The following is a 115343-nucleotide window of genomic DNA, read 5'->3' as shown; positions in this document are numbered from 1 at the left end:
GCAACGATCTTCATGAGATAATCGAACTTGCCGTTGACCATGTGGAATTCGACGACTTCGCGAATGCGCAGCACGGCCTTTTCAAACTTCTGGGCCTCCGCCCGGCGGTGATTCTTGAGGACGACCTGAACATAGGCGGTGACGAAATTGCCCAGTTTCGCCAAGTCGAACTGTGTTTCATAGCCGCAGATGATGCCGGCCGCCTCCAGCTTCTTGACCCTTGCCAGGCAGGGACTGGCGGACAGGCCTACCGCATCGGCCAATTCGACATTGCTGATGCGACCATCGGCCTGGAGCCTGCGCAGGATCTTAAGGTCAATCCGATCGAGCTTCATTGCACTGGTTGATCCCATTGAGCCGGGCGGTCGTCCACGGCGCCCGTGAGCCGACAAGGCATTTCGTCAGGATAGAAGCGCCGGCGGAATAATTCCTCCTTTGGGTGGGCGATGAAAATATCAATCCGGTGTTTCGATGATGCTTCCCGACAGATTATGCTGCGGCAAAGCTTATAGCATGGCGCGATGCACGCTGTCCCAGGGGGATGAAAGTGGAAAAGCTCGACCGGCTTGATTTCAAGATATTATCCTATCTCCAGGACCATGGCCGCGTCACCAATGTGGGCCTGGCCGACGCGATCGGCTTGTCGGCCAGTCCTTGCCTCAGCCGTCTCAAGCGCCTTGAAGATGCGGGCTACATCAAATCCTACGGCGCGCGCGTCGCGCTGGAAAAGCTCGGCGATTATCTGACGGTGTTCACGGAAGTGACGCTTGCGGATCACCGGATTGCCGACTTCGACCGTTTCCTCTCGCGGGCGCGGGAGATATGCGAAATTGTCGAATGTCATCATGTCAGCGGCGGCTATGATTATTTCCTGAAGGTCGTCGCGCGCAGCGTCGTCCATTATCAACGGATCTTTGATTCCCTGCTGGAGAGCGATGCGGGGATCGAAAAATATTTCAGCTATATGGTGCTTGATTCGCCGATCATGCGCGACGTCTATCCCATCGACAGCCTTTTCCGTCATCGGCAGGAGTGACGTTTACCTCATGTCTTTCGCGCCGCAGTTTTGGGTGCGCCCCTAAGTTGTCGGGTCAGAGGTTGAAGCCGAAACCGATCACCGCCATTGTGGAGCCGACGCTCTCTCCCCCGGAGCGAGCCAGGCGGCGCGTGCTCCCGAGCAGGCGTTCGTGAACGATCGCGGTGTAGAAGGTCGCCTTCTGCGTCAGGCGATAGCGCAAGCGCAAAGACCCTTCCCCTTCGGTAAGACCCGGCTTTACCGACTCCTTGCCTATTGCCTGCGCCGACCAGCCGATCGCGATCCGTGGCTCCAGATAGAAGTGGCGGGAAAGCGGCAATTGATAGATGATCTGCGTTTCCCCGGTCAGATCGCCGTCGTCGGACAGAAAGGCATAGCCCTCCCAGTTGAGGCGGGTGCCGACCGTGCCCTGCGCGCCGATCGCCGCATGGGTGTCGCGCGGATGGGGTCTGAAATCCTTGCGAACGCCCAGCAACATCGTCGTATTGCCAAAGCTGCGGCCGTAAAAGAGTCGCATCTGCACCTCGTCGATCTGCCCGCGCAGCGCGCCCCCGCCATTCGTCACCAGCATGAACTGGTCCCTGGTATCGCCATAGGAAAAGGTGCCGTCCCAGAAGAACAGGTCATCTCCCTTGGCCCCGCGCAGTTCGAGCAGGTCGAAGCCGCCGCTCAGCGCCCATGTGCCGGCGGCATCTCCATCCTGGGCCGCAGCCGGGGATGCCGTCAGCGCTGCGCATGACAATGACAAGCCCATGCAGGCGAAACGCAGCATCTACCCTGGTCCATTTTCCGTTTGATTGGGGGAGAGTAAGCGGCCGTGCCCGCCGCGTTGACGCAAAGCGCCCATCGACCCGAACGGTTGATGACAAATTGCAGCGTACGCGCAGCAGCTTATGCCGAACTGATTTTCATTATTAGCTGGCGGCCGAAGCGGGCGCCGACGAGGGACGGGCGTTCCCGCATGTCGATCGGCCCGCATGGAAAAAATATGCGCGCGGAGTAAGGGATGACGTGGGCTGGTGCGTAATTGCCGTCATCACCCCGATGGAGACAAAGCCATGACCCGCGCATTCCTGACCTTCGCCGCTGCCTTTGCGATGGCGTTGCCCGGCGTTGCCGCCGCGCACAGCAAGTTGGTCTCGTCCAGCCCGGCCGCCGATGCGACCGTGACGAAGATCAACAAGCTGACCCTCACCTTTTCGGAGACCTTCCTGGCGCCGATGAGCGGCGCTGAACTGACCATGACGGGGATGCCGGGCATGGCCAATCATGCGCCGATGCCGATCAAGGGCTTCAAGACCAGCGTCGAGGGCAAGACAATGACTCTCGCCTTGCCCCGCGCTCTGCCCGCCGGCACCTATAATCTCAAATGGCATATCGTCGGCGCCGACCAGCACAAGATGGAAGGCGGCTACAGCTTCACGGTCAAATAAGCTGCCATGACCGAGGGGGCGCTCATCGCCGCGCGCTTTGCGCTGATGCTCGACCTTGCCCTGCTCATGGGCCTGCCGCTCTTCTGGTGGGTCATGGGCATGGCGGGCCGAAGCGCGACGCTGATCATTCTCGCCATCGCCGGGGCGGCGCTGTCCGTGCTCTGGTTGATGGCCAGCGCGGCATCGATGACGGGCGCACCGATCACGTCGCCGGATTGGGCGACGGCACGGATATTGCTGACAATGACGCCCATCGGCCCCGTGCTGGCGGTCCGGGCCGCCGCACTGCTGCTGGCGCTCCTGCTTGCCGGCATCGGCTCGATCCGCCCGACACTCCTGCCGGCTGCCATTGCCGCTGCGACGCTGGCCTGGACGGGTCATGCGGGCGCGACCGAAGGGCTGGCGGGCACGATCCACCGCGTGGCGGATGTCGCGCACATCTGGGCCGCGGCAGGCTGGATCGCTGCGCTGGCGGTATTGCTTCACGCCCTGCTGACGGTGAATCCCACCCGCACGGAAGCGCGACGCGTCGCCAGGATGCTGGCACATTTTTCCGTCATGGGTACGCTGCTGGTCGTCACCCTGGTGATCAGCGGCGCGGTCAACGCCGCCATGATCGTGGGGTTGTCCGATCTGCCTGCGCTAAGGAGCAGCCGGTACGGCTTGCTGCTGGGCATGAAACTGACGCTGTTTGGCCTGATGCTGGCTCTGGCGGCGCTCAACCGCTGGCGGTTGACGCCAGCGCTGGAACGCGGAACACCGCAGCAGGCGACAAGGCATCTGCGGCTGTCCCTGACGGTCGAGACGATCGCCGCCCTCGCCATCATCGGCCTGGTGGCCTGGCTTGGAACGCTCGACCCTCTGGGGTGAAGCGCGATCGCCTTTCCGTGCCTAGGCCTGTGGCGAGAGACCTGCGGCCATGATGCCTGCGAGGACGGCCTTTTCATCATTGTCGGAAAGATCACCGGAAATGCCGACGCCGCCGATCGGCTGGTTATCCGCGTCGACGACGATGACGCCGCCGGCCGCGGGAATCAGGCCGCCCGCTGCGATCGGACCCAGCGAGGCGATGAAGGTCGGACGTTCCGCCGCCATGTCCGCGATCTTGCGGGATGAAAGACCCAGCATCAGCGCACCGCTGACCTTGCCGAGCGCGATCTGGAAGCGCCCTGTCGAGGCTCCGTCCTGCCGTTGATAGGCTATGACATGGCCCCCGGCGTCGACGACGACTGCGGCAAGCGGCTTGTATTTGGCTTCTGCGGCATGGGCGAAGGCGGCCGCGATGATCCTATTGGCCTGGTCGAGCGTGATGCGGGTCATGGGAATATCCTTTTTCCAGATGTTTGAGGGACGAAGGGGCCGGCCCTCCGCTTGCCCAATCGAGAAGTTCTATCGTGTGCGCGATGGGGGTCGCCGCCCGTTGGCCGATCTGCATGGCGCAACCGATGTTGCCGGTCGCGATGACGTCCGCCTCGAGCCGGTCGAGATTGGCGGCCTTCCGCTGGCCGAGTTGGCCGGCGATGTCGGGCTGAAGGATATTATAGGTGCCCGCCGATCCGCAGCATAGATGCGCTTCGGCCGGACTGCGGACGGTAAAGCCCGCACGGGTTAGAAGCTGCTTGGGTGCTTCCGTCACCTTCTGGCCATGTTGAAGGGAACAGGCGGCGTGATAGGCGACGACGAGGCCATGTCCGTTTGCTGCCGGCATGTCCACCGTGGCCAGGAATTCGGAAATATCCTTGGCAATGGCCGACACGCGCTGCGCCTTTTCGGCATAGGCGGGGTCGTTCCGCAGCATGAAGCCATAGTCCTTGATCGTCGTGCCGCATCCCGAAGCCGTGATGAGGATCGCGTCGAGACCGGCGCCGTCCATTTCGCGCATCCAGGCATCGACATTGCGCCTGGCGGCGGACAGGCTTGCCTCTTCCCGCCCCATATGGTGGACGAGCGCGCCGCAGCAGCCCTCACCCTCTGGAACAGCGATGTCGAAGCCGGCGCGATCCAGCACACGGATGGCGGCGGCGCGAAATTCGGGTCGAAGCACGGGTTCCGCGCATCCCTGCAACAGCGCAACGCGGCCCCGCCGGGTGGCAGAGAGACGCTGCGGATCGGGAATTTTCGCGGCAATCCGGGCGGGCGCCAGTTTCAGCATCGCGGCGAGCGGGCGCAGGGCCGGCCATTTGTCGAACAGGGGCGCGACAGGCCGTGCCAGCCTCGCCAGCCGCAGGGCAAGACGGAACCGTGCAGGATGGGGCAATGTCCACGCGAGCAGCGCGCGGAACAACCGATCCTGAAACGGCCGCTTGTACCGGTCATGGATATAGGCGCGGGCATGATCCACCAGGTGCATGTAATTCACGCCCGACGGGCAGGTGGTCATGCAGGAAAGGCAGGAGAGGCAGCGGTCGATATGCTTGACGATTTCCTGCGTCGGTTGCGCCTGCTTCTCCAGCATGTCCTTCATCAGGTAGATGCGTCCGCGCGGACTATCCAGTTCGTCGCCCAGCAGGACGTAGGTCGGACAGGTGGCGGTGCAGAAGCCGCAATGCACGCATTTGCGGATGACCGCTTCGGATGCCTGCATTGCCGGGTCGGCCAGCGCCGCTTCGGAAAAATTGGTCTGCATCTAGAACCGCCCTGTTTCGAACACGCCATTGGGATCGAAAGCGCGGCGCACCCGCGTTTCAAGCGCCGCGACGGCTGGCGCGGCGGGATGGAAGGCGGCGATCCGATCGCGCAAATCCGTTGAGCCGCGCACCAGCATGGCATGGCCGCCCACGCGCGCCGCCGCATCGCGGATGATGGCCGGATCGCCATCCACGGCTGCCCAGATCAGGCCGCCGCCCCAGTCCAGCATCCATTTCGCGCCCAGCGGCTCGATCGCCGCGACGATGGCTGCTCCTTCGCGTGGCGCCACGTTGATCCGCCAAAGGGGAGCATCGCCCGCCAGCGGCCTCAGTGTCCTGAGTTCGGACCAGAGATGATCCGCGACATCGCCCTCCAGCTGCCGCAGATCCCCGACGTCGGAAAAGAGCGCGTCCAGCATGGCGCACCGTGCCGTCACGGAAGGCCCGAATCCCTCGACCTTCAACAAGGTGAGCGACGCGCCGCCCTGGACCTGCCCCGGAATATGCGCCGCGGCCGAGACATCGGCCTGCGAGCCGAGCGCGCGTGACATCAGGCGTATGGCATCGGCGTCGGCGAGGCCTTCCATGGCTTTCGTCACGGAAAGGCGGGGCCGCGGCAACACTTTCAGCGTCACTTCGGTCAAGGCGACAAGACGCCCCCAACTGCCACTGACCAGCTTGGAAAGGTCGTAGCCGGTCACATTCTTGACCACCTTCGCCCCGGCGATGAATGTTTCTCCCCGGCCGGAAACTGCGCGGAAGCCAAGCAGATGGTCGCGGGCGCTGCCCTGGGACACGCGTTGCGATCCCGCAATGCCGGCGGCGACGACGCCCCCGATGGTGCTGGCGCCTGCGGGCCGGCCAAAGACTGGCCCGTAATCGAAAGGAGCGAAGGGCAGTTTCTGTTCGCGGCTGGCGACCAGCGCCTCCACCTCGGAGAGCGGAGTGCCTGCCCCGACGGTAAGGACCAGCTCCGCGGGATCATAGTCCACGATGCCGGAAAAACCGCGCATGTCCAGGCAGCGGGCATTTTCGACATGCCGGCCAATGTCGGACTTGGTCGCGCCGCCGGTGATCGCCAGCCTTTCCCCGTCGCCTATTGCCTGGGCAATCGCGTCGCACAGATCGGCCTCGGACCGAGGCATGAGGTTGTTGCTCATCGAAACCCTATCAGAAGCGCGGCAGGTCGGGGAAAGGAAGCTGGCCATGATGCACATGCATGCGGCCGAGTTCCGCGCAGCGATGCAATGTCGGAAATACCTTGCCGGGGTTGAGCAGCAGATCAGGATCGAAGGCGCATTTGACCCGTTGCTGGTGGGCAAGGTCGATTTCCGAATACATTTCGGGCATCAGGTCTCGCTTTTCGACGCCCACGCCATGCTCGCCGGTCAGCACGCCGCCCACCTCCACGCACAGCCGCAATATGTCGTTGCCGAACGCTTCGGCCCGGTCCAGCTCTCCCTCCTTGTTGGCGTCGTAGAGGATGAGCGGGTGCAGATTGCCGTCGCCGGCGTGGAATACATTGGCGACGCCAAGCCCATAATGTTTGGACAGCACGCGCATGCGTTGCAGCACCTCCGGCAACCGACGGCGCGGTATGGTCCCGTCCATGCAATAATAATCGGGCGCGAGACGGCCCACGGCGGGAAAGGCCGCCTTGCGTCCGGCCCAGAAGGCCATGCGCTCGCCTTCGTCCTGTGAAATCCGGCAAGACACCGCGCCATTTTCATTGGCGATGCGCTCCACCTCGCCGATCAGGTGGTCGCATTCGGCGGCCGGGCCGTCCAGTTCGACGATCAGCAAGGCTTCGACGTCGAGCGGATATCCGACCTGCACGAAGGCTTCGGCGGCGTGGATGGCGGGCTTGTCCATCATCTCCATCCCGGCGGGAATAATGCCCTCGGCAATCACGTCGGCCACGCACTGTCCCGCGCCTTCGACGGTCGAAAAGCCGATCAGAAGCGCGCGCGCGGTCTGGGGCTTGGGAAGGATCCGCACCGTCACTTCGGTAACGACACCCAGAAGGCCCTCGGACCCCACGACGACGCCCAGCAGATCAAGGCCCGCCGGATCCAGTTGCCGGCCGCCCAGCCGGACGATCTCGCCATCCATCAGCACCAGTTCGACGCCCAGGACGTTGTTGGTGGTCAGCCCATATTTCAGGCAGTGCACGCCACCCGAATTTTCCGCGACATTGCCGCCGATCGAGCAGGCGATCTGGCTGGAGGGGTCGGGCGCGTAATAAAAGCCGCGATCCTCCACGGCCTGGGTGATGGCGAGATTGGTCACGCCCGGCTGCACGATGGCGATGCGGTCCTCATAGTCGATGTCGATTACGCGCTTGAACTTGCCAAGGCCAAGCAGGACGGCGTCGGCCAGCGGCAGCGCGCCCCCCGAGAGCGACGTGCCCGATCCGCGCGGCACCACCTTCACCCCCTCGGCATGGCACCAGGCGAGTATCCGGGACACCTGCTGCGTCGTTTCGGGAAGGACGACGAGCAGGGGCGGCTGGCGATAGGCGGTCAGCCCGTCCGATTCATAGGGGCGCAACCCGTCCGGGTCTTCGATCACGCCCTCGCCGGGGACGATCGCGCGAAGCGCCGCCGCGATCTCCGCCCGTCTGGCGATCACATGTTGGTCCGGGGCGGGCATTTTGAGCGACATCGCAAATCCTTCTAATCGAGCGTTAGAGGATGCGCCATTGCTGTTTCGACATGCAAATGGACGATGCCGCCGTGTGAAGCTGTGCCACAGGATGCTTTGGCAACTAAGGAAGGTGCTATCATCGAAATGCCGGGTTCCATGACGCCGGGATATGGTCTCCCCCTCTCAGACCGGGGCCATCGAACGATGCCGCGCCGGGTTCGGCGAGGGTATCGGGTCCGCCCATGCCGCATGGCCTCCAGCCTCTTTCGCTGACCGGCAATCGCATCGGGAGAGAAAAGTCCATGAAAGACCTGAAAGTTGCCGTTGTCGGCACCAACATCGGCTGCACCTTGCACATTCGCGCTCTGCGCGCTGCCGGCTTCACCGTGACCACGCTCGTCGGAAGGGATGCGGAGAAGACGGCGTATCGTGCGTCCCATTTCGGTATCCCCCATGCGCTGACCTCCTATGAGGCTGCGCTCGACAGCGACGTCGATGCCGTCGTGATCGCGACGCCGCCCCAGACCCACCATGATTTCACGATGCGCGCCCTGGCGGCGGGCAAGCATGTCATTTGCGAAAAGGCGTTCGCGCTTGATATCGGCCATGCGCAAGAAATGCGGGACGCCGCCTCGGAGGCCGGGGTCGCCAACATGATCAGCCATGAATTCCGCTGGTTCCGGCAAAATGCCCTGGCGCGGCGGCTGGTAAAGGATGGCGCGCTGGGCGCCCCCATCCACGTCGTCGCGCAGTTCGATCATACGCTCTGCGCGCCCCGCTCGCTGGAACTGCCGGACTGGTGGATGACGCATGAGGGCGGGGGCGGCTGGCTGCGCAATTACAATGCGCATGGCATCGACCTGATCCGCTATATGGTCGGCGAATTCGCGGCGGTCGCGGGTACGGTGCATCCCGGATCGGACCGGGGCATGACGTCCGATGACAGCTATGCCTTCGCCTTCCTTCTGGACAATGGCGTCCAGGGCGCGATGACCGGGACGTGCAGGACGTGGGATCCGTTCGCGACGACGCGCATCACCGGCGCCGACGCCGGCGTGTCGATCGGCTGGACCTATGATGTGGCGATGAGCAGTGCGGACGGCGTGCAGCAGGTGGCGGCGCCGGACGATCTGCTGCAGGAGCTTCGCGGCGGAGGCCCGGAGGTGAGCGCGCCGCAGGAAGCGCTTCCGACCATGGAGGATACGCCCTATGTGCAGACCCACAGCAGCGATTACGGCTTCGTGGAGATGGTCGGCCTGACGTCGGCATTCAAATCCTGGATTGCGGACCCCGCTTACAGGAACCCTGCTATAGCCACGTTCGACGACGGGCTGGCGCATGTCAGGGTCATCGACGCGGTCGAGCGATCGCGCAAGGAAGGGCGCTGGATCGAGCTGGCCTGACCAGCGATGGAATTTCCACTGTTTTAAGGAGAGTGACGTGAAGGCTGTACAATTTGAAGAGCATGGTCCGCCGGAAGTGCTCAAGCTCGTCGAGCTCGACCCACCCAAGGCGGCGGCCGGGCAGGTCCAGATACGGGTGACGGCGATCGGGGTGAACCCGGCCGACTATAAGTGGCGCAACGGCTTCAGCCTGCGCTATTATCCGCTGCCCCTGCCGCATGTGCCCGGCTATGACGTGGCGGGCACCGTGTCGGCCGTGGGGGATGGCGTGACGGCGCTGCGCGTCGGGGACCGCGTGTTCGCGACCGTCAATGGCGCCTATGCCGAATATGCCGTCGCCGACGCGGCGCATTGCGCGGTCATTCCGGACAATGTCGACGACGCGCAGGCCGCTGCCCTGCCTTGCCCTGCTTTGACGGGAGTCGAGATGGTGGAGGAGGGGGTGGCCCCGCTCGGTGGCCAGACTGTGCTGGTCACCGGCGCGACCGGCGGCGTGGGCCGCTTCGCCGCCTGGGCGGCCAAGGGGCTGGGATGCCGGGTCATCGTTGCTGTCCGTGACGCCTATGCCGATGAGGCAAGGGCGTTGGGCTTTGAGGAGGTGGTTGGTTTTGACGATCCGCTGCCTGACGATCTGCGCTTCGATCATGTCGCGGACACAGTGGGCGGAGCCGCAGTCGGCCGCCTTTGCCGCAACCTCAAGCCCGGCGGCAAGATCATCACCGTGGCCACGACGCCGATCGAAGGCGAAGGATTGCCTGCTGAGCCGAAGATCTTCGGCTATCATGGCGATGGGGAGCGGCTCGCCCGGATCGTCAATGCGATCGCCACGGGGGAAATGAAGATGCCCGTTTCACGGACATTGGCTCTCGCTCACGCAGCGGAAGCGCACCGCCTTGTCGAGGACGGCGGCGTGCGCGGCAGGGTGATCCTGATGCCCTGATCCTTGAACCGAGCCGGCGGCCCTCGTGCGGGGACGCCGGCCGGTGAGCCGGTTCGGCCTATCTGAATGCCCTGAAGAAGCCGGTCAGTTCTGCAACGAACAGATCCGCCGCATCCTGTGCCGGAAAGTGCCCGCCATGGGGATGAACCGCATAGTGACGCACATCATAGACACGCTCAAGCATGCTGCGCGGGACGGGTGGAATCAGGTCGTCGGCAAACAGCATGAAACCCGCCGGAACGCTGATCCGCGTTCCCGGCGGGATGACGCTTTCATGCAGGAACCCGTAAAGCCACATCGGCGCCGACGGTCCGTTGATCCAGTATATCATGATGTTCACGAGCAGATCATCGAACGGGAAAGGCGGGCCACCATCGGCGGCGGGCGTGCTCCAGGACCTGAACTTGTCGATGATCCAGCTTGCCAGACCCATCGGCGAGTCGCTCATCGCCATCGCCATCGCATCGGCTTTATGGCCCTGGATCGCCTGATAGGCATATTCGGGATCGGGCGCCAAAGCGCGCTCGAGCCACTGGGCTTCCTCCGGGCTAGGGCCGGGGCCAGCAGGATCGGGCGCGATAAATCCGCCTGACGTCGAGAACAGGAGCGCCCGCAACCCTTCGGGCGCAAGCTCCGCGAGATGCCGTCCCGCCAGACTGCCCCAATCGGACCCGAAAATGACATAATGATCCAGTTGTAGCTGGCCGCACAGCTTGTCCCACAGCGCGCTGATCTGTGCGGCCGATATCGGGCTGGCGGGCGGCGGGGAAAAGCCATAACCCGGCATGGACGGGATGATCACGGTAAAGGCGTCCTCAACCGCCCCGCCATGTCGTTCCGGATGCGCCAGCCGGTCGATCACCCCGTCAAATTCGACGAAGGAACTGGGCCAGCCATTGAGCAGCACCAATGGCAGCGGGTCGGGGCCGGAACCCGGCTCCACCACGACATGAATGTCCTGCCCGTCGACGTTGACCATGCGCTGGGCAAAGCGGTTGAGGCGTTGCTCGTGCGCCCGCCAGTCGAAACCCTTGCGCCAATGGTCCAGCAGCTTTGCCGCCGCTTCCAGCGGCATCCCGTGCCGCCAGCCAGCGCCGGCTTCGACGCGTGGCAAGCGGGTCCGTGCCAGCCGGTCCGCAAGATCGGCCAGCACGTCGTCGGCGACCGCGATCCGGAACGGACGGCCCGCCTTCAGGCAGAGTTCGGCGGCAGTTTCAGCCTGCCCTTCAAAAGCATCAGACAAGGGCAGTCTCGATCTTCGCCATGTAGGAACGATAGGCCCTTGGCTCAGGGTCCTTGCGTGGATCGTGGAAAGGCAGCAACGCCTTGAGAATGCGGGGCAGTGCCAGTTTCATCACCTTTCGGCCAACGGCTTTGGATCGTTTATGCATTTCGGCGATCTGCTCGGGCGTCATGGCGAGTGAATCCTGGGTGAAGAGATAGTCCTTCACCATCCTCGACATGCCCTGCAGGTGCTTCAGCTGGAAGAAGAAGCCATGGATACGCTGGAAATAGCCGACGCCGAACATGCGCGCGACGTCGTGGCAGACGGTACGATGCTCATATTCCTCCATCAGGTGCCACTTCCACAATGTCACGACATTCTGATCCGCATTGCCGATCAAATCCTCTATCTCATCGAGCCAGACGAGAGCCATGGGCGGGCCGAGCGTCTCGAAGCCTTCGCAATAGGCGCACAGGAATTTGAAGGACTTCGTAGCCAGCAGCCGTTTGAACTCCGCTTCGAAATGGCGTTCGAAATGGGCGATATCATATCCCCCGCGCGGCAATATCGCGTTGAACGCGGCATGGAGCGCAGTGTGATTGCCTTCCTGGCGGATGAAGGTGCGAATGTCCGCCTTGAGCCGCGCATGCCCGGGCTTGGAAGCGTCGAGCTTCGCATTCGCCTGGGACATGACGCGGTTCAGAAAACGCTCGAGATGGGGAATCCAGAGCGACGAGGCGTTCATCTGCTGCGCGAATTCGCCATGGGGCGCCCATCGCGCGGAGGTTTGGGAAAAATCCACATCTGGCTTGCGAACGCGCATGACGAACAAACCTCCGGCTCCATCCTTCCAACATAGCAGTTTTCCGGCAACCGCCCCCGGCCGTCCGGACTATTCGCGGGTCAGGAACGCCATGACCGCGCTTTCGAACGCGGCTTTCTGCTCGATCATCGCCCAGTGGCCGCATTTGGGGAAAATGTGCAGTTCCGCATTGGGAATGAGGCGGAGGGGGAGAAGCGCCCCGTCCAATGGCGTGACCCGGTCGTCACGACCCCATGTCAGCAAGGTGGGCGCCTGGATCTTGGGGAGGTAGGCGAAGCTCTGGACGGCGTCGGGTCCGGCCATCGCCTGCGCGATGGCGGCAAGGCCGGCGCGGGAGTAGATTTTCCGGTTGGTTTCCAGCGCCTGGGGCTGCGTTGCGGTACTGAATCGCGCATCGATCAGCTCCTCGGTCAGGATCGACTGGTCGAACACCATCGAGCGGAGCCAGAGAATGATCTGCTCCCGCGTCGGGTTGGCCACGAATTCCGCGAGCCGTTCGACCCCCTCATAGGGGAAAGGATTGAAGATCGGCACGCCCACGCCGCCGATCGTCACCAGCCGCGTGACGCGATCGGGATGGGCGGCCGCCAGCCGCGCCGAGATCAATCCGCCGAAGGAGTTACCGACCAGGCTCGCGCGTTCGATCTTCAGGCTGTCCATCAGGTGGATCACCGCGTCGACGGTGCCGGCAAAGGGATCGCCGGCGATGCCGGAACTCTCGCCATATCCCGGAAGGTCAGGAACGATGCACCGGAACCGCTCTGCGAAGATCGGAGCGTTGCCGGAAAAATTGCGCCACCCCGTCACGCCGGGCCCCGACCCGTGCAACATCAGCAGAGGCGCGCCGTCACCCATGTCATGATAGGCGATCTGGCCTTCGCCAAAGGGTATCGTCATCTGGGTTTCCGGCATTCTGCTTCTCCTTTCGCGAACTGATTCGCGAGGGGTGGACCAGAGCGTCCCGGCCCGCCACGGCGGAGGGGACTAGATCGGAAATTTATTCGCCCGCTATTGGCTCATCGCAAGGGCGAGAACGCTGGTCAGCACGAACCGGACCACGTCCGCCTGCCCCCGGGCACCCATCTTGGCATAGATCCGCTTGGAATAGTTGCGAGCGGTCGCTTCCGAAATGCCCATCTGCGCGGCGGCCTCCGCAATGGATGCGCCGCGACAGATTGCGACGGCAAGGCGCGCTTCGCTGGGGAGCAGGCCGAACAGTTCCGCGATCTGTTCATGCCGGTCGACCATGGAATTTTCATCGTCCTGCAGGAATGCGGTCATCACGGCGGTTCGTCCCGTCGATGCGACGGGATTGGCGATGGGGATGAGCAGGAGGGAGAGCCATGGATCGTTGCTGATGCTGAGCGCCCGCGGCTGGGTTGCGCGGCGCTGCGCGATGTCGCTCACTGCAGTGGAGAGGCGCATGTTGAGATCCCTGCCCGAAGCCGTCAGCCTCCCCGAAGGAGAGACAGTGAGCGGTCCGTTGCGACGCAGCATATGACGCGCCTGATGGCTTGCCTCCACAATGGTGCCGGTGGCGTCCAGGCTGATCCAGCCGAAATTCAGACGGCTGATGGCATTGTCGGAAATCGCCGCATGCACGCGCTGATTTTCCATCGTCACATACGTCTGGAGCGAAATGCGGAAATGCGCGGCCACCTGCTTCAGAATGACCGAATGGTCGGGGGAAAATGGCAATTCGTCCCGGCCAAGATAGAACCACGCGCCAATGCCGCTCGGTTCACGGACACGCACGCCCAACATATGGCGCAAGCCCCGCGGGATGAGCAGTTCGTCGACATAACGCCTGTGACCGGGATTTCCGTTGTCGATCAATCGGTCCAGTCCGTAGACTTCCCCTTCCTCCAGATTGCCGTTGAGATAGGGGTCTAGCCTGTAGAATCCCTCCTCATACATGCGGGGGATGTCGGGCAGGGCGGCTGGACCGGCGAACAGTTCCAGGGGGCTGTTGGGCGGCCGGTCCATCGGTCGGAACAGAATACCGGCATAATTGGCATGGCAGACATCCCTCAGCCGATGCAGAAACCGATCCCATGGAGGCGTTTCGAACGGTCCCCCATGCAGAGCGATGAGCAGCTCGCTCATTTGCGTCACGTCCAGCACTGCGAGAGTCCCATTTGGTAGGTTCGGTACCGCCAAGCCATGCCTATCTTCCGCGCAAACAGCAAATGAGGAGAGTCGCATGGCTGCGGAACTGGAACAGGGTCATGACCAGATCTGGGCCGATTATCTTGCCGGGCAGAACATGGCCAGGGATATCTGGATGAACTCCCCCTGGGTTCGCGATCGGCAGGAACGAAGCAGGGCGTTGATGCAGGTGACGTCGTGAGCCCATGTGGCCTTCAACATCGCCATCTCGCCCCGACACAACTTTCCCTTTTTCGACAGGCATCCCTTTCATCATCCGGTTGCCTATAGCTGGGGACTGTGCTGCCCCGACTTTCACTATCGTCATGCATTTGTCGACGGCGCGCGCAGCTACAGGATCACGGGCCGCCGCGGCAGTTCCCCCTGGAACGAGTTTCACCTGATGTCGGAATTCTGGGGTGATCCTGACTATGTGCAGGCCGGCGCCTGGGATCTTGATGATTTCGAAATAGCGGATGATGGCCGCTTCGAGATCATCCTGTCGGCCGAGCATCATGACGGCAACTGGATTCCGCTGGATGCGAACCATCACAATTACATGATCGTGGTGCGCGATGCCATTTGCGACTGGGCCCGCGACCAGCCCTGCGAAGTGACCATAGAAACGATCGACCGGGATCCGAAGGATATCGGCTTCATAGACGAAGCCGATCTTTACCGGCGTATCGGCAAGGCGCGCAATTTCGTCATTGCTTCCGCCAGGCACTGGGTCCAGCGGACGCAAGATATTGTCGATGACGTCGGCTTTAACCAGTTCTGGGAGGGGCGCGAACAGAATCTGGGCGGTATCCAGCATGCCGGCTACCATTTCATGGTCTTCGACATCGACGACGGGGAAGCATTGGTCATTGAGGTCGAGATCCCGCGCAGAGCCCGTTTCTGGGCGATCCAGCTCGCGGATCTTTGCCAGCACACGCTCGATTACATGAATCACCAGTCGTCGCTCAACATGATGCAGGCGGATGTCGATCCGGACGGCAAGGCGCGTTTCGTCCTTTCCCTGTCCGATCCGGGCGTTCCCAATTGGCTGGACAGCGCCGGCAACAGGCGCGGCATCGCCGCATGGCGCTGGGTCCATGCCGATTTCGTGCCGCGGTCGACGGTGACGAAAGTCGCCCTGGCTGACCTGCACGACCATTTGCATCCCGATGGCCGAAGGATCTCGCCGGCGGAACGGGAAGCAACGATCGAAGCGCGCAGGAGCGGCGTCAAGCGGCTTTACGGGCTTTGAAGCCGATCCGCGGCAGGCGCAAGGAAGGAGACGGAATTTGAACAGGATAGCGGATGCGCGCGCGCTGATGCATGGCGCAGAACTGGAAACCGGACGATCGGACTGGGATGCGCCATTTACGGGAAACCCGCTGGAGCCACTGACCATATTGGTTGATGACCTGAATACGACGGCCCGTCTCCATGAACTGGGTGCTCGTCGCATCTATCGGCAAATACATGAAAATCTGTGCTCGCGGCTCGTCTACCTGGACGACCGCAAAAGATTGAAGGGGGTTGGGGACGAGCCGATCGACAGCCCGGTCTTCATCCTCGGTCTTCCCCGGTCAGGGACGACATTCCTGCACAATCTGTTGGGTTCTGATCCTGACAACCGTGCGCCGCGCATGTTCGAAATGCTGTCGCCCGGGCCGAAGGATCCCGATCCCATGCATTGGGCGTTGCGACTGCAACGGGCGCGGGAAAGCGCGCAGTTCAACGGGCTGATGGATGATGACTGGCAGGGCGTGCACCCCAGCGATGCCGATCGGGCGGAAGAATGTCCGTTCATGTGGGAAATGTTTCTGCAATCGGTCAACTATGCAGCGCGCGCGCATATTCCGAATTTCGAGCGCCATGTCTTCTCCCGGGATTTCGCGCCGCTTTATCGGGAACAGCGCGCCCTGCTCCAATATCTGCAATATGGCGAGCCGCGTCGCCGGTGGATCCTCAAGACGCCGATCCACGTGCGCTTCCTGCAGGAGATCATCGATGTCTTTCCCGACGCGCTGTTCGTGCATTGCCACCGCGATACGGCGAAAATCTATCCTTCCATGGGCAGCCTGACCTCCATCCTGCATTCGAAGCATGGCGATCAACCTCCCGGCTCGGCCGCGGTGATCCAGGATTATGATGGAACCTGGGTTGATGCGCTGGCCTTCCGCAAGCGCCCTGGCATGGCCGATCGGTTCATCGATATCCAGTTCGTGGACCTGCAGGCCGACCCCATGGCGACCGTCGATAGCATCTACCGCCATTTCGGCATCGCGACCGACGACGGCCGACGGCAGGTGATGCGGCATTGGCTGGAGGAAGACAGGCGCATCAGGGCGGGCCGCAGCCATCACGCCTACACCCTGGAAAGCGCCGGCCTGACGCTCGACGACATAGACCGGATGACCGGGGACTATTTGCGGGCTTTCTCAGTGCCGCTCGAACGCTGAGACCATTTACGGACATATTTGCGGAACTTGGAACCAGAGTGGTGGTGGGCCGCACCGCCGGAAAGATCGAGGAGGTCGTTGACACGATCTGCGGGGCAGGGGGCAGGCCATTGCCTGCACGGCCACCGTCAGCCGCGAAGACGATGTGGCGCATCCGATGCAGAGGTTCGGAACGATGGATGAGATCGCGGCAGCGACCGTCTGGCTCCGTTCCGATGAGTCAAGCTATGTGACGGGTCAGATATTGCCGGTCGAGGGCGGCTATACGGCATCATGCCTTACCGTGACAGCGCCGCCCGGAACGCAATATGACAGCTATCAGGCCGAGCATCAGGCATCAAATAAGATGGAGCGCGCTGCGTTGGATTAAACGCAGTGCGCTCCAGGCTGTCCGGGAACGGACAGGGTGATCTCCTATTGCAGCGGCGTCGAACTCATGCGCCCCAGCGGGACCAGGCTGTTGGCCAGCAGCGACACCAGTTGCGCCTGTCGCGACACGTCCGCCTTGGCGAACATCGAACGCAGATGCGCACGCGCCGTGTTGTGACGGATATTGAGTTGGGATTCGACGTCCTTCAGGCACAGACCCTTGGCCAGCCCGACCGCGAGATTGGCCTCCGTCGCGGTGAAGGAGAAAAGCTGCTGCAGCAATTTCTTGTCCGCTTCGCCGACTATTTCCTTGACCCGCAGGAAGATCAAGGCGGATGTCTCCGTCTCGCCGGAAATCATGGAACTGTGCCGCCGTGAACTGACGACGAGATGCAGGCGACGGTCGTCATCCCCGCTGTTGATCAGCATCGCCCGCGAACCGGCCGGCTCCTTCTCGCACAAAGCCGCCCGGAGCGCCTGCTGGAAGGCGCCATCGTCGGTGCGGTCCACGGCCCGCAGCCCGCGCGCCGTCAGTTCCAGACCGACGCCTTCATCCAGCGCATCCTGAGCCGTCTGATTCAGCAGGACATGGCTGCCCGCGCGGTTGATGAGAATGGCCGCAATGCCCAGGCTGTCCAGCGCCTCTGTCTGGAACTGGCTGACGACCTTGCTTTGCATATTCTGGCGACGAAGCGCCATGGCGCGACGGAAATGCTCCGCAATCTGCCGGAAACTGTCCAGGTCTGCGGACCGGAATTCCGAATCTTCAAAACCCCTGCTGCAATTGAGCGTATATTGGGCATCATCGATCACATCGACGCATACGGTCGCTGTCACCGCGATATCATATCGCTGCAACAATTTGGAGCATTGAACGGCATTGCTGACAAGGCGCCAGTCGATGACGGTGGTTTCGCCTGGCTTGAGATCCTGCGGTAGCAGTTCCCGGGAATTTATCTGTTCCCACTCGCGAATGGAGTCTTCGGTCGCATGAGGTCCTGAGGCGAAAAGATATTGCCGATGGGTCTTGGATTGCTGCGCGATGCGCAGGCAGGCCACATTGGCCCCCAGATAGCCCCGAAGGATGTCGAGCGCCTCAGGCCAGGCGTCGTCGTCGTCCACGCTGCGATATATTGCTGAGATAAGGGCGTCGTAGGAAATGCTGCTTTGGGAAGCAGGAAATTTCAATTGGGCTACCGCCATGCGTGCCTCTCCTATCGTGCTTACCGGCGTTGCCCTCGGCAGGCCCACCGAATCTTGCCATGCATTTAAATGCACATGAATGGAGAATTATGTCAATATGGCTTGGCATCCTTTTGTACGGTCCTGCGCCACGGTTCTCCTTATCCCAATATTCTCGATATCCCGCTGAAAACAGCCATTATGCCAGAATGTCCTTGCTGCATGGCAGCATTTTTTGTTCCCGAACCGCGCAGCACCAATCTCGGCTTTATATCCATATATTTACAAATATGGTCATTTAACGCCGTTGCCGCACGGCTGGCCGCGTGCCGCCTAGTTCAGTTGGACGAGGCGCATATCCGTGCGGCGTCTATGCCTCTGGCAGCCGCGACGCGGCACGTTCGGCCGATATGAACGGTCGGCTTGCGAACTGAATTCTGATCCTTGGGGATATTTGTACATGATCGGGCAAAAGGACGACTCCAACGTGCACCTTTCCTGCTTTCTCCATGGAGACGGCCAATGAGCGTTCAGGACCGGAAAGTCGCCATATTGACGGGAGCGGGAACGGGAATAGGCCTGGCGACGGCGCGTACGCTCGTCGCCAACGACGTCCGCATCGTCGCCGTGGGCCGCACGCGCGAGTCGCTTCAGCAGGTCGAGGACGAACTGGGGAGCGACTCCGTCGCCCTGCATGTCGCCGACATCACGGCGGCAGAGGCACCGGCGGCCTCAGTGGCCATGGCGATCGAGCGGTTCGGTCGTCTCGACTATCTCGTCAACAATGCAGGCAAGGGCAAGCCATCGCCCGTGCATGAAACCACGGACGAGATACTGGACGATTTCCTGGACGTGCTGCTGCGCGCGCCCTTCCGTTACTGTCGGGAGGCGATCGCCGTGATGAAGCCGGGTTCCGCCATCGTGAACGTGTCCTCGACCTTTTCGATCCTCGGTGGTCTGCGCGGCGGCGCCTATTCGGCGGCGAAGGCCGGCATCAATGGCCTGACCCTGCACATGGCGGCGCAATATGGCTTTGAGGGCATTCGCAGCAACGTCGTCGCGCCGGGCGTCACCGAAACGCCGATGACAGCCTATAATTGGGAGAATGAAGTCTTCCGGCGGATGAATTTCGAGATGACGCCGATGAACCGGACCTGCACGGCAGAGGACATCGCCAACGCGATCTGGTTCCTGCTGTCGGATCAGGCGGGCTTCATCAACGGTCAGATCCTGGCCGTGGACGGCGGCTGGACCACCACCAAATTCCTGAGCGAGGAAGCGCGTCTCGCCGAAAGGGTCGCGAAATGACGCCAGCGCAATCCGGCATCACCCGTCGCGTCGTGGATGGCTGGTCGATCAGGCACGACCCCGACCGCGAAGCGCAGGCGCGCGCGGGCGGCTGGTGGCTCGACACGACCATCGGCGAAGCGGCGGCCCGGCTTGCCGCGCAGGAGCCCGAACGGGTGCTGCTGATCGATGGAGAGATCCGGTTGACGGCGGGCGACCTCTATCAATCGGCACGCCGCCTGGCGGACGCCATGCGGCGGCGCGGCATCGGGCGGGGCGATGTGGTCTCCTTCATGCTGCCCAACTGGCATGAGGCCTGCGTCGTCTATCTCGCCACGGCATTGATCGGCGCCGTCAGCCACCCGCTGGTCACCAATTTCCGCAACGCCGAACTGCTGTTCATGCTTTCCGATTGCAAGAGCAGCGCGATCTTCATTCCCGCCAAGTTTCGTCGCGTCGATTATCGGACCATGATGGCGGAAGTGGGCGCGCAGATGGAAAGTCCGCCGCTTGTCGTCGTCCTGCGCGGCGATCCGGGCGATGGCGTGGGATATGATCAACTGGTCGCGGAGGGCAGTCCCGAGGCGACGTTCGATCTGGTCGATCCGGGCGCCGTGCGGATGATCCTGTACACGTCGGGCACCACCGGTCGTCCAAAGGGTGTGCTGCACACGCATAACACGATCAATGCGGATATCGTCCAGCTTCACCGTTTCTGGAACCGGGGGGAGGATGCGCGCTATCTGGTCGCGTCTCCGGTCAGCCATATCGGCGGATCGCTCTATGCCTTCGAGATGCCGCTTCTGTACCGCACCAGCGCGGTGCTGATGGACATGTGGGACGGCGCGACCGCCGCAAGGCTCATCGAGCAGGAGCAATGCACGCACATGGCGGGCGCCACGCCTTTCCTGCAGCATTTGCTGGACGCCTGCCGGGTTTCCGGCGCCTGTCTTCCCAGCCTGCGTATCTTCATCTGCGGTGGCGCTTCGGTGCCGCCGTCTCTGATCCGCGAGGCGACCGAATGGTTCGATAACTGCATCGCCACCCGCGTTTATGGTTCGACCGAGGTGCCCACCATCACATTGGGGTCGATCGATGCGGGCGACACCGACCATGCGGCTGAAACCGATGGAAAGATCGGCGCGGCCACGGTGATCATCCCCGCCGCCGACGCGGAAGGCGTGGGTGAACTGCTCGCCAAGGGGCCGCAGATGCTGGTCGGCTATCATAATATCGAGGATGAGGCCGCCGCGTTCGACGAGGCGGGCTATTTCCGCATGGGCGACCTTGGTCGCATCGTGGACGAAGATTATGTCGTCATTACCGGCCGGCAGAAGGATATCATCATCCGCAACGGCGAGAATATCAGCCCCAAGGAAATCGAGGATCTTCTGACGCTCCATCCCGATGTCGCGGAAGTGTCGGTCGTAGGGATTCCGAGCGAGAAGACGGGAGAGATGGCCTGCGCGGTCGTTCTGCCGGCAAGTTCCGCAAGGCCGACATGCGCCGACTTTGCTGCCTTCCTGGCGGATTTCGGCATTGCCAAGCTCAAATTTCCTGAACATGTCGTCTTTCGCAACGATCTGCCCCGCAATGCGACGGGCAAGGTCCTGAAGCATGTGCTGAGGGACGAGATATTGGCCGACATGGCGGGAGGCGCCGCGTGAAGCGGTACTCCATCGCGGTCATTCCAGGAGACGGCATAGGCAAGGAAGTGATGCCCGAAGGCATTCGGGTGCTGGACCGCGCCGCCGATATCTTCGGCTTTTCCTTCGACTGGCATCATTTTGACTGGAGTTGCGAAACCTGGCACGCGACGGGCGCGATGATGCCCGACGACGGCATCGACCGCCTGTCGCAACATGATGCCATCTACCTTGGCGCGGTCGGTTATCCGGGTGTTCCCGACCATATTTCCCTATGGGGCCTGCTGATCCCGATCAGGCGCGAATTCGACCAATATGTGAATTTGCGGCCGGTGCGATTGCTGCCCGGCATCGATTGCCCGCTGAAGGGCAAGCAGCCCGGAGACGTCGATTTCTGGGTCGTCCGGGAAAATACCGAGGGCGAATATTCGCGCCTGGGCGGCAGGAGCGGGAGCGGGGAAAACGAGTCCGTCATCCAGACCGCCCTGTTCACCCGGCGCGGCACCGATCGCATCCTGCGCTACGCCTTCGACCTCGCGCGTCGGCTGGATCGCCGCCATGTGTCCTCGGCGACCAAGTCGAATGGACTGTTCTATTCGATGCCCTTCTGGGACGAGCGCTTTGCCGCGATTGCGGCGGAATATCCCGACGTGCGGACAGACAGCCATCATATCGACATCATGGCGGCGCGCTTCGTGATGAAGCCTGAACAGTTCGACGTCGTTGTCGGGTCCAACCTGTTCGGGGACATATTGTCCGACCTTGGGCCCGGCTGTACCGGCACGATCGCCGTCGCGCCTTCCGCCAATCTCAATCCGGAAGGTCTTCATCCCTCCATGTTCGAGCCGGTTCATGGTTCTGCACCGGACATCGCCGGGCGCAACATCGCCAATCCGATCGGGCAGATCTGGGCCGGGGCGATGATGCTGGACCATCTGGGGCAACAGGCGGCGGGCGCCGCCATCCTGCAAGCCATTGGCGACGCCCTGCTGGCCGGGGACGCGCTGACGCCGGACCTTGGCGGCCTGGCATCGACGCAGGACCTGGGCGCTGCGGTGGAGGCGAGGCTTTCTTTGCTCGCGGGTGATTGCAAACGTCCGAACGGATGATGGTGGGCGGCAGTCCGGGGCGTAGGTCATCAGGAAACAGTATTTGGGAGTGATCCATGTCGGCTGTCCACGCTGATACCAAGAACGAAACCATCCCGTCGGTCGAGCAGCTTGTCGATCGGACGCGCGCCTTGATCCCGCTGCTGCGGGAGCGTGCCGCGGAGGATGAGGCGAACCGGACGGTGAATCCGGACACGGTCCGGCGAATGAACGAGGCCGGATTGTTCCGCGTCCTTCAGCCGCGCCGCTGGGGCGGCTATGAGCTTGGCCAGCGCGCCTTTGCCGAGGTGCAGATCGCACTGGGCGAGGGCGACATGTCCGTGGCCTGGATCTATGGCGTGATCGGCCTGCACAGCCTGCACATCGGCCTGATGGATGACCGCGCGGCGCAGGACGTCTGGGGCAACGACAGCTCGGTGCTGGTCGCCTCGCCCTATATGCCGGGCGGCACGGCGACGCCTGTCGAGGGTGGCTTCGAATTTTCCGGTCGCTGGTCCTATTCCAGCGGCAGCGAGCATTGCGACTGGACCTTCCTGGGCGGTTTCGTCAATGGCGATCCGACCGACTATCGCGCCTTCCTGCTGCCCAGGGCGGATGCGAAGATCGTCGACACCTGGCGCACAACCGGCCTGGCCGCGACGGGCAGCCACGACGTCGTGGTGGAAAAGGCCTTCATCCCCGAATATCGGACACATAAATTCATCGACGGCTTCAACGGGACCAGCCCGGGCCGGCAGTGGAATGACAACCCCCTCTATCGCATGCCCTTCATGCTCGTGTTCATGCGGGGGATCACCAACGGCCAGATTGGCGCGCTGCAACACTTCCTCGACCTGTTCAAGGCCTATGCCAAGGACAAGGTATTCATGGGCAGCAAGACCGCCAAGGATCCCGACGCGCAGCTGGCGGTGGCATCGGCCGAAGCGGGCATAGACGAGATGAAGAAGGTGATGTTCGCCAATTTCGAGATCATGCAGGACTATGCGGAGCGCGACGAGATGCCGCCGCTGGACATGCGGCACATGATGCGGTTCCAGAGCGCGAGCGTCGCCGACCGCTGCGTCAAGCTGGCCGAAGGCATGCTGACGGTCGCGGGCGGCGGCGGCGTGTACGACACGTCCAACATGGGCCGCATCTATCGCAACATGTTGACCGGGCGTCAGCATGCCGCAGCCCAGTACCGCATCTACGGACGCACCTATGGCGACAAGCTGATGGGCGGCGAACCGTTCGACATGATGCTCTGAGCGGCAGGGTCCGGGATTCGGCGGACCGCAACGTCCCCGGTCGGACCCTGTTTTCGCACGCGCTTCGGCTGTGATGAAGGGAGAGGAAGATGAGTGGCAAGACCAGAGCGGTACTCAATCTCGTCGAAGCATGGGCGCGCCGCGACATCGACTTCATGATGGCGCAATTTGCCGATGATGCGATATTCGAGAATGTGCCGATGGACCTGATCGTCGGCAAGGACGACATACGGGCAGCCAATCAGGCCTTCATGGCCATGTATCGGGAGGCGCCATGGGAAATCCATCATATTGTGGAAGCGGCCGATGGCACGGTGCTGACGGAACGGTCCGACATATTCATCCTCAATGACGGACGCAGGACAGAATGTCGCGTGATGGGCGCCTTCACGGTGAACGACGACAATCTCATCGTGCATTGGCGGGATTATTTCGATCTTGCGGACTGGAACCGGCAGCTGGGGGCGGATCCGGATTTCGGCCGTAAGGGGTATCGGCAAACGGAAATGGCCACCACGGCTGGGGAGTGATCCATGTTGAAGGACATGTTCGTCGAAATGGCCAAGGGGCGGGAAACGCCGGCTGGCGACAGAATTCGCGACCTCGTCACCCGGTATCTCGCGACCTTTGCGACGGGCGACATAGAGGCGCGCGTCGCTTTATTCGCGCCTGATGGGTCATTCGAGGACCCGGTCGGTACCCCGCCCATGGTCGGCCATGACGCGTTGCGCGCCTTCTTCTCTCAGGGCAGCGCCATGAAAATATCCGCCGAACTGGAACGGATCGCCATTTGCGGCAATGAGGCCGCCTTCGCCTTTCGCGCCCGGCTGGACGCGGGGGAGGGTGGACAGGTCACCATCCACCCGTTCGAGACGCTGGTGATGAACGATGACGGCCTCATTGCTCAGATGCGCGCCTATTTCGACGCCGGCTCCATAAGCTGATTTTCGGGAACAGACAGGAAATCCGGCAGGCCCTTGACGCTGATGCGATAATTCAGCCGTGCCTTGTCCGGCGCGTCGGAATATTCGATGGGCGTTGCCCGGTGCATCACCGACAGATTGTCCCACAGCAGCACGTCGCCCGGCATCAATTTATAGTCCTGCACGAATATCGGCGCCGACGCATGGCCTTTCAGATCGTCCAGAAGCGCCAGTCCTTCCGCTTCGTCCATCCCCTCCACCGCGAAGGCGGAACCACCCAGCCCGTATAGCGCCTTCACGCCCGTAACCGGATGCGTGCGCACCAGAGGATGGAGGACAGGCGCGGGTATGTCCACATGACGCTGCATGTCTTCGGGCAGATCCTGCGGACGAATGATCGTCTCATCCTTTCCCGGCTGCGCGGCGCTGACGCCATGATGTACGCGCAGCCCGTCAATGCGATCCCGCATGTCTTTCGGCAGGGTCGCATAGGCGGCGACCAGATCGGCAAAGAGCGTCTCGCCGCCCTCCGCAGGCGCCTTTACCCCAAGCAGCATGGTGACGGTCGCCACCTCATCTTCATAGGAGCTGTCGCAATGCCAGTGGGACGCGACGTTGCGCATGAAGGCCGGCACGGACCCCGAATTGGACTGGACGATCATCTCGGGATGCTCGCCATGCCGATTGCTGCGGGAGACGAGCAGGACGGGCCGCCCCCAGCGCTTGCCGAAGGCCACATATTGATCGTTGGACATGGCCTGCCCCGGCACGACGAGGATCCGGTTCTGGAAAAGGGCGTCGGCCAGGCCGCGCAACAGGGCGTCGTCCGCATGGTTAAGGTCGATGCCGACCGCCCGGACGCCAAAGGCGCCCGGCAGTGGTTCAAGGACGAGGTCCTGGTTCGTCCTGTCCTGCATTTCGACCCCGCCGTTCACGCTGCGGCGCCCATGGGGATATGGGCGTCGGTGGGTGCGCTACGCGTGCCACGCACCAGCTTCCCGGGCAGCGCGCCCGTGTGGATGCCGTCGCGATAGGTGACGCTCCCCGACACCAGCGTCGCGACATAGCCCTGCGCTTCCTGCCGCAACCGCTTGCCGCCGGCGGGAAGGTCCGCCTGGATTTGTGGACGGTGCAGCACGATCTTTTCGGGATCGAGAATGTTGATATCGGCCTTGTAGCCGGGCGCGATCCTGCCGCGATCGAGCAGGCCGACCGATTCCGCGGGCTGGCTGGTCAGCGACCGGACCAGCCGGGGCAGGTCCAGCCCCTCCCGGCCCAGGCGATTGGCCAGCATGTAGGTGGGATAGGCAGCGTCGCAGATCATCGCATAATGGGCGCCGCCGTCACCCAACGCCACGATCATATTATCCTCCCCGATCAACGCCGACGTCCGTTCGACGGTATCGCGGACATTGCTGCCATAGGCGCAAAGAATCGCCCGGCCTTCGCTTTCCAGCAAGGCATCGTAGATGACGTCGGCAAGGGGACGGCCGCTCCGCGCGGCTTCAGCCTGAAGACTTTCCTCCTCGGCGAAATCATAATTTGCCGGCTCGCCGAGGCGATAGAGGGTCAGCCCCGCCTTTAGCAGGCCGACAAAGGCGGGATTGGGGTCTTCCGGCTCCTCTGAAAGGAGGCGGGCGCGCAGCGCGGGGTCCCGCATTTTTCCGACCTTCTCGGCCAGCGGCAGGTCCGCCAGGGCGCGGTAGCTGGGGTTGAGGCTGAAAGGATGGAAGCTCAGATCGAGTCCGAAAAGGACACCCATCGCGCGGGGCAGGAACTGGCCGTTCAGACGCAGGCCCTTATCCTGCGCCGTGCGAATCGCATTCACATAAATGTCCCAGTTCGCGGGGTTGCCCGGCATGGGGATGAGGCTGAAATTGACCGGACGTCCGCATTCCTGCGCTATGGCCTCCAACATCCCAACCTCGTCTGTGCCGTTGCCGTCGATGTCGGGAATGCATTGGAAGACGCCGTCTCCCGCGTCCTTCAATCCGGCTGCCAGCGCCTTCAGTTCGGCTAGTTCGGAACGAACGCTGGGCGCGAGCTTCCCGTTGCGGAACCGATGGAACAGGTTGCGTGACGTCGACACGCCGAGAGCGCCCGCCTGGATCGCCTCCGCGACCAGCCTGCGCATATGGCCCAGATCCTGCTCGTTCGCCGGCTCCAGATCGGCCCCGCGTTCCCCCATGACAAAGACCCGCAGGGGCGAATGCGGGATCTGCGTGGCGAAATCGACGTCGCTCTGGCGCTGTTCCAGCGCGTCGAGATAGTCGGGGAAGCTTGTCCAGTTGAACGGCACGCCGGCGGCCATCACGACATGAGGAATGTCCTCCACCCCTTCCATCAGGCGGATCATGAGATCCTCGTCCCCTTTCCGGCACGGGGCGAAGCCGACGCCGCAATTCCCCATGACGACGGTGGTGACACCATGGTTCGAGGACGGCGCCATCCGGCTTTCCCAGGTGATCTGACCGTCATAATGAGTGTGGACGTCGACGAAGCCGGGCGTCACGATCAGGCCGCTGGCGTCGATTTCCTCTTCCGCGGTGCCATGAATCTGTCCGACCTTGACGATCAGGCCGTCCTGTATCGCCACGTCGGCCGCCACAGCCTTGCCGCCGCTTCCATCGACGACGGTTCCGCCGCGGATGATCAGTTGATAATCAGCGCTCATCGGACTCGCTCTCCACATGTGGGTTGTTATTAGTCAGTGATCACTATCTAAAGGACATGCAATTGGCAGGCAAGGGGACGCGGAACAAAATAGAAGATGGCGCAGGCGGTCGCCGCCGTCGTGGTTCGGCCGAGGTCCGGTCGCTCATTCTGGATTCCGCCCGCGCCCTGTTCGCGGCCGACGGCCTGGCAGGCACGACCACCAGGACCATTGCAGAAGGCGCCGGTGTCGCCGAGGCCCTGATTTTCCGCCATTTCGAATCCAAGGCGAAATTGTTCGAAGCGGCGATCATCGAACCGTTCAAGACTGTCTTTACCGCTTTCCTGCAGAGCATGGACGTGGAGGCTGAGGGCAAGGAAGCGCGTAGCCTTTCCACCATGCAGGCGCTCTTCCTGTTCCTCAGGGAGAATGCCGACCTCCTCCAGGCGCTGGCGAAGTCGGCGACCGCTGGCGATCTACCCCTGTCCCATGCCCTCGACGATTATTTTCTCGCTGCCGAGAAGAGGGTAAGGCTGTTCTACCGCGATGAGGATGGAGGCTATGACATCCCGCCGGCCATATTCGTGCGCTATGCCTTTGGCATGGTGGCGGCCGCGGTCCTGTTCGAAGGATGGTTTTTCCCGGACGAACCACTCGACAATGACATGGCCGCCGCGATCCTGGCCCGCATGAGCTACAAGGCGATCCTGCCTGCGAGGGATAATTAGCCGGCAAGCCCCTATCCTTGTCTTTTCGGACGATTGCCGCCGCCGCGATGCGCGCTAGGCGCGCTGATGAGAACCGTCGTCCGGAGCAAGGAACAGGACATGAAGATCGCTGAATTGGGCTATCTGCTGGTTGGAGCACCGGAGGTTGCCGAATGGAAATTCTACGCTGAAAAGGTTCTGGGGGCCATGGCTCTGGATGGACCGGCGGGCGCGCTCTACGTGAAGATCGATCACCGCGCCTTTCGCATCGCGATCCTGCCGGACCAGGACAATGGCCTGATCGCCAGCGGCTGGCTTGTCCAGACGGAGGATGACTTCCATGCGGCGAGGGCCGAACTGACGGATGGTGGCGTCGAACTGGTCGAAGGAACGGCGGAAGGCGCGCAGATAAGGCAGGTCCAGGGATATTTTTCCTTCAAGGATCCCGAAGGTCACAGCCATGAACTGGCCTGGGGCCCGATATCGGATTTCCAGCCCTTCGTCTCCCCCGCTGCCGTCAGCGGCTTTGTGACCGGTGATATGGGCCTTGGTCATGTCGTGCTCACGGCAGTCAAGGATTTCAAGGCCGAAGCCGACTTCTGGACCAGCCTTGGCGGCTTTTCTCTGTCGGATATCCTGCATGTCCCCATGCCGGACGGGAAGGCCAGGGTGCATTTCCTGCATTGCCGCAATCGGCGGCAGCACAGTCTCGCCTTTGGCGAACTTCCCATACCGGGGGGCTGCATCCACATCATGCTGGAGGTCGGGAGCATCGACGATGTCGGCCGGTGCCTGGACCGGGTCGCGGAACATGGCGTCAAGGTGACCGCCACATTGGGCCGCCATGTCAATGACGACATGATTTCCTTCTACATGATGACACCGGCGGGCTTTTCGCTCGAATATGGCTTTGGCGGAAAGCAGATGGACTGGTCGGAACATGTCGTGTTCGAAACGACACGGGGCAGCGATTGGGGCCACAAATTCCAGTGATCGCGGGTTGAGCAAGCCACGTGCTGTACCGGACCGCCTGAAGCGGTCCGGTACAGCACGAAAACTTCAGAAACAAAAATCCGGCAGGAAGGGACATAAACGTCCGTTTCTGCCGGATTTAACATTTTAGCGCATTAAAGTCGGATCAAGTGCTGCGCGGCGTCTTCTTGACCTGCTGTCCTTCGGCATCGAACATCTTGATAACGCGCTCGGGGCAGGCGAGCGAGCCGCGGAAGGCCGCGACTTCCTCGCCCTCCGGCACGTCGAAGCCCGTCGTGGCGATATAGCCGCTCTCATCCAGCTTGAAGAGGTGCGGGGCGACGTTCGCGCAACGCGCATGGCCGACGCACTGGTCCTTGTCGATTACGATCCGATATTTCATGATTGCTCTCTATATGGTGGTCCGGGATGGATCAGCCGGCTATCGCAGCTTCCAGTATTTCCTTGCGCGCGCCGCCATCCTCCGCGCTGGGGACGCCCGGAATGATGTAGCGACCTTCGCTGCGGGCCAGAATGTCGGCCGCTGCGGAGCGCGGATTGTAGAACTGCCTGTACCAGGTCCTGACTTTCAGGAAATTGCCGTCGCCCGGCATTTGCATCGGCCTGAAACACGGCATCTTGTTCGACCAGATCTCGAAATCCTGCGCGAACGCGTCGCAACTCATCTGCTGTTGCGCCTTCGCCGTCGCGATGTCCTCCTCGGTGGGGTTCCTGTCGCTGGGCTTGCTCAGGACCGCATGCCATACGAACACGGATCCGTCATCGATCGGCGTGTGACAGATGAACATGATGGAATCATTGGCATTGTTCGCCACATAGCGGGAAAGCAGGATGCCCGGCCCCGTATAATATGTGTTGAATTCCGACATGCCTGCATCCGCGCCGAGCAATTCATGGCGTCCGCCCAGCAGTTGCTGCGCGACATGGCCGTGAAGGATCGTTTCGAAATAATAGAATTTGGTCGTGGCATGCACGGGCGCCAGATGCTGGATGTCGCCGATATTGTCGACAACCTCGATCGGATGGAGGTTCATCGATCCCAGATGGTCGATGTCCCATTTCACATAATGGGGATCATCCCATTCGGGGATGGCGGGCAGGTCATAGTCCGGTTCGCCCCCCTCCGGATCATGCCAGTGGAACACGACGCCATAACGCTCCACGACCTTGAAGGATTTCAGTTTGGCGAGCGGCGGAATCTTGTCGGAATAGGGAATCTTGTTGCAGACGCCGTCCGGCCCGAAGCGCCAGCCATGATAAGGGCAGTGGATCGATTCACCCTCAATTTGTTTGCCCTGCTGGGCCATGAACGAGGTCGAACTCTTGCCGATATGGGTGTTCATATGAGGGCAATAGGCGCTCACCATGTGCAGCTGGCCGCTCTCGCCCCGGTAGATCACCATGTCCTGTCCGAAAAAACGGACCGAATAGGGCGCTTTTCCGATCTTGCTGGCTTCTGCGACCATGAACCATCCGCGCGGGAAGGTGAATTCCCCCAGACCATATTCCGCAGTTGTCGCCATTTTACTCTCCTGAAGGTCCGCTATGATTGCCGCCTGTGCGGTCAGACCGTGATCTCGATCTTCTTGAAGCCGGCGATCGTGCCGATATCGTCGCCCAGTTCGACGCCGCCGTCGACCAGCTTGTAATTGGGCGCTTTTTCCAGCAGGACCTGGAACATGGTCTTGGCCTCCAGTCGCGCCAGATGCGAACCCAGGCAACGGTGTGGCCCGACGCCGAAGGAGAAATGACGGATATTTTCCCGGCGGAAGTCGATCTCATGGGGATTTTCATAGTCGTCGGGATCGCGATTGGCCGCGGCCCAGGACATGAACACCTGTTCTTCAGGCTTGATGACATGGCCCGCCACGGTGATTTCCTTGGTCGCGCGGCGTGAATTGCCTTGCGTTGGCGGGAAAACGCGCAGGAATTCCTCTATGGCGTTGTCCAGAAGCTCGGGATGATCGATCAGCTCCTGACGGCGCTCCGGATTGCGCGCGAGATAGACGCTGGCCATGCCGAACAGCGCCTGCGTGGTGTCCAGCCCGCCGCCCAGCATGATGAGGATGAAGCTGTCAATCTCATCGACGCGCAGCTTCCGCCCGGCCATGTCCACATTATAGAGATATTCGATGACGCTGCCGGGAACCGGATCGTCCTTCAGACGGCGGATTTCGGTCCGCATGCGATCGATCATCACCGCCATGTCCTTCAGGCGCTCTTCCATGGGAAGGCGGCTGTAGATGAGCTGGTGGAGCGGCGGCGCATAATGCTGCCAGTCCTCCGGCGGCAGGCCCGCCAGCTTGAGCGTCATGATGCCCGTGAGCGGCAGGGCGAAGTCCCATTTGAGGTCACCGCCGCCCTTGGCGACGATCTTGTCCATCAGCTCGTCGGCCACCTGGCGGACATAGGCCGCGTGCAGCTTGACCTTGTTGGGCGAAAACAGCGGATTGAGGATGGCGCGATAGTCGTAGAGTTCGGGCGGATCGACATTGATGGGGATCATCAGCGTCGGTTCGAGCGCAGGGATCACCTCCGCCGGCCAGTTGGAGAAAACGTCGGCGTTCTTGGCGACCTCCAGGCAATCCTCCGCCTTCGTCGCGACATAGAAGCCGCCATATTGGGTGCTGTGGGTGAAGGGGCTTTTGCCGCGCATGTGCATCAGGATGTCGATCGAATTGCTGCGATATTCCTCGCTATGATGATCGAAATCACTGGCGAGCTTGTCCAGCGTCGCTTCGGAAAGGTCTTTGGTAAGCTCGAACACAAATAGCTCCCTTAAGGAAGGTCTGATATGGCCTGTCCACTAGCACGGGGAACGGCGAATGTGTGTCGTCCACTCGGACGAGGCATCGGCAAAGATTTTTCCCCTATGTCGGATGATGCCCAACAAGGCTGAAAAATCCGCGGGAGAGAGTTTCATGCCGTCAGCACCCCGCACGCTGGACGACCTGGTCGCCATCCACAGCGTGTCGCAGCTCAAGGCTCGTTATTTCCGGTTCATGGACACCAAGCAGTGGGACTTGTGGGAAGCGCTGTACACGCCGGACGCGGTGCTGGATGCGCGCGACGACGGGCCGGCGATGGCAAAGCTGGGCTTCCCGGCGCCGCCGGCCGACGCGCTGCTGTTCCGCACGGCAAAGGGCATTCGCCAGGCCGTGTCCACGGCGCTGGAGGGGGTTCGCACCGTCCATCACGGGCATATGGGAGAATTCGAAATATTGGCGCCGGATCGGATCAAGGCCATCTGGGCGATGCAGGACATCATTCGATATCCGGCAGGTGCGCCCACGCCGATACGGGGCTTCGACGGGTTCGGCCATTATGAGGATCATTATGTGTACCGCGATGACAAATGGCTGATCGAGAGCGTGAAGCTGACCCGGCTCGTCCTGATGCCCGTTTGACCCTGATGCCTGTTTGACGATGTCGCGCTATGAAGGAGCCGGGATGGCTGAAATGATGGAATATGACGTTCTCGTCGTGGGGTCGGGCGCGGGCGGGATGGTGTCGGCGCTGCGCGCCCACGATCTTGGCCTGCGGGTGGCGGTGATCGAAAAGGCCGATCGCTTCGGGGGCACGAGCGCCGTGTCCGGCGGCGGCATCTGGATTCCCAATAATCCCGCCATCGCGCAGAATGACAGTACCGAACTGGCCATGGAATATCTGCGCGCCTGCACCAAGGGGCGGGTGCCTGACGCGAAGCTGCAGTCCTATGTCGTGAACGGCCCCCGGCTGCTTGACGAACTGGCGAAGTGGAAGGTCGGCTATTTCAGCGTGCCTGGCTATGCCGACTATATGCCCTGGCTGCCGGGCGCGTTGCAGACCGGCGGCAGAACCATGATGCCGTTGCCGTTCGACGGGCGGCTCCTGGGAGACGAGATCTTCAAGATGCGTGAACCCCACCCGACGCACAAGGTGCTGGGTCGCATGCAGATCGACCTGACGGAAATGGGGCCGCTCATCCGCCGCAACAGTACCTGGTGGCTGACGGCAGGCAAATTGGTGTTCCGTTACCTGCGCGACATGCCGTTCCGTCTGAAGAGCAGGCGGGACCGTCGGTTGACGACGGGCAACGCCATGATCGGCGCGCTGCGCAAGGCGATGATGGACAGGGACATTCCCCTGTTGCTCGACACCCGACTTGTCGGCTTCACCGAGGAAACGGGCAGGGTGACTGGCGCCACGGTGTCCAGGCGCGGGCGCACCTATGATATCAGAGCGTCGAAGGGAGTCATCGTTGCGTCGGGCGGTTTTGAAAAGAACCAGACGCTGCGCGACCGGCATATGCCCGTGCCTACGCCCGTCGATTTCAGTCTGACGCCAGGCCTGAACAACAGCGGAGACGCGCTGATCGCCGGCGAGGCGATCGGGGCGGACAGCGAATTCCTGGACCAGGCATGGTGGGTTCCGACGATGCGCGTTCCCGCGCCCGGCTTCAACAATGCGGACATGCGGGCGGCCTTCTTCATGGAGCGGGGCTATCCCCACACCATGTGCGTGAACAGAAATGGGGAGCGTTTCGTCAACGAAGCCATTTCCTACAATGATTTCGGCGCGGAGATGATCGCCGACCAACAGCGGACGGGCGCCAACACGCCATGCTGGATGATTTTCGACGCCACGGCGCGGTGGCGCTATCCGATCGGCGTTGTCATGCCTCCCGTCATCATGCCTGACATGCTCGTCCCCCGCGAATGGTGGGACAATGTGCTCTACAAGGCCGGTTCCATTCAGGAACTTGCCCGCAAGATCGAGGTCGATCCCGCAGTCCTGCAACGCAGCGTGGAGCGCATGAACGGCTTTGCCGAAAGAGGCGTGGACGAGGAGTTCCACCGCGGCGAAAATGCCTATGACATGGTCTTTGGCGATCCCCGCAACGCACCCAATCCCTGCCTCGGCAAGATTGAGAAGGCGCCCTTCTACGCGATCCCGGTCGACCTTGGCGACATCGGTACGAAGGGCGGGTTGCGCACGGACGAGAACGCCAATGTCCTTCGGCCGGACGGCACGCCCATCGAGGGGCTTTACGCGACCGGCAATGTGTCCGGCGCGGTCACCTATGATTCCTATCCGGGCGCGGGGGGCACGATCGGGCCGGCGATGGCCTTCGGCATGGTTGCCGCGGAACATATCGCGCAACGCAACAGCAACAGCATGGGAGCTCGGCATGGCGAGTGATGCGAACAGTGCGAGCGGCGCGCGCGAATTGGTGGACATGCGCGACGCATCCTCGTCCGTCGTGGACCTTCCGCTTGACGCCCGCGCGGCTGGGCCGGTCGACGCCGTCTATGATGCGATCGTCATCGGCTTTGGCCTTGCAGGCGCCAGCGCCGCGCTGGAGGCGGCCGAACAGGGACTGAAAATATTGTTGATCGACCGCTTTCAGGGCGGCGGCGCAAGCCAGATGAGCGGTGGCATCGTCTATGCGGGCGGCGGCACGCATGTCCAGAAATCCTGCGGTGTCGAGGATAGCCCGGCCGCCATGGCCGATTATCTGCGAAAGGAGGTTGGCGGCCTCGTTTCGGATGAAGCTGTTCAGCGCTTCTGCGATGACAGCCTGGAGACGCTGGGTTTCCTGGAAAGGCATGGCGTCAATTTCAGCGGTCCCAAGGCGCCCAAGAAAACATCCCACCCCACCGACCAATATTATCTCTATTTTTCCGACAATGGCACGGTGCCCGCCTATATGGGCCAGCACGCCCCGGCCGAGCGCGGCCATCGTACCAAAAATCCCGCCAAGGTCCCCGGTGCTCCGCCGCTGCCAGGAAAGAAGCCGCATGGCGGCTTTTCGGAAGGCGCCGACATGGGCTGGTATCTGATGGCCGCGATCAAGCAGGCGGTTGCGAAGAACCCGCTGATCACCGTGTTGCCGCAGGCCCGCGCCAGGCGGCTCATCGTAGAGGATGGCGTCGTGGTTGGCGTGCAGGTGGACGCCATTCCCCAGGGTGGCCTGAGCAGCCGGGTCCATCGTTGGGCCGAACGCCTTGCGAACAAGCTGACATTCCAGGTCATGCAGGTTCACCGTCCCTTCGCTGCCCTTTTCCGCTCTATCGAAAAGCTGTCTTCGCGCCTGCGCACATTCCGCGCGCGCCATGGCGTGGTCATTGCGGCGGGCGGTTACATCCGCAACCGGGCGATGATGGCCCGCTATGCCGCGCCCTATGTCCGGACGCTGCCGATCGGCTCTTTCGGTGATGATGGCGCGGGCATCCGCCTGGGCGCCTCCGCTGGGGGGGTCGGCGATCATCTCGACCGGATATCGGCATGGCGCTTCATCAACCCGCCCTATGACTGGACGAAGGGCGTCGTTATCGGCGCCTCGGGCGATCGACTGACGAATGAGGAGCAATATGGCGCGCATCTGTCGCGCGCCATCTATGAGCAGTCCGACGGTCGGGCATGGCTGGTGGTGGACGACGCGATCTGGCGCGCGGCGTTGCAGGAGGTCAATTCGGGCGACCTGTTCGAATTCCAGAAATTCCCCGTGAAGCAGGCGCAGAAGGGCGCGAAGAAGGCCGGCAGCATTGCCGAGCTGGCGGGCAAGATCGGGGTGCCGGCTGAGGCGATGGAGGCCGCCATAAGGGCCTATGGCGATGCGGCGCGGTCTGGCGCGCCCGATCCCATGGGCAAAAGCGACGCCTGTCGCCAGGCCTTTGGCCCGGGCCCCTACTATGCCATCAATCTTCGCCACGAAATGCCGATCAGCCCGATCACGGCCCTCAGCACCGGCGGGCTGCGCGTCGATGAACATTCGGGTGGCGTCCTGGACGAAAGGGGCCAGACCGTGCCCGGACTCTATGCTGCGGGACGTTCGGCCATTGGCATTCCCTCGAACAACTATGTCAGCGGTCTGTCGCTGGCCGATTGCACCTGGTCCGGCCGCCGCGCCGCCAGCGCGATAGTCAAGCGGTCCCGAGCGGACGGGCGGGGCGAAGGCAGGGATTCAGCCTTGTCGCCCGGTGCTGCGGCGGAGGCGGGATAGGGCGATTTTCCAGCGATCGGACCCGATCGTTGAAAATAGCGGGAAACAAGGAATCCGGCGCGGGATTCGATCTCATTCAATCAGATCGAAACCCGCGCCGGAGGATCGGTCTGACCTTCGTCCCGCTGTTCGGTGAACCGATCTAGTCGGTTCCCGTCCTGTCTGGCGCGATCCTTTCGGCTGGCCCCATGCGTTCCTCCCCGGAAAACAGCCGGTCAAGGCGGGCGCGAACCTCCTGCCGATATCCTTTCCTGTCGACCGGGCGAGCGGCTCCGATGATGATCTCGTCCCCGATGGCGGCCTTGATCCGGTTCAACGCGTCTTCATCCAGGATCCCCGCCCCTCGAAGTTCCACGCAGAGCTGAACCAGCCCCGCCGCCGTCGCCTGCGCTCTCAGGCCGACATTGGTCAGATCATGGTGCAGTTTCTTCTGATTACCGGCGCCGATCGACATGGCGGTTCCCGTCCTTGCAAGAGGTCAACAGCAGACCGAATGATCCATCGGGGGCATTCGATCCTGTTCGTCGTCATCTTCGCCTGATCTGGATCATTTGTGCTGCATCAGTCTCCGGCGGCTTTCGCTCAGTCCTCCGCAGGCGGCGTCGAGCAGGCGAGCGGCCTTCAGATAGAGGTGGGCGTCGCATTCCGCGCTGAAACCCATGCCGCCGTGCACCTGAATATTCGTGCCCGCATTCTCGCGCGCCGCCCGCAGGGCGAGGTTGAGCGCCGCATCGGCCTCTCGTTCCGCCTCCGCATGCCCCTCTGTGAAGGAGAGCGCGGCGAAAGTCGTCAATTCCTTGGCCGCGTGCGCCATGATCGCCATGTTGGCGCAATGATGCTTGACCGCCTGGAACGCCCCGATCGGCTGACCGAATTGTTCACGCACTTTCGCATATTCGACGCCGCGCTCGCAGCATTCGGCGGCGATCCCGGCGAGCAGCGCTGCGATCAAGAGCCTGCCGCGAACGGCTGTATCCCGGCTGGCGTCGAAAAGCAGCGGTTCTTCGACGGCAGTACGCAAAACGGGGCGTCCCCAATGCACGTCGTCATCGATCTCCAGCGTCCCATTGGCGCGGATCTCGACGCCTTCGCGGGTCATCGCGACGAGGTGGGTCGCCCCCTCCGCGTCGATCGCCCGGCCGACGCCCTGTGCATGGCCATGCAGTGCAAAGGCCGCGCGGGCTTCCCCCGCCAGCAGCGCCCCAACGGTATCGCTGTCGCCTGCCTTGTGGAAGGCATGGGCCGCGATCACCGTGGCGGGATAGTTTGTGGAGATCAACTGCCGCCCAAAATCCTGCGCGGCCAGAACTTCCTCCAGGGCGGAGAGGCCGATGCCGCCCGCCTCCTCCGGCACGCTGATGCCGAGCCAGCCCAAGTCGACAATGGATTGCCAGCGGTTCGGTTCGCCATCCGGGTCGTCGCGCAGACGCGAGACGGGCAAGACCGTCCGAACTGGCCGAGTAAAGCTGTCGACCAGCTCATGCGTATCGCCCAGGCTACGGAATATCGTCATGATTTGCCCCTCGGCAGTCCGAGAACCCGTTCGCCGATGATGTTGCGTTGAATTTCTGCCGTGCCACCCGCGATCGTCTCGGAAAACGCATCCAGATATTCGAAGGCCCAGCCATGGTCGCCGGCGAGCGCGGGCGAACCGATGCCGTACAGGTCGATCGCCGCATCGGACGCGCGCTTGGCGAGTTCGGCGAAATAGAGGCGGATCAGTGACCCTTCCGAACCGGGCGTGCCCGTTTCGCTGGCAAGGGCGAAGCTGTAGGACATGGCCCGCAGCGCCGCGGCATCCGCCAGCAGATCGGCCAGTCGGGGCGCGAGCATCGGGTCGGTGCAGTCCCGCGCCAGCCTTTCGATCTTGTCGACCAGCCCGATCTGAAGCGCGAGGGACGCGGTGCCCCGTTCGAAACCGAGCGTGGCCATCGCCGTTTTCCAGCCATTGTTCAGTCCGCCGACGACGGCCTGATCGATGGGCAGACGGACCTGATCGTAGAAGACCTCGCAGAATTTGGCCGGGCCCGCCATGGTTTCGATCGGACGGACGGTGATGCCCGGCAGGTTCATCGGGCAGATGACCCAGGTGATGCCCCGGTGCCGTTCCGACCCCGGTTCTGTTCGGATCAGCAGTTCCTGATAATCGGCAATGTCCGCATAGCTGCTCCAGATCTTCTGGCCGTCGATGATGATCTCGTCGCCCTCGACGCGTCCCTGCGTGCGCAGGCTGGCAAGGTCCGACCCTGAACCGGGCTCGGAAAAGCCCTGGCACCAGATCGCCTCGCCCGACAGGATCCTGGGCAGGTGAAAGGCCTTTTGCGCGTCGCTGCCGCAGGCGATGATCGTCGGCCCTGCATGGTTCACGCCGACGAAGGACGCATTATGGGTGCTGGGCGCCCCGGCGCGGGCATATTCCTCAAACCAGATGATCTGTTGCGCGACGGGGAGGCTGCGGCCGCCAAATTCGCTCGGCCATGTCAGGCCGGCCCAGCCGCCGTCATACATTTTCCGCTGCCAGTCCAGGACATAGCGGCGGGATTCAGGACCATCCAGCGGCGCGGCATGGTCGGGGATATTCGCCTCAAGCCAGTTCCTGGCCCCGGCCCGGAACGCGGCCAGCGCGTCATCTTCGGTGTTGAATGTGGTCGCCATGGGTCAGGCCGCGTCCGCCCAGCTCAGCTCGGCGGCCGCCCGTGCCTGCCCGCCGCTGCCGCCCAGTTCCCCGAGAAGCGCCTTGAGGCGGTAGGTCCAGAGATGCAGCGGAAATTCCAGCGTCAGGCCCATGGCGCCGCAGAATTGATGAAGATCATATGTGAAGAGCGGAATGGCGTCCTGCGCATAGGTGGCCGCCATCGCGCAGATGGCTTCATCGTCCGACCATGCGGCGCGCAGGGCGAGCCATTTCGTGGCATTGGCGGTGGACGCCGCCGTCGCGAGGCGATGCTGCACCGCCTGGAACGAACCCAATGCGCGGCCGAACTGCTTGCGCGTCTTCACATGCTCAAGCACGGTGTCCAGTGCCGCCTGCATCAGTCCGGCCGCTTCGACCGCGATCGACAGTCGCCAGCGGCGCAACACGGGGGCGACCATGTCGCGGCCGAAGCGCTGCACTGCAAGTCCATCGACGCTCTCCAGCCTGCCATAGGGATAGGCGAACAGGCTTTCGACCGGAACGACCCTGTCCGGGGTGAGGGAGATCAGGCTGACATTTTCATCTTCGACGACGATCAGGGAACGCGCGTGCGGCAGGAACCGCGCAGAACCGAGCGGCGAACCGCGCAGCATGGCCAGGGGGCGCTGCAGCGCGTCGATGGGGAACAGGGGGCCGACCAGCGCGGACGTCGCCACTTCGGCGCACAGCGGCAGCCGGGCGATGCGTTCGACGATCAGAGCCGCGTCAAGCGGCGAGAAGCCGTCTTCCCTGGCGATGTCCAGAAAGCCCGACGCCGCCAGTTCGGCATCCAGCGTTTCGGAAAAGGCGACAAAGGTCGCATGTTTGGGCGGCTCGATCTTCTGGGTGGTGATGAGCTGTTCCAGCCCGTCCAGAATGGCGGCCTGATTGTCGTCTGGTTCAAAGTTCACGGCTTTACTCGCTGGGAAGATCGAGGAAACGGCGGGCGGCAAGGTTGAGCTGGATCTCCGCGGCGCCGGAGGCGATGCCTGCCGCGATGGCGCGCTGGTGATGGGCCTGCTGCATGGGATCGTCGCCCAGCATGCCTTCGGGCATATATTCCAGCATGAAATCGGACACTGCATGGTCCGCCTGGACCACGGAAAAACGGGCAAGATTGCCGAATGCCGACGGCGGTGCGCCCTTGGCGCGCTCATCGACCACGCGATAGACCATCATCCGCGCCGCTTCGCATTTCGCCAGCACGCGGCCCGCCCGGTCCTTGATGACGGGGTCATCGAACCGGCCGTCGGCCTTCAGCTTGGCAATCGCCCGGTCCAGAATGCGTCGCGCGAAGGCGTAACGCGGAATGCCGATGCGTTCGTTCTGAAGCGCGTAGTTGATGATTTCCCACGCCTGCCCCTCGGCGCCGAGCCTGTTTTCCTCCGGCACGAAAACGTCGTCGAAGAAGAGTTCGTGAATGTCGCCCTCCCCGATCAGCGCGTCGATTTCCTTGACCTGGATACCCTTGCTGGTCATCGGGACCAGAAGGATCACGATGCCGGCCTTGCCGGTCCCCGTGCGGGCAAGCAGGAAACAATGATCCGCCAGCCCGGCATAGGAGGTCCAGACCTTCGCGCCGTTGACGACATATCCGCCGTCCACCTTTTCGGCGCGGGTCTGGAGGGAGGCGAGGTCGGATCCGGCCGACGGTTCGGAAAAGCCCTGGCACCAGATCACATCGCCCGCGACGATATCGGGAAGATAGCGCTGCTGCTGTTCCGGCGTGGCATAGCGCATCATCACCGGGCCGATCCAGTTGACGTTCATATATTGGGGGCCTCTGGGCTCGCCCGCCGCCCAGATCTCTTCCCCCAGGATGAAATGGTCCCACGACTTTCCGTCTTCGCCGCCGAACGCGCTCGGCCAATGGGGGATCAGCATGCCTTCCCCGGCCAATGTCTTGCAGAAGGACTTGGAGAATTCCGTCTGCTGCCGCGACCCCGGACCGTGCACGGCGATCTCGTTCCAGTCGGATGGAAGGCTTTCGTCCAGAAGCTTTCGGACCCGGTCCCTGTAACGGACCTCGTCCTCATTCCATCCAAACTCCATTCCAACTCTCCAGTTTCTCGATCACGGGGAAAAAGCGGCACCTGGAGATGCGGTTGGCACCGAAAGGTTCGGGGCACCACGTCTTATAGGACTATGACGGGTGGGCGGGCTGGTTTTACCGCTTGCTTCCGGACGTTCGCCTCGTGCCACGGGGTGCCGGCGCAACCCGCACCGCGGCGATCGACCACCTTGCCCCCGTCAGAACAAAAGGGACCGTTGATGTCCGCAGATCTTTCTTCCTATGCGCATTTCGAGGGGCTGGCCTTCGAACGTCCTGCCCCCCATGTGCTGCGGATCACGATAGACAATCCAGCGCAAATGAACGCGCTCAACCAGCCCCTGCTGAAATCCATTCACGGAGTCTGGGGCGTGCTGGACAGCGATCCGCTCACCCGCGTCGCAATCATCACCGGCGCGGGGCGATCATTTTGCGCGGGGGGCGCCTTTGATGCCATGCCCGATGGTGCGCAGGAAAAGGGCGTTCAGTTCAATCATGATTTCGCCGAGGCGCGTGTCCTCGTCAACAACATCGTCAATTGCCGCAAACCCGTCGTTTCGGCGATCAACGGCCCGGCTGTGGGCGCCGGCCTCGCCATCGCATTGCTGGCGGACATTTCGGTCGCTGGCAGCACCGCCAAGCTTTTCGACGGGCATCTGCGGATCGGCGTGGCGCCCGGCGACCATGCGCTGCTCATCTGGCCGCTGCTGTGTGGCCTTGCCAAGGCGAAATATCATCTGATGACCAACCGTCCGGTCACGGGGGAGATGGCAGAGGCCATGAACCTGGTGTCCCTTTCCGTTCCGGACGAAGAATTGCAACAGGCGGCGCTGGCCATTGCGGTGGACCTTGCCGCCACCGCGCCGACGGCGTTGCGCATGACCAAATATCTGCTGAATTCCTTCCTGCGCAAAAATCAGGATGTTTTCGATCTTTCGGCAGCGTTCGAGATGATCAATTTCGGCAGCGCCGAAAATCAGGAAGCGATGCGGGCCTATCGGAATCGTGTCGCGCCGGAGTTTGACGATCGGGGTAGCGGCTTCTGGTGAAGTCGTGGAGAAGAACTTTCCGATTTTCAGCATGCTCGCCCGCTGATGCGGGACATTTTTGCAACGGAGCGGGAAAAATTGCCGTAATGCCCGTAAGTATCCGCGAAGTAGTCCGATCGGACGAAAGAAGAATCAGAAAGAAAACTAATCGGCGCAGAATATCCAAGGAATTCCGCTTCCGTTTCAGGGCCATGCTGAAACGGCAGGGTGATGTTCGCCACGGAATTTCGAGGAAGTGGCAAGGCGACGGAACTTGTCGCTGAAATTTCAAATTCTAGGAGTTGGAATGTGAGGAAGGTCGTATTTTTATCGTCTACCGCGATTTTGTCCCTGGCGGCTTTCGCGAATCCGGCAATGGCGCAGGAGCCGGCTGCAGCCGCGTCCGCCCAGTCCGAAGCAGGCCAGAACGACACGAACCAGCTTGAATCGATTGTCGTTACGGCTCGCCGGGTCGAGGAAAACCAGCAGAAGGTGCCCGTGGCCGTCACCACGCTGACCGCCAGCGCACTGCGCGAGCGGAATGTGAGTTCGGTCAGCGATCTGCAATATAACGTCCCCAATCTTCAGATCAAACCGAGCACGCTTTATCCCTCGCAGGTCGAGTTCATCCTACGCGGCCAGCGCCAGGTGCTGTACACGGATGAAAATGTGGTGACATATGTCAACGGCGTACCGCAGGGCACGCGCGGACTCATCCTCTACGATATGGAAAATGTCCAGTCGCTCAAGGGCCCGCAAGGCACCCTGTTCGGCAAGAATTCCATGGGCGGCGCCATGGTGTTCACCACGACAAAGCCGAAATATGATTTCGGCGCAGAGGGCACGTTCGATTACGGCAACTACAACCTGATGCGGTTCAATGGCGTCGTCAACGTGCCGTTGGTTGACAATGTCGCAGCGCTGCGTATCGCCGGCCAGGTCGAACGACGCGACGGCGTCTACAAGAACAGCTATCCGGGGATGCACGATCTGGGCGATCGTGACAATGACAGCCTTCGGGCCACCCTATTGCTGCAACCCAGTTCCCGGTTCGAGAACCTCCTGACCGTGGACTACCAGCGCCGGAACGAAATTCCCTATCCTGCCATCATCGAGGCCGCTCCGCTCAACGCGACCGGCTTTGCTGCGCTGGTCTCCAACCTCACGCAGCAGGTCGTCACCCAGCAGAGCGCGCTGGGCGGTGGCACGGCGCAGGTGCAGGGCAATCTGCTGGTGCGGACCGGAAGCCCGTTTAACGTCAACATGCTCACGGGCATCAATCGGGTCATTCCCGGAATCGGGCCGATTGCGCCTGGCGCCACGCCCATCACCCCCGTCAACGGTTTCGGATCGAAGGTGAGAACCTGGGGTGTTTCGAACAGTTCTACCTATGAACTGAGCGATGTCATCACGCTGAAGAACATCTTCGGATACCGTGAAGAGCGAGCAACCGACCATTCCGATCCGGCCGGCATATCCGGTACGACAGTCGACACCTCGCTCTTCCTCAACTGCGTGTTCGATCCCACCGGCGCATGCAACGGCGGGGTGCCGTCGCCGTTCCCCGGTCAGTTTTCGAACAACAACACCAATATGTTCAATAACATAAAAACACTGACGGAAGAATTCCAGGTCATTGGCAAGACCGACAGTCTGAACTTCATCGCAGGTGGTTTTTACAGCCATAATAATCTGCTTTATACCGTCAATTCCTACTTCTCGGTCGGCCCGCTTTCGCTTTATCCCTTGCAGACGCGCCATGCCACGGCGACGACCAAAAGCGATTCCTATGCCGTGTTCGCGCAGGGCACCTACGATTTCTCGAATTTGGGACTGGAGGGCGTTCGCCTGACCGCCGGCGCGCGCTACACCTGGGACAAGCGTGATTATTTCAGTGAAAATTTCTTCTCTGCAAGCAACGCGGCGCAACAGCAATTCGCTTCCTCCCCCGGCGCGATCTGTAATGAGCTGAACGGCAGCGCTGACGGTGTGACAGGGGTCAATGACGGCACGAATTGTTCGATTTCGGGTAATCGTACGTACAGGGCCCTCACATGGACCGCGTCTCTGGAATATCAGGTCACGCCGCAGACCCTGGTCTATTTCGCCAACCGCCGCGGGTTCAAGGCCGGCAGCCCCAATCCGACGACCCGCTCTCCGCAATTCGCCTTCTTCAATCCGGAGCGGATCACGGATTACGAACTGGGCTTCAAGCATCAGGGGCGCCTGGGTTCCGTTCCTTATAGGCTCAATGTCGCGGGTTTCATCGGCAAGTATAAGGATATCCAGACCCAGAATATCCTGACTTTCTGCAGCGACAGCATCAATTGCAGCTCCGCTCAGGGCACCTATACCGATCTCATCGTGTTCAATGTCGGGCAGGCGACGATCAAGGGCGTGGAAGTGGAAGCGTCGGTCAAGCCCTTCCCCGACCTTACCCTGGATGTCGGTTATTCCTATCAGGTGGGGCGTTACGGGAAAGGCTCCATCCTGCCGCAGCCGACCGACGCCACGAAGCCAATCTATGACGGCAATCCGATCGATTACACGGGCGGCACCGATCTCAACGGTCGGGAATTTGCCGGCGTGCCGCGCACGACTTTAAACGTGGCGGCGACCTATCATGCCAGCTTCATCCCGGAGAGCTTCGCGAAAGTCTCGCTGAGCGGCAATTACTCCTATCGCGGCAATACCAAGGGGTTGAGCGTCCAGGGCATCTATCAGACGCCCGCCTTCGGTATTTTCGGCGGCCGACTGTCGTTCAACGAATTGTTCGAAACGCCGATGTCGCTGTCCTTCTGGGCGCAGAATCTGACGAACAAGGACCACAAGCTGTACTGCGCCGACAACCTCTACAGCATCGGCTATGCCTCCTGCCGTTGGGGTGAGCCCCGGACCTATGGCGCCACGCTCGGCTTCAAGTTCTGATCGATTGGATCTCCGCCCGGCATGGTTTCGGGCGGAGATCTTCCCTTATGGGACATAGCCGGTAGCGGCTTGTGAAGCAGAGCTGCTCTCTAGAGCGATTTCCAAGCGATCGGACCGATCGCTGATCGAAACCCGCTCTAGTCTGCCCGGACGAAGGGGTGATGTCTGGTCAGGGATAGTCTGTGTCGCCAGAGGATAGGATGACTGGGAACGGACATGGCGCTGCCAGGTGATATCGATCGGTTCATTCGCGATTATGTCCGCGCCTTCAACGCGCGCGATTTGGACAGTGTGGCATCGCTCTATGCGGAAGATGCGACCCTGGAGGACCCGGTCGGCAGCACGATCGTGCGCGGCAGGCCGGCCATACGCGCCTTCTACGAGCAATATAAGGACCAGCCATCCTATCTCCATTATTCCGGTGATTGTCGTGTCGCGCAATCGGCCATCGCCTTCTCCTTCGTCGCCTGCATCGGCACTGGAGCCGATCTCCACGTCGTTCGGATCTTCGACAGTTTCCGGTTCGACGATGCGGGCAAGATCAACGAAATGCGCGCCTTCTGGGGTGAACCCGACCTCGGCGGCATTGTCGAGGACCAGGCGCCGGGCGCTCCCTTGCTGTTGCCGCTGGCCGGGCGTGTGGCACTGGTCGCGACTGGCGGCACATCGATCGGTCATGCCTGCGCGCGCCTTTTGACGCTTGCCGGCGCACGCGTGGTCGTAAGCGGGGACTCCGAATCCGCCCGCGAACGCCTGGTCGAAGAGCTTCTTTCTATCGGCGGACAGGCGATCGCGATCTCCGGTCCTGCGCAAGATGCACCGTCCCGCGCGATCGATCTGATGGGGCGGCTGGATCATGTGGTGAATGTCGTTACAGAAAAGGATGCGACTGTCCGGTGGAACGGCGCGTCGCAAATCGCCGCCAGTGGGCGATCAGGCGCTATCGTGGATATCATGTATTCGGACCCCGTAACGATCGCGCGGCGGCCGGCGGGCAACGGCATTAGGAGCAATGCCCTGATCGTCGATGGCGGACATGCAGTGTCGCAAGAGGCCGCGGCGCGCGTGGCGAATGCCGCCCTGATGCTGTTTCTCCCCCAGGCGGCAGCGATCGACGGCCAGACTCTGCGCGTCATCTGATCCAGGAACGGCGCCTCCGCGTCACCTGCCTTAGTCTCTACGGACCATGCAGCAAGGCGTCCCCAACTCTAACCAGTTCCGAAGACAAAAAGGCGAACGGGAGACGTTGATGCCGGTAAAGATGATGGCATTTCTGAAGGCCAGGGAAGGCATGTCGCGGGCAGCCTTCATTGCCCATTACGAAACTCGTCACGTGCCGCTGGTCCTCAGCATCATGCCCGGGATTGTCGATTACCGGCGCAACTTTCTTCCTGAGTCCGTGGGCGGCTTCGACGTGGTGACGGAAATCTGGTATGCCGATCAGGCGGCCTTCGACAAGGCGATGGCGCTTGCCAGTCAGCCCCCCGGCGGCGACCTGATCGCGGAAGATGAGGAAAAGCTGTTCGACCGCTCTCGAACGCTCGTCCGCGTGGTCGAGGAACGAGGCGGGCCGATCGCGGACTGATGACGGAACAGGGCCGGTCTGGGGCATCGCCCTTCGGGGAGCGACAGAAGAAGGAAAGTGGACGGCGATGGCTGCGCATGGATTGGATGAGCCGGACATGGAACTCGGCCCCTTGTTCGATCCCTTTGAAATCCGTGGGCTCAGGCTGAACAACCGCATCGTCATGCCCGCCATGGGACGCCATTTCAATGACGATGGCGTGCCGAGCGAAGCCTATGTCGATTATTTCCGCCGCCGCGCCGCCGCTGGCACGGGCCTGCTGATCACTGAAGTGGCCTCCGTCGAACATCCCGTTTCGCAGGCGCATCCGGGTTATGCGCGTCTGCATGGCGAGGATGCACTGGAATCCTATGGCCGCATCGTGGAGGCGGTACATGGGGCAGGGGGACGGATCATCCCTCAGCTGGTGCATTGCGGCACCGTCCGCGAAGTCGGAGCGTCGCCCAATCCCGATCTGGCGCCGCTCAGTCCGTCGGGCCTGTATCTGCCCTTTGAATCCTTTGGCGACAAGCCGGCGGTCAGGCAGGTGGCCGAGCCGGCGTCCGTCAAGGATATCGACGCAGCCATTGATGGTTTCGCCCGCAGCGCGCGCTACGCCAGGGCCCTGGGTTTCGACGGTGTGCAACTGCATGGCGCCCACGGTTATCTGATCGACCAGTTCTTTTGGGACAAGATGAACCGGCGCCAGGATGCTTATGGCGGCAGCTTGGTCGATCGCACCCGCTTTGCAACCGAGGTCATACGGGCAGTGCGTGAGGCCGTCGGCGAGGATTACCCCGTCTTCTTTCGCTGGTCCCAATGGAAACAGCAGGATTATTGGGCGAAGCTGTGCCAGACGCCCGCTGAACTGGAAGACTTCCTGACTCCATTGTCGGAGGCGGGCGTTGACATATTCGACTGTTCGACCCGCCGCGTATGGGAACCCGAATTCGATGGCAGCCCGCTGAATGTGGCCGGGTGGACCAGGCGGATCACCGGCAAGCCCACCGTGACCGTCGGCTCGATCTCGCTGGATCATGATCCGCTGCCGAGCAAGGAAGTGGGTGACAGGCCGGCCGAGCGGCAATTGCATGGCCGTTGCCCGCGCAGCATCCAGCATGTCGTGGGCATGCTTGGGCGGGGTGAATGTGACCTTGTCGCTGTCGGGCGCGCTATGATCACCAATCCGGACTGGACCCGCGATCTGCGCGACCGGCGGTGGGACAAGCTGGGCAATTATTCGGCGGACGCCCTGGCGAGATTGCACTGATGCGGTTCAAAACCCGGCCGTCTCGCCGACAGGGAAGCACGCACGGACAGGATATTGGAGGATGACCATGGCAGAAGAGACAGCGCAGCCCGTTCGGCCCGATCATGTGCCAGCCGATCGCGTTTACGAATATGACCTGTATGAAGCGCCCCGCGAGGTTACGAGCGATTATCAGATCGATATCGTCCGCCGCCTCCACCGGGAGGCGCCCGATATCTTCTGGACGCCCAAAAATGGGGGCCATTGGGTCGTCACCCGCGCGCGTGAGATTGACATGTGCCAGCGCGATGGAGAACTGTTTTCCATGCAGGACGTCGTGCTGCCGGCCGGCGCGAAGCCGTTCATCAATATCCCGCTGGAAACCGATGGGCCTGCGCATTCGGCCTATCGCAACGTCCTGCAGCCTGCATTCACGCCCGCCCGGATCATGCAACTGGAACGGGATATCCGCGCCCTGGCGATCGAGCTGATCGAAGGGTTCGTCGACAGGGGCGAGTGCGAGTTCGTCGGCGAATTTTCCGCCATCCTGCCCATCGAGATCTTTATGCAGCTTGCCGATCTGCCCAAATCCGACAAGGCGGATCTCATGAGGTGGGCGGATGCCTCGGTCCACCCGCGGACGCTGGAGGAACGCATCTGGGGCTATGGCCAGATGTCCGCCTATATCGAGGCGTTGATGGCCGAGCGGGCGGACGGTGCGCGTGAGGACGTCATTTCCATGATTATGCGCGGGCAGGTGTTTGACCGGGAAATGACCCATGAGGAACGGCACAGCATGATCCTGAACGTGTTGCTGGGCGGGTTGGATACCGTGATGGCGACCATGGGCGTCATCGCGCGCTTCCTTGCCACGCATCCCGACCATCGCCGGCAACTCAGGGAAGATCATGCCCTCATACCGCGGGCGATCGACGAACTGATGCGCTTTTACGGGGCGACCGGAACCGCGCGCGTGGTCACCCGCGATATCGAACATGATGGCATCCTGTTCCGGAAGGATGATCGGATCCTGATCCAGACCATGTTCCATGGCCAGGATGAGCGGCGCTTTGACAATCCGGACATCGTCGATTTCAACCGCAAGGATGTCCGCCACGCAACCTTCGGGCAGGGCAAGCATCGTTGCATCGGCGCCATGCTCGCCCGGCTTGAAATGCGCATCTTCATCGAGGAATGGCTTCAGCGGATTCCGGAATTCGACGTCGCCGCCGATGAATGTGCGATATTGGAGCGCGGGATGGTCAATTCCATGCGGAAACTGAAGCTGGTGTGGCCCCGTCTCGGCTGAAGGGCCGCCCTGGAGGGCCGCCTGACCCCTTTGGAGTCATCCGGGGCGTCAGGCGGCGGGTTCGTTGACCAAGGCCCAGAAATCGCGGCGGGGATCGGAACCATCCCAATGGTCCGCAATGTCGACGATCGCGCGATAGACCGGGTCGAGCGGGCTGGGCAGCGCGAGCTGCAAAAGAACAGCGTCTGGATTTTCCTGCGGCTCATAATAGGATTCGAAGGCGTTTCCGGCTTCATCGACATATTCCATGTGCGGCTTCAGGTGCAGGCCGCGTGCCGCCGCGTCCCCGACCGTGGCTTCGAAATCATTGCTGAAATAAGCCACATGGTGCAGGCCGCCCGAGGGGTGGCGGTCAAGGAACTCGGTGAAGGTCGAGCGCCTGTCGTCGTCCTGGCTCACCAGTTCCGTCAATTGTCCGGCAATGACGACGAAGGCGGCCGAAACATGGATGCGGATCAATTCCCCCCGGAAACGCGCCGCCATTTCCGTACCGCGGATGAAATGCGCAGGGCCGATCCCCGATGCCAGCAGCCTGTCCACGGCCGCGTCGATGTCGGGAACGACATAGGCGACATGATAGGGTTTGGCGTCGATATATATGCTCATGCCATGACTTCCCGTGCATGTCCCGGCTTCTGCCGGGAGGGCGTCATCCTGTCCGGCGGTCCCGCCTTCTATCGCTCGATCCGGGCACGGCCCGCGACTAGATTCAGTACTTCATAGGCGGGATCCTTGACCGAGCGGGAACCCTGGATGAAGAGATCGCCCCGCAGGAAATCCTCGCCGATGGGGGCGCTGGAGGACCATTCGGAAACGCAGCGCCGATCCTTGATCGCCCAGACGCCGTCGCGTCTTTCCATGACATCGACATAGCGGCCGACCATCATGTCGAGCATTTCCGTTCCGTCGGCGTCACGGGTCAGCGAAGCGAAGAAGGTCGTTTCCGCACCCGCCCTGTCGCCGTCCACCCTGATCCGGGACTGGCCGAGCAGATGGGTCGCGTTCTTCCAGACCGAACTCAGCGAGTCCGTGACCGCGTCGGCGAACTGGGGGCCGGTCATCTTCATCGGACCATGATCGTCCCAACTGTCGGGATGATAGACATCCTCCACCGCGTCGCGATCGCATCGGTCGCAGGCATGGACATAGGCCTCGATAACCTCGCGAATCTCGAAATGATCGACGAGGCGCTGCACTTTGGGGTCCATTTCGCTCTCCCATTTTTATCGCGATCCGACCCGCATGATGCACCAATGCCGCATTGGCATCGTCCGATCGAACGTGGTGCCGGCGCGAAACGCATGCTGCTGTGTCGCTCGACGGCCGGAAATGCGACCTTTTGTCGCGATCTGCGCGCTGATTTTAAACGGACGCCGGCAGAGGCGCCGGAAATTGGAGAGAGCCATGACCGACAGTGTAAAGGCCGGAAAAGCGGGCGCTTCCGCGGTGCTGGATCAAGGCCCAGCCGCGCCTCCTCCGCGCCAGGCGCTTTCGTCCATCTTCATCGTCATGACGGAAGCTTTCGAAGGTCAGGAGGATGAATTCAACGACTGGTACACCAATATCCACTGCCATGACACGATGCGCCTGCAGGGCAGCGTGGCGGTGCAACGGTGGAAACTATCACCCTATCAGCTCCGCTATAATGCCCGGCACTTCGGGCCTGAACAACGCTGGCTGTGCATCTATGAACTGAACGACACGCAACAGAATATCGACGATCATATCGAGCAATGCTTCAGCGATCGCATGCCGATAACCTCGGCGCAGCGCATCGACAAGGCGGAAGACTTCTATTATGTCCCCGCGCTATCGGGAAAGACAGCGGTCGAATCCTATGACTCGCGCAATGGCGACGTCCTGCTCATCCGCATGAATGTGAAGAAGGGCAAGGAAGGCGAGTTCATAAAATGGTATCGTGAGGACTATCTGCCGCGGACCTTGCGGCTTACGGGATTTATCGCCGGAGACCTCTACAAGGCGGCCGATATCCAGTTGATCGATGCCGTGCCCCGTTATGAGTTTTCCGCCGTCTACCATATTGCCGATCCCATGGTCGCGGTCGAAAGCCTGGACAGCCATCTGGCGCAGGCGAGTACGATACTCGACTGTCCCTTCGTCGAGCCCGACAGCATCGGCATCGCCTGCTACACGGCGATTACCAACCGTTTCACGGCCGAACAGGCCCATAACCTGCCGCCGGCCCAGAAGGCGCTGGAGGACGCGTTCAGGGCCAATATGGGCAATCGTCGCCACATGGCGGAGTCGCCCGACGGACTGAAGATCAAGCGCTGAAAAGGACGAAACCGGGCAGGACGTGGCAGCCGTGCCCTGCCGTTCAGTCGCAGCAGGTCTGAAGGATCAAGCAAGATGGCGGACGACGGAGAGAGCAGGGTAGCGGCCCTGCGTCGGGATTTGCAGCGCGCGATGAGCGACCAGGTCGGCTTCGGCCGGCCCGACAGCCTCTATGCCGAACTTCGGGAGATCGACCCGGTGTCGGAGGCCAATGGCATACGCGTGGCGACCCGCTTCGAGGATGTCCTGACCGGATATCGCGACCAGTGCTTCAGCCGCCACAGGCAGGCGGTGGCCGAAGCCCTGGCCCATGGGGCAGGCAACGCGCGGGACGAGACGCTGAAACTGGCCTGGGAAGCATCGACCGCGATGTTGATCAACGCGGACGGGCCCGACCACAAGCGGCTGCGCCAGATATTGGAAGTCGCGTTCAAGCCGACCCAGATACGGAAATGGGCGGAACGCATCCAGTCGATTACCGACGAACTGATAGCCAATGTAAGCGGCAGGAGAGAGTTCGACTTTCTGCGCGAACTGGCCTTTCTCCTGCCGGAGCGGGTGATCTGCGAACTGATGGGCGTTCCGCTGGAAGATCACGGTCTGTGGGGCAAATGGACCGCGGATATCGTCGCCGCCGCCCGGACGCATGAACCGAGCCCCGCCACGATGAAGGCGGTCGAGGATGCGCATCGCAATTTCTTCCTCTATTTTCGTGACCTTGTCCGGCAAAGGCGCGCGAACATGGGGGATGACCTGGTTTCCCTCCTGATCCGCGCCGAAAGCGAGGGCGACCGGCTGAGCGAGGTCGAACTGCTGGGCACGTTGCAGATGCTGATAGAGGCGGGCCATGAAACGACAGGCAATCTGATCGCCAATGGCATGTACGAATTGCTGCGGCATCCCGACCAATATGCGCTGCTGCGCGACCAGCCCGAACTGACCGACGGCGCGGTCGAGGAAATGCTGCGTTATTGCAGCCCCGCCCAATGGTCGCTTCCGCGCGAGCCGGTCGTTGATGTCGAACTGGGTGGCGTTCCGGTTCAGGCGGGCACGCCTGTCCTGCTGTCGCTGCTCGCCGCCAATCGGGATCCCTCCCTGTTCGACAAGCCCGACAGCTTTGATATTCAGCGCAATCCGAACCGCCATCTGGCCTTTGCCGGCGGGCCGCATTTCTGTCTCGGCAACCAGCTCGCGCGCACGGAAGCGCGCATCATGTTCCGTGGTATCATGACGAGATTGCCGGTGCTTGAACTCGCCGAGGAACCAAGGCTTCGCGACGCATTTGTGCGGGGTTATGACAGCCTCCGCGTCCGCGTGGCTTAAGTTTTGGGGCAGCCTTCGGCGTTCTGCAAGGAAAGGGGGCGGGCCTGAGTGGTTCGCCCCATTTTTTCAGGGATCAGGGGAGGCGATAGGCGATGACATAGTCGCCCACCTGGGTTCCCATGCCGGCATGTCCCCCGGCCGCGACCACCACATACTGCCTTTTGCTGGCGGGCGAATAATAGGTCATCGGGGTAGCCTGTCCGCCGGCCGGAAGGCGGCTGCGCCATAGCTCGCGGCCGGTCGCGCTTTCATAGGCCCTCAGGTAACGGTCCTGCGCGGCGGCGATGAAGAAGATCCCGCTGGAGAGCGCAACCGATCCGCCGGTATTGAACACGCCGATCGGAAGCGGAAGTCCCACTTTCATGCCGAGTGGCCCGGTATCGCTGGATGTCCCGAAGGGATGCTGCCAGAGGATCTTGCGGGTCTTGAGGTCAATCGCGCTGATCCGGCCCCATGGCGGCTGGATGCAGGGGACGAACAGGGGGGACAGGAAGGGAACGGCCTGCGCGGCATAGGGAGTCCCTACTTGTGGCAGCCCGGCCTCCGCGCCGCTCTTCGTTTCCGGCGATCCACGGCTGGCCTGGCCAGCTCCGGTCGAATTGGGTGCTCGGCTAAGGCCCATGGCGTTCGCCTTGGCGCGGGGTATGAGGGTCGTCTTGAACGGCGTGTGGCTGGTGTTCACGATAAGAATGCCGCGTTGCCGGTCGATGGTGACGCCGCCCCAACTGACTACGCCGGCACTTCCGGGATAGGATATGGTTCCCTGCGTCGATGGCGGCGTGAGCGGGCCTTCATAGCGTAGCTGGCGATATTTGATCCGGCAGATGAGCTGGTCGATCGGCGTCATCCCCCATGCCGACGCTTCGGTCAGTCGTGGCCCGACAAGGCTTGGCATGCCCACGGAATAGGGCTGCGTCGGCGCCGTGAAATCTCCCGGTACGGCGCCGCCGGGTGCAGGACGTTCCTCGACGCGGGTCAGCGGCTTGCCCGTCAAACGGTCCAGCACGAACAATTCCCCCCTTTTCGTCGGTTGGACGAGCGCCGGGACAGTGGCGCTGCCCATCGGGAAATCGACCAGGCTGGGTTGTGCGGGCAGATCCTGATCCCACAGATCGTGGTGAATGGTCTGGAACCTCCAGCGCAACTGGCCAGTCCGCGTATCCAGCGCCACCAGGGCGCTGCCGAACTGTTCCATCACCGGCTTGCGTCCTCCGCCGAAAAAGTCCGGCGTGGGATTGCCCAGGGGCACGAACAGCAGGTTGTTTTGCGCATCCGCCGTCAGTGGCGCCCAGGAATTGGGCGTGCCGCGCGCATAATCGCCCGCCTGGGGATCCGCGCCATTGATTGCGGCGCGATCGCCGGCGCCCAGATCCCATGCCCAGGCGAGCTTTCCGCTGACGGCATCGAACGCCCTGATCACGCCGGATGGTTCGCCCACCTCTGCCCCGTCCATGACGTTGGCGCCGACGATCACCTTGTCGCCGACGACCAGTGGCGCAGAGGTGGTGAAATAATAGCCCGGACGAACGCGGCCGAGGCCTTTTTTGAGATCGACGCGTCCCCCCTCACCAAAGCCGGAACAGGGACGGCCGCTCACGGCGTCCAGCGCCTGCAGGCCGCCGTCGACGACCGGGGAGAAGATGCGCTGCCGGCATTCGCCGCTGCCGGCTTGATTGTCGGCGGTGGCATAATAGGCGACGCCACGGCATGCCTTCAGCGGAGACCAGCCATAGCTGACCTTGGGGTCGTACATCCACAATCGCCGGCCGGTCGTCGCATCGATGGCGTGAACCTGCGTATGCGCGGTGCACAGGAACAGGCGGTTGCCGACCTGCAGCGGCGTCGTTTCAAAGGTCCAGGCGGTCTGCGCATCATTGGGGCTGGGCAGGTCGCCTGTTCGATAGACCCAGGCCCGTTCCAGCCTGCCCACATTGGCGCCGTCGATCTGCCCGAGCGTCGAAAAGCGGCTTGCGCCGAGATCGCCGCCATAGGTCGCCCAGTCCGATGTCGCCTGTGCGACAGGCGGCATCGAGCCGTCGTCCGGATTGGGCAGGCGCATCGTGACGGTCCAGGTCATGGCGCCAAGCAGCAGGACCAGAACGGTTCCAACAGCAAGCCGGCGCGCGCCGAACCGGTGCCACAGCCATGGCAGCGCCATGCCGGCGGCAAGGAAAAGGGGTGCACCCAACCGAGCGAATAGCGGCCAGAAGGCAGGGCCCGCTTCTGCCCAAGCCCATATCGCCGTTCCGGCGAGAAAAACCGCATAGAGCAGATAGCCGGAGGGCCGTCGGCGGAACAGCATCACTGCACTGGCCAGCAGCGGAAGGCTCGACACCGCATAATAAGGCGATCCGCCCAGTTGCAGCAGCCTCAGTCCCCCGATGAGGAAGAACAACCCTGTCAGAAGCAGGATCGTGGCTGACGCATAAGGCCGGTTGGGGATGCGGTGATGGGGCGCCGGCTTTTCCGACATCGTCTCTCTCCTGTTGGCGACACCGCCAATTGGGTCTGTGGGATGACGGGAGCCCGCATCACATCGTCCATTGGGACGTCGCGCCATCCGCAAGTTCGGGCACCGCTGACGGTCGACAAGGAGAGGAGACGATGATGTCCACCACTGTCCCGATGACGGAGAGAAACCTGGCGCATGCCGAAGCGATCCGGATGCTGAAGGCGCGCTATTTCAGGAATATGGACCAGCGGGATTGGGAAGCCATGATCGACGTTTTTGTCGATGACGCCGTCATGGACATGCGATCGGAAATGGCGGCGCTGGCGCATGCGGGATTGGCGGTGGACCCGCAAGCTGGGCTTATCGAAGGGCAACCGGCGATCCTGCAGGCGATGTCGAGCGCACTTGTGGGGACGATCACCGTCCATCATGGGCATATGGGCGAGATCGATATTCTGTCAGATAACGAGGCAGAGGGAATATGGCCGATGCGGGACGTCATCCTGATGCCGGAGGGCAGTCCGGTGCGGCAGCTGCGCGGCTATGGGCATTATCATGAACGCTATCGGCGTGTGGCGGAGGGGGAATGGCGGATCGCCCATCTGAGGCTCAGCCGCCTGTTGATCGAATGGATTTAAGACGGATCGACATTCAGGCCTGACGGCCTGCAAATGGCGACTTTCCGTGCTTCCAGTGCTCACGTACCGGAAGTATGCTGCGCGCCGGGTCACGAAAAATCACCATTTTCGGCTCGTCATCATCTGAATGTCGATCCGTCTTAGGCGGGCGACCGCATCGCCCCGCCATTCCCCCCGAGATCGGGTTTCAGATGCCGCCCATGCAGATATATTTGATCTCCAGATAATCCTCGATCCCATATTTCGACCCTTCACGGCCCAGCCCGCTTTCCTTGACACCGCCAAAAGGGGCGACTTCGGTCGAGATGAGGCCCGTGTTCACGCCGACGATGCCATATTCGAGCGCCTCTGCCACGCGCCACACCTTGCCCAGATCGCGGGCAAAGAAATAGGCGGCCAGGCCGAAACAGGTGTCGTTCGCCATGCGCACGACTTCCGCTTCGTCGCTGAACCGGAAAACCGGAGCCAATGGCGCGAAAGTCTCGTCCTTCGCCACCAGCATGTCGCTGGTCATACCCGTCATGATCGTGGGTTCGAAGAAGCTGCCGCCAAGGTCAGACCGGCCTCCCCCCGCTACCAGAGTGGCCCCTTTCGCGAGTGCGTCGCCGATATGGCTTTCGATCTTCGCCACGGCGCCCTCGTTGATGAGGGGGCCGATCGTGACCCCCTCGTCAAACCCGTTGCCCATCCTGAGGCCGCCCACCGCCTTGGCCAGCCGCTCGACAAAGGCGTCGTGGATACCGTCCTGCACGTAGAGCCGGTTGGCGCACACGCAGGTCTGGCCCGCGTTGCGGAACTTGGACTGCATCGCGCCGGCAACCGCGGCATCCAGATCGGCATCGTCGAACACGATGAAGGGGGCATTGCCGCCCAGTTCCAGGCTGAGCTTGGTGATATGCTGCGCTGCGTTGGCCATGAGGTCGCGACCGATTTCTGTCGACCCGGTAAAGCTGATCTTCCGCACCAGGGGGTTCGAACAGAATGTGTCGCTGATTTCCCCGGCGTTGCCGGTGATGCAGGACAGGATGCCGGGGGGAATCCCTGCTTCCTCCGCCAGACGGCAGAGCGCAAAGGCGGTCAGCGGCGTGGCGCTGGCCGGCTTGATGATCATCGGGCATCCCGCCGCGAGGGCCGGTCCCGCCTTGCGCGTGATCATGGCCGCCGGGAAGTTCCACGGCGTGATCGCAGCCGTCACGCCGATCGGCTGCTTGACGACCAGCAGGCGCATCCCCTTGTCATGCGCGGGGATCACGTCGCCATAGGCGCGCTTTCCTTCTTCCGCGAACCATTCGATGAAGCTGGCCGCATAGACCACCTCGCCGCGCGCCTCCGCCATCGGTTTGCCCTGTTCGGCGGTCATGATCGCCGCAAGGTCTTCGGTATTGGCGATGATGAGGTCGAACCAGCGGCGCAGGATCGCGGCACGGTCCTTGGCGGTTCGGGCTGCCCAGGCGGGCATGGCCTGTGCGGCGGCCTCTATGGCGCGCGTGGTTTCGGCATGGCCAAAACGCGGCACGTTCGCGATCACTTCCCCGGTCGCGGGATTGCGCACGGCGATCTTTGCCTCGCTGTCCATCCATTGCCCTCCGATCAGGCAGCGTTCTTCCAGCAATTGCGGGCGCTTTAAATTGTAAATGGCCATGAGGCGGTCCTTCTGCGGGAGTCGGATGGAGCGAGGCGTCAGCTTTGCCCTATTCCGGGGAACCCTCGCTTATCCATCGTCCGGTTGGACCATGTTCTCCACGGTCCCTGCGGCTAGAGCCGGGGAAAGGCAGTCAGCGGCCTTTGGCGGGTTCTGTCATCGAAGTACCCGCCGGCCAGGTTGGGCCTGAAGGATAATGGGGCGTGCGCCGGATGGTCCGGTGGGTTTAGTACAGGAAGATCATGATGCCAAAAGTGACGTTCAAGAGCCATCAGGGGGACGTGCGGGAGGTGGACGTCGCTGCTGGGCGCTCGCTGATGCTGGCCGCGACGATCAACGGTGTTCCGGGCATCGATGCGGATTGCGGCGGCACGCTTTCCTGCGCGACCTGCCATGTCTATGTCGATCCGCAGTGGATCGACCGGCTGCCGGCCATGGATGACGTCGAGAACGACCTGCTGGAGAACACCGCCTGCGAAAGGACCGGAAACAGTCGCCTGTCCTGCCAGATCATCGTGACCGATGAACTGGAAGGGCTGAGCGTCGAGGTTCCGGAACGTCAGTTCTGACATGAGCGGGCTGCTTATTGTCGGCGGCTCCTATGCCGGGCTGAACATCGCGGCATCGGCGCGGCAGCATGGCTTCGACGGCGCGATCACAATGCTGACCGAAGAGGCGTTTCTGCCCTACCACCGGCCGCCGCTTTCGAAGGGATATCTGACCGGCGCGGTCGACGCCGAAAGCCTGCCGCTGCGCGGAGAAGTCTTTTATCGCGACAATCAGGTGGACGTCGTCTTCGGCGCGCGTGCCGAGCATGTCGAGCCGGAAGGCCGTGTCGTCACGACCAAGGGGACGTTCGGGTTCGACAAGCTGGCCTTCGCCACAGGAACGCAGGCGCGCCGCATACCGCTGGCCGGAGCCGATCTGGACGGTGTCGTGACGCTGCGCTCGCTCGCTGACGCCAACCATATTCGCGAGAAGCTGGAGCAGACGTCGTCGGTCGTGATCATCGGCGGCGGTTTCATCGGGCTGGAGCTCGCCGCGTCGCTCGCCAAGGCGGGAAAGCCCGTGACGGTACTGGAAGGGTTGCCGCGGGTGATGGCGCGGGTGACCGGGCCCGTGATCTCGAATTTCGTCGAGCGCAGGTTCGCGGCTGAAGGTGTCCGCATATTGACCGCGACAGGCGTGGAGCGGATCGAAGGGGACCAGGGCAAGGTCACGGGAGTGCGGGACAGCCATGATGTGGTCCATGCTGCAGATCTCGTCGTGATGGCGGTGGGCGCGGTGCCCAATACGGGGCTGGCAGAGCCGCTTGGCCTCGCCAGCGGGCAGGGGATCCATGTCGACAGCTGCGGTCGGACGGCCAATGCCGCGATGTTCGCGGCGGGCGACTGCGCATTCGGCATGAACCTGTTCGCGGGGCGCGACATGCGCCTGGAATCGGTGCAGAATGCGACCGACCTTGGCAAGGCTGCCGGCGCGGCCATCGCCGGCAGGACCATGCCCAACTTGTCCGTGCCCTGGTTCTGGTCGGATCAGTTCGACATGAAATTGCAGATGGTCGGCTTTTCCCAGGATGCGCAGCAGGAGGTTGTGCGCGGGTCGCTGGAAGACGGAAAATTCTCCGTTTTCTACCTGCGCGACGAGCGCGTCGTCGCGATCGAATCCGTCAATGCGGTGAGCGATCATGTGCTCGGTCGAAAGCTGCTGGCGGTCGACCATCGTGTGAGTGCGGCGATGTTAGCTGATCCGGCCTTCAACCCGCGGGATCTGATCGCGTCGAAGGTCGCCACAGCCTGAAGCACGGGCATAGTCCGGTGGGACGTATGTCGCAGCCCCGGCGGGATTAAGATGATGGCGATCGGCGCCTTCCCTCAATCAGCGCCGGCCGGCCAGCCGGCCTCAGCGAGGGCGAGAGCCTGTCCCAATTGGTAATAAAAAAGAGCAGGAGCGAAGTCATGGCGGGCAATCGTGGTGTCGTTTATCTCGGACCGAACAATGTGGAAGTGATGGATATCGGCGATCCCAGAATGGAAACGCCGCAGGGACGCAAGATCGATCACGGCGTCATCCTGAAGGTCGTGTCCACCAACATCTGCGGATCCGATCAGCACATGGTGCGCGGACGTACGACGGCGCCGACCGGGCTGGTCCTGGGGCATGAAATCACCGGGGAAGTCGCAGAAGTCGGCAGCGGTGTCGAGTTCCTCAAAAAGGGCGACATCGTCTCCGTCCCGTTCAACGTGGCATGCGGCCGTTGCCGCACATGCAAGGAACAGGCGACGGGCGTCTGCCTGAACACCAATCCGGATCGCGCCGGCGCGGCTTATGGCTATGTCGACATGGGCGGATGGATCGGCGGGCAGGCCAATTATGTCATGGTGCCCTACGCCGACTTCAATCTGCTGAAATTTCCCGATCGTGACCAGGCGCTTGAGAAGATACGCGACCTGACCTGCCTGTCTGATATCCTGCCGACCGGGTTCCACGGCGCCGTCAATGCGGGCGTTGGTCCGGGTTCCACCGTCTATGTCGCGGGAGCGGGGCCGGTCGGGATGGCGGCTGCGGCGTCCTGCAATCTCCTTGGCGCCGCCTGCACCATCGTGGGCGACATGAACAAGGAGCGCCTGAAGCATGCCCGCGCCATGGGCTTCCAGACGGTCGACCTTTCCGAACATGCGGATCTGGGCGAACAGATTGCGCAGATCCTGGGCGTTCCTGAAGTGGATTGTGCCATCGACGCGGTCGGGTTCGAGGCAAGGGGGCATGGCGCCGATTCCGGTCATGAGGCGCCCGCCACGGTGTTGAACGCGCTGATGCAGGTGACCCGCGCGTCAGGACGGATCGGCATTCCCGGCCTTTATGTCACTGGTGATCCGGGCGGCGTCGACGAAGCGGCCAAGATCGGCAGCCTGTCGATCCGCTTCGGGCTGGGCTGGGCGAAGAGCCACGCCTTCTTCACCGGGCAGACGCCGGTGGTGAAATATAATCGCCAGCTCATGCAGGCGATCCTGTGGGACCGCCTGCCAATTGCCGACATCGTCAATGTCGAAGTGATCGGTCTGGATGAAGCACCGCGCGGCTATGAAGTATTTGACCATGGCGCGGCCAAAAAGTTCGTGATCGATCCCAATGGAATGGTGCCGAAGGCCGCCTGAAGGCGACCTTGACGGCTTATGGTTAGGCGTTTGCCGGAGGCATGTGAATGAACAGGGTAATCGATGTCGATGCCTCCGTCGCGGCCGTCGATGCGATTGGCGATCTTTTTCGCCAATCGATGCGGCGACTGGCCTCGGCAGTATCGATCGTGGCGTGCGAAAGCGACGGGGAGTGGTTCGGCCTCAGCGCGACATCGGTAACGTCCCTGTCGATGGAACCGCCGTCATTGCTGGTCTGCCTCAACCGGTCGGCGTCGCTGACGCCGATGCTGCACCAGGACAAGCCGTTTTCGGTGAATCTCCTCGACCGCCGGCATCAGAATGTGTCCAATGCCTTCGGCAGTTCCAGCTTGCGGGCAGAGCGTTTTCGCGACGGGGGCTGGCAACTTTCGGAGCGGGGCGTGCCCGTGATGGCGGAAGCGATCGCGTCGATCGAATGCGACGTAGGGAAGCTGGTCGAATATGGGTCGCACATCATCGTCATCGGCGAAGTGCGTCATGTCCGGATTGGGGAGGGCGTGGACCCTCTGATCTACTGCAACGGAAAATATCAATGACCTCAACCAACAACGCTGCGTTCAGCGACGCCCTCTATGACGCGCTTCGCGGACGGCATACGATCAGCCCTCTTGTCGAGCAGCAGGCATCACTGACGATTGACGATGCCTATGCGATCAGCCTGGGATTTCTGCAGCGTCGTACGGCCGATGGCGAGCGTGTCGTGGGCAAGAAGATCGGTGTTACATCGAAGGCGGTGCAGGATATGCTGGGCGTGCACCAGCCTGACTTCGGCTTCCTGACGGACTGGATGCATGTGGAGGGGGATATCGATGTCGACGCCAAGGCGTTGATAGCGCCGCGCGCGGAAGCGGAAATCGCCTTCATACTGAAGGACAGGCTGAACGGCCCCGGCGTCACCCCCGCCGACGTGATCGCCGCGACGGAGGCGATAGCACCGTGTTTCGAGATCGTCGACAGCCGCATCAGGGACTGGAAGATCAGCATCGTCGACACGGTGGCGGACAATGCCAGTTGCGGTGTCTTCGTGCTGGGCGAGGCGCGGGCCGATCCGCGCGCCCATGATCTGCCGAACCTGCATGTCACCGTGACTAAGAACGGCGCGCCACTTTCGGAAGGCTATGGCCATGCCGTGCAGGGCGATCCGGCCATGGCGGTGGCCTGGCTCGCCAATACGCTGGGCGCCTATGGCGTGACGCTGGAGGCGGGCGACGTGATCCTGTCGGGATCCGTTGTGCCGCTGGAGCCGGCGGCGAAGGGCGATCGCTTCGAAATGACATTGCACGGCATCGGCACGTGCACAGCCAATTTCATCTGAAGGAAACATGATGGGCAAGGTCAAGGCAGCCATTATCGGATCGGGCAATATTGGCACCGACCTGATGATCAAGATGATCAAATATCCGCAGAATATGGAGCTGGCGGTCGTGGTCGGCATTGACGAGGCGTCGGAAGGCCTGGCCATGGCTCGCGAGCGGGGCGTTGCGACAACGCATGAAGGGCTGGAAGGCCTCAAGGCGATGGACGTCTATCCCGAGATCGGGATCGTCTTCGACGCGACTTCGGCCTATGCGCACAAGGTCCATGATGCGGCCCTGCGCGCCGACGGCAAGCAGGTGGTGGACCTCACCCCGGCTGCCATCGGTCCCTACACCATCCCGACAGTCAATGGCGAAGCCAATCTCGACGCGGGCAATGTGAACATGGTGACCTGCGGTGGACAGGCGACCATCCCGATGGTGGCCGCCGTCAGCCAGGTCGCGACCGTCCACTATGCCGAGATCGTGGCGTCCGTATCCTCGCGTTCGGCGGGCCCCGGCACGCGCGCCAATATCGACGAGTTCACCCGCACGACCGCGGGTGCGATCGAGAAGGTCGGCGGCGCGGCGCAGGGCAAGGCGATCATCATCCTCAATCCGGCCGAACCGCCGATGATCATGCGCGACACCGTCTTCACTCTGTCCGAGGGTGCCGACGAGGAAACCATCCGCGCCTCTGTCGAGGCCATGGTCAAGAAGGTCCAGGCCTATGTGCCCGGCTATCGCCTCAAGCAGGAGGTGCAGTTCGAGCGCTTTGGCGACAACAACAAGCTCAAGATCCCGGGGCGCGGCGAGTTCACCGGCATCAAGACGATGATCCTGCTCGAGGTCGAAGGAGCAGGTGATTATCTTCCCAGCTATTCGGGCAATCTCGACATCATGACCGCCGCCGCTAAGGCGACCGGCGAGCTGCTGGCGCAGCGCATTGCTGAAGGCAAGAAGGCGGCGGCCACCGGGTCGCTCGCCGAGACGGAGAATTAAGAGATGAGCGCGAAATTCAACGTCGAAGCGGGCGAGAAGCTGTACATTCAGGACGTCACCCTTCGCGATGGCATGCACGCGATCAGGCATATGTACGGCATCGATCATGTCAAGGCGATTGCCAAGGCGCTTGACGATGCCGGCGTGGACGCGATCGAGGTCGCCCATGGCGATGGCCTGAATGGCGCCAGCTTCAACTATGGCTTTGGCGCGCATACTGACTGGGAGTGGCTGGAGGCCGTCGCATCGGTGCTGAACAGGTCCGTCCTCACCACGCTGATCCTGCCGGGCGTCGGCACGGTTGATGAACTGCGCCGCGCCTATGATATCGGCGTGCGATCGGTGCGGGTCGCCACCCATTGCACGGAGGCCGACGTCAGCAAGCAGCATATCGGCATCGCGCGCGATCTGGGCATGGACGTCTCGGGCTTCCTGATGATGAGCCACATGATCGATCCGGAAAAGCTGGCGGCGCAGGCAGTACTGATGGAAAGCTATGGCGCCCAGTGCGTCTACGTCACCGACAGCGGCGGCGCGCTCGACATGGATGGCGTCAAGGCGCGGCTGGAGGCCTATGACCGGGTATTGAAGCCCGAAACCCAGCGCGGCATCCACGCCCATCACAATCTCTCGTTGGGCGTGGCCAATTCGATCGTGGCCGCGCAATGCGGGGCGGTCCGCATCGACGCGTCGCTGACCGGCATGGGTGCGGGCGCTGGCAATGCGCCGCTCGAAGTGTTCGTCGCCGCGGCTGACCGCAAGGGCTGGAACCATGGCTGTGACGTCAACGCACTCATGGATGCGGCGGAAGATCTGGTTCGTCCCTTGCAGGACCGGCCAGTACGCGTCGATCGCGAAACGCTCGCGCTGGGCTATGCAGGGGTCTATTCCAGCTTCCTGCGCCACGCGGAAAAGGCGGCCGAAACCTATGGCCTGGACACCCGCACGATCCTGGTCGAACTCGGCCGTCGCAAGATGGTGGGTGGACAGGAGGACATGATCGTCGACGTTGCGCTGGACATGCTAAAGGAAAAGGCCTGATCCAGGGCGGGGCGGGGAGAGTCCCGCCCACCTGCAAGACGAAAAAATCCCCGGGAGAGGAAGTGTGGGTCTGGAGCAGGAGAGGAAGGAACTGGGAGCCCGTGAGGTTGTCCGTTTCCTGAAAGAGAGCGGATTCCGTCACATTTTCGGTCTTCCGGGAAGTTCGCTCGTATCGCTTTTGCAGGAACTGGCGGATTCTCCCGTCAAAGTGGTTCCGACGATCCATGAATCAGTGACGATCGCGGCGGCTGACGGCTATGCGCGGGTGACCGGGGCCGGGGCGGCCTATATCTACATGGTGCCCGGCACGGCCAATGCTCTTGCCAATCTGTACAATGCCTGGCGCGACGAAAGTCCCATTCTGGTGCTGGCGTCCCAGCAGGCGGCCTGGGCCCGCACGCGTGAAGGCACGATCGGTGAGGGGGATCTTGTTCCCCTGGTCGCGCCCTTCTGCCGCCATGCCCGCGAACTCGCGCCGGGCATGCCGGTCTATCATCATCTGGCGGCCGCCAGTCGTGCGGCAAGAGGCGTACCGACAGGGCCGGCATTCGTCTCCCTGCCGGAAGATGTGCTGGAGGCTGATGGACCCGTCGTTTCTGTCCCCCGGACGGTCCGCCTGCCGTCAGGCGCGCCTGACATAAGCCTGCTTGCAGAGAAGCTGGCAAAGGCTCGCCGGCCCCTGATCGTCGCGGGCGGCCAGGTGCGGCGCCATGGCGGTGCGGATGCGCTGGCCGCGCTTGCCGAGCGCCATCAAATCGCGGTCGCGGCGGAGCCGGGCTTCAATGACAGGCTCGCCATATCGCCTGGCCATCCGAATTTCCTGGGAGGAATGACCGGACTCTACGGCAGCGTCGCAGAGGCGCGGGCGGATTTCGTGCTGGTGGTCGGGGGACGTTTCATTCCGGAGGGGCATCCGCGACCAAACCCCTATTTTCCAGGGGCCGAATTCGTCGCCCACGTCAATGCCGATCATGCGAAGCTTGAGGAGACAAGAGTCGCCCACTGGTCCTGCGCCTGCGATCCTTCGGCCTTGCTGGCCGCTCTGCTCCAGGCGGTGTCCGATGCCGATGATGCGCTGATGCGGCAGAGGCGCGCCTTCATCGACGAGGCGAAGGCGGCCCGATTGCCGCCCGGTAATCCCTTTGCCGAGACATTGGCATCCTATGGAACCGCACTTGGCGCGCTTCACGACGCGCTGGATCACGGCTGGGTGGTCGACGAAGCCGTCATGGGATCGGTTGCCCTTGTGGGAGCGCTGCGATCGGGTGATGGCGGACGATATATGGGGGCAACGGGGGGGTCGCTGGGCTGGGGAACCGGCGCGGCCGTCGGTGCCGCGCTGGGTTCGGGCGGGCCGGTTACCTGCGTGCTGGGGGACGGCGCGTTGCGCTTTGGTCTCCACGGCCTCTGGACCGCCGTGGCGGAAAGATTGCCGATTACATTCGTGATCCTGGACAATGGCGGCTATGGGTCGACCCGCTATTTTTCCCGGGCTTATGCGGAACGCGCAAAGCCGGGTGGGGGACGCAACGCGCCCAGCTATGCCGGCATGGACTTTCGCGAAACCGGCGGTTCCCTGGCCGACCTGATCCGCGGCTTTGGCCTGCCATGCACCGGGCCGGTGGCTCCGCAGGACGCGCGCGAAGCATTGGAGGCGGCATGGCGTTCGGCGAAAGAAGGGCCAAACGCGATCATTATCAGCTTGCCGTTCGGTGATTAGGCCTGCATTCAGGCAGAGGTAAGGTCACCGCCATGGTGCGACGCAGAAGTGATCGGATGCTATGAGGATATTGGAAGGCTTTTACAGCATAGATTTTGACCATGAGCTGAATATTGTCCGTCTTTCGTCTTATGGTTTCTGGACGCTTGAGGTCGTCGATCAATTTGCCCGGGACGTGAAGCACGTTCGGTCCATTGTCGGCGCTCACCATGATTGCCTGATGGACGGTTCCCTATGCGAAGTGCGCACGCCTGAGGTCGCCGATGCCCTGGCCCGTCTGGCGCAGAAGGAGGATCACGTGTTTCTGGGGCGAACGGCCATGGTCATGAGTTCCACCCTGCTCAAGATGCAGAACCGCCGTTTCCTGAAGGACGACCGCTTCGAATATTTCGATAATGAGGAGGCGGCCTTGCAATGGCTCGCTACGGGCGGGCCGGCCACCTGATCCGCCCCTCTCCAACGAGCAGAACAGCGATCGGATTTTGGATCAGATCGCTGTTCTGCATTTCTTGTTTTCCGTGATTTTAGGATCGCTCCAGAATCGCTTTATCCGCTGCAGCTGTAGCCGCCGTCGACCGTCAACAGCACCCCATTGACGTAGCGCGCCGCGTCCGAACACAGGAAGAGGATCGGATCGGCCAGATCTCCAGGTTCGCCGAAACGCTTCATCGGCAATCGCGCGAGCAGCATGTCGGCCCATTGCTTGTTCTCGAACACCGGCTTTGCCATGCCCGTCTGGATCCAGCCGGGCGCGACCGCATTCACGCGGATGTCCGGCGCCCATGCCACGGCAAGCGATTTCGTCAGCTGAACTATGCCGCCCTTGCTGGCGGAATAGGCAGGCGTCCCGGCGCTGCCGAACGTGGAATAGAGCGAACCGACATTCACGATCGCACCCTTGGCCGCCGCGAGCAGATCGCGCGCCGCAAGACAGCAGCGCTGCGTGCCGGTCAGATTGATGTCAAGGATGCGGGCGAAACCTTCGGGCGTGAATTCACTGCTGGGATCGGCGGCCCCTGCGCAGTTGACGAGCGCGTCGATCCGATCGAACTCGGAGAAGAAGGCCTTGACCGCGTCATCGTTGCGGACGTCCAGCACCTTGGCGCTGATGCCCGCATGGCTCGCCGCGCCGCTGACCTCCTGATCGGAAACGCCCGTTACGACGACTTCATATCCCGCGTCTGCCATTGCCAGCGCGGCGGCCCAACCAATGCCGTCAGGGCGCGCACCCCCGGTGATAACTGCTTGTCTGGTCATGAAACTCTCAACTCCTCGTCGAAAACGCTCTTCAGGCTGGCGGCCATCTCGTCCAGCGCGCCGGCTGCGGCGGGCGATATCTGATAAAAGGTCATGAAGCCGTGGGGCAGATCGCGATAATGGTGGACGGTTACCGCAACATCCGCTGACGCCAGTTTTCGGCCATAGGCAAGTCCCTCGTCCCGAAGCGGATCGAATTCCGCTATGATCAGCACCGCCGGAGGCAGTTGGCGAAGATCCTCGGTCAGAAGAACCGACATCCTGGGATCGTTCCTGTCCATGCCCTCCGGCGCATAATGATTCCAGAACCATATCATGTCGGCTGCGGTGAGCAGGCCGCCGGTCCCTCTTTCGGTGTAGGACGGGCTATCCTGACCACCGCTGGTCGCGGGATAGATCAGCAGTTGCGCCGCCAGTGCGGGCCCTTTCTGGTCGCGCGCCATGACAGCGACGGCGGCTGCCAGGTTGCCACCGGCGCTGTCGCCCGCGACGGCCAGCGGGATGTCGTCCAGGCCCAGTTCGCCCTTGTGCCGGTCCGCCCATTGCAGCGCCGCGTAGCAATCCTCCAGACCAGCGGGGAAGACATGTTCGGGCGCAAGGCGATAATCGACCGCCAGAACGGCGCATTGCGAGCGATTTGCCAAGGCGCGCACGGCCTTGTCGTGGCTCTCGAGGTTGCCTACCACCCATCCACCGCCATGATAGAAGAGGATCAACCCGCGCGGATCGCCGAGCGGGCGATAGAAGCGGGCGGCGATCGGTCCCGCCGCGCCTTCGACTTGCAGGTCGCGCACTTCTGCAAGTGCTTCATCCTCGCCGAAATTGAACTGTTCGAACATGGCCCGCACGGCTTCGACCGGGAGCGTCGGAATGGGAGGTGTCTGGGCAAGTCCTTGCAGGACAGGGCCGAATTCCGGCGCAAGGCTCGGTTCTTGGCTCATGATGGAGGCCTCTGGAACAGTGACAGGAAAGACAATCATGTAGGAAAAGGATGCCAGGCGGGGCGACGTCTGACCAGACTAGGTCAAGGGCCGCTCGCCCTGCTACTTCCCGCTGCATAATCGGGATTGCTCCGGACGCCGCAAGGCGCGGCGAGGCCGGCGCGCCAAGCGAAACTTGCGTTGAACGGGAGAAGGTCGATGGGTTGGCTTGAAGGCGATGTGGCGCTGATCACGGGTGGCGGCTCCGGACTGGGGCGGGCTCTGGTCGAACGTTTCCTGGAGGAAGGCGCCCGTGTCGTCGTCCTTGAATATTCCCCTGACAAGGCCAGCGCGCTCGAAAAGGATTTTGGCGATGACGTCGCCACCGTCGTCGGCGACGTGCGCTCGATCGCCGACAACAAGAAGGCGGTGGCGCTCGCCGTCGAGAAGTTCGGGAAGCTCGATATATTGGTGGGCAATGCCGGCATCATGGATTTGCCCGCCATGCTCCTCGACCTGCCAGAGGACAAGTTGGACGCCGCGTTCGACGAGGTGATGGGCGTCAATGTCAAAGGCTATATACTGGCCGCCTACGCAGCCGCGCCAGAACTCAGGAAGACCAAGGGCAGCATGGTCTTCACGGCGTCCTCCGCATCCTTCATTCCCGGCGGCGGCGGCATTTTCTATACGGCCTCGAAGCATGCCGTCGTCGGCCTGGTCCGCGAACTGGCCTATCAGCTCGCGCCTGAGGTGCGCGTGAACGGCGTCGGCCCCGGCCCAATGCGGACCGACCTGCGCGGCAGCAAGGCATTGGCGCCACAGGATTATGTGTTTTCACCGCAGACCCAGGAAGTTGCCGATATGGTGTTTCAGGCTTTTCCGCTCAAATGCGACGACCCGGCGGATTATACCGGTCTTTTCGTAGCCCTTGCGTCCCGCCGCAATGCGGCGACGACTACTGGCGAAGTCATCAATGCTGCGGACGGCCTTGGGATACGTGGCACGACCTTCCTGACCGGGGCGCATTTCAAGAAGGGCTATGTCCACACCTGACCCGGATATGGAGTTCCGCGGCAGGCTGTTCAGATGGTCCGCCCTCCATCGGCGACGATGATGGCGCCCGTCACATAGCTGGCAAGATCGGATGCCAGAAACAGGACCACATGGGCGATCTCCTCCGGCGTGCCCAGCCTTCCCATGGGGATCGTCCGCATGAAATCCGGGTCAAGGGGCGCCCCGTCGATCAGCGGCGTCTGGATGACCCCCGGACAGACGGCGTTGCAGCGGATGCCCGTGGCAGCATATTCGACCGCGACGGCGCGCGTCAGCTGCGACAATGCCGCCTTGGCCACCGCATAGGCGCCGATGCGCGGTTCGGCGTGAAAAGCCGCGATAGAGGATGTGTTCACGATCGAACCGCCCCCTTGGGCCGTCATGACGGGAACGGCACGCCGAACGACGCGAAAGGCCGATGTGACGCCAAGGTCCATGGTATGCTGCCATTGGCCGTCGGATATGTCGGCCGCCAGCGCACCGGCATCCTCGCCCCTCCACGGGGCATAGCCGTTATTGTGCAGGAAATCGATCCGGCCATGGCGCGCCAGCGCTGTGTCGATCATCCCGTCTATCATCGCCGCATCGCCAAGGTTGCAGGGAACGAAGTCGGCCTTGCCGCCCGCCGCCTGGATGTCCTGGACGATGCCCTGTCCTCGTGTCCCGTCCAGATCGGCGATCACGGCCGTTCCGCCATGGGCGGCGAAAAGCCGAGCGACCGCAGCGCCAATACCCGAAGCGCCGCCTGTGATGACGCCCACCCTGCCGTCGAAGCGGATCATCGCCTAACTTCCAGCGCGTTGCTGCCATGCGTTCGGGGCAGAGATGATGCGGCGCGGAACACGCGGCATCATCCTGCCGTCTCAAGCGAGGAAAGGCGCGCGCTGATGTCCCAGAGCCGCTTGGCCCCTTCCTCGCTCTGCGCCGCTGGCGATGGTTCGACGCGTTTGCGCTCATGGAAATAGCCGCCGGATGGCAGGGCGCGATCGCGGTCCATCGCCAGCCAGACGATCGTGTCCGCGCCCTGCGCCGATGTCAGCGCCTCCCCGCTCTTTTCCGCCGCCGCATAATAGGTCCGGGTCTCTACGCCCGCGCTTTCGGGAAAGCGTGAGGCGACAAGTCCCGGATGGACGGCACTGGCGACGATGCCGTCTGCCGCATGGCGTGCCGCCAGTTCGCGCGTGAACAGGATGTTCGCGAGTTTGCTCTGCGCATAGGCGGTGATCGGGAGGAAAGAGATTTCCATTTGCAGATCGTCCCAATGCAGATCGTCGATCATGCTGTGGCCGATCGAGGATACCGTGATGACATGGGGAACGGACGAACGCTTCAGTTGGGGAAGCAGATCGAGCGTGAGGATATAGGGCGCCAGATGGTTCACCTGGAACATCGTTTCCAGCCCATCGGCTGTCACATGCCTTGTGTCGAGCAGGCCCCCGGCATTGTTGACCAATATGTCGATCCGGTCGACAATTTCCGCGATGCGGGCGGCCGCGGCATGGGTCTGGGCGATGGATGAGAGATCGGCATTCACCCATTGCGCGGTCAGGCCCTCGGCTTCGAATTCTTTCGCCGCGCTGGTGATCCGTGCCTCATCCCTGCCCAGCGCAATGACCCGCATCCCCTCCCGCGCCAGCGCGCGCGCCGTTTCCAGCCCGATGCCCGATGTCGCTCCCGTCACTACCGCAACCGGCTTGTCGCCTGATCCTGTCATATATGCCGTCCATCCATAGGCTGTTTTCAGCCCATGATAGAAGGCAGCCTGCCTGTGATCATCGTCTGGTTGGACAACCGGCCTCATTGCGGGCCTGTCGTCCGAACGGCTGATGCCGCCGGTCCGGCGGTTGCTAGGCGAGATGCTGCAAGGCGGATATTTTCAAAGAGAGATGGCGAATGACTGATGTGGCTGTGGTCGTGGGCGTTCGGGGTTTTGGCGTTGCATGTGCTCGCCGGCTTGGCGCGGGCCGGCATCTGCTGGTCGCGGACGTCAGCGCCGACGTGCTGGAGCAGGTGACGGGCGATCTGCAACGCGAAGGCTATCGCGTGACGCCCACGCTCGTGGACGTGGCCGATCCCGCGTCGATCGACGCGCTGGTGGCGGAAGCGACGCGGATCGGGCGACTGCATGCGATGGTGCACACCGCGGGCGTATCCCCGCGCATGGCGACGCCGGAGAAGATCTACGCCGTCAATCTGCTGGGCACGATCCACGTCATCAACGCGTTCCTGCCCATCGCGGTGGAGGGAAGTGTGGGTGTCGTCATGTCGAGCAACGCGGCCTATTATGCGCCGGTGCCGCCGGAGGTGGAGCGGATATTGGCTCTGGGATCGGCCGAGGAGATGCTGGCGAGCGTGCGCACCGTTCCTGGCTGGGACACGGGCCTGGGCGCCTATTGGCTTGCCAAGCGTTCGAACCAGCTGCGCGTGCAGGCCGCCGCTGCCGAATGGGGCCGAAAGGGCGCAAGGATCCTGTCCGTCAGCCCTGGCATCATCTCCACCCCCATGATCCATTTCGAGCGGGACGCCGGAGCGCCCGTGGATAAAACGGTGTCCAATGTGCCCGTCGGCCGGATCGGCGTGTCGGAGGATATTGCGGCGGCCGTCGCTTGGCTGTGCGGTCCCGAAGCGAGTTTCGTGACGGGCACCGACCTGCTGGTCGACGGCGGCATGATGGGCGCGCTCAAATGGTCCGGTATGACGACCGAAGATCCGCAAAGCGCGGCCGGGCAGGTGCCCGGTCCCAGGGAGTGCTGACGACCGGTATGGCGTCCGCTGGGTCTGAACGGGCCGTCGGCGGGCGCTTTCCATCGGCGATGTCTGAATGGACGAGCGCCGGACACGCATGGCGGCCTATTGTCCCGATCGTTGGAGAGACCGAAGGAGATCATGAATGGGCGTCGCCAAATCATCGCGCGTCGGCGGAAAGGTGGCCATCGTCACCGGCGCTGGATTGAACGAACGCGGTCTCAACATCGGCGGCGCTACAGCGCGGTTGCTGGCCAGTGAAGGGGCGCGGGTCCTGGTCGCCACGCGGACGGGCCGCGACGGCGACGCCCTGGCGGACCTCATCCGTTCAGAAGGCGGGGAGGTGGTGGCCTGCACGTTCGACCAGGGTGACGAGGCATCCATTCGGGCGATGATCGACGCGGCGCTGTCGGCCTTTGGCGGGATCGACATTCTGGTGAACAATGCCGTCGCCGTCCTGCCCGACGATACGGATCTTCTCAGCACGAGCGTCGAAACCTGGGAACGGGTTTTCGATGTCAACGCGCGGGGCGTTTTCCTGTGCACGCGAATGGCGCTGCCCCATATGCTGGAACGCGGCGGCGGGTCGATCGTCAACATCTCGTCCGGTTCGGGCGTGAAGGGGGACGTGACGCGCATTGCCTATGGTCCCTCAAAGGCTGCGATCAACAGCTTTACCCAATATGTCGCGACCATGTACGGCAAGCAGAATATACGCTGCAACGCCATCACGCCCGGTCTTGTCCTGTCGTCCAAGGCCAGGCGCGACGTCACGCCGGAAGCGCTGGAAATCTTCGAAAAACATACGCTGACGCCCTATCTTGGCGAACCCGAACATATTGGCTGGCTTGCGCTGTTTCTCGCATCGGCCGAGGCTGCCTTCATCACCGGTGCCATCATTCCTGCCGATGGCGGCTTGCTGGCGCATCAGACCTACAGCGCGGATCTGGGGGCGGTGATGCAGGCAGGCGCATGATCCGGTCGATCCCTATTGCCGCCGCGCGCCCGGCGGTCCGGGCGTCACTTCCAGCCTGCGGATTTCGCCCGTGAAGCGATCCGGCGCTCCAGCCGCCTCATTGACCGGGCCGCCGCTGTCCAGGCCAATGTCGAATGTCTCGCCCGGTGCCTCCTGCACGACAAGAGAGCGTTCCAGCCGCCGTTCTGCGACCGGCGCGCCATTGACGGCGATGCGAACCAATCCACCCTTGCCATATCCGCCGCCGTCATAGTCGAAGTCGAAGGAGAGGCGAACCGTCGATCCCGGCTGAAGGACGGTGGGCGCCGCGAGGCGGAATTGATCTTCCGGCAAAGGGGTCAGCGCATGGCGGACCACAGGATGGCCGTCCTCGATGCCGAAGCTCCACCCGCCCATAAAGCTGCCCAGCGCGGCGATCACGCCATTTCCCGCTATGACATCCGCTGTCAGCGTGAAGGCGCGTCCGGTGATCGGTGGCGCGACGTCGGAGGGCAGGCTGATATCCTTGCCCCAGAATATATAGCTGCTCCGCGGTTTGACATAGGCGCGCGCCGAAAGGCCCGATCGCGCGGCGTCTGTACGGTCGTTGATCGGAAAGACCTTGTAGCGCGCGGCCTCAACATCAAACGCCTTGCGCATCCGGGCCAGGATGGCCGGTTGCGAGGCCGCCAGATCCCGTGTCTGGTTGAAGTCGGCGGCGAGGTCGTAAAGTTCCCAGCGGTAGCCAGGGGCGAGGTTCACGTTGGCGTCGGCGCCAAAACCCATTTCCCACGGTTTGCGTTCGGGACGGGTATTGGCCAGCCAGCCATGATCATAGAGGGCCCGGTTGCCCAGCATCTCATAATATTGCGTCGTGCGGCGATCCGGCGCTTGAGGATCGGCGAAGCTGTAGGTCATGTCGATGCCGTCGACCGGCTGCTGCGCGACGCCGTCGACGATGTCGGGCGCCTTTATCCCGGCGGCATGGAGAATGGTCGGAAAGACATCGATCACATGGTGATACTGGCTGCGCATGCCGCGATCGGTAATCCGTGAAGGCCAGGAGAAAACGGCGCCGTTGCGCGTCCCGCCCAGATGGGAGGCGATCTGCTTGTAATAGGGGAAGGGCGTGCTCATCGCGAGCGCCCAGCCCGTGGAGTAATTGCTGTGGCTTCGGGGGCCGCCAAGCTGGTCGATCTGCCGTCCATGCTCTGCCAGCCCCAGTCGCCGGTTCGCTATCTCCGTTGCTTCGCCGATCGCGCCGGCAGGGGAAGCGGCGCTGTCCGGTCCATTGTCACCTTCGATGAAGATGACGAGCGTATTGTCGTTCAGGCCCATGCGCCGCAACTCATCGACGATCCGGCCGAACTGCGCGTCCTGAAAGGCAAGCTGGGCCGCGAACACTTCCATCTGCCGCTGCTGGAACGCTCGCTCCTCCATCGACAGGCTTTGCCATGCCGGTATATAATCGGGCCTGCGGGGCAGCGATGTCCGCGCCGGGACAAGGCCCATCGCCTTTTGCCGCTCAAGGGTCTCTGAGCGGAGCTTGTCCCAGCCTTGCGCGAATTGTCCGTGGAAACGTTCGATCCAGTCGGCGGGCGCCTGATGTGGAGTATGGGCGGACCCCGGCGCGAAATAGATGAAGAACGGCTTGTCCGCCGCCGCCGCCTTCTGCTGATGAATCCAGTCTATGGCCTCGTCGGCGAGCCGTTGGTCAAGGATCCGGCTCGGCGGTTTTTCGTCGATGACGCGGCTTGTGTCGCGATAGAGCGTCGGGCGCCATTGATCCGTGTCCGATCCTATGAAGCCGAAGAAGTGATCGAACCCCAGCTTCGTGGGGAAATAGTCATAAGGCCCTGATGAACTGAACGGTCCCTTCGGTATGTTGTGATGTTTGCCGAAAAAGGCCGTGTTATACCCATTGTCCTGCAGGAGACGGGCAATAGTGGCGGCGCTTCGCGGTATCATTGCATCATAGCCGGGCGCGCCGAGGGCAAAGTCGGTCAGGGTCCCGGTGCCCACGGCATGGTGGTTGCGGCCGGTCAGCAATGCGGCCCGCGTCGGGGAACACATGGCGGTGGTGTGGAAGCGGTTGTACCGCAATCCATTCTGAGCCAGCCGCTCCAGATTGGGGGTTGGAACCGGGCCGCCAAAGGCCGAGGCCGCACCAAAGCCGACATCATCGGTGAGGACGAGGAGAATATTGGGGGCGCCCTCGGGTGCGGTCGGGATCGCCGGAAAGGCGTTGGGAAGCGGTGCGGAAGCCATTCCAGCATCGGTAGATGGCAGCACCGTGCCGCCCAAAGCCGGGACCGCATGCACAATCAGCGCGAGGAGCATGCAGCGCCTTCTCACTCGACCAAATCGGCTCGCCATCTTTCCTCTCCTCATTTTCGTTGTAGTTTTCAGGGCGGCGGCGCACGTCAAACCCATGAACGGACTAGGAAAGCGGGAAGGAGCATCGGACTATGATTCGCGCCTACTGTGGTGGATGTGAAATACGCCTTATTATAGCGGTTAGGTGGGGAGCGTATTTCAAATCAAAAAACACACTAGAATCCTATATCTGCTAGTGACCCCGATGAGTCTGAAGTTCGTTCAATGCCTACGCAGCAGTGGACGAACTTCAGATTCGGGTCACTAGTCGCAAACGACGATGTGGCGCGCTGGCCCGTTCGTCAGGATCGCCGGGAATGGAAATGGGGTGGTGCAAATGACGACGGCTTCGCGGGCAGGCGGTGTGATCTCTTCCGGACAGATTCGGAGGCAATTTTCAGATTGCGCGCCAGCAGCCCCCATCGCATCTGTGGAACAGCTATGGCGATCGGCCGGTGGACGGAGCATCCTGTGACATCTTCCTCTGACCCGATCCATGGCGAGCATATGGATGCAGGGCCCATAAAGGTCGAGCGGCTGGGCCGCGTCACCCGCATCACTATGGATCGGCAGGCGCGGCGCAATGCGCTGGACCGGGCAACGCAATCCGCCCTTTCCGATGCGCTCGACGCTTTTGCCGCCGATGGCGAGCAATGGGTGGCCATCCTGACGGGCGCCGGCGACGCGGCCTTCTCCGCCGGCTTCGACCTGAAGACACCGCCGCCCAAGGGCAGGGATGAACTCCTTCCCGGGGGCTTCGGCGGGCTTACCGCGCGGTTCGACATGGACAAGCCGATCATCGCGGCCGTCAACGGGCTCGCGTTCGGGGGCGGGTTCGAAATGGCGTTGGCCTGCGATATCATCGTCGCGGCGGAGCATGCCTCTTTCGCGCTACCGGAAGTGAAGGTCGGGATGGCGGCGCTGGGCGGGGGCGTTCTGCGTCTGTCGCGGCAGATCCCCTATCACCGTGCCATGGGCCTGATCCTCACGGGAAAGCCCGTGTCCGCGATCGAAGCGCGCGAGATGGGTTTCGTCACCGACGTCGCACCGGCCAGCGAGCTGGCTGACCGGGCGATGCGGTGGGCGCAGGATATCGTTGCCGCCGCGCCTCTTGCGGTGCGGGCCTCCAAGCGGGTGGCGCTGGATTGCGCAGCCCTGCCTCTGGAGGATGCGGAACGGCGGCAATGGTCGCTGCCCGCCACAAGGATTCTCGCCGGATCGGAGGACGGAAGCGAAGGACCACGCGCATTTGTCGAGAAGCGCGCCCCGATCTGGAAAGGCCGCTGATCGCGGCCCATCGGGGGCGCCCGCTCAGGCCGCTGTCGCTTCCTCCTCCACGATCCAGCGGCACATGCGCCGCCATGGCTCGATCGCGTCCTGGATGCCGTGGTTGGGCATGCCAACGGCGTTGCCAAGGGTCACGAGGCGTTGCGCGCCGTGAATCGCAAGCTGGTCGCGCAGCCGGCGCTTCAGGCTCTCGGGCCATATGCCGATGGTCTGGGTATAGCTGGTGACGGCCTGCACGGGGGTCTCGACGTCGTCCACCGGCACCAGATTGAGCACGCGGTTGGCGAGCAGCGGCGCGAAATCCACCGGTTCTTCCATCTGCGACATGATGACCGCACCCTCGACGCCGCCGCCAATGACCTTGTACCAGTCATCGCCGCCCACACGCAGCGCGCTCACCTCATCCGCCAGGGCCGGGTCCATGCGCACGGCGGGGCCTGAAATCTGCGGGGGCAATGCCTGGATCGCGTCATATACAAGTTGCCCGAGGCGATTGAGCCGCTCCAGTCCCGCCTTGTCGGTGCCGCTTTCGACCCAGACGACGCGCGCATTCACGCAGCCTTCCTGGTTGAGGCCGCCGCCGTCCAGCGCGAGCGCCCCTGCCACCCGCGCCAATGTTTCCTCGTCGGCGAAGGCCTCGCGCCCGATGATCGTTGAGCTCAGCTTGGGGTCCAGCGCGACCAGCTCTATGCCTGGCTGCACATATTTGGCGATATGCTTGATCGACGCCATGCCGCCCCACGCGATGATCTTCTCGATATTGCCGGACGTGTAGAGCTTTGCCTCCACGCGCTCGTCGCCGCCCTTCCAATAGGCGACGCTGAGGTGGCGCGTCAGCGGATGATCGGGCGCCATGTCGATCATCGTCCGGGCGATCGCCGCCGCGGTCAGCGGATCATTGCTCGGCGTCTTGATGATCGCGTCGCTCCGGGTGATGGCGTTGCGGGCGACAGTCAGAAGCGACGTGCCCGGCGCGTTGCCCGCCACGATATGGACTGCGCGCGCGCCGAAGGCGCGGATACGTGCCGTCACCGGCCCCTCCAGCGGCATTTCGACCCAGTTCTCAAGATAATCGATGCCGATGGAATTTTCGGCTGCCTCGCGCAAGGCGGCGGGATCGAGCATCCTGTCCATATTATCGTACATGGCGTGCAGGATGTCGGCACCCAGCCCCGATGTATGGCAGGATATCCGGAATGCCTCCTCCATCCATGGATTGCGGGAGGGAGGCAGACGGCTTCCCAGTTCGCCCAGATAGTCGAAAATCTCCTCCATCCTCAGGGAGTAGAGGTCGCTCATGCTGCTGGGCGTGGACAGGGCAAGCTTGCCCAGATGGGCCGCCACATCGGGTGCGGTAAAGCTGATGCCCCCGCCGCGCCCGCCATGCGACACGCCATCCTCTTCGATTACTTCGCCCCGGATGACCAGCGGCACGCGAAAACCATGATCCGTCATTTTGTCAGTCCATTTCCGCGAGGAAAGCGAGCGCATTGTCGTGCGCCTGCGGGGCGCCGGCGCATGTGATCTTGTCGTCGCCGCCTTCCTTCTCGCTATAGCGGCGAATGTCGGAGTCGAGGAACGGACCGTCCAGTCCGCATGCGCATCGGCCAAAGGTCATCGTCACTTCGTCTCCGCTGACAATGCCGCCCCAGCGCGTCTCGATCGACAGGTCGATGACGCCGAAACGTCCCGTATGCGTCCCGCTGCGCGGAGCGGGCTGGCCGGTTTCCGGATCGAGCAGGAACAGCAGCATCCAGGGAAGGGCATGATATTTGCCCTCGCTGCATTTCGGCATCAGCGCTGTCATCTCGCTCATGCCGTACAGTTCATTGAGCATGGATATGCCGAGAAACGCCGGAATGGTCTCCCTGTACCCGTCCGGAAGGGTCGCGCCCTTGGTGCCGCCCGCGCACAGGAACAGGCTGTCCGGCGCGAAGATGCCGCCTACGCCGCGCTGCCCGCCTGCTTCGGCCATTTCATGATACATGGACCAGTTGCCGGACATCATGACCCGCTTGCCCGCCAGTCGATCGAATATCTCGTCGAAGAAGCGGGCGCGGCGTGCCGGCCCTTCCTTCTGGGCAGCAACGAAGTCGTCCAGGCGGTTCAAGATCGCGGGCGAGACCTGCGAACGGCCCAGTTCGCCGCGATTGCCCGCGGCGGCAAGGCGGCCCGCCAGCGACAGGACATCGGCGCTCAGCCGGCCGGGATTCATGGCGACGATCATCGCGTCGTCACCCTGGTAGAGATCGTGCAGCAGCGCTTCGACCATGGCGCCATAGCCATTGTACATGATGCGGTTGCCCAGGACGATGGTGGGAACCTGGTCCAGTCCGGTCGGTTCGGGCTGGCCAATTGCCTGCTGCGAGAGGCGTCCGGAACGAAGCTGGCGGCTCGCCTCCGCCGGACCGCGCGGCAGGAAGGACAATTTTCCGCTGGTGCCGGTGGTGTGGATGATCCGCACGCCCGCATCGCGATTGACCGCGTCCAGCCAGTCGTCGATCGATTCGACGCCGCTCGTCTGGACATCGGAAAGGTCGACCGTGGTCAGATTGGAGAGCCACTGGGTCAGCCGGTCGTAACGGTTCTTTTCGATCAGCGAGACCGGATAGGATTTGTAGACGGAATGTTTGAACAGCAGCGCGGCGGCGTCGTTCAGGGTCGCGATCTGGGTGATGCCCTGTTCCGCGGCGAGGTTGCGCAGGGCCGGAAGATGCTCCCGCAGTTCCTCAAACCGCTTGCGCACGGCGTGAAGCTGGATGCGCGATACCTCTTCGGCTGGCATGGCGAGGCTGGCGTCCAGGGGTTGCCAGAACATCTCCTCGGGATGCTCGTCGAACGACGCGGCGTTCACCACGCGTGATATGCCGGCTTCTGCCAAGATTCGATCCTCTCTCCTGTGCCTCAAAGGGCAAGAACTCCTGTCTCCCCCACTCGCGGTCATCCGCCCATGGCGCATCGTCTGTTCAGAGTATGCCTGGGGAAAGGGGACCGGTGGAAAGCGAATTGGGGGCCGTCACGAACCGATCGCTGTAGAACCGGAATCTTTCGGCAAGGGCCGCTGGTTCCAGACCAAAATCCTCTTTCAACCGATATTCCAACTGTCCGTGACGGTCGCGGGAATGATCGGCGATGTAGCTCTGCATCACCTGTTCCGCCTGCCCGGTTAGTTCAAGTCCGGCCATGGCGTAGATCCGGCGCACCGTGCCGATCTGATCCGACATGAAATCGCGGAAACGAACGTCGACCGCGCGGTCAGGCGGCAACAGGTCGCGATCGCGCACGCAGGCGCGCAACAGCCGCTCGATCCGGTCCACCCAGTAATTGGCGACTTCCCCCGGATTGACCTTCAGCCGCCGCAAGCGGTCGATATAGCAGTTCATCGTCAGGCAGGAGGCGACGACGTCGACCGGGTCGCGATGGGTCATGACGATGGTCGCGTCGGGAAAGGCCGTCATCAGCGGCCCGAGCTGTTCCAGATGTCCCGGCGATTTCAAGATCCAGCGTTCCGGGCCGCGCAGCCAGGTCAGCACCTGAAGCACCTTGCGCAGGTAGAGGTAGCTCGAAGTCTGGTCGTGGGAGAGATAATGGTCCCGCCAGCGATAGGGCCGGGAGATCCATTCGATCATGTAGGAGGAAAAGTCGAGCATCTGCAGCTCGATCTCTTCATGGATATGGGTCGGGCTGAGTTCGTGAACATTCTTCTGGAACGGCAGCAGGGCGTCGAGGCCGGCCCAGGACGCCTCGGTATCGGCGAGCCGGGTGTCAGGGACACCCTCGGTGGGGACCGGCATCAGCGATTCCCAATAGGGCATGGATCGCAGCCTGTCGTCCGACGCCATCAGGTTGACGAGATGCGTTGTGCCTGTCCGCGGCATGCCCAGAATGATGATCGGCCGGTCAATCCTGACATCCAGTATTTCCGGATGCCGGGCGACCATATGCTCGACACGAAGCCGGTTGGCCGCATAGCGGACCATGTCGTTGAAGAATAATGTGCGGCCAAAGGCGTTGAGACCGTCCTCGTCGGCGCTGCGCAGCATGATGTCGAGTCGAGGGAGAAAATCCTCGCGGCCGAAATCGGAAAGGCCGGTCATGCTGCGCGCCGCGTCCAGCACGGCGTCCCGCGTCAAGATGACGGGTTGGCCTTCGGCAGCCTGAAGCGCGGCGAGTGCGGCCGGCGTCTGCCGGGGCGAAGCGAGATCATCGATATACAAATGGACCTCCGTATCGAATGGCGCGGTCAGGCGATGGAAAAGCCGCCACACACGGGAATGGTCTGGCCGGTCATGAAGCTCGCGGCCGGACTGGTGAGGAACAGGACCGGTCCCGCAATTTCCTCCGGCCGGCCAAAGCGCCGCATCGGGGTGCGGGCTATCAACGGCTCCATCACCTCGGGCACATCCTTCACATGGTCGAATATCCGGGTCTGGACATTGCCAGGCGCAATCGCATTGACGCGGATATTGTCGGCGGCCCAGGCGATGGCCAGTGTCTTGGTCAATTGCACGATCGCTGCCTTGGCCGCGCCATAGCCGGGCACGGCGTCCATCCCGAAATAGGAGGACAGGGAGGCGAGGTTCACGACGCTTGCGCCGCCGGGCATGGCGCTTCTGGCGAGGACGGCGTGCAGCGCGTGCGCCAGCCGATAGGGCCCAAAAAGGATGATGGAGACGGCATCCTCGAAGATGTCGGGTTCATAGCGCCTTTCGAACCCGCCCGGATGGGATTCCCCTGCATTGTTCACCAATATGTCCAGCGCGGGCAGGCCGGCCGCGATCGCGGCACAGGCGACCGGATCGTTGGCGATCATGGGGAAATAGCCAAGACCGCTGATTTCGTCGCCATAATCGGCCGATCGGGATCTGCGCCCAGTCACGAACACGCTGGCGCCGGCATCGCGATAGGCGCGGGCAATGGCGAGGCCGATGCCGGCCGTCCCGCCGGTCACCAGGACCGTCCGTCCGGAATAATCGAATCTGCAAATCTCAGCCATGCTCATGTCACTCTCCCCGGATCGTCTTCTATCAGCATGGGCGCGGGAAGGGTGGCGATCAGTCCATTCCTTCGGCCATTATGTCGCGGATCGGACTCGAATATCCTGCCCGGCGCTGAAAATCGCGGGGCGTCATTCCGGTTTTACGGCGGAAAGCCGCGGAAAAGGCGCTTGTGGAGGCGAAACCGCACAGGCCCGCCACTTGCTTGATCGGCATGGAGCACGCCGATAGCAATGCGCAGGCCCGGTCCAGACGGATCTGGGCGATATGGGAAAGGACGGAAGAGCCCATGCTCGTTCTGAATGCCCGAAGCAGATGCCGTGGCGATATGTCAACAAGCCGGGCCAGAGCAGACACGCTGGGCGGGGGGCCATCGGTTTCGCGCACCGCTTCCTCGATGCGCCTGATCTGCCACGGCGCGAGGCCGCCGCGAGCCCTGGCCTGGCGAGGCGGCTGCGTGCGCTGGCTGCGCGTGAAATCGACCAGCAGGGTCGCAATCAGCGCTTCGATGAGCGCAGGCGCGGCGAAGCCCGGCGTGACGACTTCATGGGCAAGCCTGTGCATCGTCCGCGCGAGGGCCGGTTCGCGAAGGTCCAGCGCGGGCGGCAGATGTGCGACCGGGAGCGGCATGCCTTCGCCAGTCCGGTCGTCCGGCATGGAACACATCAGTAGCCTTTGTCGTCCTCCCGCATTGCGGCAGCTCATTTCCGACCCGGCCGGGCGGAACAGCATTCGTCCCACGGGCCGGAAATCCGGCCCGCCGCCCTCGCCATGGAAGCGCGCGACCGATCCATCGGGAACGCGGGAAAGAGACAGCCCGAATACCGCCGCGTCAGCGCCCAGAACATCGTCGAGGGGAGTGGGCCAATGATAGTTGCGTATCTCCACCATCCCGGCCGGGGACGAAAAACGGGTTTCCGTGGTAAAGGACATGGCGGCATTTCCTTCGCACGCGGCAACCGTCCTTTCGACTCATTGCCGCAACATCACTCTCTGCCGCCAGCATATGGCGCGCTGCGAACGGAGCCGCAGCCGATCGGACTAGACGCAAACAAAGCCAGCTCGGCCCGAACGGCTGTCTGAAGGGCGGCGACACGTATGGAGACGATGTGAGATGGATGCGGAACTGGAAAAAAGGGCTGGCGAACGGCTGCTGACGGGGGACGCCTGGAACGACCTGTGCGATGTTCTGAAACAGGCGGGACGTGTGATCGACCAGTTCGGCGACGCGGTGAATGAACTCGACCGGACGGAATGGTACAGGTTCCTGTCCCGCCTGGTCCGGCATGGTTTCCATCGCTATGTGGAAAATTCCGAACCGGAAAGACCCCGGCTGCTGGACACGCCATGGCGCCAGGGGATCAACTTTCAGTCCCCGGATCAGGACCATCTGATCGCCGAATTTTTCGACGGCGCGCACGACTATCGCATCGCCGGCAATCGCGGCACGATTCCCTATTTCGTCATGGCCGCGTGGGAGGGTGCCTTTCCGGCCGATCACGGTGCGCGCAACTGGGCGGAGGAGGGTGTCGACGGATTGAAGATGTTCGATCCCGCCGTGATGCGAGCGACGGCCTTCATCGCGAGCGACCAGATCCAATTCGATGAAGCCGGTAATTTCGAAGTCATCGTCAGCAGGGAGAAGCCGCCGGGCGGCGGCGCCTGGCTTCCGATCACCGGCTCCTCGGTGGGGATATTGGTGCGGACGCTCTATCATCTGCGCGAGGAAACGATCGCGCCCTCCTTGCGGATCGAACGGCTGGACGGCGGCATGCCTCGCCCGCTTCGCCCCGCGGAGCTGAGCGCCGGGCTGGCGAGGGCCGGGCAGATCACCCTGGGATATGCCGAGCTGGTCCGCCGCTGGTGGCAGGACAATTTCGACGGCCAGCCGAACCGCCTGTTGTTCGACCTGACCCTTTATCTCGCCAATGGCGGCGTGGCAGACCGACACCATGGGTTCGGCACGTGGGAATGCGGCGCGGATGAAACGCTGGTGGTCGAGTTCATACCGACGCCCTGTGACTACTGGATCCTCCAGCTGTGCAACATGTGGCAGGAAAATCTCGACAATTATGAGGATGGCGGCGGATATTTGCAGAAATACCGGGCACATTGTGAAGCGGACGGATCGGTTCGCGTCGTCATCGCGCATCGCGATCCCGGGATCGGCGGAAACTGGATCGATCCGTTCGGACATGTGCATGGCGGCTGGAGCCTGCGCCTGATCCGGACGTCGGGCAGCCCGCCGGAGGTTCTCGTCAGGCGCGTCGCGCTTGCCGATTTGCAGGCGGTTGGCCTTGCCTGCCTGGATGGGATTGAGCCAATAGTCAGCGGCGGCCTGGCCGTCTGAGGGAGGGACAGATGTCTGAGACGAAGCTGGACACAGCCTTTGAGCCCATTCTGGCGATGCTGGCGGCCGCGCCTCCGGTATCCAGCCTGGCGCCGGAAGAGGCCAGGGCATTGTGGGCCGATGCGGACATGGGCGAGAAGGAGGCGGTCTGGCGCGTACGCAATATGGATGTGCCCGGCGCGAGCGGCGCCATAGCCGCGCGCTTCTATTGTCCCGCGCGTCCCACTGCGTTCATCCTGTATCTGCACGGCGGCGGCTGGGTGCTGGGCGATCTGGCGCAGCATGATCCCGCCATTCGCGCTTTCGCCAACAGGACCGGGGCGGCGATCCTCTCGATCAACTACAGGCTGGCGCCGGAACATCCCTTTCCGGCTGGCCTGGAGGATGGCTATGCTGCGTTGAAATGGTGCCACGCCCATCGGGACGAGCTTGTGGGCGCCGCAGCCCCGCTTCTGGTGGCGGGCGACAGCGCCGGGGGCAATCTGGCCGCGGTCCTGGCCCTGGAGGCGCGCAACCGGGGCGGACCCCCGGTCCACGGGCAACTGCTCATCTATCCCGCGATCGATGGCCGTTGCGATACGCCTTCCTGGCGGGAGAACGCCCACTGCCCGCTGCTCACCAGCAGGGACATGGCATGGTACTGGAATCAGTATGCCGGGCAGGCGGATCGGCGCGATCCCCGTCTTTCGCCCTGTGAGGCACGCGATCATGCGGGTCTGCCCCCCGCTGTCCTGGCCATTGCCGGGATCGATCCCCTGCGCGATGAAGGCTTGAATTATGCCGACCAGCTTGCCCGCGCCGGAAACGAGGTGACCGTCCTTCGCTATGCCAGCTTGCCGCACGGATTTTTCAACTTCGCGCATGTCTCCGACCGCGCGGCCATGGCCTTCGACGAAATAGCGGCGGCGACGCGCCGATTGATCGCGGCCACGCCGGACTCAACGGCGGAGGGGTAGGCGGGGCATGCTCTATTCAGCGCCGTCATCAGTTGTATGACGCGGACTGCACCGAATATAGCATGGATATCAGGACGTCTTGCCGGCGATCGAACCGATCGCCGGCAAGACGTCGCTGCAAACAAAACTACTGGATCGACGATCTCATCCAATCGGATCGAAATCGGCTCTACAACTGATCGATCTCCTTGCGCGTCAGCGAGCTGACCAGCCCCTTGTCGCTGGCGGCCAGCTTGTCGAGGGGAATGCGGATCAGATGTCCGTTATAGATGATCGCGGCCGTGCCGTCGGCGACGTCATCTACGCGGCCGATCCGGCGGCCATCGGCCGAAAAGACCCAGGCGCCGCTCTTCACCGATTGACCCGTTTCCGGAGTCTGGGCGGAAACGAACGCCGGGCTGGCAAGGACGACCAGTGCGGTGGCAAGCGCGAAACGAAAATGCATATCGATCACCATCTTGATTGGGGGGCAAAAGCGCGTTGATTGGCTGCTTTGCGCAACGACTAAAGCGCCGCAGAAAAATTGTCGAGTCTGATTCGAAAACATTTGCGATCTGTATTCGGTAATGTTCCATGATAACGGTTTCCAAGGTGAAATATAAAGGATGATGACCAAGTGAAGAGGCAGGCGCGAAGGCATCCGGCGGAAAGGCGCTCCTCGGGCCGTCCCAAGACGCTTTCGCGGGATGCGATCGTCGACGCTGCCTGCGCCATCGGACTGGAACGGCTGGAAATGGCGTGCGTGGCCGAACGCCTGAACACAGGCGTGGCGACGCTATATGGCTATGTGAAAGGGCGAGAGCATTTGCTTCAACTCGTCGCCGATCGGCTGGCGATGAAGGCTCTTGCGGTCGAGGCGGGCACAGACTGGCGTGTCGTGCTGCGGCAGCATGCGGAAATGTGCTATTCGACCTTCCGGTCCGATCCGGCGCTGATCTGCAATCTGATCGAAGGACGTGGGGACGACGAGGAGATCGTCTATGGCCGCAAGCTCGTGGCACTGCTCGAGGCCGGGGGCCTGAAACGGCCGTCGGCGGTTGCAGCCTATATAGAAGCGAACCAGGTCATTATCGGCGCAGCCGTGATGTTGGCGCGCCGCCATGTTCTTGCCCGCCACTCCCTGGATGAAGAGGGCAATCCGGTCCCGCTGCCGTCAATATTGGGCGATTATCGGCCGGCGCTCGAAAGGATCGTCAAATCCGTTGCGGAGCATGGCGCGTCATCGGCCGCGCCGGATTGACGCCGCCGGTCGGCCTTCTGTCCGCCATCAGCGTCGCGCGTGCACCCCGTAAAGGAATGTCTTGACCGCGGCGGCCACCCATTGGCGCTGCTCTTCCAGCGTATGTCCGCTGTCGCCAAAGAGATAGTCGATGCTGCTGGTCGTCAGATGAAGAAATTGCTGGGCCGCGCGGGCATGGTCTTCGACGGTGATGACTCCTTCCAGGGCCTGGCGCTCCAGATAGTTTACCAGTGGCTCCAGCGCATATTGCCGGAACGAAAGGCCCTGGCGGGCCAGCGCAGGCATGCGTTCTGCTTCCATGACGAGCAGCCTGGAAATGGTGCGCGAGTCAGCGCCCATGGCATCATTGTAAAAGCACATGCCAACGCCATAGAGCGTGTCCCAGATGGGCTCTTCGTTTTCTATTACCTCAGCCAGCAGCGTTCTGAGCCGCGTACATGTATGTTTGGCCAGAACCTCCAGTAGTTGTTCCTTGGTCTGGAACTGGTTGTACACGGTCCGGCGCGAAACTTCCGCCCGCGCGGCAATGCTGGCTACGGAACTGGCGTGAAATCCCCGTTCGGTAAATTCGGTCATCGCTGCGCGAAGAATGACATCCTTGATTTCCGCCGCCCTGGCGCGCGTAGGTCTGCCAGCACCCCGGCTACGTTCTGCAGCACGATGCAAAACTTTCTGTTCCCCCGTCTGACGGTCAATATTCGACGTTAACATCCGACAAAAGCCCCGACAATCACGAAATACCACCCTATTTTGCAGACGGACGTCTGCCGAATGGGCAATATTGGTCAATATCGGGCCATAGCGGGTTTCGATTGGATCGTCCTAGCGCGATCGGACGATATCCGCCAAAAGCCTTCTCCGGATTGCGCCCCACTGCCTGCCCGCCACCATTTGTATCCCCTGTCCGCACGGACGATGCCGGGGCCGCGATCGCCGAATAAGCGGGGCTGGGAGAATGTCGGGCGCGCTGCCTGCAACTTGACTGAGAGATGAGGAAAATGGCGGATAATACCGGTGGCTTTACCTTCGATCCTGACGCCCTGCTCAAGAAATACAGGGAAGAACGCGACCGGCGCCTGCGCTCCGACGGCACCGCGCAATATGTGAAGATGGAAGGCGCGCTGGCGCATTATCTGGACGATCCCTATGCCGAGCGCATCGAGCGCGCGCCCATTGAGGAGGAGCTGGAGGTTGTCATCCTGGGCGGGGGCTTTGGCGGGCTGCTCGCGGGTGCCCGGCTGAAGCAGAATGGCGTTTCCGACGTCCGCATCGTGGAAAAGGGCGGCGATTTCGGCGGCACCTGGTACTGGAACCGCTATCCTGGGGCGGCCTGTGACGTGGAATCGTTCATCTATCTGCCGCTGCTTGAGGAAACGGGCTATATGCCCACCGAGAAATATGCGCGCGCGCCGGAGATTTTCGAGCATTCCAAGCGGATCGGCCGGAAATTCGATCTGTATGACAAGGCCCTTTTCCACACCCAGATCATGGAGGCGCGCTGGAACGAGGAACGCGGGCGCTGGCTGATCAGCACGGATCGGGGTGACCGCCTCTGGGCGCGGTCCTTCATCATGGCATCCGGCCCTCTTCAGACGCCCAAGCTGCCGGGCGTGCCGGGCATAGAGACCTTCAAGGGCCACAGCTTTCACACCAGCCGCTGGGACTATGACTATACCGGCGGCGACGCGCTGGGTGGCCTCGACAAGCTGAAGGACAAGAATGTCGCGATCATCGGCACGGGCGCGACCGCCGTGCAGTGCGTGCCCCATCTCGGCGCGGCGGCGAACGAACTTTATGTCTTCCAGCGCACGCCCTCATCGATCGGGTACAGGAACGATCATCCAACCGACCAGGCATGGTTCAAATCGTTGACGCCCGGCTGGCAACAGCGCCGGATGGACAATTATACGGCGGTGGTCATGGGCATTCCCTGTCCCGAGGATCAGGTCGACGACGGCTGGACGAAGATGATCCACGCCGTCATGAGCAAAGCCACGCCCGACATGACGCCCCAGCAACTGGGCCAGATGTTCCAGATGGCCGATTTCGCCTATATGGAATCGGTACGCAAGCGGATCGACGATGTCGTGAAGGACAGGGACACGGCTGAGGCCCTCAAGCCCTGGTACAATCGGCTTTGCAAGCGGCCCTGCTTCCACGATGATTATCTGGACAGCTTCAACCGCCCCAATGTGCACCTGATCGACACGGCGGGGCATGGCGTGGAACGGATCACCGAAGATGCGCTGATCGTCCAGGGCAGGGAATATAAGGTCGATTGTCTCGTCTATGCGACAGGTTTCGAACTGGCCGCCTATAATAATGACGCGGTCATGCCCGTCATCGGCCGGAACGGGTTGACGCTGGGCCAGAAATGGCACGACGGCGCGACGACGCTGCACGGCATGCTCGTCAACGGCTTCCCCAATCTCTTCATCCTGAGCACCACCCAGACCCCTTGGGGGCCGAATTTCCCCCACATGATGAACGAACAGGCGCGCCATATCGCTTATATCATTGCGGAGATGGGCGCGCGCGACCTGAAGACGGTCGAAGTCGCGGAAGATGTGGAGCGCGCGTGGGTACAGTTCCACGAGGACAATGCTGCCGCTGTCATCGAACAATGGGCGGAATGCACGCCCAGCTTCTGGAATGACGAAGGCAAACCGTCCCGCAAACTTGTCCGAAACGGGTCTTTCGGCGGCGGCCTGTTCGCTTTCGTGAAGATATTGGAGGATTGGCGGGCTGCCGGCGCCTTGGAGGGGCTGGTCGCGGACCGCGAGATCGCGTGAAGCGCGGCAGGCGCTACCTTTCGCCTGGCCGGGTTACCCGGCCGGGCATCCACCGTCCGCGTCGCCAGCCGATCGCCGAATGATGAAGGGTTCCTATGCGCGCAGTCCTTTTCAGGGAGGTTGGCCAGCCGCTTGCGGTCGATGAAGTTGCCGATCCGGCGCCGGCGGCAAATCAGGTTCTTGTGAAAGTCGCTCGGTGCGGCATTTGCGGGTCCGATCTGCACATGGCGGAGGGGCATGGCTATGTGCCGCCCCCCGGCACGATATTCGGCCATGAAATCAGCGGCGAGGTTGTCGAGGTCGGACGGAGCGTCGAGGGGGTCGCGGCGGGTGACAAGATTGCCGTCATGCCGATCTTCGGCTGTGGCCATTGTACCGCATGCAGTCAGGGCATGCCGGCCCGCTGTGCGTCGATGCGGTTCACGTCAGGCGGCTATGCCGAATATGTCGCGGTCGATCCGACTTCCGCCATTCGATTGCCATCCACGGTGTCCCTCGACGATGCCGCACTGGCTGAGCCTCTGGCGGTCGCGCTTCATGGCATCGTCGCCGCGCGGATCATGCCGGGCGATGTGGTGACGATCGTGGGCGCGGGGCCGATCGGCCTTGCCGCTCTCTTCTGGGCCCGCCATTTTGGTGCCGCCCGGACCTATGTGATCGAAAAAGTCCCTGAACGTCGGGCGATAGCCGAAAGGATGGGGGCGACCGGCGTCTTCCTGCCCCAGGCGCCCTCCGGCGGCGACGGCTTTGCCCGCCATTATGGCGAATTGCCCATGGGGGAAGCGGCCGATGTGGTGGTCGAATGCGTCGGCCGCCCCGGCCTGCTCATGGCGTCGGCGGCCTATGCGCGGCATGGCGGACGGCTGGTTTCCCTTGGCTATTGTTTTGGCGATGACCCCATCGTTCCGGCTGGCCTTGGCATGCGCGAATTGCAGCTCCATTTCCCGCAGCTCTATACGCGCAGCGAGTTTGAAATGTCGGTCAATGTGCTGGACGCGGGAGCTGTCGAGCCGCGCCACATGGTGACCGATACGGTGGGGTTGGATGCCGTGCCGGAAATGTTCGAGGCTCTGCGCACGTCGCCGCGACAGTGCAAGGTGTTGATCACGCCATTCCCATGATGCGGACGGACGGCCAGCCCGGACCGCCGCAACATACAGGAGGAGGATATGGACAAGGCGATACAGATCGGCCTGGCCAAACGACTTCTCGCCCATGCTGAGGCGAAGACGACGGATGCCGCCGAAAGCCAGATGCGCGTTCCGGTCACCGATTATTTCGACCGGCGGATCTGGACGAGCGAGGTCGAGAAAATCTACAGGCAGAAGCCTCTTGCGGTCGCGCTCTCCTGCGAATTGCCGGACGCCGGGTCGTTTCTGTCCCTGACGATCCTGGACACGGCCGTTCTCATCACCCGCACGGCAACGGGATTGCGGGCTTTCCTCAATGTCTGCCGCCACCGCGGCGCGGTTGTTGCACCGGAAAATTGCAGCGGCCGGCAGACGCGATTTTCCTGCCCCTATCACGGATGGACATATGATAATGAGGGACGCCTGCTGGGCGTCGCCGATGCCGCCACTTTCGGCCCGGTGGACCGGGCCAGCCGCGGCCTCACGGAACTGGCTGCCGCCGAACGATCGGGCCTGATCTTCATCGTCCTGACGCCCGGTATCTCGTTCAACATCGGCCAGTGGATGGCCGGCGCGGACCGGCATATGGGACTGGAGCAGCGGCTTGCCGATTATCGTGTGGTCGGATCGCGAACCGTGCAGGCCGCCAATTGGAAGCTGGTCGTCGAAGGACATCTGGAGGCGTATCATTTCGCGCAGTTGCATCGGGACAGCGTCGGCCGTTTCATGGTGTCGAACTGCACGGCGCTCGACCGCTTCGGTCCGCATATCCTGATCACCTTCTGCCAGAATTCGATACACCGGCTGCGCGACATTCCGGAGGCGCAATGGGAGCCGCTGAGAGAAGACATGATCAACCCCCAATATCTGATGTTTCCGGGCACGATGGTGACGATATGGGATTCGGCGATCATTGCGCAGGTTATCCAGCCAGGGGCGGAGCCGGGCAGTTCCGTTAGCCGGCTGGTCTACGGCGTCAAAAAGGATCTGGCCGACAATGATCTGGCGGCCGCACAGGCCGAGACGATGCTGGATGGCGTGGCGAAGCTGGTCGCGGACGAGGATTATCTGGCCAGCTTCCAGATCCAGCGCGGCCTCGCCAGCGGCGCGCAGGATGCGATCCTCTTCGGCCGCAATGAACTGGGGCCGATCTTGTTTCATGAAAATCTCAGGCAGCAAATGCCCTTTGCCGCCGAATAGCCGACAGATGAGGGCGATCCGGAATGAGGAAAGCAGGATGATCGATGCGTTGAAACCAGCCGTAACGAAGTGCAGGAGGGCATTGTGAGCGGCCGGGACTTCTGCCTGGAGCCGCTCGGCGTGCCGGAGTTGAACGGAGCCAAGCTCGTTGACGCGGCGGCGCAGGCAGGATTTCGCTTCGTCAGCATCTTTGCCCATGCGCCAACCCCCGAAATGCAGGTCGATGAGGTCGTTGGGGACCTGGGAAAGCGGCAGGAGATGCTTGCCCGCATGAAGGAGACGGGCGTCGGCCTGCTCAATCTGGAATGCTTCAACCTGACGCCTGAGGCGGACCCGGAAAGTTTCCGCCGGGCGCTGGAATGCGGCGCTGCGCTGGGGGCGCGTACGGCGACGGCGATCGTCTGGGAGAATGCGGACCGGGCCGACGCGTTGACCAAATATCGGCGGACCTGCGATATGGCCGCGGAACATGGCATTCGGGTCAATGTGGAATTCTTCGCGGCATGCAGGAGCCTGTATGGGATTGCCGCCGTTCGGGATTTCGTTCGCGATGCCGGCCGAACCAATGGCGGCATCGTCCTCGATATATTGCACCTCATGCGAACGAGTGGCGGCCTGCTGGGGCTGGATGGGATCGATCCGTACATGGTCGGATCGATCCAGATTTGCGACGGGCTGGCAAAGCCGCCGGTCGATGCGCTTGACGAGGCGCTCAACCGGATGTTGCCGGGAACGGGGGAATTCCCGATCCGGGCCATGCTGGACTGGGCGCCGGCCGATCTGGTGATCGGCGTGGAAGCGCCACAGGCCGCCCTGTTCGGCAAGGTGCCGCCAGAAGAGCGCGCCCTGTCCATGTATGAGGCGGCTGCGCGCGCGGCTTGCGAACCCGGATCATAGTTGACCCGTACATATTGCGGGCTGGTCCGCCGGGCTGATCTGCGTTCAGAAAAGATCGGCCATCTGACGGATCGGATCCTTTCCGTCCCAGCCCCTGGCGGCCCGCTTTATCTGTTCATAGGCGTCGAAAATCTTCGCGGCGGGACCGACCATCTTGTTGGTTTCCAATATCTCCACGAAATGGCCCAGCCGTTCGCGCGCATCGACATAGCAGAAGCGGATACGGTCATCCCCTGCGAGCGATACGCCCTTATAGGTCGCCATCTCGCCGGCCTGTTCATGACGGGCGACGATCGCATCATAATCCTCGTCATTTTTGACGTAGCTGTGGTGGAACAGTTCGCGTCGCCCGGCGATCCCCTCGGCATAGATGGAATGTCCACCCGCTGGCACCTGGAGCAGTTCGATCTGCAGATCCCCCTTGTACCCGAAGGCGACCTGTATCCTGTCATAATGCGCGGCCTTGCCCTGATAAGTCAGGTCGTAAAGCGGGAATTCGGCGAAATAGAACGGGCCGACGCCGTCCCTGGCGATCATGTCGAGCGCGGTAGCCTTTATGTCCTGCGTCGAATATGCGACTTGGGAAACTTCGGTCATCAATACCTCTCCTTGCTCCAGCAAAGGCAGAGTAGCAGCAGCCGTTCGCCGGTCTTAGTCCGGTGGGACGTTGGCTGCGCGATCCATGGGGATAAACCGGCATGATAGCTTGATGGTTGCGACTGAAGGAGATGAAGGTGTCGAAGAATGTGGGGAGTGTCCTGATCAAGGGCGGTCAGGTCATCGATGGCACGGGTGCGCCTGCATTCGCGGCGGACGTTCGCTTGGCGGACGGCCGCATTGTCGAGGTCGGGCCCGATCTGGTGGCGGGCGCATCCGAGGTGTACGACGCCTCGGGCTGTTATGTCAGCCCCGGCTTTATCGACACACACACCCATTATGACGGTTCGCTGTTCTGGGATCCGTCGTGCGATCCGATCCTGCAGCATGGCGTGACGACCGTCCTGATCGGTAACTGCTCGCTCGGCCTCGCCCCGGTGCGCAAGGAAAGCGTGTCCGATCTCGCCACGCTCTTCAGCTATATCGAGGATTTGCCGAAGGACACGTTCGAACAGGAAATTCCCTGGACCTGGGAAAATTTTGAAGAATATGCCGCCGAGATGCGGAGCCGCCGGTTCGGCGTCAATGTCGCGTCCCTGGTCAGCCACTCGCTGCTGCGCACCTTCGAACTGGGACAGGATGCCTGGACGCGCGCCTCGAACGACGAAGAGATCGGGCGGATCACCGCCAATTTCGATTCCGCCATGGCGGCAGGCGCCTTCGGCATTTCCAGTTCGCGGTTCGACCGCAATCCTGAGGGCGATCTGGTGCCCAGCTTCCATGCGGACAACAGCGAACTGGCTGGCATCTTCGGCATCGCGCAAAAGTACAAGGGCGTGTTCCAGGTGATCCCGGACATGGGGAGCCTGGATCAGCAGGAGAAGGACCTGCGGGAATATTGTGGTTATTCGATCAAGCATGGCGGCGTGCCGGTGCTGTCCAACGGCATCTATCAGCGCCCGGACGACCCCGATTACCATCCCCGGTTGATGAAGATGGCCAGGGAAGAGCGGGCGAAGGGCGCCAATTTCCATTTCCTGGCTTCGCCACGATCGATCGAACTGCTGGTGAACTTCCACCAGGCGATGGTCTTCATCTATGTGCCCAGCTGGAATGCTGTGGTGCAGCCGGGCATGGCGATCGAGGAAAAGCGGCGGCGCCTGGCCGATCCCGAATGGCGGGCGCAGGCGCGCGCGGACTGGGATTCAGTGAAGGAAGGCTTCCCGAGCGGCGGCATGATCCGCGGCTTCCGCATCGTCAAGGTCGGGAAAGCGGAATATGAGAATTATATCGGCAAGACGTTCGACGTCGTCCTGGACGAGCGCGAAGGCCATCCGTCCGACATTCTGGCTGACTGGGTGCTCGAAAATGATTTCGAACCCGAGTTCGTCTATCCCTTCACCAATACGGACGAGCGCATCGTCGGCGAGTTGCTGGCGGCGGACGAAAGCATCATCAGCGCGAGCGACGCCGGTGCGCATATCGGGATGTTCGACGGCGCGGGCGACACCACGCTCGTTCTCACCCGCCACGTGCGTGATCGCCCCGACATGACGCTGGAAAATGCCGTGAAGCGCATGTCGCGCGATCAGGCGCTCATCCTTGGGCTGAAGGACCGCGGCGTCATCACGGAAGGCGCGATAGCCGACATCGCCGTCTTCGACCTCGACAAGCTGCACTGGGATGTCGAGAAGAAGGTACAGGATGTTCCGGGCGGCAAGGCGCGGTTCCGCCGACCGGTGGGCGGCTTCCGCTACACCTTCGTCAACGGCGTCCTGGCGCAGCGGGACGGGGAACTGACCGGCGAACTGGCTGCCCGCTTCCTCGATGCGAGCGATCGCATCGCGGCCTGAACAAGCTGCGATGATGGCGGAACCTGAGCTTCCGCCATCTGCGCTTCGCTGCGCCCTTGGGCCGATGGCTGGCGGAGTCGTCTCTCCAGGCTGAAGAAGGGTGCGGAATGGACACAAGACTGGATGGCCAGGTCGCGATCGTGACGGGGGGCGCCTCCGGCATAGGTTTCGCGACGGTCCGAAGCCTGGCGGCATCCGGCGCTCGGGTCTGGATGGCGGATATCGACGAACCGGGAAGTCTCGGTGCGCAGGCCTCGCTGCGCCGGGATGGCCTGGATTGCGTCGTCAGGCCAGTCGACATGGGCGATCCCGTCAGCATCGCGGCCCTGGCGGGAGAGGTCATCGATGATGAGGGCGGCATCGACCTTGTCGTCAACAACGCCGTGCGGACGGACGGACGGGACGAACAGGTCGCGGATATAGACGCGGCATTATGGCAGGAGTTGCTGGCGGTCAATCTGATCGGGCCAGCGCTGTTGGCGCGCGCTGCCATACCCTCGATGATCAATCGCGGCGGCGGCGCCTTCGTCCATGTCGCGTCGGTTGGCGGCTTGCGCGGGGAAGATACCAGGACCTGTTACGGCACTGCAAAGGCGGGCCTGCTCGGCCTGTCGCGATCGATCGCGGTGCAATATGGCAAGCAGGGCATCAGGAGCAATTGCATCGCGCCCGGTCTGGTGATGACGCCGGCGGCACAGACGGCATTTGATCCGGCAATGCTGGACATGCTGCGGCATCATCATATGACGGCGGAGCTCGGGACGGCCGACGGAATTGCTAAGGCGATCACCTTTCTCCTGTCGCCCGCCGCCGCTTTCCTGACCGGTCATGTTCTCGTGATGGACGGCGGCTTTTCGATTGCCACTCCCATTGTGCCGGCCTTCCGGAGCATGGGGCAGGACAGATGACGACCCCTCGCCCCTTTGTCATCGATGTGGAGCAATCCACGCTCGACCGGATCGACCGCAAGCTCGCCGACAGCCGCATCGGCTATGCGCCACAGGACGACAGGGACTGGCGCTATGGCACCGACGCTTCCAGTCTTCGCGCCTTTGTCGATCATTGGCGCAACGATTATGACTGGCGGGCGCAGGAAGCGATGCTGAACCGCTGGCCGCAGGCGCTGGCCGAGGTGGATGGCGTGCTGCTGCATTTCTATCATATTCCCGCACCCGGCGGCGAGGCCGGACGACTGCCCATTCTGCTGATGCATGGCTGGCCGGGTTCGATCGTCGAGTTTCAGGCTGTCATCCCCCTTCTTCTGGATGCGGGCTATCCGCTCGTCGTGCCCTCCATTCCCGGCTTCGGATGGTCCGGCAAGCCGCCTCGTCCCTTGGGGGAAAAGGCCATGGCCGCGCTGATGCGCAGGCTGATGGTGGATGTTCTGGGATATCCCCGCTTCCATGTGCAGGGCGGCGATTTCGGATCGCTGGTCGCGACGCAGCTAGGCATCTGGCATGCCGATGCCGTTGCCGCCCTCCACCTCAACTTCTACCTGCCCGACGGTCCCGGAACATCGGCCGATCCGGAACTGCAAGCCTATTGGCAACAGCTCGCATCGCTCACCTATCCCGAATCGGGCTATCTGCATCAGCAGGGGACGAAGCCGCAGACACTGGCGCTCGCCTTGCACGACAATCCCCTCGGTTGGGCGGCCTGGACCCTGGAAAAATTTCATGGATGGAGCGACTGGCGGAGCACGGGGGCGAACGGTTTCCAGACCGATCAGCTGATCACCAACATGATGACCTATCTTGTCACGGACTCGGTGATTTCATCGATCTGGATGTATCACGGCTCGTCCCATGAACAGGGCAAGGAAGGGCGGGTCGAAGTGCCGACCGCGATTGCGCATTTTCCAGGCGAATTTTACCCGTTGGCCGACCGATCGCTCGCCGCACGGCGCTATAATATCGTGCGCTGGACGGAAATGACTGCCGGCGGGCACTTCGCCGCGATGGAAGCGCCGGAGGCGTTTGCCTCCGATCTCATCGCCTTTCTGGACGGGCAGGATTGCTGACCCGGAATTTTTTTGCAGCTTTCGGGAATCCGGGCTGCGGTATGCTGGTGGCGGTGGCGTCACAGGCAAATGCGCATAGGATTTCTGTTCAACCACGATCAGATTCATCAGATCGCCCACAGCCTGCCTATTGCCATCGCGCTGGCAAAGGGGGGCTTTGCAGGCGAAATCATGGTCGCCACCACCAACGGTCAACTGGCCGCCGAAGTCAGGCGACTGGCCGGGGAATGGCTGGATTCGAAAATCCAGCATGTGGAACTTTCGCTCTCCCCCTCTACGGCCAGGATCAGCCGGCTGCTGGAACATGTCGTCCCGGCCTCCAAATTGCTGGTTTATCGCGACAATCTCGATTTCTTCCGCAGCCTTGATATTCTGGTCGTCGCGGAAAAAACATCGCTGCTGCTCAGGTCGCGCTATCGCCTGGATAATCTGTTCATCGTGCATACCCGCCACGGTGCGGGTGACCGTGCCATTGGTTTCGACAAGGCCAGCGCGCGCTTTGACCATGTCCTTTGTTCGGGCGAGAAGATCCGCCGCCGATTGATAACCGAAGCGCAGGTTGATCCGGACGCCATCAGCATCGTCGGCTATCCCAAGTTCGACATGATCCGCCAGGCTGGACGCAGCTATCATGTGGAGCGCGATCGGCCGACCGTGCTCTACAATCCGCATCCCTCGCCGCACCTTTCGTCCTGGTACAGGCATGGGCGGCAGGTGCTTGACCATTTCCAGCGCCATGACGATCGGGCCCTGCTGTTCGCGCCCCATGTCATGCTGTTTCAACGGCCGTTCGTGGTCACCATCGACAGGCTGACGATCAGCCGGGCGGGCGTGATCGAAAACCGCTATCTGCACGGGGACAACATCCACATCGACCTGGGCAGCCGCGCGTCCACGGACATGAGCTACACGACCGCTGCCGACATCTACCTGGGTGATGCGAGCAGCCAGATCTATGAATTCCTGCTTCGTCCGCGCCCTTGCATCTTCCTGAACAGCCACGCAATCCAATGGGAAGGGAATCCCAACTTCGCCCATTGGCAAGCCGGTGAAGTCATTTCCGATCCCGCAGCGCTGAGTTCCGCGTTCGACCGCGCGGACGCTCTGCACCACGAAAGATACCGCGCCGTACAGGAAAGGCTGTTCGCCGAGAGCTTCGACCTGAATGGCCGTCCCTCGTCCGAAAGGGCGGCGGAGGTGATCGCCATGCTGGCAGAGCGCCGAAGCACCGGTCGTGATCCCCTTTCGGCCGTTCGCGCGGCGTGACGGCGCTGCTGACCATCATCCTTCCCTTCTTCAATGAACAGGGATGGATCGGCCGCACGATCGACAGCCTTGTCGCGCAGAATGACGAGCGCTTCCTGCTGCTGCTGATCGACAACGGTTCGACGGATGGAGGCGCGGCCGAAGCGGCCATCCATATCGCGGCTCTGGGCGACCGCGCGAGAATTCTCTCCTGCCCCACACCGGGGAAAATCAATGCGCTGGCGGCCGGTCTGGCGCAGGTCGATACGCCGCTGGTCGCCACCTGCGACGCGGACACCATTTACCCGTCCGATTATGTAAGGCGCATCATCGCCCTGTTCGGCCATCATGACGGCGCCGCGGCGGTGATGGCGATCGACCTTTATGCGCCGGCAGAGGATATGCGTTCGCAGCGCCGCATCGCCTTCATCCTGCGCAAGGGCCGGCGCTTTGCGACCAAATGCCATGCCGGCGGCTATGCGCAGGCCTTCCGCACCGCGGCGCTGCGCGCCGGCGGCGGCTTCGACGCAGCGCGCTGGCCCTATGTGCTGGAGGATCATGAAATCGTCCATCGCATCATGCGCCATGGCCGCGTGGTCTACCATCCCGACCATGTCTGTTTCCCCTCGGAACGGCGCGTATCACGCGATGCCGTAAGCTGGACCAGGGCAGAGCGATTGCTCTATCGCTATTTGCCCGGCAGGGCGCTAGACTGGTATTTCTATCATTTCCTGGGGCGCCGCCTTGCCGCCCGCAACAGCATGGGCGTCGCCTTGCGGAACAAGGATTGGGCTTCGCCATCGGCATGACGGAACGCGTTGGAATTGCAGGGCGCATATTCAAGGGATTGGGACTTGTGCTCGGCGGAAAGGCGGGCGCGGGTGTCATCAGCCTGATTTACCTCGTCATCGCGGCCCGCGCCCTCGGGCCGCGCGACTATGGTATATTGGTGTTGGTCCATGCTTATGTGACGGCGGTTTGCGGTATCGTCGAATTTCCCGCCTGGCAGGCGATCATTCGCTATGGCGCGGAGGCGACGGCGGACAATTCGCCCCATCGGCTCGCCAGGCTTCTGCGGTTCGGCACCACGGTCGAACTCGCCGGGGGTGCCGCAGCGATCCTGGTGGCGATGATATTGGCCCCGTTCGTCGGGCCGCATCTTGGCTGGCCACCCCAGACGGTCGCCTTCGCCATTCCCTATAGTTTCGCTGTGCTGGGATCGGTGCGTTCGGTACCTGCCGGCTATCTGCAACTGATCGGCCGTTTCGACCTTATCGGGGTGCATAATGTGGTTCAGCCGACGATCCGACTGGCCGGCGCGCTGCTGGCGCTATTGACGGGATGGGGCATCGCCGGCTTTCTGGTCGCATGGCTGATCGCCGCGCTGGCTGAATTCGCGGTGCTCTGGGGCATGGGGTGGTGGTGCGCGCGCCGCCATCTGGGCCCCGTCCTGCATCGTCCCGAAAGCGGCAGCGCGAGGACCGACAATCCCGGCATCTGGCGCTTCCTGGTCGCCAGCAATGCGGATGTCACGCTGAACGAACTGGCCGGCCGCATAGCGCCGCTGATCGTCGGCTGGGTGCTTGGACCGGCCATGGCCGGGCTGTTCGCCATCGCCCAGCGCGCCACCGTGATCATCGCCCAACCCGCGCAGATATTGGGTAACACCGCCTATGCCGAACTGGCGCGCATGGTGGCGGCGGGCGAAGGCGGCGCTCCGTTGCGCAGGACATTGGTCCGGGTCGTGGGTATCGCCCTGGCCGCGGCGGCGCCCGTCGTCCTGATCGCCGCACTCTTCCCGACGCCGATCATCACGCTGCTGGGCGGGACGGCGTTCAAGGCGGCGGGCGGCATCATGGTCGTGCTGATCGCCGCGCGCATGATCGCGGTCATTGGGCCGCCGTGCAGCTCGGCCCTGTCCGCTATGGGATATCCCGCCCTGTCGATGAGCGCCAACCTGTTCGCCAGCATGATCTTTCTTCCGATACTGCCATGGTTGCTGAGCGAAGCTGGCCTGATGGGCGCCGGTTTGCAGGCGGTGGGGCAGGCGCTGCTGTCCAGCGCCCTGCTTTCAGGCCTGGTGTGGCGGCGGAGCCAGCTTCATTGAGCCGCCCGCGGATCGCCTATGTCATCAACTCCGTGGAGGGGGGAGGGGCAAGCCAGCCCGTTCCCGCCATAGCCCGCGTGCTCCGCGATGGCGGAGCGCAGGTGCGCCTGTTCGCGCTTACCCCCCGGGATCGCCGGGGCCTTCCCGCCATGGCGGCGGCGGGGCTGGATCCCGCCGTGCGCGAGGGCGGCCTGACGGACCATGTCGCCGCCGCGCTCTGGTTTCGGCGCGAACTGCGGGCCTGGGGCGCGACCCATATCTGGTCGTCGTTGAGCCGCGCGACGATCCTCAGCCTGATCCTTGGTCCGTCCATGGGCCTGCCGGTGATCTGCTGGCAGCATGCGGCCTTCCTCAAGCCCTGGAACCGGCGCCTCATGCGGCTGCTGTCGCGGCGCGCGACGTTGTGGGTAGGGGATTCCCGGTCCGTGACGGACCTGACCGCGGAACGGCTCGGGGTTCCGCTGGAGCGCCTGAGATGCTGGCCTATCTTCGCGGCCGATCCGGCAATGGTCGAGGCGCGGCCGTGGCAGCCGGGCGAATGGCTTCGCATCGGCAGCCTTGGCCGCCTGCATCCAGTTAAAGGCTATGACCTGCTGATCGCTGCGCTGGCCCGGTTGAAGGCTGGCGGCTTCACCCCCGCTACTCCCGTCCAGTTCGTGATTGGAGGCGAGGGCGCGGAACGGCAAAGACTTGAGGCCATGGCAGCGAGCGCGGCGCTCGACACCATCGCCTTTCCGGGCTTCGTTGATCAGCCGCACGCCTTTCTTTCGAACCTGCATGCTTATGTGCAACCCTCCCGGTCGGAGGGATTCTGCATCGCCGCGCATGAGGCATTGACGGCGGGGCTTCCCGTCCTGGCGTCGTCGGTGGGGGAACTGCCCTATTCCATCCGTCAGGATGCGACCGGCCTGATCGTTCCGCCCGGCGATGCCGACGCTCTGGCGCGGGCGCTCCAGACCATGCTGTCGCAGCCGGAAAGGCTGCATGCGATGGGGCAGGCCGCGCGGGCCGACATGCTGGATCGCTTTTCCTGGGCGCAGTTTGCGGCTACGGGCGGCGCGATCCTGAACGAAATCGTCCCAGTTGACGCTGAACGTCCAGCGCCAGGCCCCGCAGCGATGCGTCGATCCGCTTGACGTCGAACAGGGTGATGTCGCCGCATGCCGTCAAGCTGTGCATGCCCTGGCTGTAGTCGCCGACGTCGGCGGGGGGTATCAGGGCATCGCCGGCCTCCGCCTCGAACTGCCGCTCATCCAGGCGATTGATCCACAGGGGCCTGAGTGCGCCGCCATAGGTGGCGGTGCAATCCTGCACCGGCAGCATGATCCTGTCGCCGAGCGTGACAGCGGTCCCGCCCGGACGGGAGGAACGGGGGTCGATCCGCACGGGATTGGCCGGGTGGGGAATCCATGGGCCGCACAGCCTGTCCGCCCAGGCGACATGAAGATGGGCCAGCTTCGTGGTTCTGGTCGTCGCTGGTGAATAGAACAGGTACCAGCGTCCGTCCCGCCGGAGGATGGTGGCGTCGACGGGCACGCAATCCAGTTCGATGCGGCATTCGGGCCGCCAGTCCAGAAGATCGCCATGATCGCGATAAAGCGTCAGGGCTCCCGACCGGTGCGCTTCGGGCAGCATCCAGACGGCGCCGTCTGCGGCAAAGACCTGTGGATAGGAGAGATGCCAAGGTTCGCTGAGGCAGGGGTTGCGATCCACAAGCTGCATATGTTCATCGAAAAGCAGCCTTTCTATTGTTCCGTGCCGGGAACGATAATCATATTGCTCAACGAACAGATGCAACCGCCCCTCTTCGTCGCGCAAGCCGAAAGGGTCGGCCAGAAACTGGAAGGACGGTTCCTCGGCAAGCCAGGTGACCGGCCCGTCCATCGCGCCGGTCGCCAGAACATGTTCCAGCGGGCGGGCGAGTATCCCGCATCTCCATATATCCTTACGCCGAGGCATGACGGTCCATATCAATTGTATCAGGGGGAGTGAAGCAGACATCCGGGCATGGATTGCCCTGGCTTGGGGGATCACTCCATCGTCAAATGTCTGTTGTCTTGCAAAGTCTTCGGCAGATGTTGAAGCAATAATCGCAATATATGCATAGAGATTTCAGCTATTGATAAGATATAATATCCTATCATCAAATACTCATATCCATCATTGTCATAAATATGCCAAAAATGACGAATTACGCCTATATTAAATTTAGTTTAGATTGATCGACAATCTTGCGGCACGCCTCCCTTCTGATAGATGGGCCAAGTCCATCTTCAGGGAATGTTCAGCCGCCAATGCCGTTTTCCAACGTTGCGCCAGGCTCGCGGTTTGCGAGCCTGGCGGCATGCCTGTTTTGCGCAGCGATTCTGCATCCGCTTCCGGCGATTGCGGCTGTTCCCGCGCAAGCAGAGACAGCCGCCGTGCCCATCAGCCTGGATGCCGCCCTGACCCTGGCGGACGAGGCGAATATCGACGTCATCCGTGCCCGTCTTGCGCTGAAAACCGCGCAGGCGAACCTCCGCATGGCCGATACGGCGCCCAATCCGGTGTTCAGCGTCAATTCTACGCAGATCAGGCCGTCGCAAATCGGGGTTGTTCCTTATGATCGGCTGGCCGACACGGTGGCCCGCGTCGACCTTCCGCTTGAGCGGGGGGGCAAGCGGCGCGCGCGAACGGCGGCGGCCAACGCGCTGATCGACGCGGCGCAGGATGATCTGGTCAGTGCGCGCCGTGACATGCGCGAGGCCGTGTATGACGCCTATTTCGACCTCAAGGCGGCCGAAGACCGCGTCCGGATATTGCAGACCATAGCCAGCAGCTATGCCGACAGCCTCGCCATTGCAGGCAAGCAGCAGCATGTCGGGGCTCTCTCCAGCGGGGATCTCGCCCGGCAGACGGTGGAGGCCGCCCGCGCCCGCACCGACGCGGCGCAGAGCGTCACCCAATGGCATGCCGCGCAACTCGCGCTGGGAACGCTGATTGGGCGAGAGGTGCAATCGGACATGCTGGCGACGACCGGCGACTGGCCCGCGCTCGGCGGCATGAATGAACAGGCGGCCGATCTGATCGCTCTGCGTCGGCCGGATGTTCTCGCGGCGCAGGCCAGGACCATGGCGGCGAGGCGTGATGTCGATGGCGCGCGCGCGCTGCGCCATCCCGATGTGACCGTCGGGGTCCAGTATGAACGCGCCAGCGGCGCCCTGGGCGTCGGCGACTCGGTTGGTCTGGGCGTGTCCCTGCCCATCCCTGTTCGAAACCGCTATGTCGGAGAGGGAGAGGCTGCCGAGACCGCGCTGGTCCAGGCGGAAGCCGAGGAACGCAAGGCGATCTCGGTCGCCACGGCCGACATCATGATTGCGCGACAGGCGCTCCAGGAAGCCGTCGATCGCCAGCGCGCGTTCGACACAACGCAGCTTCCCGCAGCCCGCAGGGCGGCGGAGGTGGCCGAGTTCGCCTACAGCCACGGCGCCACATCGTTGATGGAACTGTTGGACGCCCGCCGTTCGCTGCGCGCCGTGGAACTGGGCGCGATCGATGCGCAATCTGATGTGGCCAACGCCATTGCGCGGCTAAGCGCCGCTGAAACTACCGGAGACGATCGCTGATATGACGAGGAGTTTTCCTCTGCGCTCCGGCGCCTCGCTGGCTGTGCTGATGCTGCTTGCAGCCTGTGGCGCCGCCGATGCGCCGCCACCCAAGGCGCCGAAAAAATCGCCGGACATGATCAGCTATGCGCCGGGTTCGCCAGAACTGGATTCGCTGCAACTGGTAACGGCGTCGAGCGGTCCTTTGCCCGTTTCCGCCGATCTCAATGCCCGCATCGTCCTGGATGAAGCGCGCACCAGTCGCGTCGGCGCGCCCGTGGCGGGTCGCGTGACCCGGGTGCTGGCGGATATCGGTCAGGCCGTTCGGGCGGGCCAGCCGCTCGCCTATCTCGATGCGCCCGACGTCGGCCAGTCGCGCGCAGACCTGCTGACGGCGCAGGCGCAGCGCAATCTGAAGGCGCGGGAAATGGAACGTTCGCGGATGCTCTTCGCGGGCGGCGCCATAGCTCGCCGCGACGTCGATGCGGCCGAGGCCGATGCTGCCTCCGCATCCGCCGAGTTGGAGCGCGCCAGCCTGCGGCTGCGCAATCTGGGCGGCGGGAGCGGCGATGCCTTGCCGCTCACAAGCTCGGTCGGCGGATATGTCATTGATCGGCAGATCAACCCTGGGCAGCAGATTTCAGCCGGGCAGAGCCCGCTCTACACGGTGTCCGATCCGCGTCATCTCTGGGTCAATGTCGATGTGCCCGAGGATTCCGTCGGCCGCGTGCGTGTTGGAGAACGGATCGAATTCGATGTTCCGGCCTATCCCGACCGCCACTTCAGCGGAACCGTCACCCAGATCGGTCTCGCGGTCGATCCCGCCACCCGCCGCGTCCAGGTACGCGCGGAAGCGGACAATCCCGACCTTGCGCTGAAACCCGAAATGTACGCCCGGGCGCGTCTGACGACGGATGACGGCCGCCGCGCGATCAAGGTGCCCAATGCCGCGATCTTCGAATCAGGGATGAAAAACTACGTCTTCCGTGCCGAAGGGGCGGACTGCTTCCGGCGCGTGGCGGTAGAGGTGGGCGAGCGCGGCGACGCCTATTCTTATGTGACCGCCGGCCTGCGCAACGGCGATCGCATCGTGGGCGAGGGCGCCTTGCTGCTGAACGCACAGCTCTCCGGGGACTGAATCGATGCTGGAACGTCTGGCCCGCTTCGTCGTGGAGAAGCGGATATTCGTGATCATGATGGTGGTCGCTCTGATCATCGTTGGCGGCAGCGCCGTGACGACGCTGCCGATCGAGGCTTTTCCGGACGTGCAGGACGTCCAGGTGGTCGTCATCAGCCAGCGGCCGGGGCAGGCGCCGGAGGAGGTCGAGCGCTCCATATCGCTGCCGATCGAGCGTGCGCTGGCCGGGACGCCAGGGGTCAATGACATCCGTTCGGTCTCGATCACCGGCCTCTCCGTCGTAACGCTGATCTTCAACGACGGGACCGACGATTATTTCGCTCGATCCCAGGTGCTTGAAAAGCTGCGCGACGCCGATCTTCCGGACGGCGTCGTGCCCAGTCTGGCGCCCCTTTCCACCGCGGTCGGCGAAGTCTATCGCTATGTTCTCGACAAGCCCAAGGACATGCCGCTGTACGAAGCGCGCGCGATCCAGGACTTCGTGGTGCGTCCGGCGCTTCGCATGGTGCCAGGTGTCGCGGACGTCACCAGCTTTGGCGGCAGCATCAAGCAATATCAGATCCTGATCCGTCCGGATCTGCTCAAACGCTATGGCGTCACGGTCGCCGACATCCAGTCGGCGGTGGGCAACGCCAATTCCAACGTCGGCGGCGGCGTCATTCCGCGCGGCGACGAGGTTGTCGTGGTGCGCGGCATCGGCCTTTATCAGGGCATAGACGATGTCGGGAACACCGTGGTCAAGGCGCAGAACGGCAATACCGTGCGCGTTCGAGACCTGGGTGACGTGAAGATCGGCACGCCCGAACGAAGCGGCATGGTCGCCTATGACCACAAGGACGATGTGAGTGAAGGCATCGTCACCATGGTAAAGGGCCAGAATGCCGCTGTGGTCGTCGCCGGCGTCCGCGAGGCGGTGGACAGGTTGAACGCGCAGTTCCGCCTTGACGCCCAGCGAACGGGGCATGAACCGATCCAGATCAGGGCGACCTATCAGCGCACGAAGCTGCTGGACCGCACGGTCGAGACGGTCGCAGAAAACCTGGTCGTCGGCGCGACTCTCGTGACGGTGCTGCTGCTCGTCTTCCTGCGCAACTGGCGCGCCGCTCTCGTCGTCGCGGCGATCATTCCGCTGGCGCTGCTCGCTGCCTTTTCCGGGCTCAGCTTCGCCAATGTGCCGGCCAATCTGATCTCCATGGGGGCGGTCGATTTCGGCATCATCATCGACTCTGCCGTGGTGCTGGTCGAAGCGCTGATGGTCGCACTGGCGCTGGAGGCGGCGAAACATCAGGGTACCCAGCCCGACAAGATCCGCCGCAAGCAGGTATTGCGCAATACGGTCACCAGCCTGGCGCGGCCGATCCTCTTTTCAAAGGCCATCATCATCATGGCCTTTGTACCCATCTTCACCTTCCAGCGGGTGGAAGGAAAGATGTTCTCGCCGGTGGCGCTGACGCTGTCCTTCGCGCTGGGCGCCGCATTGGTGCTCACCCTGTCCTTTCTGCCCGCCGTGCTCGGTTTCCTGGTGGAACGCTACGACATGGCTGAAAAGCACATTGCGTGGATGGACCGGCTGAAGGATGGCTATCGGCGGATCATCACCCGGTCGCAGCCGCGCACGAAGGTTCTTTTCGGCGCCTCCGCGCTGGTGCTGCTCATCACGGTCGCGCTGGTGCCCCGGCTGGGTTCGGAATTCCTGCCCAAGCTTGATGAAGGCAATATCTGGCTGACCGTGCAATTGACCCCGTCGGCATCGATGGACACCACCCGCAAGGTGGAAGCGCGCATTCGCGGGATCATGCTGTCCTATCCTGAAGTCGCCCATGTAGGTTCGGAAACCGGGCGCCCTGACGACGGTACCGACCCCAAGGGGCCGTCCAGCATGCAGATGCTGATCGACCTCAAGCCACGGAACACATGGCGTCCGCAATTCCCGACCAAGGCGGCGCTGGAGGACGACATGCGCAGGAAGATCGCCGCCATACCCGGTGTGCCGACCAATTTCAGCCAGGTGATCGAGGACAGTGTCGAGGAAAGCCTGTCCGGCGTGAAGGGCGAAATCTCCATCAAGATCATCGGCACCGACCTCAACATCCTGGAAGCGCTTGGCGAAAAGACAGCGCGCGTGGTTGCGGCCGTGCCTGGCGCTTCGGATGTCGATGCCGTGAAGATCGGCGGCCAGACCGAAGTGCGCGCCGTGCTGGATCGGGATGCCATGGCCCGCTACGGCCTGAATTCCGATGATGCCAACAAGGCGATCGCGACGGCGTTCGGCGGCGCGACGGTCGGTTCAGCCTATGAAGGTGACCGGAATTTCGACATTGTCGTGCGCTTTGCGGCGGACCAGCGCAATGCGATCGACGATGTCGCCCAGCTGCAAATTCCGCTGCCGGCGGGCGGCACCATCTCGCTGGGCGAGGTTGCGCATATCAGCGTTGAAATGGGCGCGTCCCGCATCAGCCGCGAAAATGGCAGTCGCAACGTCGCGGTGAAGGCGAATGTCGACGGTCGCGACCAGGGCGGCTTCGTGGCGGATGCACAAAAGGCGGTGGCCGAGCAGGTGAAGCTGCCCGCCGGCTACCGGATGGTTTGGGGCGGCCAGTTCGAAAATCAGCAGCGCGCCATGAAGCGGCTGGAAATGATCGTTCCCATCGCGCTCTTTGGCATCTTCATCCTGCTTTTCGGAGCGTTCCGTTCGGTGCGATCGGCCCTGCTGATCCTTGCGATGGTTCCTTTCACCGCCATCGGGGGCGTTGCGGCGCTCGCGCTCGCAGGCCTTCATATGTCGGTATCCGCGGCTGTCGGATTCATCGCTGTCGCCGGCATCTCCGTCCAGAATGGCGTGGTGATGCTGGAGCATATTACCCACAGATTTGAAAATGGCGACGCCTTTGGCATGGCCGTGGTGGAGGGTGCGATCGACCGCCTGCGGCCGATATTGATGACGGCCCTGATGGCGGGGCTGGGCCTGCTGCCGGCGGCGCTGTCGACGGGGATAGGGTCCGAGACGCAGCGTCCCTTTGCGTGCGTCATCGTCGGCGGCATCATCTCCGCAACCTTGTTCATGCTGCTGCTCTTGCCTCTCTCACTGCTGTGGATAGAGCGCGAACGGCAACCGGCCTGACCTGCCGCCTTCTGAACAGCGGTCGAAAGTGCTTGGGACGTCAGTTCATGAGGTCGTGATAGTGCGTCGGCGGCAATGGGAGGGTGGCGCGCGCCATGGCGCCCGAGACGAGAAGAAATGCCATCGTCAGCAAAGCCAGCCTCCTTGCGTGCAGGGCTTTCCCCGGCTGCCAAAGGATGATCCACCCCAGCGCCGTCGCCAGCATGACCCAGAGGTGATAGCGCAGGTCGGACGAAATGCTGATCAGGACGAAGCTCGCCTCCTGAAAGAGCGCGGAGAGGAACAGCGCCGTTGCAAGGTCGCGCCGCGCATCCGCCGGTCGATGCCAGGCGTTCCACAATCCCCAAATGGCAGCCACGGTCCAGAGGATCGGCCACGCCAGGGGAACGTCCGTCATCCATCCTGCGGCCTTCTGCCATTGCATCGCAATGGGCGAGGGGTCGGCGAAACCCAGATCATTGGGTTCCGATCGCATCGGCGGCGCTGCCAGGGGCCAGTGCAATGGCACGAGCCAGCGCTCGGTCGAATTCAGATGCGCGAGCCGATGGGCGGCATAGGCGGCGGGATGTGTCGCCAGCGCTCTGGAAAATTGGCGGAAGAGCTGGCCGAGCGATGCGTGGCTCCAGGGACGGATGGCGGCGGCGCATGTGGCATTTTCGTCGAGAGGATCCCAGAACAGCGGCTTGACGCAATGATGCGCCTGCAGCACCCAGATGGACGGACGCGGAAGGCCGAAGGACGGGTCGTCCGTCCGGACGGCTATCGCGGCAAGGTCATATATCGGCTGGCTGCTGCGCACGCCGCTGTCGCGCGCGCCAAGCAGGACATGATTGACCGGCTGGGACAGAAGCAGCGCGGCCGGGATCGCCACGATCATGGCCGCGATCCAGGCAAGGTCATTGCGCGGCCGGGGCAAGAGCAGCATCGCGATGGGTATTGTGGAAAATGCGCCGTTCGCGCGGACCAGCGTGGCATAGACCAGGCAGACAATGGCGATCGTCGAGGCGGTAAGGGGAACGGGCCTGCCGCGCAATCGATAAGCGCTGACAATGCCGGTGGCCAAGGTCAACGCACCTGCAAGCTGGCTGTCTTTGATCACGACCGCGAGCCAGCCGAGCAGCAGTGGCGACGCACCGACGGCCAGCAGCGCCGCAGCCTTGCGGTTGCTGCCGACCGCCTGTCCTGTCAATCCCAGTCCGATCCAATATGCCGCCATCTGGATGACCAGCAGAACCGCGGCGCTAGGCCCGGCGAAAGCGAACAGGGACCAGAGCCGCGCCATCACCGGCGGATGCCAGTCGGTGTAGCTTTGGCTCAGTATCTCGCGATACTGGACGATAGTGTCATATGCGGCGATGCCTGGCCAGAACAGCGGCAGTGATGCGGCCAGAAGCAAGCATGCAGCGATCATCGGCCAGGCCGGCGCGGAGCCCATCCGCTGTTCTGGGCTGCCCTCCATCGCTTTGCTTGCCTCCATCAGGTGACTTCCCGAATATATTGATATGCGAAGCTTCATCCAGTCAGCATGATGCAATCCTCATGGAGCATGACCTTGCTTTCGCCAAGACCAGACGCTCGTGCGCGTCGCGGCGGACTGGCCGGACAGCCGCCCTGTGGAAAGCCATGGCTGGGGTGCCGTTCAAATTATATGCGGACCAGAGCGAATCCATTCGATCGGAAGCTGTCTTCGGGCAGGAATTCACGCAAAAAATCAATGGCGGCAATCTGATTCGACCAGATGGAACCCTCTCTAGTCCGTTCGGCCTAAAATTATGGCGAACGCCGGTGGTAGATTCGTTGCACCATCTCCGGGGTCATGGAGAGGTAGAAATGGGAGGATGAATATGAGGGCCGTAAAACCCGCATTCCACTACACCGTCTCCGCTGCGTGTATTGCGATTGCAATGGCTGGGTCGTCGACTATCGCGCAGGCGCAGTCGGGCAACCAGGCCAGCAATCTTGAAGATATCATCGTGACGGCACGCCGGGTCGAGGAAAATCAACAGAAAATTCCGGTCGCCGTGACGACATTGACGGCGGCGTCCATGGAACGCCGAAACGTGGTTGCAGTGAACGATCTTCAGTTCAGTGTCCCCAATCTGCAGATCAAGCCCAGCAACAATAATCCAAGCCTGCCCGAATTCATCATTCGCGGACAGCGTCAGGTTCTCTATACCGATGAGAACGTCGTGACATATGTCAACGGCGTTGCGCAAAGTACGCGCGGTCTGTCTCTCTATGACCTTGAAAATGTTCAGGCGCTAAAGGGTCCCCAGGGGACGCTCTTCGGCAAGAATTCGATGGGTGGCGCCATGGTCTTCACCACCGCCCGGCCCAAATTCGATCCTGAAGCGCGTTTTGACCTGGAAATGGGCAATTACAATCGCGTCCAGGGCACCGTGATGGGCAACATTCCCCTAATCGACGAAGTGGCGGCGCTCCGCATCGCCGGGCGAATCGAGAGGCAGGATGGATTCTTCAAGAATCTGCGTCCGGGTGGCAAGGATCTGAACGACCGAAACAACGAAAGTTTCCGTGTCTCCCTTTTGGTGAAACCGGGCGATCGTTTTGAAAACCTCACGACATTCGACTATATTCACAAAGACGAAATACCCACGCCGTCCTTGATCGAGGCTGCGCCGCTCGCAAATAATTTCTTCCGCAGCGTCACGCAGCAGGCGGTGACGCAGCAAAGCGCCCTTGGTGGCAGCACTCCTCTTGTGGACACGGCCAACGGTCTTTTGGTGCGCCAAGGCAATCCATTCCGCTCGGTCGCCTTCACGGGCATTGGTAAAACGCTCACCAATGCGCGTTATCCTGCCCTGACAGGCTTCGGGGCACGTTCCGAAGTCTATGGGATCGCCAATACCACCAGCTTCGAACTGAGTGACGCGGTCACGCTGAAGAACATCATCGGCGCCCGCTATGAGGAGGCTCTGGACTTTCAGGATCCTTCGGGAATTACCGGAATGACTTTCGACTTCGGTACGTTGTTCGGCGCGCCTCCAGGGTTTGTGACAGGTCAGGCTACGAACAACGACACATATTATCGAAATCAGTATAAAACATTTTCTGATGAGTTCCAGGTCATCGGAAGATGGGGTAATCTCAATCTGATTACCGGCTTGTACTATGCCCATGTCAAGCATCAGTATAACGTCAATTCATCCTTCGTCGTCGGCCCCGCATCTTTCTACGGTCCGGCTTTTGAGAAGCATGGAGCGATGCGGGATTCGACCGAATCGATGGCTGCGTTTGCTCAGGGCACCTATGATTTCAGTGGTGTCGGGCTGGACGGCCTGCGCCTGACGCTGGGCGCGCGTTATACCCGCGACAAGAAAGAGATGCGGGGGGAAGGTTTCTACTCTACGTCTACGGAGACAGTGCAGTCGTGGAATCCTGCGTTCCCGCAAGGACAATGCAACGAACTGAACGGCACTTTCGGCAATGCTGTCGGCGTGAACAATGGCGCTGAATGCTCTTTGACGAACCATCGGACCTATAAGGCTGTAACCTGGACAGGATCGCTGGAATATCAAGCGACGCCCGACACACTCCTGTATTTCGCCTCGCGCCGGGGCTTCAAGGCAGGCGGCCCGAACCCGACGACCCGAGTCCTTGAATTCAGCATGTTCGGACCGGAGAAGATTACGGACTTCGAATTGGGGCTCAAACATCAGGGGCGCCTGGGCAGCGTTCCCTATCGTCTGAACATTGCCGGATTTATCGGCAAATATCGCGATATCCAGACGTCGGATATCCTTCAATTCTGCACCAACGACAACGTAGGCTGCTCTGGTGGCGGCGTGTTCACCGAACTCATCCTCCTCAATGTCGGCAAGGCCACGATCAAAGGCATCGAAGTGGAAGGTTCGATCAAGCCGGTCCCGCAGCTTGAGTTGAATGCCGGCTATTCCTATCAGGTTGGCCGCTATGGCAGTGGTTCTATCGTGCCTCAGCCTACCGACCCTGCCAATCCGGTCAACGCGGCCAATCCCATCAACTTCGCGGGTGGGGTGGACCTTTCGGGCAAGGAATTCGCGGGTGTTCCACGCCAGACGCTGACGCTCTCTGGGACGTATGAGGCCGACTTCATCCCCGAAAGCTTTGCCAAGACGCGTTTGAGCGTGAATTACTTCTACCGCACGAAAACCAAGGGGCTGGCGGTGCAGGGTAATTTCGGAACGCCTGCTTTCGATACGCTTGGCGCGCGCCTGTCGTTCGATCAACTTTTCGAATCCAACTTCTCCCTTGCCCTGTGGGGATCGAACATAACAAACAATTATTACAAGCTTTACTGCAGCAATAACCTCAACAGCATCGGCTACGCCGCTTGCAAGTGGGGCGATCCGCGCACCTATGGCGCGACGCTGTCAGTCAAGTTCTGATCAACAAGACCACCGGGCGATGCGATTGCATCGCCCGGTTTTTTGCGTCTGTCGCATTCGCCGCCCGGACGTTCGGGTCGCGGTGTTCCTCGCCGAGCGGGACGCGATGTGGAAATGCCCTACATGGTTGGAACGGGTACCGGCGGCTGCAGCCTGCCCAGCGCGAACATGCCAAGCGCGCCCATACCCATGACCCCCCCCAGGACCAGCAACATCATGTCGTAAGTGCCGGTTCGGTCGTATATCCAGCCGGCGCCGATCGGCCCCATCGTCGCGGCGACCGCGGCGATCGAATTGATGCCGCCAAGCAGTGCGCCAAAGCTGCGCATGCCGAAATATTTCGACACCAGATAGATGACGACGTCATTCTCCGCGCCGACGGTAGCCCCGAAAATGGCCGTCGCGATCACAAGCACGCCAACGCCGGGATCGTGCTGCATCATCAACCCCAGGCCGAACAGGGGCAACAGGAAGATGAGGGTCGCGACGATATGGGTGGGGAAGATGTCGAGGAGATGCCCGACCGAAAGTCGGGCAACCAGGCCGACGATGCCGACAAGCGCCGCGATCTGCGCCGCTGCCCCAAGGCTGATATTCTTGCTCATCAGAAGGGGAACCAGATTGGGCGCGAGCGCCATCGTATATAGTATGAAACTGAACATGCCGCCGACGATCAGCCAATAGGCCGGCTGGCGCATGGCTTCCCGCGCTGTCACGCCGGGGAGGGAAGAGGTGGGATCCATGCCCATCGGCGCAGCTGCGGATCGCGCCGGGCCGGTCGGCCGGGCAAAGAGGCTGACGGAGAAGGGCAGCGTAAGGCCGAGCCAGATGGCGGCTGTACCGATCAACGCTGCGCGCCATTGAAAGGCTTCGATCAGTGCCGTCGCGATGAGCGGCGCGAGGGCCGCCGTCAGGGATGAACCGCTGAGCACGGCGGCAATGGCCAGCCCTCTCCCTTTGTCGAACAGGGCGGCGATGCTTCTGGTCCATACCGGACCCTGCATCATTCCAACAGCCAGTGCCACCAGCGCCCAAAGCGCAATCCAGTTGCCCATGCTTCCGTCCGCCTGGGACAGCAGTGCGAAGGACAAACACAGCAGCAACTGGCCGAAAAGGGCGACGGGCCGCGCACCGAAGCGATCGACCGCGAGCCCGCCCAGCAGGTTGAACAGTATCGCCGCCCCTGACATGACCGTAAAACCGGACATGGTCTGCGCGCGCGACCAGCCAAATTCCTGCTCGATCGCACCCACGAACGGGCCGAAGCAGAAAGTCTGAAGACCTATGCAGGAATAGCCCATCGCGCCGCCCAGCACCACCGGCCAATATCTGCGCCACTCCTCCTTGGCCGATTGGGGGGATCCGCTGAAATGCGTCATGGCTGGCATCCTCTCTGTCGTCGGTCTTCGTGCTTGGCCTATCTTCCCAAAGGGAATTGCAATTCGCTCAAACGGACGAAGCCTGGAGCAGCGAAGGATATTAGGGCGCGATCGAGGGCAGGACTGCCGCTGCCTCTATCGGTCGGAGAGAGGTGCATGAAGTTTCTGGACATTGCGACAGGCGATCGGGATGGCATCGTGCATGTGACCATGAATCGCGGCCCGGTGAATGCCGTGGACCAGGCGATGTATGTCGAGATCGCGGAGCTGTTCAGAAATCCCGACGCGTTCTGCAAATCGGTACGGGCCATCATATTGAGCGGCGCTGGCCGGCATTTCTGCGGTGGTAACGACCTGGACGAATTCGCGTCGATGACCCCCGTGAACGCGCGCGAACGCATGTGGCGGGTACGCGAAGCCTTTTTCGCGATCATGGAATGCGCGGTCCCCGTCATAGGCGTGGTGAGGGGTGCCGCCCTGGGCACCGGGCTGGCGATCGCGGCGTCCTGCGACTTTGTACTGGCGGGTGAGGATGCGCTCTTCGGCTTGCCCGAACTGACGGTCGGCGTGATGGGCGGGGCGCGTCACCTCGCCCGCCTTGCGCCACAGCCGCTGGTCCGCCGCATGTATTTCACGGGAGAGGCGATGTCGGCGCCGGACTTCGCCGCGGCAGGCGGCGCGATCAAGGTCTGCGACGGTGAGACCGTGCTGGCCGAGGCGGAACGCCTGGCAGGACGGATCGCAGGATATAGCCCCACGGCGGTCCGGGTCAGCAAGCGCGTTCTCGATCGTATCGAGTGGATGGACGTTCAAGAGGGCTATGCGTTCGAACAATCGGCGACCGAGAGGATGAGCGGCCATCCCGATTCCAAGGAAGCCCTGGCGGCGTTCCGCGAAGGGCGCGATCCGTCCTACCTTCCGCTCGACCGTAATGCCGGCTGGTACGGTCTATGAGCGGGGAGCGGGCAACAGCGCTGCCGGATATGTTCCCCGCCGGCGGCGCTTTCGTGCTCGGCGGAAGCGGCGGACTGGGTTCGGCGATATGCCAGGCGTTCGCGCAAGCCGGCATACCCGTGGCGTTCAGCTATCGCAGCGATGAGGCGGCTGCCCGGCGGGTAGCGGACATGGTCGAAAGCTATGGCGTACGGGCGAGAATCTACGCCGTGGACGCCCGCGAACGAGCTGTTGTCAACGATGCGTTGAGCAAGGCGGCAGAGGACTTCGAAGGGCTTCACAGCATCATATACGCGGCCGGCCCGTCCTTTTCGCCCGAGTTCTTCGGTCGGACATCAGAGGATATGTGGCGCAGCTGGCTGGAAGGCGATGTCCTGGCGGCGATCCATCTGGCGCAGGAATCGATCGTTCACTTGCGGCGCAGCCGTGGCGCTTTCCTGACTCTGAGCAGCTATCAGGGTGACATGATCGAGGTGCGGGGCGGCACCTCGGCGATATCGAAGGCGGCGCTCGATCGCATGATCGCCGTCATCGCCAAGGAGGAAGGCCGATATGGCGTCCGGGCGAACAGCCTGCGTTGCGGCTGGATTTCCAGCAAGACCAATGATCGGCTTCTGGCGGCGATGCCCGGCCTCGCGGAGAGCAAGCGCAGGTCGATTCCGCTGGGACGTCTGGGACTGCCAGAAGAAATAGGCCAGACCGCGCTATTCCTTTGTTCTCGTCTGGCCGGCTTCATCACCGGCCAGACTATCACCGCCGATGGCGGGGAGGCGGTTTAGCTGTAGTGTCCGGCCATGGAAGCGGTCGGTATCAGCAAATCGCCTGTGAAAGCTTGCGCTCCCCCAGCGACGGTTATTCGGTTCCGCCGCGTGACACAGGAATGAGCGCGCCCGATATGCCGCGCGACGCCGGGGAGGCGAGGAACAGGATCAGGTCCGCGATTGCCGCTGGCTGCACGAATTTCGAAAAATCGGCGTCGGGCATGTCGGCGCGATTGGTCGGGGTGTCGATCACGTTCGGCAATACGGCATTGACGGTGCAGGATGTGTCGGCAAGCTCGGCCGCGAGGGCTTCGGTGATCTTGTGGACGGCGGTCTTGGAGGCGGCGTAGGTCGCCATTCCGGCCGCCGCCGATGTCGCGGACATCGATCCGATGTTGATGATCCGGGCATTTGGCCGGTTGCGTAACTGGGGAAGCGCGGCCTTGGTCATGTTGAGGCAGGTCATGGCGTTCATGGAGAACATGCGGGACCAGCTTTCCATCGTGCTGTCGGCCAGCGTCTCCCATGTGAAGCCGCCGGCCACGTTCACGAGGATGTCGGGCGGTCCCATTGTTTCGACGATCGCGTCGATCGTCCGATTGGCGCAATCGGCATCCGCCAGGTCGACGCCGCCAAAATCGACACAGCCCGCCAGAGCGGCGCGAGGCTGCGCATAATCGACGCGGGCAACGCGATCGCCATTGGCAAGCAGGGCGGCGCAGACGGCCTCGCCCAATATCCCGAACGCCCCGGTCACGACGGCAATGCGCGGCAACATTTCTTCCTCCTGGATAAATCTCCGTAAGGCCACGGCCAT

At 62.5% G+C, this 115343-nt stretch carries 105 protein-coding genes (1 of these 105 running past the window's edge); 62 read left to right on the top strand and 43 right to left on the bottom strand.

The window, feature by feature from the left end:
- On the bottom strand, nt 1-335 hold the 5' portion of the coding sequence (locus tag ACN9MX_RS15370) for an Lrp/AsnC family transcriptional regulator (protein WP_133651507.1). 130 nt of this gene lie to the left of the window's left edge; 335 of the gene's 465 nt are visible here — the first part of the coding sequence; it begins with the start codon at nt 333-335; its stop codon lies beyond the left edge, outside the window.
- 212 nt (nt 336-547) lie between these two features.
- Between ACN9MX_RS15370 and ACN9MX_RS15365 the strand changes: the two genes are divergently transcribed.
- Complete coding sequence (locus ACN9MX_RS15365) at nt 548-1036, top strand: Lrp/AsnC family transcriptional regulator (protein ID WP_426387710.1); 489 nt, start codon at nt 548-550, stop codon at nt 1034-1036.
- Between the two features lie 55 nt (nt 1037-1091).
- On the opposite strand, the gene ACN9MX_RS15360 is transcribed toward ACN9MX_RS15365, so the two are convergent.
- Complete coding sequence (locus ACN9MX_RS15360) at nt 1092-1808, bottom strand: copper resistance protein B (protein ID WP_363829297.1); 717 nt, start codon at nt 1806-1808, stop codon at nt 1092-1094.
- A 286-nt stretch (nt 1809-2094) separates the two neighbouring features.
- Between ACN9MX_RS15360 and copC the strand changes: the two genes are divergently transcribed.
- Together copC and copD are read left to right on the top strand one after the other, a co-directional pair.
- Complete coding sequence (gene copC / locus ACN9MX_RS15355) at nt 2095-2469, top strand: copper homeostasis periplasmic binding protein CopC (protein WP_363736552.1); 375 nt, start codon at nt 2095-2097, stop codon at nt 2467-2469.
- A 6-nt stretch (nt 2470-2475) separates the two neighbouring features.
- Complete coding sequence (copD, locus tag ACN9MX_RS15350; protein WP_363829294.1) at nt 2476-3339, top strand: copper homeostasis membrane protein CopD; 864 nt, start codon at nt 2476-2478, stop codon at nt 3337-3339.
- 21 nt (nt 3340-3360) lie between these two features.
- Here copD and ACN9MX_RS15345 read toward each other — a convergent pair whose 3' ends face one another.
- The 4 genes from ACN9MX_RS15345 to ACN9MX_RS15330 are packed head-to-tail and all read right to left on the bottom strand — an operon-like array spanning nt 3361 to nt 7760.
- Entirely contained in the window at nt 3361-3789 is a 429-nt protein-coding gene (locus tag ACN9MX_RS15345; RefSeq protein ID WP_363736548.1) for a GlcG/HbpS family heme-binding protein, read from the bottom strand.
- Nucleotides 3758-5095 carry a glycolate oxidase subunit GlcF gene (gene glcF, locus ACN9MX_RS15340; protein ID WP_363829291.1) on the bottom strand — a complete coding sequence of 446 codons (1338 nt, stop codon included), beginning with the start codon at nt 5093-5095 and terminating at the stop codon, nt 3758-3760. Before glcF ends, ACN9MX_RS15345 begins: the two co-directional genes overlap by 32 nt.
- Entirely contained in the window at nt 5096-6241 is a 1146-nt protein-coding gene (locus tag ACN9MX_RS15335; protein ID WP_363829288.1) for an FAD-binding protein, read from the bottom strand.
- Nucleotides 6242-6266: 25 nt separating this feature from the next.
- Entirely contained in the window at nt 6267-7760 is a 1494-nt protein-coding gene (locus tag ACN9MX_RS15330) for an FAD-linked oxidase C-terminal domain-containing protein (RefSeq protein WP_363829286.1), read from the bottom strand.
- 284 nt (nt 7761-8044) lie between these two features.
- On the opposite strand from ACN9MX_RS15330, the gene ACN9MX_RS15325 reads away from it, so the two are divergent.
- Nucleotides 8045-9145 carry a Gfo/Idh/MocA family oxidoreductase gene (locus tag ACN9MX_RS15325; protein WP_363752469.1) on the top strand — a complete coding sequence of 367 codons (1101 nt, stop codon included), beginning with the start codon at nt 8045-8047 and terminating at the stop codon, nt 9143-9145.
- Nucleotides 9146-9182: 37 nt separating this feature from the next.
- Complete coding sequence (locus tag ACN9MX_RS15320) at nt 9183-10085, top strand: NADP-dependent oxidoreductase (protein ID WP_363752466.1); 903 nt, start codon at nt 9183-9185, stop codon at nt 10083-10085.
- A gap of 58 nt (nt 10086-10143) precedes the next feature.
- On the opposite strand, the gene ACN9MX_RS15315 is transcribed toward ACN9MX_RS15320, so the two are convergent.
- The 4 genes from ACN9MX_RS15315 to ACN9MX_RS15300 all read right to left on the bottom strand — a co-directional run bounded on the left by ACN9MX_RS15315 (nt 10144) and on the right by ACN9MX_RS15300 (nt 14239).
- Nucleotides 10144-11328: an epoxide hydrolase family protein gene (locus ACN9MX_RS15315; protein WP_363829284.1), complete on the bottom strand. Its 1185-nt coding sequence runs from the start codon at nt 11326-11328 to the stop codon at nt 10144-10146.
- Entirely contained in the window at nt 11321-12133 is an 813-nt protein-coding gene (locus ACN9MX_RS15310) for a metal-dependent hydrolase (RefSeq protein ID WP_363736536.1), read from the bottom strand. Before ACN9MX_RS15310 ends, ACN9MX_RS15315 begins: the two co-directional genes overlap by 8 nt.
- Before the next feature lie 69 nt (nt 12134-12202).
- Nucleotides 12203-13045, bottom strand: a complete 843-nt coding sequence (locus ACN9MX_RS15305) for an alpha/beta fold hydrolase (protein ID WP_363829281.1) — start codon at nt 13043-13045, stop codon at nt 12203-12205.
- A 96-nt stretch (nt 13046-13141) separates the two neighbouring features.
- Nucleotides 13142-14239, bottom strand: coding sequence for a helix-turn-helix transcriptional regulator (locus ACN9MX_RS15300; RefSeq protein WP_363829279.1), 1098 nt, complete (start codon nt 14237-14239; stop codon nt 13142-13144).
- Nucleotides 14240-14336: 97 nt separating this feature from the next.
- On the opposite strand from ACN9MX_RS15300, the gene ACN9MX_RS15295 reads away from it, so the two are divergent.
- The 4 genes from ACN9MX_RS15295 (at nt 14337) to ACN9MX_RS15280 (ending at nt 17104) form a co-directional block, all read left to right on the top strand.
- Nucleotides 14337-14483: a hypothetical protein gene (locus tag ACN9MX_RS15295; RefSeq protein WP_363829277.1), complete on the top strand. Its 147-nt coding sequence runs from the start codon at nt 14337-14339 to the stop codon at nt 14481-14483.
- Between the two features lie 6 nt (nt 14484-14489).
- Nucleotides 14490-15533 carry a DUF1214 domain-containing protein gene (locus ACN9MX_RS15290; RefSeq protein ID WP_363829274.1) on the top strand — a complete coding sequence of 348 codons (1044 nt, stop codon included), beginning with the start codon at nt 14490-14492 and terminating at the stop codon, nt 15531-15533.
- 37 nt (nt 15534-15570) lie between these two features.
- Nucleotides 15571-16734: a sulfotransferase family protein gene (locus ACN9MX_RS15285; RefSeq protein WP_363829272.1), complete on the top strand. Its 1164-nt coding sequence runs from the start codon at nt 15571-15573 to the stop codon at nt 16732-16734.
- Nucleotides 16735-16822: 88 nt separating this feature from the next.
- A complete protein-coding gene (locus tag ACN9MX_RS15280) occupies nt 16823-17104 on the top strand; it encodes an SDR family oxidoreductase (protein ID WP_363829452.1) in 282 nt (93 codons plus the stop codon).
- Nucleotides 17105-17148: 44 nt separating this feature from the next.
- On the opposite strand, the gene ACN9MX_RS15275 is transcribed toward ACN9MX_RS15280, so the two are convergent.
- Complete coding sequence (locus tag ACN9MX_RS15275) at nt 17149-18225, bottom strand: helix-turn-helix transcriptional regulator (protein WP_363736528.1); 1077 nt, start codon at nt 18223-18225, stop codon at nt 17149-17151.
- 582 nt (nt 18226-18807) lie between these two features.
- On the opposite strand from ACN9MX_RS15275, the gene ACN9MX_RS15270 reads away from it, so the two are divergent.
- The 6 genes from ACN9MX_RS15270 (at nt 18808) to ACN9MX_RS15245 (ending at nt 24518) form a co-directional block, all read left to right on the top strand.
- A complete protein-coding gene (locus ACN9MX_RS15270; protein WP_363736527.1) occupies nt 18808-19593 on the top strand; it encodes an SDR family NAD(P)-dependent oxidoreductase in 786 nt (261 codons plus the stop codon).
- Nucleotides 19590-21239, top strand: a complete 1650-nt coding sequence (locus ACN9MX_RS15265) for an AMP-binding protein (protein ID WP_363829267.1) — start codon at nt 19590-19592, stop codon at nt 21237-21239. Before ACN9MX_RS15270 ends, ACN9MX_RS15265 begins: the two co-directional genes overlap by 4 nt.
- Nucleotides 21236-22327, top strand: a complete 1092-nt coding sequence (locus ACN9MX_RS15260; protein ID WP_363829265.1) for a tartrate dehydrogenase — start codon at nt 21236-21238, stop codon at nt 22325-22327. Before ACN9MX_RS15265 ends, ACN9MX_RS15260 begins: the two co-directional genes overlap by 4 nt.
- A 56-nt stretch (nt 22328-22383) precedes the next feature.
- Entirely contained in the window at nt 22384-23574 is a 1191-nt protein-coding gene (locus ACN9MX_RS15255; protein WP_363829263.1) for an acyl-CoA dehydrogenase family protein, read from the top strand.
- 89 nt (nt 23575-23663) lie between these two features.
- Entirely contained in the window at nt 23664-24104 is a 441-nt protein-coding gene (locus ACN9MX_RS15250; protein ID WP_363829260.1) for a limonene-1,2-epoxide hydrolase family protein, read from the top strand.
- Between the two features lie 3 nt (nt 24105-24107).
- A complete protein-coding gene (locus ACN9MX_RS15245) occupies nt 24108-24518 on the top strand; it encodes a nuclear transport factor 2 family protein (RefSeq protein WP_363829257.1) in 411 nt (136 codons plus the stop codon).
- Here ACN9MX_RS15245 and ACN9MX_RS15240 read toward each other — a convergent pair.
- Together ACN9MX_RS15240 and ACN9MX_RS15235 are read right to left on the bottom strand one after the other, a co-directional pair.
- Nucleotides 24491-25432 (bottom strand): TauD/TfdA dioxygenase family protein, encoded by a 942-nt coding sequence (locus ACN9MX_RS15240; protein ID WP_363829254.1) that lies wholly within the window; start codon nt 25430-25432, stop codon nt 24491-24493. The genes ACN9MX_RS15245 and ACN9MX_RS15240 overlap by 28 nt on opposite strands.
- Complete coding sequence (locus ACN9MX_RS15235) at nt 25429-27171, bottom strand: N-acyl-D-amino-acid deacylase family protein (RefSeq protein WP_363829251.1); 1743 nt, start codon at nt 27169-27171, stop codon at nt 25429-25431. Before ACN9MX_RS15235 ends, ACN9MX_RS15240 begins: the two co-directional genes overlap by 4 nt.
- A gap of 62 nt (nt 27172-27233) precedes the next feature.
- Between ACN9MX_RS15235 and ACN9MX_RS15230 the strand changes: the two genes are divergently transcribed.
- Both ACN9MX_RS15230 and ACN9MX_RS15225 read left to right on the top strand, forming a co-directional pair.
- Complete coding sequence (locus tag ACN9MX_RS15230; RefSeq protein WP_363829248.1) at nt 27234-27878, top strand: TetR/AcrR family transcriptional regulator; 645 nt, start codon at nt 27234-27236, stop codon at nt 27876-27878.
- 99 nt (nt 27879-27977) lie between these two features.
- Nucleotides 27978-28850: a VOC family protein gene (locus tag ACN9MX_RS15225; RefSeq protein WP_363829245.1), complete on the top strand. Its 873-nt coding sequence runs from the start codon at nt 27978-27980 to the stop codon at nt 28848-28850.
- A 145-nt stretch (nt 28851-28995) separates the two neighbouring features.
- On the opposite strand, the gene ACN9MX_RS15220 is transcribed toward ACN9MX_RS15225, so the two are convergent.
- Genes ACN9MX_RS15220 through ACN9MX_RS15210 form a run of 3 tightly spaced genes read right to left on the bottom strand, consistent with a single transcriptional unit; the run spans nt 28996 to nt 31617 of the window.
- Nucleotides 28996-29232, bottom strand: a complete 237-nt coding sequence (locus ACN9MX_RS15220; RefSeq protein ID WP_363736515.1) for a ferredoxin — start codon at nt 29230-29232, stop codon at nt 28996-28998.
- Between the two features lie 31 nt (nt 29233-29263).
- On the bottom strand, nt 29264-30373 hold the full coding sequence (locus tag ACN9MX_RS15215) for a Rieske 2Fe-2S domain-containing protein (protein ID WP_363736514.1): 1110 nt from the start codon (nt 30371-30373) through the stop codon (nt 29264-29266).
- A 41-nt stretch (nt 30374-30414) separates the two neighbouring features.
- Nucleotides 30415-31617, bottom strand: coding sequence for a cytochrome P450 (locus ACN9MX_RS15210; protein ID WP_363829243.1), 1203 nt, complete (start codon nt 31615-31617; stop codon nt 30415-30417).
- Nucleotides 31618-31771: 154 nt separating this feature from the next.
- Between ACN9MX_RS15210 and ACN9MX_RS15205 the strand changes: the two genes are divergently transcribed.
- From ACN9MX_RS15205 to ACN9MX_RS15195, 3 genes are read left to right on the top strand one after another with little or no spacing between them, the layout of a single operon-like run.
- On the top strand, nt 31772-32257 hold the full coding sequence (locus tag ACN9MX_RS15205) for a nuclear transport factor 2 family protein (RefSeq protein WP_363736511.1): 486 nt from the start codon (nt 31772-31774) through the stop codon (nt 32255-32257).
- Nucleotides 32258-32300: 43 nt separating this feature from the next.
- Nucleotides 32301-34031 (top strand): FAD-dependent oxidoreductase, encoded by a 1731-nt coding sequence (locus ACN9MX_RS15200; RefSeq protein ID WP_363736510.1) that lies wholly within the window; start codon nt 32301-32303, stop codon nt 34029-34031.
- Nucleotides 34021-35835, top strand: coding sequence for an FAD-binding protein (locus ACN9MX_RS15195; protein WP_363829241.1), 1815 nt, complete (start codon nt 34021-34023; stop codon nt 35833-35835). Before ACN9MX_RS15200 ends, ACN9MX_RS15195 begins: the two co-directional genes overlap by 11 nt.
- 142 nt (nt 35836-35977) lie before the next feature.
- On the opposite strand, the gene ACN9MX_RS15190 is transcribed toward ACN9MX_RS15195, so the two are convergent.
- The 5 genes from ACN9MX_RS15190 to ACN9MX_RS15170 form a co-directional block, all read right to left on the bottom strand.
- Entirely contained in the window at nt 35978-36289 is a 312-nt protein-coding gene (locus ACN9MX_RS15190) for a hypothetical protein (protein ID WP_133651476.1), read from the bottom strand.
- Between the two features lie 93 nt (nt 36290-36382).
- Nucleotides 36383-37348, bottom strand: a complete 966-nt coding sequence (locus ACN9MX_RS15185) for an acyl-CoA dehydrogenase family protein (RefSeq protein WP_363829239.1) — start codon at nt 37346-37348, stop codon at nt 36383-36385.
- Nucleotides 37345-38490, bottom strand: a complete 1146-nt coding sequence (locus tag ACN9MX_RS15180; RefSeq protein ID WP_363829238.1) for an acyl-CoA dehydrogenase family protein — start codon at nt 38488-38490, stop codon at nt 37345-37347. Before ACN9MX_RS15180 ends, ACN9MX_RS15185 begins: the two co-directional genes overlap by 4 nt.
- Nucleotides 38491-38493: 3 nt before the next feature.
- Nucleotides 38494-39420: an acyl-CoA dehydrogenase family protein gene (locus tag ACN9MX_RS15175; RefSeq protein WP_363736503.1), complete on the bottom strand. Its 927-nt coding sequence runs from the start codon at nt 39418-39420 to the stop codon at nt 38494-38496.
- 4 nt (nt 39421-39424) lie between these two features.
- Entirely contained in the window at nt 39425-40561 is a 1137-nt protein-coding gene (locus ACN9MX_RS15170) for an acyl-CoA dehydrogenase family protein (protein WP_133651472.1), read from the bottom strand.
- 219 nt (nt 40562-40780) lie between these two features.
- Between ACN9MX_RS15170 and ACN9MX_RS15165 the strand changes: the two genes are divergently transcribed.
- Entirely contained in the window at nt 40781-41608 is an 828-nt protein-coding gene (locus tag ACN9MX_RS15165; protein WP_363736501.1) for an enoyl-CoA hydratase/isomerase family protein, read from the top strand.
- A gap of 26 nt (nt 41609-41634) precedes the next feature.
- Here the strand turns inward: ACN9MX_RS15165 and ACN9MX_RS15160 are convergent, their stop codons facing one another.
- The gene (locus tag ACN9MX_RS15160; protein WP_363829236.1) at nt 41635-42099 is read right to left on the bottom strand and encodes a hypothetical protein; all 465 of its coding nucleotides are present in this window, start codon (nt 42097-42099) and stop codon (nt 41635-41637) included.
- On the opposite strand from ACN9MX_RS15160, the gene ACN9MX_RS15155 reads away from it, so the two are divergent.
- From ACN9MX_RS15155 to ACN9MX_RS15135, 5 genes are all read left to right on the top strand, one after another.
- Nucleotides 42086-44515, top strand: a complete 2430-nt coding sequence (locus ACN9MX_RS15155; protein WP_426387709.1) for a TonB-dependent receptor — start codon at nt 42086-42088, stop codon at nt 44513-44515. The genes ACN9MX_RS15160 and ACN9MX_RS15155 overlap by 14 nt on opposite strands.
- Nucleotides 44516-44731: 216 nt before the next feature.
- Nucleotides 44732-45655, top strand: a complete 924-nt coding sequence (locus tag ACN9MX_RS15150; protein WP_363829231.1) for a nuclear transport factor 2 family protein — start codon at nt 44732-44734, stop codon at nt 45653-45655.
- A 109-nt stretch (nt 45656-45764) separates the two neighbouring features.
- A complete protein-coding gene (locus tag ACN9MX_RS15145; protein WP_363829228.1) occupies nt 45765-46100 on the top strand; it encodes an EthD domain-containing protein in 336 nt (111 codons plus the stop codon).
- 67 nt (nt 46101-46167) lie between these two features.
- Complete coding sequence (locus tag ACN9MX_RS15140; protein WP_426387708.1) at nt 46168-47349, top strand: NADH:flavin oxidoreductase; 1182 nt, start codon at nt 46168-46170, stop codon at nt 47347-47349.
- Between the two features lie 67 nt (nt 47350-47416).
- Entirely contained in the window at nt 47417-48637 is a 1221-nt protein-coding gene (locus ACN9MX_RS15135; protein ID WP_363829224.1) for a cytochrome P450, read from the top strand.
- Between the two features lie 48 nt (nt 48638-48685).
- On the opposite strand, the gene ACN9MX_RS15130 is transcribed toward ACN9MX_RS15135, so the two are convergent.
- Both ACN9MX_RS15130 and ACN9MX_RS15125 read right to left on the bottom strand, forming a co-directional pair.
- Nucleotides 48686-49243 (bottom strand): VOC family protein, encoded by a 558-nt coding sequence (locus ACN9MX_RS15130; protein WP_363752448.1) that lies wholly within the window; start codon nt 49241-49243, stop codon nt 48686-48688.
- Nucleotides 49244-49311: 68 nt separating this feature from the next.
- The gene (locus ACN9MX_RS15125) at nt 49312-49845 is read right to left on the bottom strand and encodes a nuclear transport factor 2 family protein (RefSeq protein ID WP_133651465.1); all 534 of its coding nucleotides are present in this window, start codon (nt 49843-49845) and stop codon (nt 49312-49314) included.
- A 196-nt stretch (nt 49846-50041) separates the two neighbouring features.
- Between ACN9MX_RS15125 and ACN9MX_RS15120 the strand changes: the two genes are divergently transcribed.
- Together ACN9MX_RS15120 and ACN9MX_RS15115 are read left to right on the top strand one after the other, a co-directional pair.
- Nucleotides 50042-50932, top strand: a complete 891-nt coding sequence (locus ACN9MX_RS15120) for a hypothetical protein (RefSeq protein ID WP_363752444.1) — start codon at nt 50042-50044, stop codon at nt 50930-50932.
- A 75-nt stretch (nt 50933-51007) separates the two neighbouring features.
- Entirely contained in the window at nt 51008-52255 is a 1248-nt protein-coding gene (locus tag ACN9MX_RS15115) for a cytochrome P450 (protein WP_363829222.1), read from the top strand.
- A 73-nt stretch (nt 52256-52328) separates the two neighbouring features.
- Here the strand turns inward: ACN9MX_RS15115 and ACN9MX_RS15110 are convergent, their stop codons facing one another.
- Nucleotides 52329-54728 carry a membrane-bound PQQ-dependent dehydrogenase, glucose/quinate/shikimate family gene (locus ACN9MX_RS15110; RefSeq protein ID WP_363829221.1) on the bottom strand — a complete coding sequence of 800 codons (2400 nt, stop codon included), beginning with the start codon at nt 54726-54728 and terminating at the stop codon, nt 52329-52331.
- A 131-nt stretch (nt 54729-54859) separates the two neighbouring features.
- Here ACN9MX_RS15110 and ACN9MX_RS15105 point away from each other — a divergent pair, with 131 nt between their 5' ends.
- A complete protein-coding gene (locus ACN9MX_RS15105; protein ID WP_363829219.1) occupies nt 54860-55345 on the top strand; it encodes a nuclear transport factor 2 family protein in 486 nt (161 codons plus the stop codon).
- A 187-nt stretch (nt 55346-55532) separates the two neighbouring features.
- Here ACN9MX_RS15105 and ACN9MX_RS15100 read toward each other — a convergent pair whose 3' ends face one another.
- A complete protein-coding gene (locus ACN9MX_RS15100; RefSeq protein WP_363829217.1) occupies nt 55533-56987 on the bottom strand; it encodes an NAD-dependent succinate-semialdehyde dehydrogenase in 1455 nt (484 codons plus the stop codon).
- 242 nt (nt 56988-57229) lie between these two features.
- Between ACN9MX_RS15100 and ACN9MX_RS15095 the strand changes: the two genes are divergently transcribed.
- From ACN9MX_RS15095 to ACN9MX_RS15055, 9 genes are all read left to right on the top strand, one after another.
- Entirely contained in the window at nt 57230-57556 is a 327-nt protein-coding gene (locus ACN9MX_RS15095) for a 2Fe-2S iron-sulfur cluster-binding protein (protein WP_363736482.1), read from the top strand.
- A 1-nt stretch (nt 57557) separates the two neighbouring features.
- Nucleotides 57558-58787: an NAD(P)/FAD-dependent oxidoreductase gene (locus ACN9MX_RS15090; RefSeq protein WP_363829215.1), complete on the top strand. Its 1230-nt coding sequence runs from the start codon at nt 57558-57560 to the stop codon at nt 58785-58787.
- 158 nt (nt 58788-58945) lie between these two features.
- A complete protein-coding gene (fdhA, locus tag ACN9MX_RS15085; RefSeq protein WP_363736478.1) occupies nt 58946-60145 on the top strand; it encodes a formaldehyde dehydrogenase, glutathione-independent in 1200 nt (399 codons plus the stop codon).
- Nucleotides 60146-60192: 47 nt separating this feature from the next.
- Nucleotides 60193-60702 carry a flavin reductase family protein gene (locus tag ACN9MX_RS15080; protein ID WP_363736476.1) on the top strand — a complete coding sequence of 170 codons (510 nt, stop codon included), beginning with the start codon at nt 60193-60195 and terminating at the stop codon, nt 60700-60702.
- The gene (locus tag ACN9MX_RS15075) at nt 60699-61481 is read left to right on the top strand and encodes a fumarylacetoacetate hydrolase family protein (protein WP_363829213.1); all 783 of its coding nucleotides are present in this window, start codon (nt 60699-60701) and stop codon (nt 61479-61481) included. The genes ACN9MX_RS15080 and ACN9MX_RS15075 overlap by 4 nt, the downstream gene beginning before the upstream one ends.
- Before the next feature lie 10 nt (nt 61482-61491).
- A complete protein-coding gene (locus ACN9MX_RS15070) occupies nt 61492-62463 on the top strand; it encodes an acetaldehyde dehydrogenase (acetylating) (RefSeq protein ID WP_363829450.1) in 972 nt (323 codons plus the stop codon).
- A gap of 3 nt (nt 62464-62466) precedes the next feature.
- Nucleotides 62467-63504, top strand: coding sequence for a 4-hydroxy-2-oxovalerate aldolase (gene dmpG, locus ACN9MX_RS15065; RefSeq protein ID WP_133651455.1), 1038 nt, complete (start codon nt 62467-62469; stop codon nt 63502-63504).
- 64 nt (nt 63505-63568) lie between these two features.
- Nucleotides 63569-65224 (top strand): thiamine pyrophosphate-binding protein, encoded by a 1656-nt coding sequence (locus tag ACN9MX_RS15060; RefSeq protein WP_363829210.1) that lies wholly within the window; start codon nt 63569-63571, stop codon nt 65222-65224.
- 220 nt (nt 65225-65444) lie between these two features.
- Nucleotides 65445-65669, top strand: a complete 225-nt coding sequence (locus tag ACN9MX_RS15055) for a hypothetical protein (RefSeq protein ID WP_363829208.1) — start codon at nt 65445-65447, stop codon at nt 65667-65669.
- Between the two features lie 101 nt (nt 65670-65770).
- Here ACN9MX_RS15055 and ACN9MX_RS15050 read toward each other — a convergent pair whose 3' ends face one another.
- Together ACN9MX_RS15050 and ACN9MX_RS15045 are read right to left on the bottom strand one after the other, a co-directional pair.
- Nucleotides 65771-66481 (bottom strand): SDR family NAD(P)-dependent oxidoreductase, encoded by a 711-nt coding sequence (locus tag ACN9MX_RS15050; protein ID WP_363752422.1) that lies wholly within the window; start codon nt 66479-66481, stop codon nt 65771-65773.
- Nucleotides 66478-67422, bottom strand: a complete 945-nt coding sequence (locus ACN9MX_RS15045) for an alpha/beta hydrolase (protein WP_363829206.1) — start codon at nt 67420-67422, stop codon at nt 66478-66480. The genes ACN9MX_RS15050 and ACN9MX_RS15045 overlap by 4 nt, the downstream gene beginning before the upstream one ends.
- A gap of 198 nt (nt 67423-67620) precedes the next feature.
- Between ACN9MX_RS15045 and hcaB the strand changes: the two genes are divergently transcribed.
- Nucleotides 67621-68454, top strand: coding sequence for a 3-(cis-5,6-dihydroxycyclohexa-1,3-dien-1-yl)propanoate dehydrogenase (gene hcaB, locus ACN9MX_RS15040; RefSeq protein ID WP_363829204.1), 834 nt, complete (start codon nt 67621-67623; stop codon nt 68452-68454).
- 29 nt (nt 68455-68483) lie between these two features.
- Here hcaB and ACN9MX_RS15035 read toward each other — a convergent pair whose 3' ends face one another.
- Together ACN9MX_RS15035 and ACN9MX_RS15030 are read right to left on the bottom strand one after the other, a co-directional pair.
- A complete protein-coding gene (locus tag ACN9MX_RS15035; protein ID WP_363829202.1) occupies nt 68484-69236 on the bottom strand; it encodes an SDR family NAD(P)-dependent oxidoreductase in 753 nt (250 codons plus the stop codon).
- Between the two features lie 68 nt (nt 69237-69304).
- The gene (locus tag ACN9MX_RS15030; RefSeq protein WP_363736463.1) at nt 69305-70168 is read right to left on the bottom strand and encodes an SDR family oxidoreductase; all 864 of its coding nucleotides are present in this window, start codon (nt 70166-70168) and stop codon (nt 69305-69307) included.
- 179 nt (nt 70169-70347) lie between these two features.
- Here ACN9MX_RS15030 and ACN9MX_RS15025 point away from each other — a divergent pair, with 179 nt between their 5' ends.
- Nucleotides 70348-71208, top strand: coding sequence for an SDR family oxidoreductase (locus tag ACN9MX_RS15025; protein ID WP_363829199.1), 861 nt, complete (start codon nt 70348-70350; stop codon nt 71206-71208).
- Between the two features lie 136 nt (nt 71209-71344).
- Nucleotides 71345-72175 carry an SDR family NAD(P)-dependent oxidoreductase gene (locus ACN9MX_RS15020; protein WP_363829197.1) on the top strand — a complete coding sequence of 277 codons (831 nt, stop codon included), beginning with the start codon at nt 71345-71347 and terminating at the stop codon, nt 72173-72175.
- A gap of 12 nt (nt 72176-72187) precedes the next feature.
- On the opposite strand, the gene ACN9MX_RS15015 is transcribed toward ACN9MX_RS15020, so the two are convergent.
- Nucleotides 72188-74494: an arylsulfatase gene (locus ACN9MX_RS15015; protein WP_363829195.1), complete on the bottom strand. Its 2307-nt coding sequence runs from the start codon at nt 74492-74494 to the stop codon at nt 72188-72190.
- Between the two features lie 507 nt (nt 74495-75001).
- Here ACN9MX_RS15015 and ACN9MX_RS15010 point away from each other — a divergent pair.
- On the top strand, nt 75002-75817 hold the full coding sequence (locus ACN9MX_RS15010; protein ID WP_363829192.1) for an enoyl-CoA hydratase-related protein: 816 nt from the start codon (nt 75002-75004) through the stop codon (nt 75815-75817).
- 24 nt (nt 75818-75841) lie between these two features.
- On the opposite strand, the gene ACN9MX_RS15005 is transcribed toward ACN9MX_RS15010, so the two are convergent.
- The 5 genes from ACN9MX_RS15005 to ACN9MX_RS14985 all read right to left on the bottom strand — a co-directional run bounded on the left by ACN9MX_RS15005 (nt 75842) and on the right by ACN9MX_RS14985 (nt 81747).
- Nucleotides 75842-77272 carry an acyl-CoA reductase gene (locus ACN9MX_RS15005; protein ID WP_363829190.1) on the bottom strand — a complete coding sequence of 477 codons (1431 nt, stop codon included), beginning with the start codon at nt 77270-77272 and terminating at the stop codon, nt 75842-75844.
- Nucleotides 77273-77276: 4 nt separating this feature from the next.
- Entirely contained in the window at nt 77277-78698 is a 1422-nt protein-coding gene (locus ACN9MX_RS15000; protein ID WP_363829187.1) for a hypothetical protein, read from the bottom strand.
- An 85-nt stretch (nt 78699-78783) separates the two neighbouring features.
- On the bottom strand, nt 78784-80034 hold the full coding sequence (locus ACN9MX_RS14995) for a sulfotransferase family protein (protein WP_363829185.1): 1251 nt from the start codon (nt 80032-80034) through the stop codon (nt 78784-78786).
- 26 nt (nt 80035-80060) lie between these two features.
- Nucleotides 80061-80819, bottom strand: a complete 759-nt coding sequence (locus ACN9MX_RS14990; RefSeq protein ID WP_363752406.1) for an SDR family NAD(P)-dependent oxidoreductase — start codon at nt 80817-80819, stop codon at nt 80061-80063.
- 52 nt (nt 80820-80871) lie between these two features.
- Nucleotides 80872-81747 (bottom strand): AraC family transcriptional regulator, encoded by an 876-nt coding sequence (locus ACN9MX_RS14985; RefSeq protein ID WP_363829182.1) that lies wholly within the window; start codon nt 81745-81747, stop codon nt 80872-80874.
- A 181-nt stretch (nt 81748-81928) separates the two neighbouring features.
- Between ACN9MX_RS14985 and ACN9MX_RS14980 the strand changes: the two genes are divergently transcribed.
- Nucleotides 81929-83164, top strand: coding sequence for a hypothetical protein (locus tag ACN9MX_RS14980; RefSeq protein ID WP_363829179.1), 1236 nt, complete (start codon nt 81929-81931; stop codon nt 83162-83164).
- Nucleotides 83165-83175: 11 nt separating this feature from the next.
- Nucleotides 83176-84120, top strand: coding sequence for an alpha/beta hydrolase (locus tag ACN9MX_RS14975; RefSeq protein ID WP_363829176.1), 945 nt, complete (start codon nt 83176-83178; stop codon nt 84118-84120).
- A 169-nt stretch (nt 84121-84289) separates the two neighbouring features.
- On the opposite strand, the gene ACN9MX_RS14970 is transcribed toward ACN9MX_RS14975, so the two are convergent.
- Nucleotides 84290-84565 (bottom strand): hypothetical protein, encoded by a 276-nt coding sequence (locus ACN9MX_RS14970; RefSeq protein WP_363829173.1) that lies wholly within the window; start codon nt 84563-84565, stop codon nt 84290-84292.
- A 171-nt stretch (nt 84566-84736) separates the two neighbouring features.
- On the opposite strand from ACN9MX_RS14970, the gene ACN9MX_RS14965 reads away from it, so the two are divergent.
- A complete protein-coding gene (locus ACN9MX_RS14965; protein WP_363829170.1) occupies nt 84737-85360 on the top strand; it encodes a TetR/AcrR family transcriptional regulator in 624 nt (207 codons plus the stop codon).
- Nucleotides 85361-85387: 27 nt separating this feature from the next.
- Here ACN9MX_RS14965 and ACN9MX_RS14960 read toward each other — a convergent pair whose 3' ends face one another.
- Complete coding sequence (locus ACN9MX_RS14960) at nt 85388-86149, bottom strand: TetR/AcrR family transcriptional regulator (RefSeq protein ID WP_363736443.1); 762 nt, start codon at nt 86147-86149, stop codon at nt 85388-85390.
- Nucleotides 86150-86358: 209 nt separating this feature from the next.
- Between ACN9MX_RS14960 and ACN9MX_RS14955 the strand changes: the two genes are divergently transcribed.
- The 4 genes from ACN9MX_RS14955 to ACN9MX_RS14940 all read left to right on the top strand — a co-directional run bounded on the left by ACN9MX_RS14955 (nt 86359) and on the right by ACN9MX_RS14940 (nt 91379).
- Nucleotides 86359-88152, top strand: coding sequence for a flavin-containing monooxygenase (locus tag ACN9MX_RS14955; protein WP_363736441.1), 1794 nt, complete (start codon nt 86359-86361; stop codon nt 88150-88152).
- 95 nt (nt 88153-88247) lie between these two features.
- On the top strand, nt 88248-89273 hold the full coding sequence (locus ACN9MX_RS14950; protein WP_363829168.1) for a zinc-dependent alcohol dehydrogenase: 1026 nt from the start codon (nt 88248-88250) through the stop codon (nt 89271-89273).
- Between the two features lie 48 nt (nt 89274-89321).
- Entirely contained in the window at nt 89322-90482 is a 1161-nt protein-coding gene (locus tag ACN9MX_RS14945) for an aromatic ring-hydroxylating oxygenase subunit alpha (RefSeq protein ID WP_363829165.1), read from the top strand.
- A gap of 84 nt (nt 90483-90566) precedes the next feature.
- Nucleotides 90567-91379 carry a sugar phosphate isomerase/epimerase family protein gene (locus ACN9MX_RS14940; RefSeq protein ID WP_363829162.1) on the top strand — a complete coding sequence of 271 codons (813 nt, stop codon included), beginning with the start codon at nt 90567-90569 and terminating at the stop codon, nt 91377-91379.
- Nucleotides 91380-91424: 45 nt separating this feature from the next.
- On the opposite strand, the gene ACN9MX_RS14935 is transcribed toward ACN9MX_RS14940, so the two are convergent.
- Nucleotides 91425-91976: a hypothetical protein gene (locus ACN9MX_RS14935; protein WP_363829159.1), complete on the bottom strand. Its 552-nt coding sequence runs from the start codon at nt 91974-91976 to the stop codon at nt 91425-91427.
- Nucleotides 91977-92113: 137 nt separating this feature from the next.
- On the opposite strand from ACN9MX_RS14935, the gene ACN9MX_RS14930 reads away from it, so the two are divergent.
- The 7 genes from ACN9MX_RS14930 (at nt 92114) to ACN9MX_RS14900 (ending at nt 100337) form a co-directional block, all read left to right on the top strand.
- Nucleotides 92114-93829, top strand: coding sequence for an N-acyl-D-amino-acid deacylase family protein (locus tag ACN9MX_RS14930; RefSeq protein ID WP_363829156.1), 1716 nt, complete (start codon nt 92114-92116; stop codon nt 93827-93829).
- Between the two features lie 107 nt (nt 93830-93936).
- Nucleotides 93937-94737 carry an SDR family NAD(P)-dependent oxidoreductase gene (locus ACN9MX_RS14925; protein WP_363829153.1) on the top strand — a complete coding sequence of 267 codons (801 nt, stop codon included), beginning with the start codon at nt 93937-93939 and terminating at the stop codon, nt 94735-94737.
- Complete coding sequence (locus ACN9MX_RS14920; protein ID WP_363829151.1) at nt 94734-95849, top strand: epoxide hydrolase family protein; 1116 nt, start codon at nt 94734-94736, stop codon at nt 95847-95849. The genes ACN9MX_RS14925 and ACN9MX_RS14920 overlap by 4 nt, the downstream gene beginning before the upstream one ends.
- A 69-nt stretch (nt 95850-95918) precedes the next feature.
- Entirely contained in the window at nt 95919-97115 is a 1197-nt protein-coding gene (locus tag ACN9MX_RS14915; RefSeq protein ID WP_363829148.1) for a hypothetical protein, read from the top strand.
- Nucleotides 97112-97903, top strand: coding sequence for a glycosyltransferase family 2 protein (locus ACN9MX_RS14910; protein ID WP_363752389.1), 792 nt, complete (start codon nt 97112-97114; stop codon nt 97901-97903). The genes ACN9MX_RS14915 and ACN9MX_RS14910 overlap by 4 nt, the downstream gene beginning before the upstream one ends.
- Entirely contained in the window at nt 97900-99201 is a 1302-nt protein-coding gene (locus ACN9MX_RS14905; protein WP_363736423.1) for a lipopolysaccharide biosynthesis protein, read from the top strand. The genes ACN9MX_RS14910 and ACN9MX_RS14905 overlap by 4 nt, the downstream gene beginning before the upstream one ends.
- On the top strand, nt 99198-100337 hold the full coding sequence (locus ACN9MX_RS14900) for a glycosyltransferase family 4 protein (protein WP_363829146.1): 1140 nt from the start codon (nt 99198-99200) through the stop codon (nt 100335-100337). Before ACN9MX_RS14905 ends, ACN9MX_RS14900 begins: the two co-directional genes overlap by 4 nt.
- On the opposite strand, the gene ACN9MX_RS14895 is transcribed toward ACN9MX_RS14900, so the two are convergent.
- The gene (locus ACN9MX_RS14895) at nt 100249-101160 is read right to left on the bottom strand and encodes a glucosamine inositolphosphorylceramide transferase family protein (RefSeq protein ID WP_363829144.1); all 912 of its coding nucleotides are present in this window, start codon (nt 101158-101160) and stop codon (nt 100249-100251) included. The genes ACN9MX_RS14900 and ACN9MX_RS14895 overlap by 89 nt on opposite strands.
- 461 nt (nt 101161-101621) lie before the next feature.
- Here ACN9MX_RS14895 and ACN9MX_RS14890 point away from each other — a divergent pair, with 461 nt between their 5' ends.
- From ACN9MX_RS14890 to ACN9MX_RS14880, 3 genes are read left to right on the top strand one after another with little or no spacing between them, the layout of a single operon-like run.
- Nucleotides 101622-102806: a TolC family protein gene (locus tag ACN9MX_RS14890; RefSeq protein WP_363829142.1), complete on the top strand. Its 1185-nt coding sequence runs from the start codon at nt 101622-101624 to the stop codon at nt 102804-102806.
- Nucleotide 102807: 1 nt separating this feature from the next.
- Nucleotides 102808-103923 carry an efflux RND transporter periplasmic adaptor subunit gene (locus tag ACN9MX_RS14885; protein ID WP_363829140.1) on the top strand — a complete coding sequence of 372 codons (1116 nt, stop codon included), beginning with the start codon at nt 102808-102810 and terminating at the stop codon, nt 103921-103923.
- Between the two features lie 4 nt (nt 103924-103927).
- Nucleotides 103928-107044: an efflux RND transporter permease subunit gene (locus tag ACN9MX_RS14880; protein ID WP_363829138.1), complete on the top strand. Its 3117-nt coding sequence runs from the start codon at nt 103928-103930 to the stop codon at nt 107042-107044.
- A 40-nt stretch (nt 107045-107084) separates the two neighbouring features.
- Here the strand turns inward: ACN9MX_RS14880 and ACN9MX_RS14875 are convergent, their stop codons facing one another.
- A complete protein-coding gene (locus ACN9MX_RS14875; RefSeq protein ID WP_363829137.1) occupies nt 107085-108521 on the bottom strand; it encodes a hypothetical protein in 1437 nt (478 codons plus the stop codon).
- Between the two features lie 367 nt (nt 108522-108888).
- Between ACN9MX_RS14875 and ACN9MX_RS14870 the strand changes: the two genes are divergently transcribed.
- A complete protein-coding gene (locus tag ACN9MX_RS14870; RefSeq protein WP_363752374.1) occupies nt 108889-111432 on the top strand; it encodes a TonB-dependent receptor in 2544 nt (847 codons plus the stop codon).
- A 119-nt stretch (nt 111433-111551) separates the two neighbouring features.
- Here the strand turns inward: ACN9MX_RS14870 and ACN9MX_RS14865 are convergent, their stop codons facing one another.
- On the bottom strand, nt 111552-112811 hold the full coding sequence (locus ACN9MX_RS14865; RefSeq protein WP_363829136.1) for an MFS transporter: 1260 nt from the start codon (nt 112809-112811) through the stop codon (nt 111552-111554).
- A gap of 156 nt (nt 112812-112967) precedes the next feature.
- On the opposite strand from ACN9MX_RS14865, the gene ACN9MX_RS14860 reads away from it, so the two are divergent.
- Both ACN9MX_RS14860 and ACN9MX_RS14855 read left to right on the top strand, forming a co-directional pair.
- Nucleotides 112968-113765, top strand: coding sequence for an enoyl-CoA hydratase-related protein (locus ACN9MX_RS14860; RefSeq protein WP_363829133.1), 798 nt, complete (start codon nt 112968-112970; stop codon nt 113763-113765).
- A complete protein-coding gene (locus ACN9MX_RS14855) occupies nt 113762-114544 on the top strand; it encodes an SDR family NAD(P)-dependent oxidoreductase (RefSeq protein WP_363829130.1) in 783 nt (260 codons plus the stop codon). The genes ACN9MX_RS14860 and ACN9MX_RS14855 overlap by 4 nt, the downstream gene beginning before the upstream one ends.
- A gap of 73 nt (nt 114545-114617) precedes the next feature.
- On the opposite strand, the gene ACN9MX_RS14850 is transcribed toward ACN9MX_RS14855, so the two are convergent.
- Nucleotides 114618-115304 carry an SDR family NAD(P)-dependent oxidoreductase gene (locus tag ACN9MX_RS14850; RefSeq protein WP_363829127.1) on the bottom strand — a complete coding sequence of 229 codons (687 nt, stop codon included), beginning with the start codon at nt 115302-115304 and terminating at the stop codon, nt 114618-114620.
- Between the last annotated feature and the right edge of the window lie 39 nt (nt 115305-115343).

Source organism: Sphingobium sp. R-21 (assembly GCF_049913335.1).
Lineage (GTDB): Bacteria > Pseudomonadota > Alphaproteobacteria > Sphingomonadales > Sphingomonadaceae > Sphingobium.
Note: the sequence above shows the minus strand (reverse complement) of the source record. Positions and strands in the feature narration are given on the sequence as shown.

What these genes read in the sequence shown, in the direction of transcription:
- ACN9MX_RS14975 (WP_363829176.1), top strand. Translation starts at nt 83,176, where the DNA reads ATGTCTGAGACGAAGCTGGACACAGCCTTTGAGCCCATTCTGGCGATG.
- ACN9MX_RS15035 (WP_363829202.1), bottom strand. Translation starts at nt 69,236, where the DNA reads ATGATCCGCTTCGACGGCAGGGTGGGCGTCATCACAGGCGGCGCTTCG.
- ACN9MX_RS15195 (WP_363829241.1), top strand. Translation starts at nt 34,021, where the DNA reads ATGGCGAGTGATGCGAACAGTGCGAGCGGCGCGCGCGAATTGGTGGAC.
- ACN9MX_RS15345 (WP_363736548.1), bottom strand. Translation starts at nt 3,789, where the DNA reads ATGACCCGCATCACGCTCGACCAGGCCAATAGGATCATCGCGGCCGCC.
- ACN9MX_RS14945 (WP_363829165.1), top strand. Translation starts at nt 89,322, where the DNA reads ATGGACAAGGCGATACAGATCGGCCTGGCCAAACGACTTCTCGCCCAT.
- dmpG (WP_133651455.1), top strand. Translation starts at nt 62,467, where the DNA reads ATGAGCGCGAAATTCAACGTCGAAGCGGGCGAGAAGCTGTACATTCAG.
- ACN9MX_RS15135 (WP_363829224.1), top strand. Translation starts at nt 47,417, where the DNA reads ATGGCAGAAGAGACAGCGCAGCCCGTTCGGCCCGATCATGTGCCAGCC.
- ACN9MX_RS15360 (WP_363829297.1), bottom strand. Translation starts at nt 1,808, where the DNA reads ATGCTGCGTTTCGCCTGCATGGGCTTGTCATTGTCATGCGCAGCGCTG.
- ACN9MX_RS15190 (WP_133651476.1), bottom strand. Translation starts at nt 36,289, where the DNA reads ATGTCGATCGGCGCCGGTAATCAGAAGAAACTGCACCATGATCTGACC.
- ACN9MX_RS15200 (WP_363736510.1), top strand. Translation starts at nt 32,301, where the DNA reads ATGGCTGAAATGATGGAATATGACGTTCTCGTCGTGGGGTCGGGCGCG.
- ACN9MX_RS15090 (WP_363829215.1), top strand. Translation starts at nt 57,558, where the DNA reads ATGAGCGGGCTGCTTATTGTCGGCGGCTCCTATGCCGGGCTGAACATC.
- hcaB (WP_363829204.1), top strand. Translation starts at nt 67,621, where the DNA reads ATGGGTTGGCTTGAAGGCGATGTGGCGCTGATCACGGGTGGCGGCTCC.
- ACN9MX_RS15250 (WP_363829260.1), top strand. Translation starts at nt 23,664, where the DNA reads ATGAGTGGCAAGACCAGAGCGGTACTCAATCTCGTCGAAGCATGGGCG.
- ACN9MX_RS15310 (WP_363736536.1), bottom strand. Translation starts at nt 12,133, where the DNA reads ATGCGCGTTCGCAAGCCAGATGTGGATTTTTCCCAAACCTCCGCGCGA.
- ACN9MX_RS15120 (WP_363752444.1), top strand. Translation starts at nt 50,042, where the DNA reads ATGACCGACAGTGTAAAGGCCGGAAAAGCGGGCGCTTCCGCGGTGCTG.
- ACN9MX_RS15330 (WP_363829286.1), bottom strand. Translation starts at nt 7,760, where the DNA reads ATGTCGCTCAAAATGCCCGCCCCGGACCAACATGTGATCGCCAGACGG.
- ACN9MX_RS15020 (WP_363829197.1), top strand. Translation starts at nt 71,345, where the DNA reads ATGGGCGTCGCCAAATCATCGCGCGTCGGCGGAAAGGTGGCCATCGTC.
- ACN9MX_RS15205 (WP_363736511.1), top strand. Translation starts at nt 31,772, where the DNA reads ATGCCGTCAGCACCCCGCACGCTGGACGACCTGGTCGCCATCCACAGC.
- copC (WP_363736552.1), top strand. Translation starts at nt 2,095, where the DNA reads ATGACCCGCGCATTCCTGACCTTCGCCGCTGCCTTTGCGATGGCGTTG.
- ACN9MX_RS15270 (WP_363736527.1), top strand. Translation starts at nt 18,808, where the DNA reads ATGAGCGTTCAGGACCGGAAAGTCGCCATATTGACGGGAGCGGGAACG.
- ACN9MX_RS15005 (WP_363829190.1), bottom strand. Translation starts at nt 77,272, where the DNA reads ATGACGGATCATGGTTTTCGCGTGCCGCTGGTCATCCGGGGCGAAGTA.
- ACN9MX_RS15080 (WP_363736476.1), top strand. Translation starts at nt 60,193, where the DNA reads ATGAACAGGGTAATCGATGTCGATGCCTCCGTCGCGGCCGTCGATGCG.
- ACN9MX_RS15295 (WP_363829277.1), top strand. Translation starts at nt 14,337, where the DNA reads ATGGCTGCGGAACTGGAACAGGGTCATGACCAGATCTGGGCCGATTAT.
- ACN9MX_RS15110 (WP_363829221.1), bottom strand. Translation starts at nt 54,728, where the DNA reads ATGTCGGAAAAGCCGGCGCCCCATCACCGCATCCCCAACCGGCCTTAT.
- ACN9MX_RS15015 (WP_363829195.1), bottom strand. Translation starts at nt 74,494, where the DNA reads ATGCTCCTCGCGCTGATTGTGCATGCGGTCCCGGCTTTGGGCGGCACG.
- ACN9MX_RS15215 (WP_363736514.1), bottom strand. Translation starts at nt 30,373, where the DNA reads ATGGCGACAACTGCGGAATATGGTCTGGGGGAATTCACCTTCCCGCGC.
- ACN9MX_RS14860 (WP_363829133.1), top strand. Translation starts at nt 112,968, where the DNA reads ATGAAGTTTCTGGACATTGCGACAGGCGATCGGGATGGCATCGTGCAT.
- ACN9MX_RS15220 (WP_363736515.1), bottom strand. Translation starts at nt 29,232, where the DNA reads ATGAAATATCGGATCGTAATCGACAAGGACCAGTGCGTCGGCCATGCG.
- ACN9MX_RS14855 (WP_363829130.1), top strand. Translation starts at nt 113,762, where the DNA reads ATGAGCGGGGAGCGGGCAACAGCGCTGCCGGATATGTTCCCCGCCGGC.
- ACN9MX_RS14950 (WP_363829168.1), top strand. Translation starts at nt 88,248, where the DNA reads ATGCGCGCAGTCCTTTTCAGGGAGGTTGGCCAGCCGCTTGCGGTCGAT.
- ACN9MX_RS15105 (WP_363829219.1), top strand. Translation starts at nt 54,860, where the DNA reads ATGATGTCCACCACTGTCCCGATGACGGAGAGAAACCTGGCGCATGCC.
- ACN9MX_RS14850 (WP_363829127.1), bottom strand. Translation starts at nt 115,304, where the DNA reads ATGTTGCCGCGCATTGCCGTCGTGACCGGGGCGTTCGGGATATTGGGC.
- ACN9MX_RS15245 (WP_363829257.1), top strand. Translation starts at nt 24,108, where the DNA reads ATGTTGAAGGACATGTTCGTCGAAATGGCCAAGGGGCGGGAAACGCCG.
- ACN9MX_RS15115 (WP_363829222.1), top strand. Translation starts at nt 51,008, where the DNA reads ATGGCGGACGACGGAGAGAGCAGGGTAGCGGCCCTGCGTCGGGATTTG.
- ACN9MX_RS15255 (WP_363829263.1), top strand. Translation starts at nt 22,384, where the DNA reads ATGTCGGCTGTCCACGCTGATACCAAGAACGAAACCATCCCGTCGGTC.
- ACN9MX_RS15225 (WP_363829245.1), top strand. Translation starts at nt 27,978, where the DNA reads ATGAAGATCGCTGAATTGGGCTATCTGCTGGTTGGAGCACCGGAGGTT.
- ACN9MX_RS14925 (WP_363829153.1), top strand. Translation starts at nt 93,937, where the DNA reads ATGGACACAAGACTGGATGGCCAGGTCGCGATCGTGACGGGGGGCGCC.
- ACN9MX_RS15180 (WP_363829238.1), bottom strand. Translation starts at nt 38,490, where the DNA reads ATGGCGACCACATTCAACACCGAAGATGACGCGCTGGCCGCGTTCCGG.
- ACN9MX_RS15325 (WP_363752469.1), top strand. Translation starts at nt 8,045, where the DNA reads ATGAAAGACCTGAAAGTTGCCGTTGTCGGCACCAACATCGGCTGCACC.
- ACN9MX_RS15030 (WP_363736463.1), bottom strand. Translation starts at nt 70,168, where the DNA reads ATGACAGGATCAGGCGACAAGCCGGTTGCGGTAGTGACGGGAGCGACA.
- ACN9MX_RS15125 (WP_133651465.1), bottom strand. Translation starts at nt 49,845, where the DNA reads ATGGACCCCAAAGTGCAGCGCCTCGTCGATCATTTCGAGATTCGCGAG.
- ACN9MX_RS15025 (WP_363829199.1), top strand. Translation starts at nt 70,348, where the DNA reads ATGACTGATGTGGCTGTGGTCGTGGGCGTTCGGGGTTTTGGCGTTGCA.
- ACN9MX_RS15070 (WP_363829450.1), top strand. Translation starts at nt 61,492, where the DNA reads ATGGGCAAGGTCAAGGCAGCCATTATCGGATCGGGCAATATTGGCACC.
- ACN9MX_RS15300 (WP_363829279.1), bottom strand. Translation starts at nt 14,239, where the DNA reads ATGAGCGAGCTGCTCATCGCTCTGCATGGGGGACCGTTCGAAACGCCT.
- ACN9MX_RS15140 (WP_426387708.1), top strand. Translation starts at nt 46,168, where the DNA reads ATGGCTGCGCATGGATTGGATGAGCCGGACATGGAACTCGGCCCCTTG.
- ACN9MX_RS15265 (WP_363829267.1), top strand. Translation starts at nt 19,590, where the DNA reads ATGACGCCAGCGCAATCCGGCATCACCCGTCGCGTCGTGGATGGCTGG.
- ACN9MX_RS15305 (WP_363829281.1), bottom strand. Translation starts at nt 13,045, where the DNA reads ATGCCGGAAACCCAGATGACGATACCCTTTGGCGAAGGCCAGATCGCC.
- ACN9MX_RS15170 (WP_133651472.1), bottom strand. Translation starts at nt 40,561, where the DNA reads ATGGAGTTTGGATGGAATGAGGACGAGGTCCGTTACAGGGACCGGGTC.
- ACN9MX_RS15095 (WP_363736482.1), top strand. Translation starts at nt 57,230, where the DNA reads ATGATGCCAAAAGTGACGTTCAAGAGCCATCAGGGGGACGTGCGGGAG.
- ACN9MX_RS15185 (WP_363829239.1), bottom strand. Translation starts at nt 37,348, where the DNA reads ATGACGATATTCCGTAGCCTGGGCGATACGCATGAGCTGGTCGACAGC.
- ACN9MX_RS15050 (WP_363752422.1), bottom strand. Translation starts at nt 66,481, where the DNA reads ATGACCAGACAAGCAGTTATCACCGGGGGTGCGCGCCCTGACGGCATT.
- ACN9MX_RS15100 (WP_363829217.1), bottom strand. Translation starts at nt 56,987, where the DNA reads ATGGCCATTTACAATTTAAAGCGCCCGCAATTGCTGGAAGAACGCTGC.
- ACN9MX_RS15165 (WP_363736501.1), top strand. Translation starts at nt 40,781, where the DNA reads ATGTCCGCAGATCTTTCTTCCTATGCGCATTTCGAGGGGCTGGCCTTC.
- ACN9MX_RS15075 (WP_363829213.1), top strand. Translation starts at nt 60,699, where the DNA reads ATGACCTCAACCAACAACGCTGCGTTCAGCGACGCCCTCTATGACGCG.
- ACN9MX_RS15130 (WP_363752448.1), bottom strand. Translation starts at nt 49,243, where the DNA reads ATGAGCATATATATCGACGCCAAACCCTATCATGTCGCCTATGTCGTT.
- ACN9MX_RS14895 (WP_363829144.1), bottom strand. Translation starts at nt 101,160, where the DNA reads ATGCCTCGGCGTAAGGATATATGGAGATGCGGGATACTCGCCCGCCCG.
- ACN9MX_RS14865 (WP_363829136.1), bottom strand. Translation starts at nt 112,811, where the DNA reads ATGACGCATTTCAGCGGATCCCCCCAATCGGCCAAGGAGGAGTGGCGC.
- ACN9MX_RS14980 (WP_363829179.1), top strand. Translation starts at nt 81,929, where the DNA reads ATGGATGCGGAACTGGAAAAAAGGGCTGGCGAACGGCTGCTGACGGGG.
- ACN9MX_RS15335 (WP_363829288.1), bottom strand. Translation starts at nt 6,241, where the DNA reads ATGCCTCGGTCCGAGGCCGATCTGTGCGACGCGATTGCCCAGGCAATA.
- ACN9MX_RS14955 (WP_363736441.1), top strand. Translation starts at nt 86,359, where the DNA reads ATGGCGGATAATACCGGTGGCTTTACCTTCGATCCTGACGCCCTGCTC.
- fdhA (WP_363736478.1), top strand. Translation starts at nt 58,946, where the DNA reads ATGGCGGGCAATCGTGGTGTCGTTTATCTCGGACCGAACAATGTGGAA.
- ACN9MX_RS14905 (WP_363736423.1), top strand. Translation starts at nt 97,900, where the DNA reads ATGACGGAACGCGTTGGAATTGCAGGGCGCATATTCAAGGGATTGGGA.
- ACN9MX_RS15045 (WP_363829206.1), bottom strand. Translation starts at nt 67,422, where the DNA reads ATGAGCCAAGAACCGAGCCTTGCGCCGGAATTCGGCCCTGTCCTGCAA.
- ACN9MX_RS15055 (WP_363829208.1), top strand. Translation starts at nt 65,445, where the DNA reads ATGGACGGTTCCCTATGCGAAGTGCGCACGCCTGAGGTCGCCGATGCC.
- ACN9MX_RS15235 (WP_363829251.1), bottom strand. Translation starts at nt 27,171, where the DNA reads ATGAGCGCTGATTATCAACTGATCATCCGCGGCGGAACCGTCGTCGAT.
- ACN9MX_RS14920 (WP_363829151.1), top strand. Translation starts at nt 94,734, where the DNA reads ATGACGACCCCTCGCCCCTTTGTCATCGATGTGGAGCAATCCACGCTC.
- ACN9MX_RS14970 (WP_363829173.1), bottom strand. Translation starts at nt 84,565, where the DNA reads ATGCATTTTCGTTTCGCGCTTGCCACCGCACTGGTCGTCCTTGCCAGC.
- ACN9MX_RS14885 (WP_363829140.1), top strand. Translation starts at nt 102,808, where the DNA reads ATGACGAGGAGTTTTCCTCTGCGCTCCGGCGCCTCGCTGGCTGTGCTG.
- ACN9MX_RS15145 (WP_363829228.1), top strand. Translation starts at nt 45,765, where the DNA reads ATGCCGGTAAAGATGATGGCATTTCTGAAGGCCAGGGAAGGCATGTCG.
- ACN9MX_RS14915 (WP_363829148.1), top strand. Translation starts at nt 95,919, where the DNA reads ATGCGCATAGGATTTCTGTTCAACCACGATCAGATTCATCAGATCGCC.
- ACN9MX_RS14990 (WP_363752406.1), bottom strand. Translation starts at nt 80,819, where the DNA reads ATGAGCATGGCTGAGATTTGCAGATTCGATTATTCCGGACGGACGGTC.
- ACN9MX_RS14880 (WP_363829138.1), top strand. Translation starts at nt 103,928, where the DNA reads ATGCTGGAACGTCTGGCCCGCTTCGTCGTGGAGAAGCGGATATTCGTG.
- ACN9MX_RS14875 (WP_363829137.1), bottom strand. Translation starts at nt 108,521, where the DNA reads ATGGAGGCAAGCAAAGCGATGGAGGGCAGCCCAGAACAGCGGATGGGC.
- ACN9MX_RS14985 (WP_363829182.1), bottom strand. Translation starts at nt 81,747, where the DNA reads ATGTCCTTTACCACGGAAACCCGTTTTTCGTCCCCGGCCGGGATGGTG.
- glcF (WP_363829291.1), bottom strand. Translation starts at nt 5,095, where the DNA reads ATGCAGACCAATTTTTCCGAAGCGGCGCTGGCCGACCCGGCAATGCAG.
- ACN9MX_RS14870 (WP_363752374.1), top strand. Translation starts at nt 108,889, where the DNA reads ATGAGGGCCGTAAAACCCGCATTCCACTACACCGTCTCCGCTGCGTGT.
- ACN9MX_RS14935 (WP_363829159.1), bottom strand. Translation starts at nt 91,976, where the DNA reads ATGACCGAAGTTTCCCAAGTCGCATATTCGACGCAGGACATAAAGGCT.
- ACN9MX_RS15150 (WP_363829231.1), top strand. Translation starts at nt 44,732, where the DNA reads ATGGCGCTGCCAGGTGATATCGATCGGTTCATTCGCGATTATGTCCGC.
- copD (WP_363829294.1), top strand. Translation starts at nt 2,476, where the DNA reads ATGACCGAGGGGGCGCTCATCGCCGCGCGCTTTGCGCTGATGCTCGAC.